Below are 112,323 nucleotides of genomic sequence, written 5' to 3' on the forward strand. Positions count from 1 at the left end.
GGTCTTCGGCACCCATCACCACTCGACGCTCTCGGGCTGGGTGGTGACGATCGGCATCGCGCAGGCGGCCATGCGGGCGCCCCTCGTCACCTCCGTCCTGCTCCTGGCGCCGGTGATCCTCGGCCTCTCGCTGATCGCGCTGGTCGCCTCGCTGCTCGTCGGGCGCCGGATCATGCGCGGCAAGGCCCTCCTGTCCCAGGCGGCGGACGACCTCAGCCGGGGCGTCCGGCTGCGGATGCCGGTGACGCCGATCCGGGAGATGAACGAGGTCGGGGCGGTGCTGGCCCAGACCTCCGCGATCCTGCACCGGCAGGCGGACGCCCTGCGCGAGAGCAACGCCGACCTGGAGGACCGCATCACGGAGCGCACCCGGGAACTCGTCGAGAAGGAGGCCGTCCTCAAGACCACCCTCGATGCGATGGACCAGGGCCTGATCATGGTCGACGCGCAGGGCCGGGTCGCGGTCGCCAACCGGCGGTTCGCCGAACTCCTCGACCTCGACCCGGCCTTTCTGGCCGCCTCCCCGTCCCGGGCCGAGATGCGGCAGGTCCTGAGGGCGGCGGGCGAGTATGCGGAACTCGATCCGGCCTTCGGCCACGCGATCGCGGTCGGGGATCTCTCGGTCATCGGCGGGTGCTACGAGCGCAGGCGGCCGAACGGCACGATCCTGGAGGTCCACAACGCGCCGACCGCGTCGGGCGGGGTCCTGCGCACCGTCACGGACATCACGGCGCGGCGCGGCGCCGAGGCGGCCCTGCGGCACAAGAAGGCGCTGCTCGACGCGACGCTCGCCAACATGGACCAGGGGGTGCTGCTGATCGACGCCGCGGGGGTCGTCCAGCTCTGCAACGAGCGGGCGATCGATCTCCTCGGCCTGCCGCAGGCCTTCCGCCACGGCCGGCCGTCCCTTGCCGACCTCGTCGCCTGGCAGGCCGCGAGCGGCGAGTTCGACGCCGCGGCGGCGGGCGAACCGTGGCTCAGGCTCTCCTGCGACCTCCTCGGCGCCCCGCCGGTCTACGAGCGCACGCGCCCGAACGGCACCGTGCTCGAGGTGCGCACCGTGCGCCTCGCCGAGGGCGGGGCGATCCGCACCTTCTCGGACGTGACCGAGCGCAAGCGGCGCGAACTCGCGGTCCTGGAGGCCAACCGCGTCGCGGAGGCGGCGCGGCTCCAGGCGGAAACGGCGAGCGCGGCCAAGACCGAGTTCCTCGCCACCATGTCGCACGAGATCCGCACGCCGCTCAACGGCGTGATCGGCTACGCCGAGCTCCTCGTCCGCGCGGGCGACCTGCCGCCGGAACAGGCCAGCCGCGCCGAGCGGATCCAGGCGGCGGGCCAGGCCCTGCTGACCGTGGTCAACGACGTCCTCGACTTCTCGAAGATCGAGGCGGGGCAGATCGACCTCGACCCACAGCCCTTCGTACCGGCGGCGCTCGCCGACGACGCGGTCTCGATCGTCCGGATCGCCGCCGACGCCAAGGGCCTGGCGCTGGATGTCACGATTGCCGCAGGCTTGGCTCCCCGCCTGGTGGGCGATCCCGACCGGCTGCGCCAGGTGCTGCTCAACCTCCTCAACAACGCGATCAAGTTCACGCCGGCGGGGCGCGTGACCCTGCACCTGTCGAGCACGCCGCTGGCGGACGGGCGCCACGCCCTGCGGGTCGCGGTCGGCGATACCGGGATCGGCATCCCGGCCGACCGGCTCGATCGCCTGTTCCAGCGCTTCAGCCAGGTCGACGGCTCGATCCAGCGCCGCTTCGGCGGCACCGGCCTCGGCCTGGCGATCAGCCGTCGGCTGATCGAGGCCATGGGCGGCGAGATCGGAGTCGAGAGCCGGCCGGGCGCGGGCTCGACCTTCCGGTTCACCGTGCCCCTGGCGGCGGCGGAGGGAGAGGCGGCCCGGGAGCGGCCCATCCCCGCGCCGTGCGCCCGGCCGGCCCGGATCCTCCTCGTCGAGGACAGCCCGATCAACCAGGACCTCGCCCGCGCGATCCTGGAGCGAAGCGGCCACCGGGTCAGCGTGGCGAGCGACGGCGCCGAGGCGATCTCGGCCGTGCAGGCCGACACCTACGACGTGGTGCTGATGGACGTGCAGATGCCCGGCACCGACGGGCTGACGGCGACGCGCCACATCCGCGCGCTCGGGTCCCCGGCGAGCCGCCTGCCGATCGTCGCGCTCACCGCCAACGTGCTGCCGCAGCAGGTCGCCCAGTTCCGCGCCGCCGGCATGGACGACCATGTCGGCAAGCCGTTCCGGCCCGACGAACTGCTGGCGGCGGTGGAACGCTGGACCGCGAAGCGGACGGCCGACGCCGCCTGATCTCCCCGCTTGCCGCGGCGGCGCGAGACCTCCATCTCTCCGCTCGATCTTTTGCGCCGCAACCGACACCGGAGGAGTCCGTCATGGCCAAGGAACGCAGCGCGTTGATCGTCGGGGCCTCGCGGGGCTTGGGGCTCGGCTTGGTGCGGGCCTTCCTCGCCCGCGGCTGGGACGTCACCGCCACGGCACGGGGCGAGGCGCCCGCGCTCGCGTCCTTGAGCCCCGCCGCACCTGCGCTTGCCCAGGTCGACATCGACGACGACGCGGCCGTGGCACGCCTGCACGACGACCTCGCCGGGACCAGCTTCGACGTGGTGTTCGTGGTGGCGGGCATCGCCGACGGCGCCCATGTGCCGCTGCCGCAGGGCGACCGGGCGACGGCCTTGAAGGTCTACGAGACCAACGCGGTGAGCCCGATCCGCTTCGCCGAGACCTTCGCCGACCGGATCGCCCCCGGCGGCCTGATGGTGCTGATGAGCTCGGTCCTCGGCAGCGTCGCGCTCAACGAGAGCGGCGGCTGGGAGAGCTACCGGGCGAGCAAGGCCGCCCTCAACACGCTCGCCCGCAGCTTCGCCACCCGCCACCGCGACGCGCCCTTCGGCACGGTGCTGATGCATCCGGGCTGGGTGCGCACCGACATGGGCGGGCCCGACGCCGACATCGACGTCGCCACCAGCGCCGGGGGGATGGCGGAGGTGGTCGAGGGGCGGCTCGGGCAGCGGGGCTGCGTATACCTGGATTATCGAGGGGAGACGGTGGCGTGGTAGGGCTCTCCGCCACGCCGGAACAGACTGCACCGGCCAGTCGCGCTGACGTCGTTGGAACTGGCTGGTCGATGCACCATGATGGTGTATGATGGAGCATGTCAGAGAAGCGGAAGCCGACTTATGACCTCGACAGCTTCCAAACCTGGGCGACGAGCACACATTTCCGTGTAGCAGGATCGGCCGTCCGGACCGCGGCAGAGATTGGCTTTGGCGCAGCTGACATGATCGAAACCATTCAGAGCATGAAAAAGCGGCATTTTAACAAATCGGTTACCTCGCATCACAATCCGCGCGAGTGGCAAGACGTTTATCACGTTCCTTCGGAAGTTGGCACATTGTACATCAAATTTAGAGCCGACGCCGTCACAGAATTCTTGCTGCTGTCGTTCAAGGAGAAGAACGATGGATGACGCACCTGTCTGTCCTGTCACCGGCGAGCCGATGGTGCGGGACACCCGTCCTTTCGTGGTCTCTTATAAAGGCCGCAGGCACGATGTCGCCTTGCCGGGCTGGTACTGTGATACCAGCGGCGAAAGCATCCATTCGCGTGAGGACCTCAAGGTTTCAGATCGCGCGCTGATGACGCTCAAAGCCGAGGTCGATGGCCTTGCAACACCGAGCGAAGTCGCTCGCGTTCGCAAGAAGCTCGGCCTTTCGCAGGTGAAGGCCAGCGAGGTTCTGGGCGGCGGGCCCCGTTCATTTCAGAAGTATGAGAGTGGCGAGGTCACGCCGAGCCGCGCCATGACGAATCTCCTGCGCGTCATGGAGCGTCACCCGGAGGAGATCCGCCGGCTTGAAGCCAACATGCCTGCGGATAGTGGGTCGTCCTCATCTCGAGATTAGGATCGGACTTCTGTCGATTGCCCGCTCGTTGTCGAACGGGCTTCCGCCGCACCGATAGCGCTCCTCACTCCCCCGCCAACCCCCGCCCCAGCGCCCCCACGACGATCTCGATCTGCCCGCGCAGGACCGGCTCGCTCAGCACCATCAGCTTCTCGTCGAGGCCGAGGCTGACGAGGCCGTGGGTGGCGGAGAACAGGGACCGGGCGAGCAGCGCCCGCTCGCGGTCCCGGAGATCCGGCCGCAGCACCCGCAACGGGGCCTCGATGTAGCGGAACAGCCGCACCTGCTCGACGAGGTACCAGTCGGGCAGGGCATGCGTGACCCGGTGCTGGAACAGGGCGCGCCAGCGCGGCCGATTACCGGCGGCGAAGTGCAGGTAGGCGACCGCCAGCCGGATCAGGGTCTCCACCGCCGCGTCCCTCTCGGCCGACGTCGCCGCCCCTTCCGGCGCCGGCGCGATCGGCACCGCCGTGATCGCCCGCTCGAACAGGGCCAGCGTGCGCAGGTTGACCATCAGGATCAGGGCGTCGAGGTCGGGAAACGCCGTGTAGATCGCGCCGACTGCGCAGCCGACCTCCTTGGCGAGATCGCGCGCCTTCAGGGCCGACAGGCCGTCCGCCGCGATCGCAGCCTCGGCCGCGTCGATGAGGGCCGTCCGCAGCCGCTCCCGCCTCTCGTCGCTCCGCATGCCGTCTCCGCCTCTCCGGTGCGTGCTCGCTCCCACGCACCAGGTGCGTTTCCGCACGTGCGTGAACAACGTTCAAATTTGCGCTTGAACATCGTTCAAGGCTGTGGAAATCTCCGCTCGTGAACGACGTTCACGGAACCGGAGCCGACGATGCTCAACCTCCTCTCCACCCTCGTCCGGGGCGCCGCCGCCCGCGCCGCCGAGGACCTGCACGACCAGCACGCCTTCCTGATCCTGGAGCAGCAGCTGCGCGACGCGGCCGCCGCCCTCGACGACAGCCGCCGGACGCTGGGGCGGGCCATCGCCCAGGAGGCCGCCGACGCGAGGAAGCAGGACGCGCTCGCCACCCGGATGGCCGCGCTGGAGGCCAGCGCCGTCGCGGCCCTCGCCGGCGGGCGCGAGGATCTGGCGCAGGAGGCCGCGGAGGCCCTGGCCGAGATGGAGGAGGAGGCCCAGGCCCTCGCGACGACCCGGACGGCCTACGGGGCCGAGGTCGCCGCCCTGCGCCGCGCCGTGCGCAAGGGCACCCGGCACTTCGCCGAGCTGGAGCGCGGCCAGCGCATCGCCCGGGCGACGGACGCCGTGCGCCGCCTGCGGGCGCGGCGCGGCCAGGGCATGGGAAGCCCGGCGGCGCTCGCCGAGGCGCAAGCCACCCTGCGGCGCCTGCGCGAGGCGCAAGCGGCGGATGCCGCCTCCGACGAGGCCCTGACGATCATCGAGGCGGCGGCGCCCGAATCCCTGTGCGAGCGGCTGGAGGAGGCCGGCTTCGGCCCCCGCGCCCGGCCGAGCGCCGGCAGCGTGATGGAGCGCCTGCGCGCCAAGGCGCAGAGCCAGACGAGCGCCGCCTGACCGCACCGAACCCGCAACCCGTTTCCGAGGAGATCCCATCATGAACCCGCAGACCACGCAGCACACCTCCGCCTGGGTGGCGTTCACCTACGCCTCCTTCGTCGGCGCCGCCACCATGGTGGCGGGCGGCATCCTGTTCCTGCCGCTCGATCTCTGGACCAAGGCCTACCTCGCCATGGGCGTGACGATGCTGGTCCAGTCCTGCATCACGATGGTCAAGACCGTGCGCGACGTCCACGAGGGCAAGCGCCTCGTCAACCGCATCGAGGATGCCAGGGCCGAGCGCCTGCTGATGGAGATGGGCAAGGAGTAGAGCATCGTTCGACGAAGCGGACACCGGTTCGTCGCAGAAAACTATGAAAATCCAATCACTTATATCATGACTCGATGGTAGCGTCACGGTACGCGACAGGACCGTTCGCGTGCGGCTGCGACCCTTCCCACCCGTGACCTCATCCTGAGGTGTCAGTCCATCGGAGATGGACTGACCTCGAAGGAGGGCTCCAGGGACCGCGGCGGCATCTGGAGCCCTCCTTCGAGGTCGGTCGATCGAAGATCGACTGACACCTCAGGATGAGGATGAGGGTGGGAGAGCCCAAAGGCCGGCAGGCTTCAGGCTACCGTCGTGTCCCGTGTTGCCGCGCGATCGGGTGTTGCTCCAGCCGGCAGGCCGCCCGTCCCGGACATCGGATCGCCACGAGACCGCGGCACCAAAGCCGGTTAGGGTTTACCGGCTAAGGAGCGCCCACCTGCCGCGGCGGCGCCCGGCCCCTCCGCACACCCGTCACCGAGCGAGGAACGCCCCTCATGTCCGGATCGCTGATGGCCAGCCGGCGCTTCGCGCCCCTGTTCTGGTGCCAGTTCTTCTCTGCCTTCAACGATAACTTCCTCAAGAACGCCCTGGTGTTCCTGATCATGTTCGGGGCGGGCGGGGCCGGGGGCGGCGCGGATGGCGGCTCGGCGGCCCTCGTGACGCTGGCCGGCGCGGCCTTCATCGCGCCGTTCTTCTTCCTCTCGGGGTTAGGGGGCGAACTCGCCGACCGCTACGACAAGGCCTTCATCGCGCGGCGCCTCAAGGCGGCGGAGATCCTGGCGGCGGGCGTCGCGGTGCTCGGCTTCTGGCTCGCCTCGGTGCCGATCCTGTTCCTGGCGCTGATCCTGTTCGGGATCGTGGCGGCCCTGTTCGGGCCGATCAAGTACGGCATCCTGCCCGATCACCTCGCCCGTGCCGAGCTGCCGGCCGGCAATGCGCTCATCGAGGCCGCGACCTTCCTCGCCATCCTCACCGGCACCATCGCGGGCGGGCTCGCCGTCACCCATGGCGGGGCGCATGCCTTCGGGCTGCTGGTGATGGGATTCGCGGGTCTCTGCTGGCTGTCCAGCCTCGCCATCCCGAAGACCGGCGAGGCGGCGCCGTATCTCCAGGTGAACCGCAACGTGCTGCGCTCGACGGGCGGCCTGATGCGCGACCTCTACGAGGATACGCGGCTGTGGCGCACCGGGATCATCACCAGCTGGTTCTGGCTCGTCGGCGCCGTGGTGCTCGCCCTGCTGCCGGCGCTGGTGAAGGGCACCTTCGGCGGCGACGAGACCGTGGTGACGGCGTTGCTCGCCCTGTTCTCGATCGGCGTGGCGCTCGGCTCGGGCCTCGCCTCCTGGCTCTGCGCCGGGCGGATCGTGATGCTGCCGACGCCGATCGCGGCGCTGATCATGGGCCTCGTCTCCCTCGACCTGGCGCATGTCGCCGCCACCAGCGTGCCGCCCCCCTCCCCCATCGGCGCCCTCGATTTCCTCGGCTCCTGGCGCGGCGCCCGCATCGCGGTCGATTTCGTGGTGCTCGCCGCCGCCGCCGGCCTGTTCATCGTGCCCTCCTTCGCCGCGCTCCAGGCCTGGACCCCGAAGGAGCGCCGCGCCCGCGTCATCGCCGCCTCGAACGTGCTCGCCGCCGCCTTCATCGTGCTCGGCGCGGTCGGCCTCGCGGTGCTGCAGAAGGCCGGGCTCGCCTCGGCCGGCCAGTTCGTGATCGTCGGCATCGCCAACCTCGTCGCGGGCGTCGCGATCCTGGCGGTCCTGCCGACCAGCGGCTTCCGCGATTTCCTGTCGATCGTGTTCCGGGCCTTCTACCGGCTCGAGGTGCGCGGCCTCGAGAACATCGAGAAGGCGGGGCCGAACGCCATCATCGCCCTCAACCACGTCAGCTTCCTGGATGCCGGCCTCGCCCTCTCGCTGACCGAGCGCGACCCGACCTTCGCCATCGACCACACCATCGCGCAGAAATGGTGGGTGCGCCCCTTCCTGTGGCTGACCCGGGCGCTGCCGCTGGACCCGACGAAGCCGATGGCGACGCGGACCCTCATCAACGCCGTCAAGGGCGGCGAGACGCTGATCATCTTCCCCGAGGGGCGGCTCACCGTCACCGGCAGCCTGATGAAGGTCTATGACGGCGCCGGCCTCATCGCCGACAAGTCCGGCGTGCCGGTGGTGCCGGTGAAGATCGAGGGGCCGGAGCAGACATTCTTCTCGCGCCTGTCCCGCGCCCAGGTGCGCCGGCGCTGGTGGCCGAAATTCACCGTGACGGTGCTGGAGCCGGTGCGGCTCGACGTCGACCCGGCGCTGAAGGGCAAGGCCCGCCGCCAGGCCGCGGGGGCCGCGCTCTACGGGGTGATGTCGGACCTGATCTTCCGCACCGCGCCGATCGACCGCACGGTGTTCGACGCGGTGGTCGAGGCGGCCGAGCGCGAGGGCGGGGCCCGGGTCGCGGTCGAGGACCCGGTCTCGGGGAAACTCTCGTATCGCCGCCTGCTCATGGGCGCCCGGGTGCTGGGGGGGAAACTCGGGAGCCTCGCCCCGCAGGGCCGGGCGATCGGCGTGATGCTGCCGAACGCCAACGCGGCCGCCGTCACGGTGCTGGGGCTGATGTCGTCCGGCCGGGTGCCGGCGATGATCAACTTCACCGCCGGCCCGACCAACATCCTCAACGCCTGCAAGGCGGCGGAGGTCGGGACCATCGTCACCTCCCGGGCCTTCGTGCAGAAGGGCCGCCTGGATGCCCTGGTGGAGACGCTCGGCGAGAGCCTGAGGATCGTCTACCTGGAGGATGTCCGGGCCCAGGTCGGCCGGCTCGACACGCTGCGTGGCCTCGTCGGTTGGCGCCACGCGCTCCACCCCCGGAAGCCCGACGATCCGGCCGCGATCCTGTTCACCTCGGGCAGCGAGGGCACGCCGAAGGGCGTGGTGCTGTCCCACCGCAACATGCTGGCCAACGCCGCCCAGGCCCAGGCGCGGATCGATTTCGGCCGCACCGACAAGGTGTTCAACGTCCTGCCGGTGTTCCACTCGTTCGGGTTGACGGTCGGGCTGGTGCTGCCGCTGGTCTCCGGCGTGCCGGTCTACCTCTACCCTTCGCCGCTGCACTACCGGATCGTGCCCGAGCTGGTCTACGGCTCGAACGCCACCATCCTGTTCGGCACCGACACGTTCCTCGCCGGCTATGCCCGGGTGGCCCACGCCTACGATTTCCGGTCTCTCCGCTACATCCTGGCCGGGGCCGAGCCGGTGAAGCCCGCCACCCGCAAGACCTATGCGGAAAAGTTCGGCCTGCGCATCCTCGAGGGTTACGGCGTCACCGAGACGGCGCCGGTGCTGGCGCTGAACACCCCGATGTTCAACCGCTTCGGCACGGTCGGACGGATCATGCCCGGCATGGAGGCGCGGCTGGAGCCGGTGCCGGGCGTCGCGGAAGGCGGGCGCCTGTTCGTGCGCGGCCCCAACGTGATGCTGGGGTATCTCCGCGCCGAGAAGCCCGGCGTGCTGGAGGCGCCGGGGCAAGGCTGGCACGATACCGGCGACATCGTGACGATCGACCACGACGGCTTCGTCACCATCCGCGGCCGGGCCAAGCGCTTCGCCAAGGTCGGCGGCGAGATGATCTCGCTCGCCGCGGTCGAGGCGGTCGCCGCCGAGCTCTACCCGGACGCGGCGAGCGCCGTCGCGGCGCTCCCCGATGCCCGCAAGGGCGAGCGCCTGGTACTGGTGACCGAGAAGGCCGACGCGACCCGCGCCGCCTTCCAGGCGCGGGCCCGGGCGAGCGGCCTCAGCGAACTCGCCGTGCCGGCCGAGATCGTGACCGTCGACACGCTGCCGCAGCTCGGCTCCGGGAAGGTCGATTTCGCCGCCGTGACCCGGCTCGCCGCCGAGCGGACCAAGCCGGCGGAGGTGGCGGCCTGACCACCTGTCCCGGACATCCTCGTCGCCGGGTCCTTGCAGGGACCCGGCGGCCGGACTCTCAAGCCTCCAGCCAGGTATGTTCGGCGAAGGCCGACCCCATCATGCCGCCGAGCGGGTTCGAGGCCAGTCCCTTCAGCTTCGGCGACGCCGCGTCGACATTCGACTGGAAGACCGGGATGACGGTGCCGGCCTCGTTCGACACCATCGCCTGCATCTCGCCGTAGATCTGCTTGCGCTTGCCCTGGTCGAGGAGGCCGCGCGCCTCCAGCAGCATCGCGTCGAATGTCGGCGACTTGTACCGGCTCTCGTTCCACGCCGCCTGGGACTGGTAGAACAGCGAGAACAGGATGTCGGGCGTCGGCCGCGGATTGACGGTGCCGAAATGCACCGGGTCCTTGAGCCAGTGGTTCGACCAGTAGCCGTCCGCCGGAACCCGGTCGATCACCACGCTCTGGCCGATCTTGCCCGCCGCCTGCTGGATGATCGCGGCGTAGTCGAGCGAGTTGTTCGCACCTTCGGAGGCGACGATGTGGAGGTCCTGGCCGAAGATCCCAGCCTTCTGGAACAGCGACTTGGCGCGCTCCGGATCGAACTCGCGCTGCTTGAGCTCGGCGTTGAAGCTCGGGTCCCAGGGCGGGATCGGGTGATCGTTGGCGATCTCGGCCAGGCCCCGCAGGACCGACTTCTGGATCACCGGCCGGTTGACGAGGTACTTGAAGCCCTCGACCACCCCGGCCTTGTCGCCCGGCGCGAGGTCGAGCCGCAGGTTGAGCCCGGTATAGGTGCCGAGCTTGCTGACGAAGGGCACCACGGACGGGTTGCCCTCCATGATCCGCATCGAGCGCGGATGGAGGTTGGCCGCGAGATGGATGTCGCCCGACAGGATCGCGTTGAGCCGGGCGGACTCATCCGAGATCGCGAAGAATTCGAACGAGTCGACGAACGGCCCGCCGCTCTTCCAGTAATTGGCATTGCGCGCCATCACCGAGCGGACGCCCGGCTTGAACTCCTTGAGGACGAAGGCGCCGGTGCCGTTGCCCTTCGAAAAGTCCGTCGTGCCGTCGGCCACGATCATGAAGTGGTGCAGGCCCAAGATGGTCGGCAGGTCGGCATTGGGCGCCGCGAGCGTGATCCGGACCGTCTGCGGATCGAGGGCCGTCACGGCCGCGATCTGCCGGGTGATCGCGTTGACCTTCGACCCGGTGGCGGGGTCGAGGTGGCGCTTCAGCGAGAAGACGACATCCTCCGCAGTCAGGCTCTTGCCGTCGTGGAAGGTGACGCCCTTGCGCAAGGTCACCGTCCAGACCTTGGCGTCGCGGCTGTCCACGCTCTCGGCCAGTTCCATCGTGATCCGGCCGGCGCCGTCCATCGTGGTCAGGCGGTTGTAGAGGGCGCAGCAGCGCACGTAGTCGGTGATGTTCGACGCCTTGGCCGGGTCGAGCGTATCGGCCGTGGAGGCGGAGAAGCCCGCCGCCTTGAGATGGCCGCCCCTCACCGGCTGGGCGGCGAGCGCCCCGTCGGCCCGCCCGAGCAGGGCGGCCCCGGAGGCGAGGCCGATTCCGCCCCCGAGCAGCATCTGCAGCAACTCGCGCCGGTCGGCCCCTCGCCGCAGCGCAGTCTCGATCCGCGCATCGTCACGGGGCGTCCAGTTCGGGATGGTGTCGCGCATCGGGTATCCCCAAAAGATCGGTCGAAGAGATCGGACGGCGTTCAGGCAGCAAATCCTGCCCGACGGACGGGAGTGCCGACGTGACGCGCGACCCAGGCGAGATCCGCAAAGACCATCGCGTAAGAAGACGGGCGCTTTCCGGCTCGAAGACGCCGGTCGATCGTCCGCAGACGCTCCGGGACAAAAACTGATCGCAACATCCGTACCACCCATCCGCGCGGGATCGATCGGCGGAGGGTAGAGGCCTCGGGCGTCGACATGCCAAAAGCCGGCGGCCGGACTTGGATGGGTGATACGGCGTCCGGAAGATTCCTTCCGGACGCCGTATCACCAGCCCGCGCGGTGAAGCCGTAGGCTTCACACGCCTGAGCGAAGCTGCTTTCCGCATCGCGATGCGATCAATCCGGAGACCGTATGGGGTCTTGGCTTCGCCCCTCGCCGCCTGTCCGCGAAGGAGCGTCGGTCACGGCGCCGGTTGCGATAAGGTCAATCCTCGGCGCTCGCGGCTCGCGCTGAATCGGCCGAGCTTGGCGGCATAAAATTGCGAGTTCGGGAGCCGGCACGGCAGGCCGCGCAACCTGCCATCCAGGCGTTGCACTCGCACACGCTCAGGTAGGTCGGCCATGCGGCGATGACGGACCATGGGCAGGCACCGGCGAGGCGCGGCCGATCACGTCGCCGCCCTTCGAAAAAACCGGAGCACCGGGGTCGCACAAGGCGGCCCCGGTCGTCATCGTCGGGTGGCCGGGCGCTCGAACGCCCGGCCGTCGAGGAATCAGCGCTTGCGATAGACGAACACGTCCTGATGCGCGTCGAGCTGCATCGGCCGATAGGAGACGGGTTCGAGATCCGGCGCCGCCTCGGCCACCAGGCGCTCGACCGCGTCCTTGGTGAACCAGGTCAGGCCGTACTCGCCGGTGTAGTAGGGGTAGCGGGCGTAGTAATAACCGTCCCGCGCCATCGCGGAGAGCACGGCCGGCTTGTCGAGCCAGTACTGCTCGTAGCGCTCCGCCGTCTCGGCCGAGCCCTGGCCGTGGATGGTGAACACCGCGACGCCGCCGGGCTTCAGCGCCCGGGCCACGTCGCGCAGGTTCGAGACCACGAAGTCCCGCGGCAGGTGGGTGTAGACCGAGAGCAAATAAATCAGGTCGTAGGCCTCGGACGGCTTGACCGCGGCCTGCTCCATCACCGGGACCTTGGAGGCACCGAACTCGGCGGCCGTGAAGCGGGCGCCCTCGTCGATCACGTCGCAGACCGCGATGCGCTCGCCCGGCAGGCGCCGCGACAGCTCGCGCACGATGCGGCCGTAGCCGCAGCCGATCTCCAGCGCCCGGCCGACCGAATCCCAGTCGCGCCCGGCCTCCTTCAGGGCAGTCTCCAGGATGTCGACGAACTGGCGCGCGCCGGTCGTGTAGCTCGCCACCCGGTCGGGGGCGGTCGAGGTCAGCATGAAGTCGTTGTAGTGGGCCCGGCCGATGCCGGCGACCGGCCGCGCCCCGAGGCGCGAGCCGAGGGCGAAGCGGGCCTTGCGCCCGACCGCGTAGAGGGTCGGCGAGCGCTTGATGACGTTCAGCATCCCGGGCGGGATCAGCTTGGTCGAGAGGGAGGGCACGGGTTCGCTCCGGTGGGGACCGCTCTCGCCCGCGATCGACCGAGAGTGGCCGCACGATGCCGGGACCCGGCCGGCCGGACAACGATTGACGCGATTCAAGCCTAACGGGGCCTTGAGCCCGACGGACGCATCCGCCGGGCCCTCTTGTTCAAGTTTCTATTAGGATTCCCGGTTCGATCGTCTGGAAATGGACTTACACCCGCTCGCGCCGGATCTCGGCGCCGCAGCGCACGAGTTTGGCCTCCAGCGCCTCGAAGCCGCGATCCAGATGGTAGACCCGGTTGATCTGGGTCTCGCCCTCGGCGGCAAGGCCCGCAATCACCAGCGAGACCGAGGCGCGCAGGTCGGTCGCCATCACGGGCGCGCCCTTCAGGCGCTCGACGCCCTCGACCACCGCCACGTCGCCCTCGAGCCGGATCCTGGCGCCCAGCCGCGCCAGCTCCTGCACGTGCATGAAGCGGTTCTCGAAGATCGTCTCGCGGATGCGCGACTGACCCCGGGCCTTGGTCATCAGGGCCATGAACTGGGCCTGGAGATCGGTCGGGAAGCCCGGGAACGGATCGGTGGTGATGTCGACCGCCGCGATGCCGTGGCCGTTGCGGCGCACCCGGATGCCGTGGTCGAGGGGCGTCACCTCGGTGCCGGTGGTGCCCAGGATGTCGAGCGCGCTGTGCAGCAGGTCGGCCCGGGTGTTCTCCAGGGTCACGTCGCCGCCGGTCATCGCCACCGCCATGGCGTAGGTGCCGGTCTCGATCCGGTCGGGCAGCACGGCGTGCCGGGCGCCCGAGAGGCGCGACACGCCCTCGATCACGATGCGGGGCGTGCCGGCGCCCTCGATCCGCGCGCCCATCCGCGACAGGCAGGCGGCGAGATCGACCACCTCCGGCTCGCGGGCGGCGTTCTCGATCACCGTGGTGCCGTGGGCCAGCACCGCCGCCATCAGGGCGACGTGGGTGCCGCCGACCGTGACCTTGGGGAACTTGATCTCGCCGCCGCGCAAGCCGTTCCTGGTGCGGGCCACCGCGTAGCCGCCGTCGATCTCGATCGTGGCGCCGAGCGTCTCGAGCGCCATCAGCAGGAGGTCGACCGGGCGCGTGCCGATGGCGCAGCCGCCCGGCAGCGACACCCGCGCCTCGCCGAAGCGGGCGAGAAGGGGTGCGATCACCCAGAAGCTCGCCCGCATGGTCGAGACGAGGTCGTAGGGCGCCGTGGTGTCGATGACGTTCGAGGCGGTGAGCCGGATGGTCTGGCCGGCCTCGGTGGTCTGGCCCGGGCGCTTGCCCACCACCATGTGGTCGACGCCGTGATTGCCCAGGATGCGCAGCAGCGAGGCTACGTCGGCGAGCCGGGGCACGTTCGACAGTTCCAGCGTCTCGCCGGTGAGCAGGCTGGCGATCATCAGCGGCAGGGCCGCGTTCTTGGCGCCCGAGATCGGGATGATGCCGTGAAGCGGCTTGCCGCCGACGATGTGGATGCGATCCATGGTGACAACGTCCCTCGCGCCTCTGCGGCGCGTCCCGCGCGCTGTCGACAGCACGCCTCGATTCCGAAAACCCGTTTATTGCACCGCAGCGATGCAACCGCTACGCTTGCGCGTCAACGCTCATCCTCGGCGGTTCGATCCACCGGCGGCGCTTGAACCGGCTCGGTCGCCTCGCGGCCCCGGACTTGCGCCTTGCGGCGGCGCAGGTTCTCGCGCAACGCCGCCTTCAGCCGCTCCTCCCGGGTTCCGTCCCCGGACTTGCCTGCACCAGACTTGCCGTCACCCTGCCCGCTCATCGCGCGCGACCCTTCGTCGCCATGACCAATTTCCAGCTTCCGTGCCCGTGCGGGAGGCGGCAGAACGCAGCCCTCGCCCTCGACTTTTTCAAAAGACAAAGCCGTCGCATTTGAGCGAGATCAAGGCGCGACCAGCGGTGGATCGGCGATTCGGCCATCCGCCGCGCGGACCGGCTCCTCCCCGGGGTCAGGCCCGGTCCCGCCCCCGGATTCTCCATCCGGCCAGACCGCGAAGGACCACGATGCCCGAGACCCGGCCCGAGACCCGCCGCCCCGCCACCGCTGAGGGCGCGACCGATTACCAGGCTCTCTTCCGCGGCGCCCTGGAGCGCCTGCACGGCGAGCGCCGCTACCGCGTCTTCGCCGATATCGAGCGCATCAACGGCCGCTTTCCCGCCGCCCAGTGGCGCCGCCCCGACGCCTCGACCCGCGAGATCACCGTGTGGTGCTCGAACGACTATCTCGGCATGGGCCAGCACCCGGCCGTGGTAAACGCCCTGACCGAGACCGCGCAGCGCTGCGGCGTCGGCGCCGGCGGCACCCGCAACATCGCCGGCAACAACTCGCCGCTGGTCGACCTGGAGCGCGAGCTCGCCGACCTGCACGGCAAGGAGGCGGGCCTCGTCTTCACCTCCGGCTACGTCTCGAACCAGGCCGGCATCTCGACGATCGCCAAGCTGATCCCGAACTGCCTGATCCTGTCGGACGCCTTCAACCACAACTCGATGATCGAGGGCGTGCGCCAGTCGGGCTGCGACAAGCGCATCTTCCGCCATAACGACCTCGCCCATCTCGAGGAGCTGCTGATCGAGGCCGGCGACCGGCCGAAGCTGATCGCCTTCGAGAGCGTCTACTCGATGGACGGCGACGTGGCGCCGATCGGCCGGATCTGCGACCTCGCCGACCGTTACGGCGCCATGACCTATCTCGACGAGGTCCACGCGGTCGGCCTCTACGGCCCCCGCGGCGCCGGCATCGCCGAGCGCGACCGGGTGATGCACCGGGTCGACGTGATCGAGGGCACGCTCGCCAAGGGCTTCGGCTGCGTCGGCGGCTACATCACCGGCTCGGCGGCGCTCTGCGACGCGGTGCGCAGCCACGCCGCCGGCTTCATCTTCACGACCGCCCTGCCGCCGGCCATCGCGGCGGCGGCCATCGCGTCGATCCGCCACCTCAAGCAATCGGGTGCCGAGCGCGAGGCGCATCAGCGCCAGGCCGCCCGCACCAAGGCCGCCCTCCTCGATGCCGGCCTGCCGGTGCTGGCCACCGACACCCACATCGTGCCGGTGATGGTCGGCGACGCGGAACTGTGCAAGGCGGCGGCCGACCGGCTGCTGGAGCGCCACGGCATCTACATCCAGCCGATCAACTACCCCACCGTGCCGCGCGGCACCGAGCGCCTGCGCATCACGCCGTCGCCGTTCCACGGCGAGGGGCATATCGGGGCGTTGCGGGAGGCGCTGGTGGAGGTGTGGGACGCGCTCGACCTGCCGCGGGCCGGGACGGTGTTCGTCGAGGCGGCGGAGTAGCGCGGAAGTCCGCTCTCCTCCCACTTGTAGTCAGGGCTGTCCGGGGAAAGGAATGGCGCGCCTCCCCTCTCCCGTGTGGGCTATCGGATTCACACAACTCCTCTGAGAGCCAACCCTTTGTAAATGTGCGCGCTTTCCCCTCCCCCTCGTGGGGAGGGGCTAGGGGTGGGGGTGGTGTCGGAAGAGCCTTGCGCTCTATGCGGCACCACCCCCACATCCAGCTCCTCCCCACAACTTGCAGCGATACCGGGCAAGCCCGGGATCGCCGGGGGGAGGAGAGGCGCGCTACCTTCGAGAGGGAGAACGCTCGAACCGAGATGTGTGAATGCGATAGCCCGCAGAGGGGGGAGGGTTGGGCGCCGAGCCGTTTCCTTCTCCGGAAAGCCCTGCCGCCCGCGGGACGAGGAAAACCGCGCTTTACTTTGTGAAGGCGTGACGGTTCGATCGCATCACTGCACGAAGCTGCGGAACGCCGCCTCCATATCTTCGTCGGTCGCAAACTCGCCGCGTGCGATCTCGGCCAAGCCTTGCAGCACGAAGGGCAGATCCTCCGGTGCGATCTCGGCCCAGGCATCGTTCCGGACGAGCAGGAGGATCACGCGGGCGATCGCGTCCTGCCGATCGGGCGGCAACCGCTCCAGTGCCGCCGCCGCTTGCCGAAGCAATTCCGTCATCGCCGGATGCCCTCCGTCTCCGATCCCGCGGATCGTAGCACGGATGGCACCCGGGCCTCTTTACGACAACCGCACCAGCAACCGCTCCACCAGCGGGTTCTCCGCCGCGAAGGCGTAGTCGATCCGCCGCACGCTCACCGCCTGGGCGCCGGCCTGGACCAGGGCCTCGGCGAGGCCGAATACCGCGTCGGCCGGGCAGCGCAGCACGATCTCCCCCCGCCCCTCCGGCACGCCGTAGGGCAATTCGGCCTCGTGCAGGGCGGCCAGCGCCGCCAGGTCGATCTCGCCGGAGGCCGGCATCCCGGCCCGGACCTCGCGGGTGGTGCGGGCCCGCTCCTCGGCGCTGATCCGGCCCAGCACCGCCTGGACGGCGCGGCGCGGGGTCTCGCTCCAGGAGGCGGCGAGCGAGGCGACGAGGTTCGCCTCCGAGCGCAGGATCACCCCGTCGTCGAGGATCTTCAGCGCGTTGGCGGCGAGCGTGGCGCCCGTCGTCGTGATGTCGACGATGATCTCGGCGCTGCCGGAGGCCGGCGCGCCCTCGGTGGCCCCCAAGCTCTCGACGATGCGGTAATCGGCGACGCCGTGCTCGGCGAAGAAGCGGCGGGTCAGGTTGACGTATTTGGTGGCGATGCGCATGCGCTTGCCGTGGCGCACCCGCATGTCGCTCGCCACCTCGTCGAGGTCGCTCATCGAGCGCACGTCGATCCAGGCCTGGGGCACCGCCACCACCACGGTGGCCTGGCCGAAACCGAGCGGCGTCAGGAGCTCGACCTGGCCGGCGGCGTCCGGCAGGGTCTCGCGGATCAGGTCCTCGCCGGTGATGCCGAGATGGGCCGCACCGCTGGCGAGCTGGCCGGCGATCTCGGAGGCCGAGAGGAAGCGCACCTCGACCCCGTCCACCCCTTTCAGCCGGCCACGATAGTCGCGGGCGCCGCTGGTCTGGGCGAGCGTCAGGCCGGCGCGGCCGAAGAAGGCGGCGGCGTTCTCCTGCAGGCGGCCCTTCGAGGGCACCGCCAGAACCAGAGGACCGTCGAGAGGGCCATCCATCATCGTGTCGCTCATCAGCGCTCACCCCCGAGGCGTTCGAGCCAGAACGAGCAGCCCACGGCGGGCAGGGCGTCCGTGCTGCCGAGATGCTGGAGCAGGCCGTCGTAGCGCCCGCCGCCGACGAGGGGCTTTTGTCCCTCCTCCGCGACCTCGAAGATGAAGCCGGTATAATAGTCGAGGTTGCGGGCGAAGCTCCCGGTGAACACGAAGCGCTCCAGCGGCAGGCCGCGGGCGGCGATGAAGCCGTTGCGCTCCTCGAACAGGGCGAGCGCCGCCTCCAACCGGGGATCGTCGAGCCCGGCCCGGCGGGCGAGGTCGCGGGCGGCGAGCGCCGCGGCATCGGGATCGCCGGTCAGCGCCAGATAGGCGTCCAGCACATCGCGGGCGCGGGCGCCGAGGCCGGCGCCGCCTTCGGCATGGGCCGCGGCCTTGGCGAGGAAGCGCTCGGCGATCTCGCCGGCCGTGCGGCCGCCGACCCGGCTGATCCCGGCGATGGCGAGCACGTCCTCGACGAAAGCGCGCACCCCTTGCGGGTCCTGGCCCTGGATGGCCGAGAGCAGGCCGGCATGGGCGGCATCGACCGCGACGGGGGCGGCGACCGCGTCGAGGGAGCGGCCCGAGGCCACCGCCCGGAGCGTCCGGCGCTTGGCCGCCGGCTGGACGGCGAGGGCGTCGAGGAGCGCGGTGATCAGCCCCATGTCGCCGAGGCGCACCTGATCGTCGCGGCGCCCGAGCCGGTCGAGCCCGTCGAGGGCGAGCCCGAGGATCTCGGCATCGGCCGCCGGAACGTCGGTCCGGCCGATCGACTCGATGCCGGCCTGGTGGAACTCGTCGGGCTCGGCCGCCCGCAGGCGGAAGACCGGGCCGAGATAGCTGTAATCCGCCGCCTGCCCGTCGGCGACGGCGCGGTGGTGGCGCCCGACCGGAATCGTGTATTCGGGCCGCAGGCAGAGTTCCGCCCCGGCCCCGTCCTGGGTGATGAAGATGCGCCGCCGGATGTCCTCGCCGGACAGTTCCAGGAAGGGCTCGACCGGCTGCAGCACCGGCGGCTCGACCCGCGCGTAGCCCCGGTCCTCGAACAGCGCCAGAAGCGCCTCGTGCGCCGCCGCCGGCCGGGGGGCCGCGGCTCCGTTACCCGTCATTGGTCACAACACCTGCAAATCTCGGACGGCCCTGTAGCAGCCGGAGGCGGGCTTGGCGACAGTGGGACCCGCGCGGCTCTCTGCGGAGTACGGCTGCCGTCGACGATCATCGGATGACGCGCAGGCTTGCCCCCTCCCCGCGGGCGGCAGGGCTGCCCGGGGGAATCTTCAAGCTGGGCGCGTGCCCCGCCGGGCCGGGGGCGATGCGCGCGCCGTTTTCCGTCACCGGACGTTCATCGAGGAGCGGGATCCCTCCGCCCCCCTCACCCGAACGCCCCCACCTCGTGCTGGATCATGCCGCTGATCTCGCGCACGAGGCCGAACAGGCGGCGGATCGGGGCGAACAGGGTGCGGTGCTCGGCCTCGTAGGTGCCGGCGCCGCGGGGGCCCGCCGGCTCGCCGAAATTGAGGCCCAAGGTCGGGTCCTCCGTGACCGGGAAGATGTCGTCGAGGAGCTTGAGGCAGCTCTCGACGTCGAGGCGCAGGATGCGCTCGATCAGGGCCTCGCGGGTGATGCCGTTCTGCGGCCGGAAGCCCGGGATGTGCACCGCCAGGAACCAGATCCGGTGGATCAGCGCCAGGCGCAGGGCATGCAGGAGCGCGAGCCGCGGCGTCATCCCGGGCAGGTCCGGAGCCACGGAGTGCAGCATCAGGTGGTCCTGCGTCAGCCGGCCGAACAGGCGGCGCAGGTGCGGGGCGAGGTTGAGCCGATCGAGGGCGGCGGCGACCGCCACGATCTCTTCCCGCCGCCCGTCCCGTGTGGCCCGGCGCGCCCGCTCCAGCCAGACCGAGGGGTCGAGGGTGTCGATATAGGCGCGCAGCACGTCGAGGTCGCCGACCGCGGTGGCCTCCTGCACCAGCCGGAAGGCGCGGGCGAAGCGCTCCGAGCGCTCGCGCATCTCGACGAACAGGTCCGGCGCGCGCCCTGCCGCCCGCCCGACCCCGTGCAGCGAATTGGCCAGGAAGCCGAGCTGCTGGAGGATCGCGTTGTTGGGGATCGCCCGCATCTGGCGCGGATGGGTGATGGCGACCGGCCCGCCGCCGTCGGATTGCCGAGCCACCGGGCGCGAGCCGGTGCGGTCGATCAGGTTCGGCCCGAAGGTGCCGAGCAAGGCCGCGTAGCCCGGATCGTCGACCAGCCGCTCCATGTCCTGGCGCACGCCGGTGAAGAACTCGGTGGCGAAATCGCCTTCCGCGTAGATCGGGTCGGGGGCGGGCTGGAGCCGGCTGTAGATGTGCTCGCCGATGCGCGCCACCGTCGCCTCGGCCAGGGTCTTCGTGCCGAACATCAGGTAGCCGTCGCTGCCCTGGAAGCTCGATTCGAGGCTGGTGCGGATTCCGGCCTCGCGGTTGCGCCGCCGCGCATGGTCGGGGGCGAGGTAGGCGAGGCGATCCGCGAGGCTGGTCGGATGGGCGCCCCGGCCGATCGACTCGCCGTGGGTGTCGAAGATGACGAGCTCGATGTCGGTGAGGTCGTGCGCCGCCATCAACTCGGTGATGCGGAAGCGCAGGCGCTCGATCCAGAAGGTCGCCGCAAGCTGGCCGACATAGCGCCCCGAATCCGAGTAGCCGAACTGCACCACCAGGCGCCCGGTGCGCTTCAGGTAGGCACGCCAGTGGGGAGAGCGCAGCGCGTCCTCGATGACGTGGACGCCCTGTTCCAGCGCCGAGGCCGTCTCGAACAGCGGCGTGATCTCGACCCGGTCGCCGATGCCGAAATGCTGGGCGAGCCAGAGCGCGGCGAGCAGGGTGTAGCCGGTCTCGGTCTCGGCGATCAGGAAGCGGACCGGGTGGGTGCCGTCGATGTGCTTGAGGATCTGGGCGATCGTCATCATCAGCCGGGCGGCGGAGGCCCGCTCGGCGGCGAGCGCCCCGAAATCCACCGGCACCGCCGCGACCGCGCCGAGAAGCGCGTTGATCGAGGCGAGGTGGGAGCGGCGCTGGGCCGGATCGGTCGGGTCGCCGTCCTGGTCGAGCTCGCGGCGCACCGCGTTGTGGACCTGGCTGGCGTTGAGCCGGAAATGCGGCAGGCCGTTCTGGAGCCCGTGCGCGGCGACGCCCGCCCGTAAGGTGCAGAGCGCGAGCCGCGCCGCGTCGTCGGCCGCCTCCGCCACCGCCCGGTCGAGGAGGGACAGCAGCGGGCCGGCCTCGGTCTGGGCCCGGTCGCGCTCGATGATGAGGGCCAGCGCGAAGCGATGCACCGCCTCGAGGCTCGGCTGCTCGCCGAGCTTCGGCGCCACGGCGAGCTGGCGCAGGACGGCGGCCTTCGCCTCCTCGGCGAGCCGCCGGGCGGCTCCTGAGGCGGGATCGTCGGGGAGCTGGGCCAGCACCCGGTCGAACTGGGTGCGCTTCGATTCGAGCCGGTAGCGCAGGGTGTCCCACCAGCCGATATCGGTGCGCCCGTCGGTGTCGCAGCCGACCCAGGAGGCCAGCACAACCGGCATCGGGACGAGCTCGCTCCAGCGATCGGGCCAGCGCTCGCGGGCGGCGCGCAGGAGCGCCTCGTTCAGCCCGTCGAGGGCGGCGCGGCCGTGCTGGACCGCGTGCCGGGCCTGGTCGAACTCGTCGTTGAGGGTGATGACCGGATCGGCTCGCGCCGAGAGCGCCGCCGCTTCCTCGATCGGGGCGTGCCGCGCCGCCGGATCGGGCTCGGAGGCGGCCTCGGCCAAAAGCCTCGCCACCGCCTTCGGCATCCCGAAGGTCGGATGGGCGGTGAACACGGCGGCAAAGCGCGTGCGCTCGACCCGGGTCCGGGCGGTCTCGAAGCCCATCTCCGGGTCGCCGAGGGCGGCGGCCGCCACGGCCTGCGTCGCGGCGTGCGAATCCGCCTCCGTCCCGAGGCCGAGATAGGCCCGCAGCCGCGCCGCCCGGGCCTCCAGCGCCTGGGCGCGCAGGCGCACGAACAGCCCGGCCAGATCCTCCTCGCGGATCTCCTCCCGGTCGAACAGGCGGCTGATCGCCAGCGCCACGGTCAGGACCGGGTTGCGGAACGGGTCCTGGCTCGCCTGGTGGCGCGCCTCCTCGACCAGACCGAGCAGGTCCGCCTCGAGGGTCGCAGCGTCCTGCGAACCGGAGCCTCGGCCATCGGAGCCGTGGTCGTCGGAACCTTGGATGTGGGAGCCTCTCAGCCTATCCATCGGGTCGCTTCGTCCTGTGGCCGGATCACCGTCCGGTTCGCGTGGCGCGCGGGCGCGCGCCAGGGGCCGTGACGCAAGGAGCGTTCCGCCGGGCCCACGCTCTAGAGCACTTCACGACCGCGTTGCAATCGTGAAGCTCTCTAGGCCTTTGATCTTGCCGCATTTTCTTCGACGAACCGGCATCCGCTTCGTCGCACAATGCTCTCCGCATCATTCGCCGGAACGGTCGCCGGTTCGGCGGTGAGAATGATGCAGGACAGGGAACCCGGCAGAGTCGCGCTCGGCAACTCTGCCGGGTTGCGGGCGCCTTCCGGGTGGCGAGCCGGCCGTAGGGCCGCATGCGGCCGCGGAGAGGCTTCCCGGCCCGGGATCCGGGCGCCGGGGCGCAGACCCCGGTCGCATGCGGGGGCGGCGCTTGCGACCGGACAGGCCGCGGGAAATGCTCTAAGGCTGGCATCACGATGGAGATGATCGTGATTCTGGCTGCGGCGGCAGCCCTGGTATTCGCCGGCCTGGTGCTCGTGTTCGCGCAGGGCCGCGCCCGCAATCCGACCCTGCGCCTGCCCCACGAGCAGGAGCTGGAGGACCGGGGCGACGAGCTGTTTCGCGATTTCGACCAGGACCTCGCCGGCCTGCTCGAGGAGGCGGCCCGTCATCCGGAACTCCAGCAGCGCGCCTATCCGGACCGCCTGGAGGCGCCCGACGCGCCGAGATCCCGGCCGCGGGGCGGCATGACCATCGATCACGATCCGGCGGAGCCCGGCCTGCCCGAGCCCGGGGACCGCAGGGGCCCCCCTTCCGGGTCCGACCCCCATCAGCGTGACGGAGAATCCCGGTGATGCGTGCCGCGGTGCAGGCGGTCCTTCTGGCCGCCCTCTCGGCTGTTCCTCTGGTCGGTCCGGCCCGGGCGGCTCCAGGGGAGACGGCTCCGAGGGAGGTTGCTCCGAGGGAGGCGGCTTCCGGCGGCACGGCGCCCGCCTGCCCGGCGCCGCAGGCGGCCGAGTTCGCGGGCGGGAAGGGGTTTCGCCTCTGGGTCACCCGGCAGGGGAGCATGACCTGGAGCAACCCTCTGCGGCCGCTCTCGCCCGAGACCGTGCAGGTGCTGCAGGTGGTGATCCGCAACAAGCTCGCGACCGCCTACGGCCCCGACCTGTCGGGCCTGCGCCGCGGCCCCTCGCCGGCCGCCCTGGAGGCGCAGAACGGCGCGACGATCCAGTGGGCCGGCACGCCGGACACCCTGCCGCAGACCCTGCGCATCCTGGCCGACGATGGCGGCCAGGTCCTGGCCGAGCTGACGTTCCAGTCCTGCGGCGATCCCCCGAAGGTGGCGGAGCCGAAGCCCGTCCCCACCGCCCGCAAGGGCGCGCCGAAGGCGGCGGCGAAGGCCAAGGCGGCGAAGGCGGCGTCCCCCGAGGCGGAGGGCGCACCGCCGGACGCGGCCGATCCGGCCGCCGATGCGCCGAAGCCGGCGCCCAGACGGGCCGCGAAGCCCCGGCGCGAGAAGGCCGCTGCGCCCGATGCCGCGCCCGCCCGGACGCCCGGCGGCCTCATGCTGCCGCAGGGTGCGATTCCCTGACGCGGTCCCGGGCATCGGCCGGAAACGCTTCGGCGTGAAACACGTCAGCATGAAACACCTGGGCCGTTCCGGCGTTCGTCCGCCGGGCGGTCGCTCCCTCTCACGATCCGATCTCGGAGACGTCTCGCGATGTACGATTCCTGGCTGCGCCTCGGCTTCGACACCGTTCGCTTGGGGCTGGAGGCCCAGACGGTCGTCACCCTGCGGCTGGCCAAGCTCTCGCTCGGCGGCGCGGCGGCGCAGGACGAGGCGCAGCGCATGGTGACGGAGAAGCTGGAGGCCGCAGCGGAGGCCGCGATGACGCTCGCCACCGGCGGCACGGCCGAGCGGGTGGTGCAGGATTATCGCCGCAAGGTGCGGGCCAATGCCCGCAGGCTCAGCCGCGGCTGACGCGCCCGGTCGCCGAAGTTTCGATCGGCGGGACGGGCATCCTCCCGTCCCGGAAAATCGTCACGGGATCGCCGTCGCGCGCAGGCGACCATCACCCTCAGACGATGAACCGGTTGCGGATCACTTGCCGATCACTTGCGGATCACTTGCGGGCGGCCATCATGTCGTGGGTCAGCACCGTCAGCTTGCCGATCAGGCTGGTGATGTCGCCATGGGTACAGGACCATTGCGTGCCGATCGCCCCGCCGTCGGAGGAGACCGACACCACCGCGACGGAGCGCAGCTTGCCCTCGCGTGCGAGGCGCAGCTGCTCCTGCAGCACGTCGATCATCGAGGCGGTGTTCTCATCGACCGGAGCCGCGGCCACGGCCTGCGGGAAGGCGACGATGCGGTTGGTTTCGGCGGCGATTTCGCTCATGGGACTCTACGAACGCTGGAAGGAATCGGATGTGCGGGGGCAGCGCGCGGCCGCATCGCGGACGCGCGGGGTCCGTGAGGCGCCAGGCCGGTCGAGCCGCCCCAGGAGAGCGGCGAGATCCGCCGGCAGCGCCTCGGCCAGGCAGCCGTCGAACGCCGCCTGAAGGCCGGGCGCCAGGAATGCGGCCAACTGGCCGGCATCGCCGGCCTGCCGAACCGCACCGAAGGTGGCGGGTGCCGGCCCGCCGGGTCGATCGTGCATCGCCCGTGACGTCATCGCAGCCTCATGGTCGGGAGCCGCCCTCGCCGCCAAAACTGCCGATCCCGGCGCGGATCACAATCCCCGCTCTGTGGCCGAGCTTCCACTTCCAAACCCGATGTTGTCGGACCGCAACACTGTTCCCAGCGCCCGGCACCCCGATTCCGACATCGTCCGGCGGCCGGCTCGCAGGTGAGACCGGCACCCTCATTCGGCGTATCCACAGCGTCGAACGGTACCGAATGTATGAAAACTAACAATAATGCATAAAATTACATCACCTTTCTACCATAATTAACTTTTGTTATGAGGATTGTGAGCAGAAATGTGTTAATCTCGCAGGTAAAGCGCGATGGCGGGGCATTTTGGCTGAGTTTCTCATCCGCAAGCTCGAGCACTTCACGAGCTTGTCCACCGACGACAAACTTGCGCTCGATCACGCGTCGCGCCAGCGCACGCGCCGCGTCCGGTCGCGGGACGACATCGTCCACGAGGGCGACCTGCCCCAGGGCGTCAGCCTGATCCTCGACGGCTGGGCCTGCCGGTACAAGACCCTCGAGGACGGGCGCCGCCAGATCATCGCCTATCTGCTGCCCGGCGATCTGTGCGACCAGAACGTCTCGATCCTGCGCGAGATGGACCATTCCATCGGCACCGTCACCGCCGTGACCCTGGCCGAGATCCCGACCGAGACCATGCGCCAGCTCACCCACGGCCAGGCCCGGCTGTCGCAGGCCCTGACGTGGGAATCCCTGGTGGCGGCGGCGATCCAGCGCGAATGGACCGTGAATATCGGCCAGCGCACCGCCTTCGAGCGCCTGGGCCACCTGCTCTGCGAGCTCTTCGTGAGGCTGCGCGCGGTCGGGCTCACCCAGGGCAATACCTGCGAGCTGCCCCTGACCCAGGCCGAGATCGCCGATACGATCGGGCTGTCGGTGGTGCACGTGAACCGGACGCTGCAGGAGTTGCGCAACATCGGGCTGATCTCGCTGCGCGGCCGCGAGCTCATCATCCATCGGCTCGAGGCGTTGCAGCGGGCGGTACAGTTCAACCCGAACTACCTCCATCTAGGCCGCGAAGGGCGGCACCTCGACGCCAATGAGGCATGAGGCCGACGCGGCAACGGAAATGGCGGAAGGCCCCGACTTCCGCCGGATGGTCGAGACCATCCCGCATCTCGTCTGGCAATCGAACCCGCTGGGCGACTGGACCTGGGCCAGCCCCCAATGGGCCGCCTTCACCAGCCAGGCCCCGGGCCGCAGCTGCGGTTACGGCTGGCTCGACGCCGTGCATCCGGAGGATCGCGAGCGCACGCGGGAGGCCTGGCGGGTGGCGTCCCGGCGGGGCCACCTCGCCGTCGAGCACCGCCTGTGCCGCCGGCCGGCGAAGGCGGGGGAGAGCGATCCCTACTTCTGGTTCTCCACCCAGGCCACGCCCCGGCGCGGCGACGACGGCCGGCCGACGACCTGGTTCGGCACCTCGACCGACATCCACGACCTGCACGCGATGCGCGAGACGCAGGAGCGCCTGGTCCGCGAGCTGCAGCGCCAGGGCCGCAACACCCTCGCGGTCATGCGCGGGATCGTGCGCCGCGTCGCCGACACGGCGGCGACGGCGGAGGACGTGGTGGCCCATATCGGCGATCGCCTCGGCGCGATGGCGCGCATCCAGGCCGAGGTGTCGCGCGAGCCCATGGCCGGCGTCGCCCTGGACGTGCTGATCCGGGACGAGCTCTCCGCCCATGCCCTGCCGGATCCGAGCGAGCTCGCCGGCCCGCCGGTGCGGCTGCCGGCCGAGATGGCTGAGAAACTCGGTCTCGCCCTGCACGAACTGGTGCTGAGCGCCGTCCTCGACGGCGACGACCGGATCGCCGCGACCTGGACCGTGGCGACGACCCACCTCGTCCTGACCTGGCGCATGCGGGCCCGGCCCGGCGCGCCGGCCGGCGGCGCCAGGACCCTGAGCGGCGAGATGCTGGAGCGGATGCTCGCCTACGACCTCCGCGCCGTCACGACCGTGACCGAGACCGGCCGCGAGCGCCAGGTCGTCATCGTGCTGCCGCTGCCGCACTGAAGCGGGGCTGTTTCACGTGGAAACGTCGGCCGGGCTGCCGTGTTGAGGGTTCGTCAACCTTGACAACGCCCGTGGCGGGCGCGGAGCCCGCAACCCAGGCAGGCACGCGGACCGGATTGACGGCTGCCGCAGGCTTGCGCGACAGAACGGGCCTCCCGCTCCCGGTTTCCTGCTCCCATGTCCCACGCGTCCGCCGCGCCGTTCACCCGGGCCGGCATCCTCACGGGCATCCGGCTCAGCCTGCCGCTCTGGCCCAGCATCGCGGTGTTCGGCGCCGCCTTCGGGGCGGCGGCGGCCCAGCGGGGCCTGAGCCTGGCGGAGGCCGCGGGCGCCAGTGCGCTGGTCTATGCCGGCTCGGCCCAGATGGTCACCCTCGAGGTCTGGGGCCAGCCCTGGACGGTGAGCGCGCTCCTCGCCGCCATGACGGTGACCGGGCTCATCAACGCCCGCATGATCCTGATGGGCGCGACGATCCAGCCCTGGATGCGCGGCACGCCGCTCTGGCGCACGGCGATGACGCTGTTCGTCCTCGTCGATGCGAGCTGGCTCATCGGCGTGCGCCACCGTTCCGAGGGCGGCCGCGATCTCGGCGTGCTGTTCGGCGCCGGCATCGGCCTGTGGCCGCTCTGGGTCGCCTCGACGGCGGCCGGCCACCTGGCGGGCGCCCTGGTGACCCAGCCCCGGGCCTACGCCCTCGACATGATCCTGCCGATCTTCTTCGCCGCCATGCTGGCGCCGCTCTGGCGCGGGGTGCGGCCGGCCCTGCCCTGGCTCGCCTCGGGCCTGGTGGCGCTGGTGGTGCAGCGGCTGGTGCCGGGCTACGCCTTCATCGCGGCGGGCGCGGCGGCCGGCCTCGTCACCGGCCTCCTCGTCGACGACGGGGCGGCGCGATGATCGATGCGCTGCTCGCCGGACCCGCCGGGCCCTGGATCGCCATCCTGGCGCTCGCCCTCGTCACCTATCTCTGCCGCGCCTCCGGCGTGGTGCTGATGAGCCGGGTGCGCCTCACCCCCCGGGTCGAGCGGGGATTGCGCGCCCTGCCGGGCTCGATCGTGGTGGCGACCGCCGTGCCCACCGGCCTCGCCGCCGGCCTGCCGGGCCTTCTCGGCCTCGTGACGGCGGCCGGCGTGATGGCGCTGACCCGGTTCGAGCTGGCGGCGGTGCTGGCCGGGATGGGGGTGGTGGCGTTGGGGCGGCTGGTGGGATTGTAGGCCAGCACAGCAGCAACCGGCTTTGTCCCATCCGCGACCTCATCCTGAGATGCGGGCGATCGAAGATCGCTGAGCCTCGAAGGAGGGCTCAAGACGTCTATGCGCTCTCCGGAGCCCTCCTTCGAGGTCAGTCGATCTTCGATCGACTGACCCTCAGGATGAGGCTGCGGAAGGGAAAAATCGAACGATAAAGATGGCTTGAGGGAAGCCGACGCCCTCACCGCAACCGCTGCCTTATGCGGAACCCCAACCCGTCCCGCACGTCGCGATAGGCGTCGAGGCGCTGCTCGCGGGAGCCCTGCGACACGGTCGGGTCCGGGGTCGGCCAGTACTCGACGTCGGCCGCGACCGTCCGGGTCAGTTCCAGGGCGGCGTGGTGGGCCTCCGGCGAGAGCGAGACGATCAGGTCGAAGTTCAGGCCCTCCCACTCCTCCAGCTCCTCCAGGGTGCGGGGGCGGTGGCGCGAGGCGTCGATGCCGATCTCGTCGAGGGCGGAGATCATGAACGGGTCGGTGGGCTCGCCGCTGCGCACGCCGGCGGACTGCACGTAGACCGACTTCCCGAAATAGTGCCGGGCCAGCGCCTCGGCGCAAGCCGAGCGCACGGCGTTGAAGTTGCAGACGAACAGCACCGACTGCACCCGCCTGCCCGGTCTCGCGGAATCCGGCTTCGACGGGTCGGGTCCCGCGGGAGCGGCGCTGTCCGGAAGGGGGCTTCCGGACACCGGCTCAGCCCTTCCAGTGCAGGGCGAAGATCAGGGTGAACAGCCGGCGGGCGGTGTCGTGGTCGATCTCCACCTTGCCGTCCAGGCGCTGGAGAAGAAGGTCCGAGGCCTCATTGTGGACCCCGCGCCGGCCCATGTCGATCGCCTCGATCTGGCTCGGCGAGGCGGTGCGGATCGCCTTGAAGTAGCTGTCGCAGATCATCTCGTAGTCGCGGATCACGCCGCGGAACGGCGTCAGCGACAGGAGATGGGTCATCACCGGCTGGCCGTCGGCGGTCGAGATCGCGAAGGACAGCTTGTTCTCGACGAGGCCCAGCGCCAGCGCGTAGGGCCCGCCATCGTGATTGGCCACGCGAAAACTGTTCGATTCCAGGATGTCGTAGATCGCGATGGCGCGCTCGTGCTCCTGGTCGGGGTTGCCGCGCCCGATCGAATCCTCGTCGAGCGTCACCGCCGCCAGGCGCTGTCGCGGATCGGGAGCCTCGCTCGCCATCGGATCTCCTCCCCCGTCTCGCGGGGTCTTGTCAGGGCGTGCAAAAGACGCGAGTGCCGCCGCCCGCGCAAGCCGGACGTAGGATGGGACGGGACCGGTTAAAGGTTCAGGCGGATCGCCACCGAGCGGGCATGACCCTCCAGCCCCTCCGAGCGGCCGAGCGCCAAAGCGGCGGGGCCGAGCGCCCGCAGGGCCTCGGGCGTGCAGGAGAGAAGCGAGGTCCGCTTCATGAAGTCGAGGACGCCGAGGCCGGAGGAGAACCGGGCCGAGCGGGCGGTCGGCAGGACGTGGTTGGGGCCGCCGACATAGTCGCCGATCGCCTCCGGCGTGTGCGCGCCGAGGAAGATCGCCCCGGCATTGCGCACCCGCGCCGCCAGGTCCTCGGCATCCGACGATTCGATTTCCAGGTGCTCCGGCGCCAGGCGGTCGACGAGCGGGATCGCGTCGGACAGGCGCGCGACCCGCACGATGGCGCCGTAATCGCGCCAGCTCGCGGTGGCGATCTCGCTGCGCGGCAGGGTCTTCAACTGCCCCTCCACCGCCGCCGCGACCGCCTCGGCCAGGGCGTCGCTGTCGGTGACCAGGATGGCTTGCGCGGCCGTGTCGTGCTCGGCCTGGGCGAGCAGGTCGGCCGCGACCCAGTCCGGGTTGGCGGAGGAATCGGCGAGGATCAGCACCTCGGACGGGCCGGCGATCATGTCGATGCCGACCTGGCCGAAGACCCGGCGCTTGGCCGCCGCCACGTAGGCGTTGCCCGGCCCGACGATCTTGGCGACCGGGCGGATTGTCGCCGTGCCGTAGGCGAGCGCCGCCACGGCTTGCGCGCCGCCGACCCGAAAGACCTCGTCGACGCCGGCGAGCCTGGCGGCGGCGAGCACCAGCGGGTTGGTGACCCCGTCCGGCGTCGGCACCACCATGGCGAGGCGCGGCACGCCCGCGACCTTGGCCGGCACCGCGTTCATCAGCACCGAGGAGGGATAGCTCGCGGTGCCGCCCGGCACGTAGAGGCCGACCGATTCGAGCGCGGTCCAGCGCCAGCCCAGCGTCACGCCCAGCGCGTCGGTCTCGCGGTGGTCGGCCGGCACCTGGGCGCGGTGGTAGGTCTCGATCCGATCCTTCGCCAGAGCCAGGGCGTCGAGGGCTTCCTTCGAGCAGGCGGCGGTCGCGGCGTCGATCTCGTCCGCCGAGACCCGGATGGTCTCCGGCGTGAGCGCGAGCCGGTCGAAGCGCGTCGTGTAGTCGATCAGCGCGGCGTCGCCGCGCTCGACCACGTCGCGGATGATGTCGCGCACCGCATTGTCGACATCCTCCGCCACCTCGCGCTTGACCGAGAGCAGGCGGGCGAAGTGCGACTCGAAATCGGGATCGCGGGAATCGAGGCGCTGCATGCTGTGTCCGGTCTCGTGGTCGGCGGGCAAGGGATCCCGTCGGAGGATCCCGCCAAGACCCGCCGACTGCCAAAAATTTCAGGCCGCGTCGAGGGGGGCGTGGACCGGCTTGCTCTCGGCCTGCCAGACCGGGCCGAGATCGCGCATCGCCGCCTCGATGCATTCGAGCTCGAGCCGGATCGCAGCCCCGCCGGAGAAGACCAGGGTGGCGATACCGGACGGCGCCTCGCCGGGCTCGAAGGTGACGGCCAAAAGCTCGAGCGGGCTGTCGGGCTCCTCGCGAGAAATGTTGCGGCAGCGGACGGAGAGCACCCGCTCGAAGTGCAGGCCGGTCAGCCGCCGCCGGGGCGGGACGCCGTCGGGGCATTCCCAGTCGAAGCGCCGCGCCACCAGGGCAAAGCGCCGCTCCCGGGGCAGGTAGGCGAGGTCTCCGGTCCGCAGGACCGCATCCTGGAGGTGGGTCGAGATGACCGCGAGATCGTCGGCGTCGAGGGCAGCGAGCTTCAGGAGCTCCATCTCCGCGTCCTTCACTGTCGGCGTCCCTGTGCTTTGCGGCCGGTCCGTCGTGCGGCCGGCCCGCTCTGTCGGAATGATGCTGGGATTAAGTGGCGACGCCCTGCGCCCACGACAACCTTTGCCCGATCGACAGGGGACGGCGATTCTTCACCGTTCCGGCTGTCGCAACGGCACCGAATCGCCTCAGCCGGCGTTCATGTGCGGACGCTTAAGCGTGACCCATGGACACGATCCGGCAACTTGCCGACAGGGAGAAGAGATCCGTGAGAACCGTGACGATTGCGGCCCTGGCCGCCCTGACCCTCGGCCTCGGCGTCGCGCCTGCCTTCGCGCAGTACGGCTACGACGAGGATTATCGCCCGCGCCGCCGCTACGAGGAGCGCTACGACTACGACCGCCCGCGCTACCGCCGCGACGATTACGACCGGCCGGGCTATCGCGAGTATGGCGGCCGCATCGGCCGGATCTGCGTCACCGCCCGCGGCAACTGCCCGACCCGGCCGGCGCCCCTCAACAGCTCCTGCGGCTGCGAGGTCCCGGGCTTCGGCTTCAAGCGCGGCGCCATCGGGTACTGAACCCCGATCGGCCCGATCGGATCGTCACCTGGACGCGGCCTCAATCCCAGATATCCGCGTTCAGGATCTCGTGCGCCAGGGCCCGGCTCGGCTCGCGGTGGAGCCCCGGTCCGGACAGCACGAACTCGACATCGGCCAGCCGCGGCAGGTCCGGGTGGGCCAGTTCCTGCAAGCCGTCCGGGATCAGGCTGCGGGGCTGCGCCATCACGCCGACACCGGCGAGCGCCGCGGCGCGCAACCCGCTGAGGCTGGCGCAGGTGCAGGTGATGCGAAAAGGCCGGCCCTCCTGCGTGAGCGCGGCGAGCGCCACCGCCCGGGTGATGCTGGGCGCCGGGAAGCTCGCCAGCGCCACCGGCTCGCCCCGCTCCGGCAGGGCAGTCGGGATCCCGACCCAGACCAGCCGGTCGCGCCGCACCAGCATGCCTTGCGTCTCGCCGACATGGCGCTTGCCGAGCACGAGGTCGAGTTCGCCCCGCGCCAGCGCGTCGTGGAGGAAGCCCGTGAGCGCCACGCTCAGTTCGAGGTCGACCGACGGATAGGCCTCGCGGAAATCGCGCAGGACCTCCGACAGCCGGCTCTGCACGAAATCCTCCGAGGCGCCGAAGCGGACCTTGCCCCGCACCGGGCCGCCGGAGAGCGCCCGCTCCAGCCGCTCGTGGGCGTCGAGCACCGTGCGGGCGAAGCCCAAGACCGTCTCGCCCTCCGGGGTCAGCGCCACCGAATGGGTGTCGCGCGCCACCAGCCGGTGGCCGGTCTGCGCCTCCAGGCGCTGGACGTGCTGGCTCACCGTCGACTGGCCGAGGCCGAGCTGCTCGGCCGCCCGGCTGAAGCTGCGGCTGCGCACCACCGCCGCCAGGGTGCGCAGCAGCACGGGGTCGATCAGGCGGGTCACGGCGGCTCTCGGCATCCTGCATGAACGACGCGCAGGCTATCGCATTTCACGATAACTGTAATCCTCGCGCCCCGCGTACCCATCCGGGCGCCCGCCGGTTAGGAAGACCGGGACCCCTCTCGACAATTCCTCCCAGACCCGCCGGCCCGCCATGCTCTCGCGCTTTCGCCCCGACAACTTCACGCTGATGATCGTCGGCGCCCTGATCCTCGGCAGCGTCCTGCCGGTGCAGGACCGGGCGGCCGAGTGGCTCGGCGTCTTCGCCGACGGCATGATCGCGCTCCTGTTCTTCCTGCACGGCGCGCGCATCGACCGCCAGACGGCGATCGCCGGCCTGGTGCATTGGCGCCTGCACCTCGTGGTCTTCGCCTCGACCTTCGTGCTGTTCCCGATCCTCGGGCTGGCCGCCGGCCTGCTCAGCCCGGCCCTGCTGACCCCGGCGCTCGCTGCGGGCGTGCTGTTCCTGTGCGTCCTGCCCTCCACCGTGCAATCCTCCATCGCCTTCACGTCGGTGGCGGGGGGCAACGTGCCGGCGGCGATCTGCTCGGCCTCGGCCTCGAACATCCTCGGCATGCTCATCACCCCGCTCCTCGTCGCGGTGCTGCTGAACACGCAAGGCAGCCACCACAGCTTCGACTGGGGGGCGGTGGGCAAGATCATGGCCCAGCTGCTCCTGCCCTTCGCGGTCGGCCAATTGCTGCAGCCGCGGCTCGGGCCCTGGCTGACCCGGCACAAGCCCCTGACCATGGTGGTGGATCGCGGCTCGATCCTGCTCATCGTCTACATCGCCTTCAGCCACGCGGTGGCGACGGGCCTGTGGAGCCGCACGCCCCTGCCGGCGCTCGCCACCATGCTGGTCGTCGACCTCGTCCTGCTCGCCCTGGTGCTGACGATCACCACCACCGCGAGCCGCCTCCTCGGCTTCTCGCGGGAGGACGAGATCACCATCGTGTTCTGCGGCTCGAAGAAGAGCCTGGCCTCGGGCGTGCCGATGGCGAACGTGATCTTCGCCGGCCAGGATGTCGGCGGCATCCTGCTGCCCTTGATGCTGTTCCATCAGGTCCAGCTCATGGCCTGCGCGACGCTGGCCCGCCGCTACGCCGCCCGCGCGCAAGCCGCGCTCGCCGCCGAGGGCCCGGACCGGGCCGGCGTGGCGCCTGTCGCGGCGAAGCTCGCGGCGCGTTGAGCGGAGGCTCGCGGCGCGTTGAGAGGAGGCTCGCGGCGCGTTGACGAAAGATTCATCGCGTCACGCCATTCTCACGGGGAGCCAAGTTGCGTACCGGCTCTTCTGGATATCCGGCCCCGTCGCGCGTTCCGCGGCGGGGCCGCGCCGTTCGATGGGTCCAATCGACCTGTTCGCGATCGTTCCGACTCACGATCTTGTCCTGAGAGTCTGTTCGAGCGGATCGATCTGCCGAAAACGAGCAGCCAGCATGGATATATCTCATCCACCCACCTCATCCTGAGGTGTTGGTCGATCGACGGTCGACTGGCCTCGAAGGAGGGCTCCAGGAGCCCCGGCGATCCCCGGAGCCCTCCTTCGAGGCTCACTGCGTTCGCACCTCAGGATGAGGTCGCGGACGGAATACGTTTTACCTCGATCTTTCATGCTTCATTAACCCTGTCGCTTCAGCCGCCGCACACCATCCCGCCGCTAACCTCCCGGGCGTCGTCACTCCGAGAGGCGCCCGATGGCCACGTTCGTCCTGCCGCGCCGCGACCTCGCGGCGGTGCCGTTCCTGTCGCTGCTGCGCGGCTTCGGCCACGTCCTGATGGCGGCGTTCATCTTCTTCGCCTGCTTCGCCTTCTCGGACACGTCGCCCTACGACATCGTGGCGATCCCGGCGATCGTGCTCTGGGTCCTGCTCGGCGTGCGGCTGTACCGGGGCGCGGTGCCCCTCGTCCTGGTGCTGCTCGTCTATGTCGGCGCCACCGTGGTGGCCCTGATGCCCTATCTCGACGAGGAGCTGCCGCCGGTCTGGACGGTGCAGCTGTGCTACCTCGCCGTCACCGGCATCTTCTTCGCGATGTTCTTCTCCGACGAGAGCGACCGGCGGATCGAGCTCGCCCTGAAGGTCTACACCGCCAGCACGCTGCTCAGCGCCGGCCTCGGCATCGGCGGCTATCTCGGGCTGATCGGCAACGAGGAGCTGTTCAGCAAGTACGGCCGGGCGTCCGGCACCTTCCAGGACCCGAACGTGTTCGGCTCGTTCCTGACGCTGGGCGCCTTCTACCTGCTGCACGATCTCCTCACCGGCCGCGCCCGGCGGCCGCTCCTGTCGGCCTTGAGCCTGTTCATCGTGCTCGCCGGCGTGTTCCTGTCGTTCTCCCGCGGCTCCTGGGGCGGCACCCTGGCGATGGGCGCCCTGATGGTCGTGATGCTCTACCGCACCAGCGCCCCCGTCTTGCGCCGCCGCATCGTGCTGCTGGCCGGCCTCACGGCGGGGTTCGGGGCGGTGGCGCTCGTCGGCCTCCTCTCCGTCGGCGACGTCGGCGAGACGTTCTCGAAGCGCGCCGCCGTCACGCAGGATTACGACGAGGGCGAGACCGGCCGCTTCGGCAACCAGCTGCGCGGCATCGGCATGCTGATCGAGGATCCGCTCGGGATGGGCCCCCTGCGCTGGCGCCGCACCTTCAACCTCGAGCCGCACAATTCCTATATCGGCGCCTTCGCCAATGGCGGCTGGGTCGCCGGCGTCGCCTTCGTGTTCCTGGTGCTGATGACCACCCGGGTGGGCTTCCGGCTGATGAGCCAGGACACGCCCTACCGGCGCCACGCCCAGATCGTGGTGCCGGCGCTCCTGATGTTCTTCCTCCAGGCGATGCAGATCGACATGGAGAAGTGGCGTCACGTCTACATGATGCTCGGCATGGTCTGGGGGCTCGAGGCGGCGCGGGTGCGGTGGCTCGCCGGTGGGGAGGCGTGAGGGCGGGTCGGTTTGCAGGCGCCGGCAAATGGGCTAGAGCCCGGCGAACCCCGCGCCGGCCTCCCGCCCGGGCCCGTCCCTGACGACGGGCGCCCGAGGCCGCGCCGAACGCTCGATGTGCGAGACCCGATGTCCAAGCCCGCGAAGGCCGAGAAGGCCGCCACCCTCAAGCCCCGCCTGCCGCGCGGCCTCGTCGACCGCGGGCCGGCCGAGATCGCCGCGACGAACCGGATGCTGGACAAGATCCGCGAGAGCTTCGAGCTCTACGGCTTCGAGGCGGTCGAGACCCCGTTCATCGAGTATACCGAGGCACTGGGAAAATTCCTGCCCGACCTCGACCGGCCGAACGAGGGCGTGTTCTCGTTCCAGGACGACGACGAATCCTGGCTGTCCCTGCGCTACGACCTGACGGCACCGCTCGCCCGCTACGTCGCCGAGAATTTCGACGCGCTCCCCAAACCCTATCGCAGCTACCGCGCCGGCTATGTCTTCCGCAACGAGAAGCCGGGCCCGGGGCGCTTCCGCCAGTTCATGCAGTTCGACGCCGACATCGTCGGCGCGCCCACCGTCGCGGCGGATGCCGAGATCTGCATGATGGCCGCCGACACCCTGGAGAAGGTCGGCATCGGCCGCGGCGACTACGTGGTGAAGGTCAACAACCGCAAGGTCCTCGACGGCGTGATGGAGGCGATCGGTCTCGGCGGCGACGACCAGGCCGGGCGGCGCCTCACGGTGCTCCGGGCGATCGACAAGCTCGATCGCCTGGGTGCCGACGGCGTGCGCCTGCTCCTCGGCCCCGGCCGCAAGGACGAGAGCGGCGACTTCACCAAGGGCGCCGGCCTGTCCGACGAGGCGATCGAGCGCATCCTGCGCTACGTCTCGTTCCAGGCCGCTCCCACCGAGGGCGGCGACCGCCTCGCCTTCTGGGAAAATTTCTTCGGCGGCTGGGGCGAGGTCGTCGGCTCCTCCGAGACCGGGCGCCAGGGCATCGCCGAACTGCACGCGATCATGAAGCTGTGCGAGGCGGCGGGCTACGGCCACGACCGGGTGCGGGCCGATCCTTCCGTGGTGCGCGGCCTCGAATACTATACCGGCCCGGTCTTCGAGGCCGAGCTGACCTTTCCGGTCGTCAACGAGGACGGCCAGACCGTGCGCTTCGGCTCGGTCGCCGGCGGCGGGCGCTATGACGGCCTCGTCGGCCGCTTCCGCTCCGAGCCGGTGCCGGCGACCGGGTTCTCGGTCGGCGTCTCGCGCCTCTTCTCCGCCCTCCAGGTGGTCCGCAGCCCGATCGTGTCGGGCAAGAGCGCGCCCGGCCCGGTGGTGATCCTGGTGCTCGACCGCGAGGAGACCGCCGCCTACCAGGCCCTGGTCGCGTCCTTGCGCCAGGCCGGCATCCGCTCCGAACTCTATCTCGGCGCCTCCGGCATGAAGGCCCAGATGAAGTACGCCGACCGCCGCGGCGCGCCGTGCGTCGTCATCCAGGGCAGCGACGAGCGGGCGAAGGGGGAGGTCCAGATCAAGGACCTGATCGAGGGCGCCAAGGCGGCGGACGCCATCGCCAGCAACGCCGAGTGGAAGGCCGCCCGGCCGGCCCAGTTCTCGGTGCCGGTGGACGAGATGGTGGCGCGGGTGCGCGAGGTGCTGGCGCGGCATTACGGGGGGTGAGGGCGAGGTCACTTTTTTGCGGCTCGTCGAAGCACGCATCGGATCGCGCGCATCGTGTCCCCCGTGAGGGGCGGTGCCGTTCGCCGGGAGGGAGGAACGTTCGCGTCCCTCCCCCGGCCCCCCCATTCGGCCTTTCGCGGACATCCTGTCATCCGTTCGCGCCGCCAGAGCATTTTCCGGCGAAGCGGATGCCGGTTCGTCGCAGAAAATGCGGAAAAATCAAAAACCTGGAGAGCTGCGCGATTGTAACGCGATCGTGAGGTGCTCTAGCGACGGTCGTCGTCTCCTGCCGTATTGTCGGCCGAGACGAACCCGAGAGCCGCGCAGCCATGGGCCCGACCGACGACAGGCTCCGCTGCCTCGACGACAGGCTCGGCGAGGCGGCCCTCGATCCCTCGCGCTGGGGCGCCGTGCTGGCGGAGGTCTCGACCCTGGTCGGGGGTGACGGCGCGATGCTGCTGCAAAGTCATCGCCGCACCCCCGGCGTGCCCTGCACCCCCGAGGTGGACGCGCTGGTCGCCGACTATTTCGGGCACGGTTGGCACGTGAAGGACCTGCGGACCCGCGCCGTGCCGCGGGTGATGCGCGGCGAGGTCGTGACCGACCACGACATCCTGACTCCCGAGGAGATGGCCCGCGCACCCTTCTACAACGAGTTGCTGGGGCCGCATGGCTACCATTGGTTCGCGGTCGCGGGCTTCCGGGCCGGCCCTGAGCACTGGGCGGTGTCGGTGCAGCGCCGGACCCGGAGCGGCCCGTTCGAGGCGGCGCAGGTGCGGCCGCTCGCCGGCCTGATGCGGCGGCTCGGCCAGGCCGCCGCCCTGTCGGAGGCGCTCGGCCGCGCCGCCCTCGACGGCACCCTGCGCGGGCTCGACCAGGTCGCGCAAGCGGCCCTCGCCCTCGACGGGGCCGGGCGGGTGATCGGCGCCAACCCGCGGGCGGAAGCCCTGTTCGATGCCGCCTTCCGGGTCGCCGACGGCGGTTTGCGGATCGCCGATCCGCGGGCGCGGGACGAGGTCGCCGCCCTGGTCGCGGCGCTGAATCCGGACCGTCCGCCTCCCGCCGGCGCGATCCTGGTGCCCCGGCGCAACCGCCGCCCCCTGGTGCTGCGCGCTTTGGCCCTGGCGGAGAGCGTCCGCTCGCCCTTCCTCGGAGCCCGCGCGCTCCTCATCGTCACCGATCTCGAGGCCGAGCGGCGGCCCGATCCGGCCCTGCTCACGCAGGTCTTCGGCCTCACCGCGGCGGAGGCGCGGCTCGCGGCACTTCTGGCCGGCGGCGTCTCCCTGGACGAGGCCGCCGACGGGCTCGGCCTCGCGGTCGAGACCGTGCGCAGCCAGATCAAGGCGGTGTTCGCCAAGACCGGCACCGGCCGCCAGGGCGCCCTGGTGGCGCTCCTCGGCGCACCCGGGCTGCGATAGATCGGGATTCGATCAGGGCTTGGCCTCAGGGCTTGGCCCAGACCCCGAGCTTGCCGGTGCGGGCGTGGCGCTCGGCCTCGACGAGATCCGGCGTCGCCTCGGGCGTCGCGCGGCCGCCGCCGTTGTAGAGCACCACCTCGGAGAGGTCGTGCCCGTCGACGGTGCAGATCCAGGCGGTCTTCGCCGGGCTCGGCTGGCAGTTCACCGGCCGGCCGCCGAGATAGCCCGAGAGGTCGCTCGCCTGCGCGCCCTTGGCCGCCTCGACGCCGTAGAGGCGCAGGGTCCGGCCGCCGAGCCGCAGGGTCGCGGTGTCGAGGACCTCGGCGACGCCGGCGACCGGACCGTCCGGCACCAGGGCGCCGGTCTGGACCGGCTCGCGCTTCGCCTCGGCCGGCCTGTCCGGCGCCGGAGCGGGCTTCGCCTCGGCGGCGCGCGTCTCCACCGGCTTTACCTCCGCCTGTCTCGCCTCGGCGGGCTTGCCCGCCGCCGGCTGGTCCATCCCGGAGCCGGGCGCCTGCGCGACCGCGGCGTCGCGGGTGGGTTCCCCCCCGCCGCGGAACGCCGCGTAGCCGATGCCCAGGACGACGAGCCCGCCGAGGACGGCGTAGGCCGGAATGCGGGACGATCTCCTGCCGGGCAGCTTCTGCGGCCGGGCGAGGCCGGGCTTCAGCCCCTCGCCGGGCGGTACCGGCGGACCCACGAGCGGCGCTGCGGCCGGCGGGACCTCCGGCTCCCGCGCCGGCCGGCGCAGGCGCGCGGCGAGCCCGTCCAGGGCCTCCCGCAGGCGCGAGGCATGGGCGGGACGGGTGGGGGATTCGGGCGGCGCCGGGGCGGGCTTCACCACGATCCAGTCCCGCGGGGCCTCGCTCGAGGGCGCGGCGGCAGGAGCGGCAGGGGCCAGGAACATGGTGGGATGCTGGCGGCGCAGCTCGTCGACGAGGTCGCCCAGGGTCAGGGGCCGCGTCTCGCCGCCGACCGTGCGGGTGCGCGGATTCCCGTCCCGGTCGACGATCTGGTAGCCCGGGGCTGCGTCGAGCCGGCGGGTCGCCGATTCCGCCAGCAGTTCGAGGGTGCGACGGGCCACCGCGACCGGACGCTGCCGGTCGATCTCGGCCCGGATCAGCGCCTGCAACTGCTCACGCGAGGTCATGTCCGCCATCGTCCCATCGCCCCCGGCCGCGGGGCCTGCTCGCCGAGCCGCCCGCCGCTCCGGCGGGCGCTCACCCTCTTCATCTAAGCACCATTCGCCGAAGCGGCCACCGGTTCGACGAAAAATGATGCAAAAACAATGAACTAAGAGAGTTATACCATGCCACTCTCCTGGGACCTGATCGGCGCCCCGTCACAGGGCGCCGGGTCCGGTCAGCGGCTCGCCACCGCCTCGCGGCGCACCACCCGGCTGTTCTCGGCGATGATCACCGGGCGCCCCCCGGCGAGGCTCACCGCCAGTTCGAGATCGACGGTACCCTGCGAGCGGACGCCGCGATCGGGGCTGAAGGCCGAGAAATCGACCGTGGCCCGCACCTGACAGACGGCGAGCCCGGCATTGCAGGCGGTGCGCAGGGAATCCGGCCGCGGCCGGTAGCGGCGCTCGGGCCAGCGCTGCACGAAGCGCCGCTTCTCGGACATCAGGCTGGCGACGCTCATCGTCCGGCCGTGGAAGACGACCTGGCTGCCGTAGAAGCCCGGCGCCGCCGCCAGCGTCGTGCCGTTGGATCCTGAGATCGACGCCAGGTAGTCGCGGGCGAGGCGCTGCGACGCCACGGCCCAGTCGCGCATCTGCGAGTCCGACACCGCGACCGGGGCGGGCGCGGGGATCTGGACCGGGAGCGGGCGCTCCGTCCGGGCGAGCCGCGCGGCGCGGCGGGCCGCCGTCGCCGCGTGGATTCCGCTGCGGGCCGGCCGGCGCGCCTCCTCGGCGACCCGGCGCGGGGTGTGGGCCTTAGGCGCCTCGGCCCGGGCGGCCGGGGCGACCTGCGGCGTGGGCGTCACCGGTGCAGGACTTTTGGGTTCAAGACTACTTTTGGGTTCAAGGCTCTTGGGCGCGGCGCTCTGGGGACCCCGGGCGGGCGGATCGACCCAGCCCTGGGCCAGGGCGACCGAGGACAGGAGCGCGGTCAGGCCGAGGCCGAGCAGGGCGGCCGACGGGGTGGCGAGGCCGGGCCGGAGGGGGCGGAGCCGAAGGGAACGAAGCATGGGGGCGGCACCCGGGGAGAGGAGCACGATCAGGCGGGGATCACGCACGGAACTTGAGCTGAGTGAACGTTCGTCGCCGCGGTTACGGTTCCATTGCGGGCCCATGGCCCCCACCCTGCCCTCCCCGATACCCCCATTGCCCACACCCCCGCGGATCTCGCCTGCCGCGGATCTCGCGCAAGGGAACTCCCCGGGACCTTGCCAAGCGCGGCCGCGACCCCACCTGAAGGGCTCCCCGGGTCCGGGCCCCTCTGGCGGTTCGAGGCGTCGACCGCGATGTCGGACCCCTTCTCTGCCTTTGTGCTGACGCGGCACGATCGCACTGGAGGGCCCGCACTCATGCGCGTCGTTCCCCCCATCCGTTCCCGTGCCGTCGCGGGAGGCGCCGATGTCCGGCGCTGACGCGACGCGGCGGGCCCTGCTCGTCGTCAACAAGAAGGCCCGCAACGGCGGCCTCGATCTCGACGCCGTGAAGGACGTCCTGCGCCGCGGCGGCATCGAGCCGGTCGATCCGCCGCCTAGCGAGACCGACTGCAAGGCGCTGATCCACGCCCACGCGAGCACCTGCGACATGGTGATCTTAGGGGGCGGCGACGGCACCCTCAACGCCGCGGCCCAGGCGCTGGCGGAGGCGCAGCTGCCGCTGGGCATCCTGCCGCTCGGCACCGCCAACGACCTCGCCCGCAGCCTCGGCCTGCCCGCCGATCCCCTGGAGGCGGCGGAGGTGATCGCCACGGTGCCGGCCCGGCCGATCGATCTCGGCTGCGTCAACGGCCACTACTTCTTCAACGTCGCCAGCATCGGCTTCTCGGCCGATCTCGCCGGCGAGCTGACGGCCGACCTCAAGCGCCGCCTCGGCACGGTCGGCTACGCGGTGGCGGCGTTCCGGCTGCTGCGCCGGGCGCGGCCGTTCACGGTCTATATCGAGCATGACGGCACGGTGGAGACCGTGAAGACCATCCAGGTCTCGGTCGGCAACGGCCGCCATTACGGCGGCGGCATGACGGTGGAGGAGAACGCCACCGTCGATGACGGCCTGCTCAACTTCTACAGCCTGGAGGTCGCCCATTGGTGGCGGCTGCTCGCCCTGCTGCCGGCCCTGCGCCGGGGCACGCAAGGCAAGGCCGCCGACGTGCGCGCCTTCCAGACGACGGAAGTGATCCTGCGCACCAAGAAGCCGCGCCCGGTCAACACCGACGGCGAGTTGACGACCTACACCCCCGCCCATGTGCGGGTGCTGCGACAGGCCGTCCAGGTCCATGCGCCGGAGTTCCACGCGCCGAGCCAGGCGCGGGGCCGCCCCTCGATCTTCCCGTAAGGAGGGGTGTCCACCGTGGACTCGCTCGTTCAGCTCGCCGCCGACCCGACGGCCTGGGCCGCCCTCGCGACCCTGGTCGTCATGGAGGTCGTGCTCGGCATCGACAACCTGATCTTCATCTCGATCATCACCAACAAGCTGCCGGCGGAGCAGCAATCGCGGGCCCGGCGCATCGGCATCGGGCTCGCGCTCATCCTGCGCCTCGCCCTGCTCGGGACCGTGGCCTACATCGTCCACCTGACCCAGCCGGTCTTCGAGATCTTCGGGAAGGGCCTGTCCTGGCGCGACATGATCCTGATCGCCGGCGGCCTGTTCCTGCTGTGGAAGGCCACCAAGGAGATCCACCACAGCCTCGATCCCGACCCGGAAGAGAAGACCGGCGGCGGCGCCTCGCTCGGCTACGCCGCGGCGATCGGCCAGATCCTGATCCTGGATCTCGTCTTCTCGATCGACAGCATCATCACGGCGGTCGGCATGACCGAGCACGTGCCGATCATGGTGATCGCGGTGCTGGCCGCGGTGAGCGTGATGCTGCTCGCCGCCGATCCGCTGTCCCGCTTCATCGCCGCCAACCCGACGGTGGTGATGCTGGCTTTGGGTTTCCTCATCATGATCGGCATGACGCTGATCGCGGAGGGTTTCGGCGCCCACGTGCCGAAGGGCTACGTCTACACCGCCATGGCCTTCTCGGCCGGCGTCGAGGTGCTCAACATCCTCGGCCGGCGGGCGAAGAAGGGGAAGCGAACGGTGGCGTGACGGCGGTAGTCTGATGCAATGAGGCAGCGCCCGATCGTGATGCGGTCGGGCGCTGTTTTCGTTCGGGTCTTCCGCTGTCGCAGACAATCGCCGCGCCGAATCGTATGAAGCGGTTGGTTGCGACCGGGCACCCTCCGGATCCGTCATCGAACGATGGACGGGGCTTGCAGAACGCGGCGCACAACGTAGCTTCTCGACATGGCCAGCCGCGTTCTCACATTCGTCACTGAGACGTCCCCGCGTCTCGCCACTCGGGACCGGGGTGAACCCTCTCGCATCGAGGAACTCGATCGTGTCGAGTTGCTGGCCGACGTCCTCGGGGATGACCAGGTGACGGTGCCGGCGGGCTCGATCGGGACCGTGGTCGCGATCTGGGCTGGAGGTGCGGCTTTCGAGGTCGAGTTCACCCGACCGGTGGACGCGCTCGCGACTGTGGACGCTTCCCTTTTGCGGGTCGTGGGGCACGCGACTGCTTGACCGCCGCCCACCCCTATCCGTCCGCCTTCACGATCTCGGAAGCGAAGGTCGCGGGCTACCTTCTCAATGTGGACAGCGATGATGGGGCATCGACGGCTGCCCTTCTCATGCGGTTCGGCTTCTCGCCCGATCGGCCTCTTGAACTGATGGACGCCCTGGGGCGGCATCCCTCACCGGCATCGTGGGCTGCGGCCTTCGAGGCTCCACACGGGATCAAGCACTATTTCGAAGCGCCTTTGCGCAGCCCGGACGGTCGCAACCCCACCATCCGGAGCGTCTGGCAGGTCGATTACGATGGGGACGGCCGGACGGCGAAGTTCGTGACCCTCCGCCCGGTGGCACGCCCGGCGAACAGACCGACATGACGACACCCATACCGGACGATCCCTACCCCAGATCGATCCGGAAGCACGCACCCGGCCCCTCCTCCGCCACGACCCCGATGCGCCAGCCATGCAGCTCGGCGATCCGCCGGCAGATGCTCAGGCCCAGTCCGACGCCGTTCGGGGCGCGGCCGTTCGGCACCCGGGCGAAGGTCTCGAAGATCGCCTCGTGGAAGGCCGGCGGCACGCCGATGCCGGTGTCGCGCACGGTGATCCGGCCGGGCTCGCCGGGCCAGGCCCGGATCTCGATCCGCAGAGGCCGGTCCGGGTCGCGGTAGCGGATGCTGTTGGCGACGAGGTTCTGGAACAGGTTGGTCAGGAGCGCCGGCACGCCGTTCACGGTCGGGAGCGGCCCGACGACGAGGTCGGCCGCGGCGGCGCGCAGGTCGAGGTCGAGGTTGCGGGTCGCGTCGAGGACGACACGGCCGAGATCGACCGGCTCGAAGGTGTGGCTCTCGGCGCTCAACCGCGCATAGTCGAGGAGGCCGGTGGTCATCCGGTTGAGCCGGGCGGCGCAGCCCTCGATCGTGTCGAGGCTGTCGGAGACGACCGGACCGGCCTCCGCCCCCAGGGTGGTGCGCAGGATGCCCGTGAAGGCCACGATCTGGCGCAACGGCGCCCGCAGGTCGTGCGCGGCGACGGAGGCAAAGTCGCGCAGGTTGCGGTTCATCCGCTCCAGCTCGCGCGAGGCCGCGATGATCTTCTCCTCCAGGAGACGCTGCTCGCGGCGCTGCTGGAGCACCCAATGGTCGATCGGCCGGTCGACCTGGTCGACGGTGGTGAGCACCGCGTGCTCGCCCCGTCCCGCCTCCCAGGAGATCGCGATGTCGCAGCGCGGGGCGCCCGGCACCATGGCGAGGCGGATGCCGGGCAGCACGATCGGCTCAGGTGTCGCCCGTTGCTGGGCGCGCATATCCTCCTCCAGGCCCGACAGGATCGGGCTGTCGAAGGCGGAGCGCCCGGGCTCCGGCAGCCAGTCGCTCAACGGCCCGGTGCGGGCGAGCACGCGGCCGTCGGGAGCGAGCGCCGCGACGCCGAGGAGGCCGGCCTCGAGGAGGTGGGCCAGGGTGCGGGAGAGGTCGGCTCCGGCCGGGAGGGCGAGGGCGGCGCGCATGGCACTTACAGGCTCCGTCGCTCGATCGTGGTGGCGAGTTCGGCGAACAAGCCGGTCACGCCATGCCCGGTGCGGGCGCTCGCGAGCGAGACGACGTCGGCGCCGCGCGCCCGGGCGAGGAGATCGGGCGGCAACCCCGAGCCGGGTTCGCCGGATTCGCCGGCCACGAGATCGCTCTTGTTCAGCACCGCGGCGCAGGGGCGGCCCGGCAGCGCCTCGCGAAAGCCCGCGATCAGCGCCGCCATCTGGTCGAGGGAGGCGGGCCGGGTGACGTCGGCGACGATGAGCGCCCCGCTCGCCCCCTTGAGGTAGACGGTCCGGAAGATGCTGAGGCCGAAATCGCCGTCGGTGTCCCACAGGACCAGCGGCATCGTCTTGCCGCCGGGGAGCGCGGCATTCGTGGTGTAGATGTCGACCCCGATCGTCGCCTTGTAGCTGGTCTCGAACCGGCCGAAGGCGAGCCGGTTGGCGAGCGAGGTCTTGCCCACGCCGATCGCCCCCAGGATCATGATCTTGCGCGCCGCCACACCTTACTCCGCGCTGTAGGCGAGCTCGAACACGACGCGCCGGTTGCCGGTGACCCGCTCGTCCGTAATCGGATAAGGTGGGCGCGAATTGACGACGACGAGGCGCGAGCGCGGGATGCCGCGGCGTTCCAGGTCGGCGGTGATGCGGTCGGCGCGCAGCCGCGCCGCCTCCAGGTTGGCCTTCGGCGTCCCGGTGCCGTCGGCATAACCGACGATGCGCAGGCGCGCGCCCTCCACCGCCGCCAAAGCCGCGGCCAGGGTCGCGAGGTCGCGCTCGGCGGCGGCCGGGTCGCGGTAGGTCGCGTCGGGCCCGAAGAAGATCGCGGTGCGCTTGACCGCATCCTCGAGCCGCTGGAGCGGCGTGTCGGTGCGGGCTTCGAGCCGCGCCACCTCCTCCCGGGGGGCGAGGCTCGGCACGATCGCCTCGACGGCGGCGGTGCGGGTCTCGAGGGTGCCGAGCCGCGCCCGCGCCTCGGCCCTCGTCGCCTCGGTCGCTTGCGCCAGCGCCTCGGTCCGGCCGGCGAGCGCGTCGGTGCGCCGGTCGAGCGCGGCGGCCTGCCGGCCGACGGCCTCGGTGCGCGCGGCGAGCGACGAAGCCTGTTGCACGGCGGTCTCGGCGCGCGTCGTCAGTTCATCCGTGCGGCGATCGAGGGCATCGGCGCGCCCCGCGAGGAAATCGGTCTTCTGCGCAACCGCCTCGGTCCGGCCGGTGAGCGCGTCGGCCTTTTGCGCGAGGGCATCGGTGCGCCGGTCGAGGGTCGCGACCGCATCCCGCGCGGAAGCGGCGTCGGAGGCCACGGCGATCCGGGCGGCGACCGGCCAGGCCGGGAACGCCGCGGCGAGGCGGTCGCGCAAGGCGGCGGCCGCCTCGCGGCTCGGCAGCACGCCGACCGCCCGGATCAGGCCGGCCTCTCGGTCGAAGGCGAGGTGGAGGGGAGAGTCGCGCAGGTCGGGCGCGTCCTCGATGGCGATGAGCGCGGCCGTCTCGGCGGCGTGCTGCCGGGCCGACAGCACCGCGACGCTCGCCCAGGCGGCAAGCGCCACGGCCACCAGCCCGCCGGCGACCGCCACCGGCCGCACCCGCGGGCGCGGCGGGACGAGGCGCGCGGCGATGGCCCGGTGGAGCGCGGCCAGCGGCGCGCCGTGACCGGCCTCGCCGTGAGTCCCGTCATTCCGGGTCTCGTCGTTCTGCCGGACCGCGTCGAGGAAGGGCAGGAACTCGGCATCGACCACGCCGGCGAGCCGCCCGGCCCCGCGGCCGGCCTCGGTGAGGCCCGCCACGATCAGGAGCGGCGAGGCCCGCAGCAGCACGGTGCGGCCGCCGAAATCCAGCGAGCGCAGCTCGCCGTTGACGTCGCTCAGCGCCTGGCCGGCGAATTCGACGATGGCGGTGACGAGGCCGCCGATCAGGTGGAGCTGGCCGTCCGGATCGGCGTCGGGCTCTCCGTCGCGGTCGGTGGTGGCGAGCACCGCGCCGGTGCTGCGGTCGATCAGGATCAGGCGTTCGAGCCGGCCTTGCGCCAGCTCGGCCAGGACCAGGGCGGCGTAGGACCGGCCGGTGAGCACGGCCTTCAGGCGCAGCCACAGCCGGCGCGGCGAGCGGCTGAGGGTCTCGTTGATCTCGTCGGAGAGCTGGCGGAAGGCCGCGGCGATCGCCGCCGCCACCATGCGGCCGGCGATGGGATAGAGCGTCTCGACCATCAGGTCGCGGGATTCGGCGATCTCGCGCCGGATGCCGGCGACGACGAGGGGGGCGATCACCTCGGTCAGGGCGCGGTGATCCTCGACCTCGACGACCTTGAGGGCGACCACGAGGCTGTCGGCGACCGCCCGGGAGAACCGGTCCTCGGTGCCGACCCGCCGGTCGAGCCGCGCCAGTTCGGCCCGCAGGCCGGCGAGGTCGCGGTGCTCGTCGCGCAGCAGCAGCCGCTTCAGGTCGCGGAGGGCCGGGTCTTCGGTCGGATCCCGGGCCGGATCGTGGATCGGCTCCTGTGCCGGACCGTGGGCCGCCGCCGCTCTCATCCCGGATCGGCCCGCGGCTTACGGGTTGCGGTCGGCCAGGGCGGAGATCTGCCGGCCCATCTCGGTCACCGCGCCGCCGATCGCCCGCACGGCGTTGCTCTGCTCCATCCGCAGCGACAGGGCGAGGGCGTCGATCGACTTCTGCATCTCGTTGAAGCGCTGGACCATGCGCTGCTCGAGGTCGGTCACCGCCTCGCGCAGGTCCTCGTGCCGGCGCCCCTGCGAGCGCATCGCCTCGCCGTAGAGGAGCTCGCGGACCTTCTCAATCGTGTTGGAGGCGTCGGACTGGGCCGTTTCGGTCATGGTCTGCTCGTTGCCCGATCCGGCGTTGAGATAGGTGATCTGGCCGTTCATCGGTCGCATCTCTCGGTCTGGACGATTGTGAGGCCGGGCCGCCCGTAGCGGGTCGGCTCGGCGGCGGGTGAGCGGAAGGCGCGCGGGCCGAGCACCCCGACGATCGCGGCCTCGAACGCCTCGCCGGTGAGGCTGGCCTTGTCGAGGAAGCGCACGGCGCCGGCGCTCACGCACATCTCGCGCACGTCCGGCATGCTGAGCCCGGTCAGCACGATCGCCGGCAGGCCGGGCAGCCGCGCGTCCAGCTCGGCGAGGAAGCGCAGGCTCGATTCGCAGCCGAGCCAGAAATCGAGAATCGCGAGATCGATCCGCTCCCGGTCGACATGCTCGCGCGCCTCGGCGGTGGAGCGGGCGCGCAGCACGCGCATGTCGAGCATCCGGAAGCTGGCCGCCTGGAGGGCGATCAGCTTGGCATCGACATCGTCATCTTCGAGAAGAAGCGCAGTGATGGTGCGCGCCTGGACGAGCCCACATCCGTCATCATGTCGGACAGCGCGCATGGAAGAGTCATCCAACCCGGTCAACCGGATCACAAGTCTTGGAAAAGCAGATCCGGTCACCCGATCGGCGTCGATTCAAGTGATAACGATTCGGTCATCAAAATCAACGACTCGTTATCGCTGCGGTAACGATTCGTCAATCGTCATCACATCCAATTGCAGGCGATTTATCGACTTGAAGTTGAAGATCGATGCCCGGAGTGAGGCCGCGGCCGGGGCACGGGCCCGGCAACATCCTGGTCCGGAAGCTTTATTCCGGAAAGGAATCCTGTACCTGCGCGGGCTGTGGCCTCAGGGCCACGTCGCCTCTTCGCGCGCGCAGGCGGCCGGCTCGGGCCCCGGTTCCGGGCTTGCGGCGGCGAGGTCGGTCCGGGCGCGGTCGAGGTCGGCCCGGAAGGCGGGATCGCCGACGAGGGTGGCGAACAGGGCGCTGCCGGCGAGGCGGCCGGCCTCGACGTCGCTCGCCCAATGCACCCCGCAGACGATCCGGCTCTCGCCGTAGATGCGGCCGCGGCGCAGGAGGGCGGTGGCGCGCTCCGGCATCAGGGCGGCGAGGACGAGGCTGAATGTCCAGCCCTCGGTGGCATGGCCGGAGGGGTAGGACAAGCTCCGGTCGAGCGCCTCGCTGCGGTCGACGCAGAGCGGGGCGTCGTTGCCGAAATGCGGCCGGGGCCGGGCGAAGCGGGCCTTCGCGTCGCGCACCAGGGCCACCACGTCGCGGCGGGCGCGGGCGAGGAGCCCGGCGAGGGCCGGCAACCGGCCGGGATCGAGGCGCCGGCCGGCGGCGCAGGAGAAATCGGCAAGCAGCGCGGCGACGCCGGAGGGAACGTCGGCGGTGGCGAGGTCCCAGCGCGGCGAGCCGGCAAGCCCCCGTGTCGCCGCGTAGGCCGCCGCATCGGCGTCGTGCGCGGGGCTGCCGGGCTTCGGCGGCGGGGGCAGGATTGCGGCGGCGCCGAGGGCGCCGGCCGTCAGGTAGGGGGCGGGCGCCGGCTCGGCCGCGGCGGCGCCGGCAGCGAGCACCAGGCAGAGGGCGAGCGGCGCCCGCATCGTCTCAAGCTTCGGAAGCGTCGGAGAGGATCGCGGCCGCGACCGCCTCGGGGGACTCCTCGTGGGCGGCGAGCGCCCCCGGGATGGCGACCTTGCGCACGAGGCCGGATTCGGCGAGCGCCGTCATCTCGGCGCCGGAGCGGCGCGGGGCATCCTTCGGCTGCAGCATCAGGACCGGCGGCAGGCCGGGGCCGAACAGGGCGAAGAAATCCTCGCGGGTCCGGACCGGATCGAGGCCGCCGGTGACGAAGGCGGCGGTGCCGAAGCGGGCGCGGGGCTGGTGCGTCACCCGCCGCTTGTCGGCGAGCAGAGCCGGGGTGACGCGGGCCGGATCGGCATAGACGTGGGCCTGCATCATCCGCGACACGATCGGCGTGCTGACGTTCAGCCGATAGAGCAGGTTGCCGAGGATCGGCGCCTCGACCGCGCGGCGCAACCGGCCGAACAGCGGCCGGCGCTCCTCGCCCATCGCGGTCGGCAGCGGGCCGCGCCAGGTCGGCGCCACCAGGACCAGCCGGGCGAAGGTGCCGGGGTGCCGGGCCGCCGCGGCGACGAGGTAGCCGGCGGCATGCCCGGCCGCGACCCCGACCGCGTAGGGGCCGGGTTCCCGGTCCAGGAGCGCGTCGAGGAAGGCGTGAAGGGTGTCGGGGGCGAGGGGCACGCGGGCGCGCGGTTGCGCACCGAAGCCGGGCCAGTCCGGCACCAGGCAGCGGTGGCGGGCGGAAAGCCGCGTCGCCAGGGGCCGCATCTCCTCGCGGGTCGCGATCGAGGACAGGGCCGGCAGCAGCAGGGCCGGCGGGCCCTCGCCGATCCGGTCGGCCGGCAGGGTCAGGGACCGCCCGGCCAGGGTGAGGGAGAGAACCTGCGTTTCGATGCCGGCCATGGATGCTCCCCTCAGAACGGCTTTACCACCACCAGGATCACGATGACGATCATCAGCAGCGTCGGCACCTCGTTGAGCACCCGGTAGAATTTCGGGCTGCGGGTGTTCCGGTCGGCGGCGAAGTCCTTGACCATCCGCGACAGCCAGCCGTGGATGCCGCTCATCGCCAGCACCAGGGCGAGCTTGGCGTGCATCCAGCCCTGCGTGTAGGCGGCGCTCATCACCATGAGGGCGATGCCGAAGATCCAGGTGGCGATCATCCCCGGCAGCATGATCGCCTTGGCGAGGCGCCGCTCCATCACCTTGAAGGTCTCGGCCGTAGGCGAACCGGCCGGCAGCGCGGCGTGATAGACGAACAGCCGCGGCAGGTAGAGCATCGCCGCCATCCAGGCGATGAGCGAGATGATGTGGGCGGCCTTGATCCAGAGATACACGGTGGGGTGATTCCTGTGGGGGATGTTCGATCGCTTTGTCCATTTCATCCTACCCTTGACCTCATCCTGAGGTGTCGGTCCATCGGAGATGGACTGACCTCGAAGGAGGGCTCCAGGGATCGCTGCGACATCTGGAGGCCTCCTTCGAGGCTCCCTTCGGTCGCACCTCAGGATGAGGTCGTGGGTGAGAAGGAGCAGGAGCGTGCGAGGTACGACGCCCCCTCCCCTCACCCCCGCAACCGCGCCAGCATCCGCTCGACATGCGCGATCGGCGTCTGCGGGGTGATGCCGTGGCCGAGGTTGAAGATGTGGGGCGTGCCGTCGGTCGCCTCGCGGATGGCGTCGACGGCGGCGTCGAGCGCCGCGCCGCCGGCGATCAGGGTCTCGGGGTGGAGATTGCCCTGCGTGACCACGGACGCCGGCAGGCGGGCCCGCAGAGCCTTCAGATCGACGGCCCAGTCCACCCCGACCGCGTCGGCGCCGGTCTCCTCGGCCACGCGGGCATGGCCGTCGAGCCCCGAGCCGCGGGCGAAGACGATGATCCTGGCGCCCGGCACCCGGGCGCGGATGCCCGACACCATCCGGGCGATCGGGCCAAAACTCCAGCGCGTCAGGGCGTCGCCGGGCTCGCCCGCGGGCACGTCCGGCAGGCTGCCGGCATGGCTCTCGAAGATCTGCACCGCATCGGCGCCGGCCTCGAACTGGCGCACCAGGTACTCGGTCGAGACCGCGACCAGCCGGTCGATCAGCGCGTCGAGGAGGGCGGGATCGCGGGCGGCGAGCGCCCGGGCCGGCGCGAGATCCGGTGTGCCGCGCCCGCCGATCATGTAGCTCGCCACGGTCCAGGGTGCGCCGCAGAAGCCGAGCAGCGTCGTCTCGGACGGCAATTCCGCCCGCAGGCGCCCGACGGTCTCGAAGACCGGGTTCAGGTGGCCCATGATCCGCGGATCGCCCGCCTCGACCAGCGCCTCGAATTCCGCCCGCCCGGCCATCGGGTCGAGGCGGGGCCCCTCCCCTTCCACGAAGCGCACGTCCTGGCCGAGCGCGTGGGGCACCACCAGGATGTCGGAGAACAGGATCGCCGCCTCGAAGGCGAAGCGGCGGATCGGCTGGAGGGTGACCTCGGTGGCGAAGTCGGGGTTGTAGCAGAGGTCGAGGAAGGAGCCGGCCTCGGCCCGCACCGACCGGTATTCCGGCAGGTAGCGCCCGGCCTGGCGCATCATCCAGGCGGGAGGCGGCGACAGCGCCTCGCCGTTCAGCACCCGCAGGATTGGCCGCTCTGCGGCTCCCCGTCCGGCTCCCGCGGTCCCGCCCATGCTCCGTCCCCCCGAAAACCCGATTCCGCCACGGCGGCGGCTCAGCTCCCTATGCCGAGAACCGCTCTCCGGCGCCAGCCCGACGCGTCGTCGCGACCCGCCACGATGCCCATCCCCACCCAGGCCTCTGAAAAGAAAAGAGAGATTCTAGGAATCTGTTTTTTCTATTGGGGGCAGGCATCGCGGGGCTCCAGCCCCGTCCACAGCCCGTCCCCACCGCCGGTGCGTTAAGAGGCCTTTAACAGATTTGCTCCATTGTCGAAGGACCGCGAGAGTCAGGAGGGGCTTAGGCCCCACTGGGCGAGACTCGGGCGGCCCGGGTCCCGGATTCTCCCACGGGCGGCCCGCCACGAGTGTTAACGGCCGGCCTGTTGAGGCGTCGAGCCGTTAACCCACAGGCCTCCCGCCTGGACCTCCTTTCGTTGGCGCATTATCCACACTGATCGACTCCGCGCGGCCGATCGGTGGACGACGCACCGGCCCCCGGAGTCTTCGTGTCTGCCGCGCCCGCGGCGAGCCCGGGGAGCCCGCGTGGTCCGCAGCTACTTCCACCTCCACCTCGTGTCGGATTCCACCGGCGAGACCCTGATCAATGTCGGCCGCGCCGCGGCGGCGCAGTACGAGGGGGTCTCGGCGATCGAGCACGTCTATCCCCTGGTGCGCTCGGGCACCCAGCTCGAACGGGTGATCAACGAGATCGAGCAGGCCCCCGGCATCGTGCTCTACACCCTGGTCGGACGCGAGCTGACCGAGCGGCTGGAGGAGGCCTGCCGGGCCACCGGCTCGCCGCTGCTCTCGGTGCTGGAGCCGGTGCACCGGCTGCTGCAATCCTATCTCGGCACCCATTCCACGGCGCGGCCGGGCGCGCAGCACATGCTGAACGCGGAGTACTTCAAGCGCATCGACGCGATGAACTTCACGCTCGCCCACGACGACGGCAACCTGCCGCTCGATCTCAACGAGGCGGACGTGATCCTGCTCGGGGTGAGCCGCACCTCGAAGACGCCGACGGCGATCTACCTCGCCAACCGGGGCTTGAAGACCACCAACATCCCGCTGATCCCCGGCGTGCCGCCGCCGGCCATCCTCGAGACCCTGCGCCAGCCGCTGATCGTCGGGCTGATCGCCTCGCCGGAGCGGATCGTTCAGATCCGCCAGAACCGCCTGCTCAGCCTCAAGGCCGACGATTCCTCGTCCTACGTCGACCGCGACGCGGTGGCGAACGAGATCGCGACCTCGCGGCGGCTCTTCGCCCGCAACCGCTGGCCGGTGATCGACGTCACCCGGCGCTCGATCGAGGAGACGGCGGCGGCGATCGTCGATCTCCACCGCGAGCACCGGCTGAAGTTCATCGCGGATTGACGCCGATGTCGCACGCTCCGTCCCTGTGGCGCGGCCCCGCGCCGCTCCTCCTCGCCTCGACCAGCCCGACGCGGCGGGCCTTGCTCGCCTCCGCGGGGCTCGACCCCGAGACCCGGTCGCCGGGCGTCGACGAGCGCGCCGTCGAGGCGGAGGCCGCAGGCCTGTCGCCCGCGCGGCTCGCCGAGCGACTGGCCGCCGCCAAGGCCGCCGCGGTCGGAGCCTGCGCGCCCGACCGGGTGGTGATCGGCGCCGACCAGGTGCTCGACCTCGACGGCACGGTCTTCCACAAGCCCTCCGATCGGGCGGGGGCCGCCGCCCATCTCGCCCGCCTCCAGGGGCGCACCCACGCGCTCCATTCCGCCGTGGCGCTCGCCGTCGACGGCGCGGTGGCGGAGGTTTTCGTCGTCACCGCCCGGCTCACCATGCGGCCGCTCGATCAGACGGGGATCGCCGCCTATCTCGATGGCGCCGGGCCCGCCGTCACCGGCAGCGTCGGCGCCTACCAGCTCGAGGGCGTCGGCATCCACCTGTTCGACCGCATCGAGGGCGACCATTCGACCATCCTGGGTCTGCCGCTGCTGCCGCTGCTCGCGCGGTTGCGGGCGCGGGGATTGCTGGCGTTCTGAGAACCCGGAGGCAGGGCCGTAGCGTGACGCCTGTTTCCTTCATCCCACCCGCGACCTCATCCTGAGGTGCTGCTGCTCGCAGCAGCCTCGAAGGAGGGCTCCAGGGCTCGCCGAGACTTCTGGAACCCTCCTTCGAGGCTCAGCGATCTTCGATCGTCCGCACCTCAGGATGAGGTTCCGGGTGGGACCAACTGCGAAAACCATTCGAACTGTCCGAGACTTGGCTTCCCGATGACGACCCCGCACCCCCGAGCCTTCGTGGTCGGCCACCCGATCGGCCATTCGCGCTCGCCGCTGATCCACGGCCACTGGCTCGCCGAGCACGGCCTGCCCGGCACCTACGAGCGCGTCGACGTGCATCCCGACGCCTTCCCGGATTTCATCCGCCGCTTGCGCGAGGCGGGCTTCGTCGGCGGCAATGTCACGATCCCGCACAAGGAGGCGGCGTTCCGCCTCGTCGATGGGTTGACCCCGCGGGCCGAGCGGATCGGCGCCGTCAACACCCTGTGGTTCGAGGGTGGGCGCCTCCTCGGCGACAACACCGACGCGCCGGGCTTCCTCGCCCATCTCGATGCCAGCCTCGGCGCCGGCTGGCCGGCGGCGACGGGCGTCGCGCACGGCCGCGCCGCCCTGGTGCTCGGGGCCGGCGGGGCGGCTCGCGCCATCCTGGTGGGTCTCCTCGAACGTGGCCTCGACCGGCTGATCGTGGCGAACCGCAGCGCCGAGCGGGCCGAGGGCCTGACCGCCCTCGATCCGGCCCGGATCACGGCAGTGTCCTGGGACGCGGTGCCGGCGCGGCTGCCGGAGACCGGGCTCCTCATCAACACCACGGCGCTCGGCATGGCCGGGCAGGACGCGCTCGCCCTCGACCTCGCCCCGCTGCCCGCGGCGGCGGCGGTCGCCGACATCGTCTACGTGCCGCTCGAAACCCCGCTCCTCACCGCCGCCCGGGCCCGCGGGCTGCCGGCGGTCGACGGGCTCGGCATGCTGCTGCACCAGGCGGTGCCGGGTTTCTCCCGCTGGTTCGGCCGCACGCCCGCGGTGACGCCCGGTTTGCGTGCCCGCATCGTCGCCGATCTCGGGAGCCATGGATGAGCCGGCCGTTCGTCCTCGGCCTCACCGGCTCGATCGGCATGGGCAAGAGCGCCACCGCGGCGATGTTCGGTGCGCGCGGCGTGCCGGTCCACGATGCCGATGCCTGCGTGCACGCGCTCTACGGGCCGGGCGGCGCCGCGGCCTCCGCCATCGGCGAGGCCTTTCCCGGGACGCTCGGCCCCGACGGCTCGGTCGATCGCGCGGCGTTGCGCAACGTCGTGCTCGGCCACCCCGAGCGCCTGCGCCGCCTCGAATCCCTGGTCCATCCCCTGGTGCGTCAGGCGCGCGACGATTTCCTCGCCGCCCATGCCGCCGCGCCCCTCGTGGTGCTCGACGTGCCGCTGCTGTTCGAGACCGGCGGCGAGGCGGGATGCGACGCCGTCGCGGTGGTCACCGCCCCGGCCGAGGTGCAGCGCGCCCGGGTCCTGGCCCGGCCGGGCATGACCGAGGCGGCCTTCGCGCAGATCCTCGCCAAGCAGATGGCGGATGCCGAGAAGCGTCGCCGGGCCGACTTCCTGATCGAGACCGACCGGGGCTTTCCCCATGCCGAGGCGCAGGTCGACGCGGTGATCGCGGCGGCGAGGCGGGCCGGTTAACGCGTCCTCGCTACACCGGTCCGAAGACCTCTTTCCAAGGGAGCCGCAGGATGCTGCGCGAGATCGTCCTCGACACCGAGACCACCGGCACCGAGGCCAAGACCGACCGGCTGATCGAGATCGGCTGCATCGAGCTTCTCAACCACATCCCGTCGGGGCGCGAGTTCCACCGCTACATCAACCCGCAGCGGCCGGTCTCGGAGGGCGCGTTCCGGGTCCACGGCCTCTCGGATGCGTTCCTCGCCGACAAGCCGCTCTTCGCGCAGATCCTGCCCGACTTCCTGGAGTTCTGCAGCGACGCGACGCTGGTGATCCACAACGCCGCCTTCGATGTCGGCTTCCTCAACGCCGAATATGCGCGGCTGGGCGACAAGGCCCCGCCCCTGATCGACCTGACGTCCGTCGTCGACACCCTGGCGCTCGCCCGCCGCAAGCATCCGGGTGCTGCCAACAACCTCGATGCGCTGTGCTCGCGCTACGGCATCGACAATTCCCGCCGCACCAAGCACGGCGCGCTCCTCGATTCGCAGATCCTGGCCGAGGTCTATATCGAGCTGCTCGGCGGCAAGCAGACGACGCTCGGGCTGACCGTCGAGGGGAATGCCGGCCCGGCCGGTCCTTCAGTAAGGGCCGCCCCCGTCGAGCACGGCCCCCGCCCGATGCGCAGCCGGCTCACCGAGGCCGAGCTCGCGGCCCATGCGGCCTTCACGGCGGGCATGGGCGAGAAGGCGATCTGGCGGGATTATGTGGGGGAGGCGGGGTGAGGCCCCTGTCGTCGAACGCTAGTCACGGATCTTCGTAGAGGCCATCGAGGAAGGCTTGATCGATAGGCTGTGGGTTCGGGCCGGCCTGCTCTCGCAGCCTGCCCGCAAACTCGATCGACCGGGTGACGAGATCGTCCGTCTCACATTCGAGCGCGCCGCCTGGGGCTTGTCGCACCGTCTCGGTCCCGGTGGCGCGCTCGAGGGACGCCGGCTCTTGGGCGAGCGTGTCGACCTTCGGACCCTTGACGAAGAGGGCCATCACTCATGAGCCTCCGTAGATGTCACATTCTCCCCGTCATTCCGGGGCCGCGCAGCGGAGCCCGGAATCCAGACGCTCAGGTGGTCCAGAAAGAGGCGGGAGGCTCTCCGCTCGATCCTGAACCCTCCGCGGTTCTGGATTCCGGGCTCCGCTGCGCGGCCCCGGAATGACAGGTCGGGTTTCATGTCGTCAGGCTCGGCCGAACAATCTCCCGGATGAACCTGATGGCAGCGCCCGATCTCGAGGTGATCGGGCGCCCGAAAAATGCCGATCCTACTCCGCCGCCTTCATGTAGCTCTCCACCGGCGGACACGCACAGACCAGGTTGCGGTCGCCATAGGCATTGTCCACCCGGTTGACCGGCGGCCAGTACTTGTCGACCCGGAAGGCGCCCGCCGGGAAGCACGCCGCCTCGCGGGAATAGGGCCGCTCCCAGGCGCCGATCAGGTCTTCCACCGTGTGGGGGGCGTTCTTGAGCGGGTTGTCGGCCCGGTCCATCCGGCCCTCCTCGATCGCCCGGATCTCCTCGCGGATCGCCAGCATGGCGTCGCAGAAGCGGTCGATCTCGCCCTTGGTCTCGGATTCGGTCGGCTCGATCATCAGGGTGCCGGCCACCGGCCAGCTCATCGTCGGCGGGTGGAAGCCGCAATCGATCAGCCGCTTGGCGATGTCCTCGACGCTGACGCCGGCGCTCTTCATCAGCGGGCGGGCATCGATGATGCATTCATGCGCCACGCGCCCATGGGTGCCGGTGTAGAGCACCTCGTAGGCCCCGGCGAGGCGCTTCGCGATGTAGTTGGCGTTGAGGATCGCGATCCGGGTGGCCTGCGTCAGCCCCCGCCCGCCCATCAGCAGGCAGTAGCTCCAGGAGATCGGCAGGATCGCCGCCGAGCCGTAAGGAGCGGCCGAGACCGAGAACTCGCGCCCGTCGGTCTCGACGTGGCCGGGCAGGAACGGGATCAGGTGCGCCTTGACGCCGATCGGCCCCATGCCGGGCCCGCCGCCGCCATGCGGGATGCAGAAGGTCTTGTGCAGGTTGATGTGGCTGACATCCGCCCCGATATCGCCGGGCCGGGCGAGGCCGACCAGCGCGTTGAGGTTGGCGCCGTCGAGATAGACCTGGCCGCCATGGGCGTGGGTGATGTCGCAGATCTCCCGCACCGCCTCCTCGAACACCCCGTGGGTGGACGGGTAGGTGATCATGCAGGCCGCAAGGTTCTCGCCGTGCTTCTCGGCCTTGGCGCGGAAATCGGCCAGGTCGACGTTGCCGTCGCGGTCGGCGCCGACCACCACCACGGTCATGCCGCACATCTGCGCCGAGGCCGGGTTGGTGCCGTGGGCCGAGGACGGGATCAGGCAGATCGTCCGGTGCCCCTCCCCGCGCGACAGGTGATAGGCGCGGATTGCGAGCAGGCCGGCATATTCGCCCTGCGCGCCGGAATTCGGCTGCATCGAGATCGCCGCGTAGCCGGTGATGTCGGCGAGCTTTTGGGAGAGATCGGCGATCATCTCGGCATAGCCCTCGGCCTGGTCCTTCGGCGCGAAGGGGTGCAGCTCCGAAAATTCCGGCCACGAGATCGGCAGCATCTCGGCGGTGGCGTTGAGCTTCATCGTGCACGACCCGAGCGGGATCATCGCACGGTCGAGGGCGAGGTCGCGGTCGGCGAGGCGGCGCATGTAGCGCGTCATCTCGCTCTCGGCCCGGTTCATGTGGAAGATCGGGTGGGTCAGGTACTCGGAGGTGCGCATCAGCCCGGCCGGCAGCCGCGGCTCGGGCCAGGACTCGTCGTAAGCCAGCGCGTCGCCCCCGAAGGCGCGCCACACCGCCTCGATGATGTCGGGCCGGGTGCGCTCGTCGACCGTGATGCCGATGCGATCGCTGCCGACCTTGCGCAGGTTGATCCCGTTGGCGACGGCGTTCTTCAGGATCACGCCCTGGAACGGGCCGACCGTCACGGTGATCGTGTCGAAGAAGGCGTCCGGATGGGTCTCGAAGCCGAGCTGGTTGAGCCCCGCGGCGAGCCGGGTCGCGTCGCGGTGGATGCGCATCGCGATCGCCTTGAGCCCGCGCGGCCCGTGGAACACCGCGTACATCGAGGCGATGACCGCCAGCAGCACCTGGCTGGTGCAGATGTTCGAGGTCGCCTTTTCGCGCCGGATATGCTGCTCGCGGGTCTGGAGCGAGAGCCGGTAGGCGCGGTTGCCGCGGGAATCGACCGAGACGCCGACGATGCGGCCCGGGAGCGCGCGCTTGTGGGCGTCCCGCGTCGCCATGTAGGCGGCGTGCGGCCCGCCATAGCCCATCGGCACGCCGAAGCGCTGCATCGAGCCGATTGCGATGTCGGCGCCCATCTCGCCCGGGGGCTTCAGGACCGTGAGTGAGAGTGGATCCGCCGCCACCACGGCGATGGCGCCCGCGTCATGGAGCCTGGCGATTATCTCGGTGAAGTCGTGGGCCGCGCCCTCGACGCCTGGATATTGAAAGATCGCGCCGAACACCGAGGCGGGGTCGAGATCGGCGAAGGGATCGCCGACGACGATGCGCCAGCCGAACGGCTCGGCCCGGGTCTTCAAGACCGCGATGGTCTGCGGCAGGCATTGCGCATCGACGAAGAAGGTATCGGGCTTGGCCGTGGCGATCCGGCGAGCCATGCCCATCGCCTCGGCGGCGGCGGTGGCCTCGTCGAGGAGCGAGGCATTGGCGATGTCGAGCCCGGTCAGGTCGCTGACGCAGGTCTGGAAGTTGAGCAAGGCCTCGAGCCGGCCCTGGCTGATCTCGGGCTGGTAGGGCGAGTAGGCCGTGTACCAGGCCGGGTTCTCGAAGATGTTGCGCTGGATCGCCGGCGGCATCGTGGTGCCATGGTAGCCCTGGCCGATCAGCGAGGTCAGCAGCTTGTTCTTGTTGGCGGTGGCGCGCAGGCGCTCGATCGCCCGGCGCTCCGACAGGGCGGCGCCGAACTCGGTGGCTTCTTTCTGGCGGATGCCCGCCGGCAGGGTCTCGTCGATCAGGGCGTCGAGGCTCTCGGCACCGACCATCTCCAGCATGCGGGCGATCTCGTCCACCGACGGGCCGATATGGCGGCGGTTGGCGAAGTCGTAGGGGTCGTACTTGTCCATCGGCATGGGAGTTTGCCCTGGTCGGAGCCGGTGCGAGGCGGCTCGAAAGATGGAGCACGTCTCCCCTCTCCCGTGTGGGAGAGGGGTAGGGGGATCGAAGATCCCGCGTGAGGGTGACACGCTTCAGTATTAAACTCGAAGCGTCGTGCCGGCGGCGGAACGGTTCAGTTTTCTTGCTGCACCGTCTCCACCCTCACCCCTACCCCTCTCCCAAACGGGAGAGGGGATCCCGCGCTTGACTGGTGTCGGAACGGATCGGACGAAGATCGTCGCAGTTCAGCCGACGAAGGCGCGGTAGGCCGCCTCGTCCATCAGCCCGTCGAGCTGCGACGGGTCGCCGAGGCGCACGCGGTAGAGCCAGCCGGCCCCCTGCGGATCGGTGCCGACGCTCTCGGGGTTCGCCACCGCGGCTTCGTTGACCTCGGTCACCTCGCCGTCGACCGGCGCGTAGACGTCGGAGGCCGCCTTGACCGATTCCACCACCGCGGCGGCGGCACCCTTGGTCAGCGTGGCGCCGACCTTCGGCAGTTCGACGAAGACGAGGTCGCCGAGCTGCTCGGCGGCGTGGTCGGTGATCCCCACCGTCGCCACGTCGCCCTCCAGGCGCAGCCACTCGTGCTCGTCGGTGTATTTCAGCATGAAAATCCCCCTTGTTTCAGGAACGCTTGAAGCCGGCGGGGCGGAACGGCAGCGGCACCACCGCGCAGGGCAGGCGCTGGCCGCGCACCTCGGCGAAGACCGGCGTGCCGGGCACCGCGAGCGCGCTCGGCAGCACCCCCATGGCGATCGGCCCGTCCAGGCTCGGCCCGAAGCCGCCGGAGGTCACCCGGCCGACCGGTTCGGTCGCGTCGGCGGAGTCGTAGAGCGCCGCACCGGCCCGCACCGGGGTGCGCCCCTCCGGCCGCAGGCCCACCCGCAGGCGCGCCGGCCCGTCGGCGAGTTCCGCCAGGATGCGCTCGGCGCCGGGAAAGCCGCCGGCCCGGTCGCCGCCGCGGCGGCGCACCTTCGGGATCGCCCAGGACAGACCGGCCTCGACCGGCGAGGTCTCGGGGTCGATGTCCGAGCCGTGCAGGCACAGGCCGGCTTCGAGGCGCAGCGAATCGCGGGCACCGAGGCCGATCGGCTTCACCTCCGGATCGGCGAGCAGCACCCGGGCGAGGGCGACCGCGGCCTTGGCCGGCAGCGCGATCTCGAACCCGTCCTCGCCGGTATAGCCGGAGCGCACGGCGACGCCCTCCTCCCCCGCGAAGGTGATCGGCCGCGCATCCATGAACCGCATCTCCGCCACCGCCGGCACGTGTCGGGCGAGCGCCGCTTCCGCCCCCGGGCCCTGGAGCGCGATCAATGCCCGGTCGATCGGCTCGACCGTGCACGCAGTGCCGATCGCGTCGAGGAGATGGGCGAGGTCGGCGGCCTTGTTGGCGGCATTCACGACCAGCAGGTAATGGTCGCTCAAGTTCGCGAGCATCAGGTCGTCGAGGATGCCGCCGCCCTGCGTCGTGAAGAATCCGTAGCGCTGGCGCCCGGGCTTGAGCCCGAGAACGTCGATCGGCAGCACCGTCTCGAGGGCGCGGGCGGCATCCGCGAGGTCGCCCGAGCGGGCCCGCACGGCGATCTGGCCCATATGGGATACGTCGAACAGCCCGGCCGCCTTGCGGGTATGCAGGTGCTCCTTGAGCAGCCCGAGCGGGTATTGCAGCGGCATCAAATAGCCGGCGAACGGCACCATCCGGGCGCCGACCTCCTGGTGCAGCGCGTGCAGGGGAGTCTGGAGCAGGGTGGAAGCCGTGTCGGCGGTCATCGGTCAGGAGGCTCCCGGGCGCGTCCGGACGCGGGTAGATCGGCGATTCCCGTGTTCCTTGCCGAAGCCGGTTCGGCGAGGACTCATCGACGGGAAGGCCGGCCCCGCACGGCCGGACTTTGCCCGGGACCTTAGGACAAAAGTGCCATTGACGCTACCCGGCGGACACCGCCGCACCTCCGGTCGCCGCCGGGACGGAATGCGTGGCCTTGGCGGTACGATGCGGAAAGATCGACCGCGAACGACCGACCTCGCGAAAATGTTTTGCGCTTTCTCCTCGTCCAGCGGCAAACGAAGCAGCCTCTGCCGCGACCGGGGACTTATCCTGGCGCCAGCGATGGGAGATACGACGCCATGAGCGCGAGCGCCAAGCCGGTCAACGAGAACGAGCGCACCAGCAACCAGGCCAGCAATCAAGCGATCCTTGGCCCCCGCGGCGTGGCCGATCCGGATCCGGCCGAGACCGCGGACTGGCTCGCCTCGCTCGAATCGGTGCTCCGCCACGGCGGCGCGGCCCGGGCCCGCTTCCTGCTCGACCGGCTGGAGCAGAAGGCGCGGGAGATCGGCGTCGTCGAGGAGGCGCCGCCCTACTCGCCCTACCGCAACACCATTCCGCTGGAGAAGCAGCCGCCCTATCCGGGCGACCTCGCGGTCGAGGAGCGGATCACCTCGATCATGCGCTGGAACGCGCTCGCCATGGTGGTGCGGGCCAACATGGCCTACGGCGAACTCGGCGGCCATGTCGCGAGCTACGCGTCGGCGGCCGAGATCTTCGAGCTCGGCTTCAACCACTTCTTCCAGGCCGGCGACGCCACGGGCGCGGGCGCCGATCTCGTGTTCTTCCAGCCGCATTCGGCGCCCGGCGTCTATGCCCGCGCCTTCCTGGAGGGGCGGCTCTCCGAGACCAACCTGAAGCATTACCGCCAGGAGATCGCCGGCGAGGGCCTGTGCTCGTACCCGCATCCCTGGCTGATGCCCGACTTCTGGCAGGTGCCGACCGGCTCGATGGGCATCGGGCCGATGAACGCGATCTACCAGGCGCGCTTCATGCGCTACCTCAGCGACCGCGGCCTCGCCGAAACGAGCGGCCAGCACGTCTGGGGCGTGTTCGGCGACGGCGAGATGGACGAGCCGGAATCGATCGGCGCGCTCACGCTGGCGGCGCGCGAAAAGCTCGACAACGTCACCTTCGTCATCAATTGCAACCTGCAACGGCTCGACGGGCCGGTGCGCGGCAATGGCCAGATCATCCAGGAGCTGGAGAGCGTCTTCCGCGGTGCCGGCTGGAACGTCGTCAAGGTGCTGTGGGGCTCGGAATGGGACGCGATCTTCGCCCGCGACACCAACCACGCTCTCTTGCGCCGCTTCGCCGCCACGGTGGACGGCAAGTACCAGACGCTGGGCGCCAAGGACGGCGCCTACAACCTCGCCCACTTCTTCGGTGAGGACGAGGAGGTGAAGGCGCTGGTCTCCCACATGTCGGATGCCGACGTCGACAAGCTCAAGCGCGGCGGCCACGATTTCCGCAAGCTCTTTGCTGCCTTCGCTGCCGCCAAGGCGACCAAGGGCCGCCCGACCGTGATCCTGGCCAAGACCAAGAAGGGTTACGGCATGGGGGGTGCCGGCGAATCGCGCATGACCGCCCACCAGGCCAAGAAGCTCGACACCGACGCGCTGAAGGCCTTCCGGGATCGCTTCGCCCTGCCGCTCACCGACGCGCAGGTCGAGGGCCTGGAATTCTACAAGCCGGACGAGAACAGCCGCGAATTGCGCTACCTGCGCGAGCGCCGCGAGAGGCTCGGTGGCTTCCTGCCGAAGCGCCGTCGCACGGCCGCCCACGTCGCGGTGCCGGACCTCTCGACCTATGCGGGCTTCGCGCTCGAGGCCGACGGCAAGGAGATGTCGACCACCACCGCGGCGGTGCGGCTGTTCAGCAGCCTGATCAAGCACAAGGAGCTGGGCCCGCGGGTGGTGCCGATCGTCGCCGACGAGGCGCGCACCTTCGGCATGGCGAACCTCTTTCGGCAGGTCGGCATCTACTCGCCGCTCGGCCAGCTCTACGAGCCGGAGGATGCCGGCTCGATGCTCTACTACAAGGAGTCCCGCGACGGGCAGCTCCTGGAGGAGGGCATCACGGAAGCGGGCGCCATCTCGTCCTGGGCCGCGGCCGCGACGTCGTACAGCGTCCACGGCCTCGCGATGCTGCCGTTCTACATCTACTACTCGATGTTCGGCTTCCAGCGCGTCGGCGACCTGATCTGGGCGGCGGCCGACCAGCGTGCCCGCGGCTTCCTGATCGGCGCCACGGCGGGCCGGACCACGCTCGGCGGCGAGGGCCTGCAGCACCAGGACGGGTCGAGCCACCTCGTCGCCGCGACGATCCCGAATTGCCGCGCCTACGACCCGGCCTTCGCCTACGAGATGGCGGTGATCCTCGATCACGGCGCCCGCGACATGATGGAGCGCGACGTCGACGCCTTCTACTACGTCACGGCGATGAACGAGAACTACGCCCAGCCCTCGATGCCCGACGGCGTGCGCGACGGGATCATCCGGGGAATGTATCGGTTTGCCGGCTACGGAGATGGTGAGCCGGCTATTCGCCTCCTCGGTTCAGGGGCGATCCTGCCGGAGGTCATCGCTGCGGCAAAGCTGCTCGCCGAGGAATGGGGCATCGCCGCCGAGGTTTACAGCGTCACCAGCTTCAGCGAACTCGCCCGCGAGGCCCGTGAGGTCGAGCGGTCGAACCGCCTGAACCCCGGTTTGCCGGCAAAGCGCAGCCTCGTCGAGGAAGCGCTGTCCGGCTCCGCACCGGTCGTCGCCGCCACCGACTACGTTCGCGCCTACCCGCAACTGATCGCGACCGCGATCCAGGCTCGTTACGTGACGCTCGGCACCGACGGCTTCGGCCGCAGCGACACCCGCAGCGCGCTGCGCGCCTTCTTCGAGGTCGACCGGCACCACGTCGTGGTGGCAGCGCTCGCGGCGCTCGCCGACGAGGGCCAGCTCGACCGGGCGAAGGTGGCGGAGGCGGTGGCCCGCTACGGGATCGGCCCGAACCGGCCGGCGCCTTGGACGGTGTGAGAAATCTCATCACCATACCGATCGCGGCGCTTCCCGACTGAAGCCATGCCGCGGTGATCTTCATCGTCACCGCGGACTTAAGCATACCCCACCCCCCTCACGCACGGGATTGACGGACAGGCAAAGACGCGGCCTGATCCCCCAAAAGCCGGCACAGGAAACACCGGCCCGAGGGGGGAGAGACACTGAATGGCGCGAGGCGCGGAGCAGACCGTGATGCGTAGCATCGCGGGAGCCGACGATCCGGTGCGCGCGCGGCTCCACGCCCTGCGGACCGGCCTCGAAGCGGGCCTGATCGGCGCGTCAGGCCTCGTCGAGCGGCTGCTGATCGGGCTCCTCACCGGCGGCCACCTCTTGATCGAGGGGGCGCCGGGCCTCGCCAAGACCCGGGCGGTCAAGCGCCTCGCCGACGGGCTGCACACCGGCTTTGCCCGTATCCAGTGCACCCCCGACCTGATGCCCGCCGACCTCACCGGCACCACGGTCTGGCGGCCCGACGGCGGCCGGTTCGAGTTCCTGGAAGGTCCCCTGTTCCACTCCCTGGTGCTGGTCGACGAGGTCAACCGCGCGCCGCCCAAGGTGCAGTCGGCCCTGCTGGAGGCGATGGCGGAGCGGCAGGTGACGGTGGCGGGCATCACCCACCCCCTGCCCGATCCGTTCATGGTGGTGGCGACCCAGAACCCGATCGAACATGCCGGCACCTTCCCGCTGCCGGAAGCGCAGCTCGACCGGTTCCTGCTCCACGTCGTCGTCGAGATGCCCGACGAGGCCTCCGAGCGCCGCATCCTCGACCTCGTCGAGGGCGAGATGACTGAGGAGGCCGCGCCGATGCCGGTGCGCCTGACCGCCGAGGAACTGCGCGCCGCCCGCACCGCTGCCCTCAAGACCCACGTCTCGCCGGCGCTCAAGGACTTTCTCGTCCGCCTCGTCGCCGCCACCCGGGCTGGGCCGGCGGCGGCGGATTTGCGCGGCGCCATCGAGCATCCGGTCTCGCCCCGCGGCACCCTCGCCCTGATGCTCGCCGGCAAGGCCCGGGCCTATCTGCACGGGCGCGATCACGTGGTGCCGGACGACGTGGTGGCGCTCGCCGGCGACGCGCTGGCCCACCGCCTCGCGCTCACCTGGCGCGCCGCCGCGGAAGGCCAGACCGCCCGCGCCGTGGTGGCCGACCTGCTCGACCGGGTGCACCCCCTCTGAGGATGGTGTCCACCGTGGCCCGGCCGCCTCCCAGCACAGACCCGCTCGGCGCACCTGGCATCGCCCTCGAGGCCGGGGCGCTGATGGGCCTGCGCCACCTCGCCCGCCGCGGCGCCGGGGCGACGACGAAGGCCCGCTCGGGCCTGCCCGGCGGCATCGTCACGCGGCGGCGCGGCCGCGGCAGCGAGCCCGACGACGTGCGCCTCTGGACTGATGGCGACGACGTGCGCCACATCGACCGCAACGCCACCGCCCGCACCGGCACGCTGCACGTGCGCACCCACCACGAGGAGCGCGACCGCGCCGTGGTGCTGCTGGCCGATTTCCGGCCCTCGATGCTATTCGGCACCCGCCGCTCCTTGCGCTCGGTCGCCGCCGCGGAGGCCCTGGTGCTGCTCGGCTGGCGCATCGCCGGCGACGGCGGACGGGTCGGCCTCTGCGCCGCCGCGCCCGAGCCGGTCGCCCTGCCGCCGCGGGCCGGCGGACGCGGCATGGCGGCCCTGTGCCAGGGCCTCGCCCGGGCGCATGAGAGCGCACTCGCGGCCCCGCTTCAGGCCGATCCGCCCTTGGGACCGGTCCTGGAACGGGCCCGCGCGCTGCTGCCGGCGGGCGGCCACCTGGTGCTGGCGAGCGCCCTCGACGCCCCGGGCGAGGGTTTTTCGGAGAGCGTGGCGGCGCTCGCCGAGCGGGTCTCCCTCAGTCTGATCCTGGTGAGCGACGCCTTCGAGCGCGCCGCGCCCCCCGGCCTCTACCCCTACGCCACCCCGGATGGGCGCCGCGGCACCGCCCGGATCGGCAAGGCGCCACCGGTGCCCGAGGATCGCCTCGCGGCCTATACCCGCCTCGGCGTCGCGGGTCTGCGCCTCGACACCGAATTGGGCCCGGAAGGCTTCGCCCCCCTGATGGAGCGGCTCGATGCCGTGCTGTGAGGGCGTGCAGTCCGTTCAAGCGGCGCTGGCAGGTCTTCGCGGCCTGCACGCCCCGCCCGATCCGGGCTGGATCCGGCCCGAGATCCTGGCTGCCGCCGCGGCCGGCCTGGCGCTGGCGGCGCTCGCCGCCTGGCTCGCGCCGCGCTGGCGCGCCCGCCCGATCCGTCGGGCGGCGCTCGCCGAACTCGCCGCCGCCCGCGCCCTGCCGCCGCCGGAGCGCCGCGTGGCTTTGGCGCGGTTGAGCCGGCGGCTCGCCCGCAGCCTGGAGGTCGAGGGGCCGGCGGGGCTCGATAGGCGTCTTGCTACCGATTTCTTCGGCAGCGGCCCCGGCCGGGCGCTCACCGAAAACCTCTACGCCCCGGGTCCCGCCCCCGATCTCGCCGCCGCGGAAGCGGGCCTCGCCCGGCTCCTCGCGCGCCTGCGGGCTTGAACACGATGGCCGGTCTCGCCTCCCTCGACTTTGCCGCACCCCTCGCCGGCCTGCTCCTGCCGCTGCCGCTGCTGGCCGCCCGCTTCCTGCCGCCGCGGCCGGGCGGCAGCGGGGCGCTGGCGGTGCCGCCCTCGCTCGTCGCCGGGCGCGAGCGCGGCGGGCCGCTCACCGTCGGCGTGCGCGGACGCGCGGCGCTCGCTTGGCTGTTCACTTGGCTGCTCTGGGTCTCGCTCGTCGCGGCGCTCGCCGGCCCGCGCCTGGTCCTGCCCGGCGCCGCGCTCCCGGCCTCGGGACGGGACATCGTGCTCGCCCTCGACCTGTCGGGCAGCATGGAGCGGATCGATTTCTCGCTCGACGGCCGCACCACCTCGCGGCTCGCGGCGGTCAAGCGGGTCGGGGCCGAATTCATCCGCCGCCGGGCCGGCGACCGGGTCGGCCTCGTGATCTTCGCCGATCAGGCCGACGTGGCCGCCGCCCCCTCCTTCGACACGCGGGCGGTCGCCCGGGCGCTGGAGGAGGCGCAGATCGGCCTCGTCGGCCGCTCGACCGGCATCGGCGACGGGCTCGGCCTCGCCTTGAAGCGCCTCAACGCCCTGCCGGGCCCGTCCAAGGTGGTGGTGCTGCTCTCCGACGGCGCCAACAATGCCGGCCAGACCACGCCGCGGGACGTGGCCGTGCTCGCCCACGAGCTCGGCATCCGGGTCCACACCATCGCGCTCGGCCCCCGCGACCTCGCCGACGCCGACGGCGAGCAGGACGTGGTCGATTCGCAAGCCCTGCGCGATGTGGCCGCGACGAGCGGCGGCCGGTTCTTCCGCGTGCGCACCACCGAGGACCTGCAAGGTGTGGCCGACAGCATCGACGCCCTGGAGGGCGGGCGCGACCGGGCCCCGCCGGTGCCCCTGCGCCGCGACCTGTGGCCGTGGCCGGGCGGGGTGGCGCTCCTCTCAGCGCTCGCGCTCCTGCTGACCCGGAGGGCGGCGTGACCGAGGCCTTCACGCTCCTGCGGCCCTGGTGGCTCCTCGCCCTGCCGCTCCTCGGGCTCCTCGCCTGGCGCGCCGCCCACCTTTCCGCGCCGCTGGGCGACTGGGTGAAGGCGGTGGAGCCGCACCTGATGGAGGCGTTGCAAGCCCGCGGCGCGGTGCGGCCGGGGCGGCGCGTCGGGCAGGGATTGCTGGTCGGCGCGGCCGCCCTCGTCGCGATCGGCCTTGCCGGCCCGGCGCGGGAGCGCCGCGACGTGGCGGGGTTCCGCAACCTCGACGCCACGATCATCGCCCTCGACCTGTCGCGCTCCGTCGCCGAGGGCGGGCGCCTCGGCGAGGCGCGGGCCCTGACGCAGGGGCTGGCCGAGGCCGCCGGCACCAAGGCGGTCGCGGTCGTCGCCTATGCGGGCGACGCCTATCTCGTGGCGACGCCGACCACCGACCGCGACTCCCTGAGCACCATCCTGTTCGCGCTGGACGGCGCCACCGTGCCGGACCGCGGCAGCCACCCGGCCCGGGCCCTGGCGCTGGCCCGCCGGACGCTGGCCGAGGCCGCGGTGGTGACCGGCGACGTGGTGCTGGTGAGCGACGGCGGCGGCCTCGACGACGCCACCTCCCGCGAGGCGTCGGCGCTCCGGGAGGAGGGCCACCGGCTGCACACCGTGCTGGTGCCTGATCCCGCCCTGCCGCCGGAGGCGCCGCGGCCCGACGGCTCCGGCCTGTCCCGCCTCGCGACCCTCGGCGGCGGCAGCGCCGGCAGCCTCGACGCGCCGGGCCCGGTCCTGGCGGCCGTCTCCGAGACGGTCGCCCACCACCTCGCGGAGGGCGGCTACACGGTGCTGGCCTGGCAGGATCTCGGCCGCTGGCTCGCCGGCCTGGCGCTGCTGCCGGTCCTGCTGCTCTTCCGGCGGAGCGCCTGATGCGCCACTTCCTCCTCGCCGCCAGTGTCGTCGCGCTCGTGGGGCTCGCGGTCGAGCCCGCCGCCCTCGCCCGCCTGCTCCTCGGGGCCGGGATGCCGGGGCTGGCGGCCCGCGTCAGCGACGATCCGGCCTGGCGCGGCACCGCCCTCTACGCCGCCGGGCGCTACGCCGAGGCGGCGCAAGCCTTTTCGAAATCGCCCTACAACCGCGGCAATGCGCTCGCGCGCGCCGGCGAGCTGAAAGGGGCGCTCGCCGCCTACGAGGCGGCGCTCGCCCGCGACCCGTCGGACGAGGACGCCAAGGCGAACCGCGAACTCGTCGCGCGCCTCCTCGACACGCCGGACGCCCCCGGCGGCCGCACCGCCGGCCAGGCGAACGCCAAGGCCGACGCCGCCACCCGCTACGCCACCAAGACCGAATCCGACGCCAACGATCCCGGCACGGCGTCCACCGGCGACGGTCTCGCCGGCCACCGCGAGTCCTCGTCGGCCGCCGATTCGCCGGGGAATTCCAAGGCTGCCCGCACCGGCCGGGCCGAGCAGCGGGCGGTCGATCCCGGCCGCGGCCAGGCCCGGGGCTCGGCCAGCGACGCGGAGGGCGGCGGGCGCCGGGGCGGCGGCAATGCCAGCGTGTCCGAGGTGGTGGAACGCGAGGTGCGGCGGGTCTCGAAGAGCTTCGAGGCCCGGGAGATCCGCCCGGACCGGCACTGGCTCGCGACCCTGACCGACGATCCCGGGCGCTTCGTCTCCTTGCGCGTCCTCGCCGAGCAGACCCGCCGGCGCGAGGCCGGCACCGCCGTCCAGCCCGGGAGCAACCCATGGTGAGGCAATCCATCGGGTATCTCGTCGCCCTGGTGGTCATGGCCGTCACACCGGCTTTCGCCCTGGAGGACGGCGATCTCAGCCTGACCGTCACCGCCGAGGTGCCGGGCGGCGCCACCCCCTACCCGCGCGAGATGGTGCTGCTGCGCATCCGCGGCACCTACCGGGCGCAGATCGCCCTGGAAGACCTGCGCCAGCCGAGCCTGCCGCATTTCGGCTGGACCCAGCTCGGCCGCGATCACTGGTCCCGCGTCACGATCCAGGGCCAGGAGGCGCGCGGCTTCGAGCGCACCGTCGCGGTGTTCCCGCAGGGGCCCGGGCGCTTCGTCATCGATCCCTTCGTGCATCGCCTGACGATCGTCGATGGCGGCGAGCGCCGGGTGGTCGAGGTGCGCTCCTCCCCCCTGCCCCTCGAGGTCGCGGCCTGGCAGGGACCGGGCGGGCCGGACGCCCCCGAGCCCTGGTGGCTGGCGGCGCAGGACGTCACGGTGACGGACCAGTGGGAGCCCGAGCCCGAGACCCTCAAGCTCGGCGAGCCGGCCCGCCGCACCGTGACGCTCGACGTCCGCGGCGTCACCGCCGATGCCCTGCCGCCGCGGCCGGTCTTGCGCACCCGCGGCGTCCTCACCTTCGCCGGCCCGGTCGAGCGCCAGACCCGCATCACCCCGGCGGGGCCGGTGGCACGCGTCACCTATCGCTGGGACGTGCGCCCCGGCGTGCCGGAGCCGATCACGCTCTCGGCGATCGCGATCCCGTGGTTCGACACCCGGGCGCGGGTGATGCGCGAGGCCGAGATCCCGGCCCGCATCGTCGGCGGCCGGGCCGCCAAGGTCACCGAGGAGGCGCCCCCTCCCCCGGCCTCGCCCTGGCGCGCACTCGCCGCGGGGCTCGCCGCCTTCGGGCTGGGTCTCGGTGCCTGGGGCGTCTCGCGCCACCGCGAGGCCCCGGCGGCCTCGGCCCTGCGGGCGCTCGCCCGGGCCGCCCGGCGGCGCGACGCACGCGGTTTCCACGCTGCCCTCACGGAGGCTGCCCGCCGCGATCCGGCCCTGGCGGCGGCGTGGCGCACCGATCCCGGGATCGTTCTGCGCCTCGACGCTCTCGATGCCGCCTTGTTCGGCAAGGGCGATGCCCCGGTGCCGGACCTCGCCGGCCTTGCGCGGGACCTCCGGAAGATCCGGGTTCCCGCCGCGATTCCCGATGCGCTCGCGCCGCTGGACGGCAAGCGCACGGCGCAGGCCTGATCTCGCGGGGCGCGGGGCTGTCCGGGACACTGATCGAGCCGAGAACGGCGCGGGTTCTCCCCCCTCTGCGGCAGGGCTGTTCGGGGAAGGATGAAGCGCGGGTTCCCTCCTCTCCCCGCGGGCGGGGAGAGGGCCGTGCCGCCGTTCAGGGGGCACGGCGAGCCCGAAGGGCGGGGGTGAGGGGGTGTTTCCGGATGAGACTCCTCCGGCACCGCCCCCTCACCCCCGCTCCAGCTTCGCTTCCGCTTGCTGCTGACCCGACAAGGGGTCAGCAGCCCTCTCCCCGCCCGCGGGGGGAGGGGAAACCCGCGCCTTTTCTTTCCCCGAACAGCCCTGCCTCTGCGGGGGAGGGACGATGCCCGGGCCTCTGTCCCCCGACATCCCGCCACATCACGCGGGCATGCACCGCGGGTTGCCTCGACCGGCACCGACCCTGCATACCGCCGGCACCAAGCCCGCAGGGTCGCGAGTGCCATGACCGATGCCATGACCGAGACCACCCCCCGCCTCGGCGCCCGCGTGATGGCGCTGATCGACGATCTCGCCCGCCACACCGACGAGCCCGGCCGGCTGACCCGGCTCTACCTCTCGCCGGCCCACCGGGCGACGGCCGAGGCGGTGCTCGGCCTGATGCGGGAGGCGGGGTTCGCGGCCCGGATCGATGCCGCCGGCAGCGTGGTCGGGCGGATCGAGGGACGCGAGCCGGGGCTGCCGGCCCTGGTGCTCGGCTCGCATATCGACAGCGTGGTCGATGCCGGGCGCTACGACGGTCCGCTCGGGGTCGCGGCGGGCCTGGTCGTGGCGCAGGAGATCCGCGCCCGCGGCCTTCCGCTCCCCTTCGCCCTGGAGGTGGTCGCCTTCGGCGACGAGGAGAACGTGCGCTTTCCGACCTCGCTCTCGACCTCGAAGGCTTGGGCCGGGCAGTATAGAATGGAGTGGCTGGAGGGCCGCGACGCCGCCGGAACCACCTTGCGCGAGGCGCTCGCCGCGTTCGGCGGCGACCCGGACGGCATCCCGGCCCTCGCGCGGCGGCCCGACGAGATCGCCGGCTACCTCGAGATCCATATCGAGCAGGGTCCGGCGCTCGAAGCGGCGGCGCAGCCGGTGGGGGTGGTCTCCGGCATCGTCGGGCTCACCCGGGCGCGCTGCTCGGTGACGGGCGAGGCCAACCACGCCGGCACCGTGCCGATGGGCCTGCGCCGGGACGCGCTCGCCGCCGCCGCCGAGATGGCGCTCGCCGTCGAGCGCCTGGGCGAGGCCGTGCCGGGCGCGGTCGCGACGGTGGGGTCCCTCACGGTGGTGCCCGGCGCCGTCAACGTGATCCCGGGCCGGGTCGATTTCAGCCTCGACCTGCGCGCGCCGGACGATGCCGACCGCGCGGGCCTGTTCCAGGCGATCCAGGCCGAGTGCCGGGCGATCGCGCAGCGGCGCCTGGTGGGATTTTCCTCCGAGACCTTCATGGACAACCCGGCGGTCGCCCTCGATCCGGGCTTCCAGGCCGCCCTCGACCGGGCGGCGCGGCGCCTCGGCCACGCGCCCCTGCTTCTGCCCTCCGGCGCCACCCACGACGCGGTGGCGATGGCGGCGCTCGGCGCTTCCGCGATGCTGTTCGTGCGCTGCCGCGGCGGCATCAGCCACAATCCGGCCGAATCGATCACCCTGGAGGATGCCGACGCGGCGACGCGGGTGCTTCTGGGCACGGTGCTCGACCTCGCCGGCCTGCCCCATTGAACGAGACGAGAGCGATGCAGCAGGACGAGCAGACGGCCGACATCGTGGTGGTCGGCGGCGGGATGGTGGGGCTGTCCTGCGCCATCGCCCTGAAGGATCGCGGGCAGGACGTGGTCCTGTGCGATCCCGGCGAGGCCCGGGCGCGCACCTCCTACGGCAATGCCGGCGTGGTGAGCCGCGGCTCGATCCTGCCCATGGCGAGCCCCGCCCTGTGGGGCAAGCTGCCGGCCTACCTGCGCAACGCCGATGCGGGTTTGCGCCTGCGCCACCTCCACCTCCTGCGGGTGCTGCCCTGGGTGGCGCATTTCCTGGCGAGCGCCCGCACCTCTGCCTGGCGCCGGGCCGCCGACGCGCTGGCCCCGCTCACCGACGCCGCCTATCCGGAGCACCGCCGCCTCGCCGACCGGGCCGGCGTGCCCCACCTCCTGCGCGAATGCGGCTGGGTGAAGCTCTACCGCACCGAAGAGGCCTTCGCCGGGGCGGCGCTCGAGCGCGAGATCCTGACGCAGCACGGCGTGCCGTTCGAGATCCTGGACGGGGCGGGCGTACAGGCGCTGGAGCCGGCGCTGATCCGCCCCTTCGCCCGGGCGATGCTGCTGCCGGAGACCGGCGCGGTCGGGGATCCCGGCGGCCTCGTCGAGGCGGCCGAGCGGCTGTTCTCGGGTTTGGGCGGGCGCGCGATCCGCACCACCGTGAGCCGCCTCGAACCGGGCCCGGAGGGCTGGCGCGTCGTCCATCCGGGCGGCGCGATCCGGGCGCGCCAGGTGGTGCTGGCGACGGGAGCGGCGGCCAACGAGCTGTCCCGGCCCCTCGGCTACCGCTTCGCCTTCGCGGCCGAGCGCGGCTATCACCGCCATTACGCGCTGCACCCCGGCAGCCCGCCCCTCACCCGCCCGATCTACGACACCGGTGCCGCCTCGATCCTGTCGCCGATGGGCGAGGGACGGGTACGGGTGCTGTCCGGCGTCGAGGTCGCCGACCGCCATGCCGAGCCGGACTATTCCCAGATCGAGGCGGCGGCGCGGGAGGCCTCCGGCACGGTGCGCCTCGGCCAGCCGCTCGACAACCGGCCCTGGCTCGGCTCGCGCCCCTCGACCCCGGACGGCCTGCCGGTGATCGGTCCCGCCCCGCGCCATCCCGGCCTGATCTTCGCCTTCGGCCACGGCCATATCGGCCTCTCGACCGGCCCGATCACCGGCCAACTCGTCGCCGACCTCGCCACCGGCCGCACACCGACCGTGCCGGTGGCGCCGTTCGCACCGGGGCGGCTGCTCGGGTGGCCGCGGTTATAGGCCGGCGCGATGCCGCGTCCGGTCGGCCCGGCATCGGCACGACCGAGCCGCGTGATTCGGAGACGACCGACACCGGCGAAGGGTTCGATGATCGGAGCGGGTGGTAAAAAGCCGGCTAACGAAACACTTTCTTACGGAAAACGATCGGGTGTTCGCTTCAATCCACGAAGCGGACCCCGATCTCGCATCCATGCTGGCGCACGACCTCGCACGCGCGCACCGGCTTGCCGTCGACCTTGCCGTCGACCTTGCCGTCGATCTCCAGCATGATCCGGACCGGCAGGCGCACCGGGCGCTCGAGGGAGAGCTTGGCGCCGGACTTCGAGAGATTGAGTACGAGGCAGAGCATCGACTCCACCGGCCCGGACGCCGGTGGCAGCGCGATCCGGCCGGGCAGCGAGGTGCGCATCCGCTCGTCGATCCGCCGCTCTTCGAGGCCGACCAGCCACTCGTCGAGGGTGGCGGCGATCTCGGCGACGCCCGCCGCACTGGTCTGGACGTTGGCGTTGACCTCGCCGGTGGTGATGCGCTGGTGCTCGCTCGCCGCCGCGGTGTCGGCGATGAAGCCCTGGACGGCATCGACCGCGCCGCGGATCGAGCCGAGCGCCGCCCCGACCTCGCGCGACACGCCCTGCATGGCGCCGATCTCGGCCGAGATCCGGCCGGTCGCGGCGCTGGCCTGGCCGGCGAGGCTCTTCACCTCCGCCGCCACCACGGCGAAGCCCCGGCCGGCGGCACCGGCGCGCGCCGCCTCGATGGTGGCGTTGAGCGCCAGGAGGTTGATCTGCTCGGCGATGGCCGTGATGACCTCCACCACCCCGTTCATCGCCTGGGCGGCCTGGTCGAGCCGCGCGGTGGCGGCGCCGGCCGTGCCCATCCGCTCCTGGATCTCGTCCACCGCCCGGCGCGAATCCCCCATCCGGGTCGCGATCGAGACGGAAGTCCGGTGCAGCTCCTCGGCCGCCCCCGAGACCGCCTGGACCCGGGTCAGGGTCTGCTCGGCCGTCGCGATCGCCGCCGCCCGCACAGTCATGCTGTGGGTGACGTCGGTGGCGAACTTGATCACCTTGGAGGGGCGCCCGTTGAGGTCGAGGACGGGGGTGTAGGTGGCCTGGATCCAGACCTCCCGCCCGCCCTTGCCGAGGCGCTGGTACACGGCCGACGCGTAGCGTCCGGCGCGCAAGGACTCCCAGAATTCGGCGTAGGACCGGCTCGCGGCCTGGTCGGGGGAGACGAACAGGCGGTGGTGGCGGCCGACGATCTCGTCGAGGGTGTAGCCCATCGCCGTCAGGAAATGGCCGTTGGCATCCAGGATGGTGCCGTCCATGTCGAACTCGATCACCGCCTGCGAGCGGAGCGCCGCCTCGATCTTGCCGGCGGTGTCGGCCGCGTGCTGCTTGGCGGCGGTGATGTCGGTGGCGTACTTGACGATCTTGAGCGTACGCCCGGCCGCATCGAGGATCGGATTGTAGGTCGCCTGGATCCAGATCTCCGCGCCGTCCTTGGCCCGGCGCTTGAATTCGCCCGCCTGGTATTCGCCCCGGGCGAGCCGGGCCCAGAACGCGCGGTAATCCGGCGAGGCGGCCTCGCCTTCCGTCACGAACATCCTGTGATGGCGGCCGACGATCTCGTCGGCGCGATAGCCCGTTGCGGCGAGGAAATGCGGGTTGGCGTCGAGGATCGTCCCGTCGGGGGCGAAGTGGATCACCGCCTGCGAGCGGTTGATCGCGGTGATCTGTCCGGCGGCGTCGATCGCCGCCCGTTTCTCGGCGGTGACGTCGAGGGCGAACTTCACGATCCGGAACGGCCGGCCGGTCAAGTCGAGCACCGGGTTGTAGCTGGCGCGGATCCAGACCTCGCGCCCGCCCTTGGCCAGGCGCCGGTACTCGGCGGTCTGGAACTCGCCCCGGCGCAAGGTCGCCCAGAACGCCTCGTAGGCCGGGTCCGCCGCCTCGGCGGGATCGACGAACAGGCGGTGGTGGCGCCCGCGCACCTCGCCGAGGGTGTAGCCCATCAGCCGGAGGAAGTTCTCGTTCGCCTCGATCAAGGTGCCGTCGAGGCCGAAGGTCACGGTGGCCTGCGAGCGCTCGATGGCGTCGAGCTTGGCGGTCTTGCCGGAGCGGCGCGCGGAGGCGAACATGTTTTGTCCCAGACGATCGTGGGCGTTTGTCCCGTTCAAGCACGGGGCGCTTAACGCAATGTCACCTCGCGTAACCCCGCGTCAGGCTGCCGCATGTCGGGCGGGCCCCGATGGACCACCCCGCTCAGGACCGGGCGAGCATCTCGCGGATGCGTGACGCCAGGGCCTCGACCCCGAAGGGCTTGGTCAGCACCTGCATGCCGGGCCCGAGCCGGCCGGTGCCGAGCGCCGCGGTCTCGGCATAGCCGGTGATGAACAGCACCTTCAGGCCCGGCCGCCGCACGCGGCCCGCATCGGCCATCTGGCGCCCGTTCATCCCGCCGGGCAGTCCGACATCGGTGACGAGGAGGTCGATGCGCGCGTCCGATTGCAGCACCGTGAGGCCCGCCGCGCCGTCGGCCGCCTCGATCGCCGTGTAGCCGAGATCCTCCAGCACCTCGGTCACCAGCATGCGCACGGTCGGCTCGTCGTCGACGATCAGCACCGTCTCGCCCTGCTCGGCCCGGGGCGCCGCAGCGAGGGTCGCGGGTGCGGCATCCGCCTCGGAGCTGCCGTGGTGGCGCGGCAGGACGAGGCGCACGGTGGTGCCGCGTCCGACCTCCGAGTCGATCCGCACCTGGCCGCCGGATTGCTGGGTGAAGCCGTAGATCATCGACAGGCCGAGGCCCGTGCCCTGGCCGATCGGCTTCGTGGTGAAGAACGGCTCGAACACCCGGGCGATCACGTCGGGGGCCATGCCAGTCCCGGTATCGGTCACGCCGAGCGACAGGTAGTCGCCCGGCGGCAGGGAGTCGCTGGGCGGCAGATCCTGCGCGCGGGCCGCCGCTTCGTCGAGGCGCAGGTTCGCGGTCGCGATGGCGATGCGCCCGCCCTCGGGCATCGCGTCGCGGGCGTTGAGGCAGAGGTTGAGGAGCGCGTTCTCGAGCTGCGGCGGATCGACCAGCACGGTCCAGAGGTCGGGCGCGCCGTCGACCGCGATCTCGATCGCCGGGCCGACACTGCGCCGGATCAGCTCCTCCATCCCGGCCACCAGCTGGTTGACGTCGGTGGGGCGGGGGTCGAGGGTCTGGCGGCGCGAGAAGGCGAGCAGCCGGTGGGTCAGCGCCGCGGCGCGCCGGGTCGCCCCCTGCGCCGCCGCCATGTAGCGGTCGACATCCTTGAGCCGGCCCTGGCCGATGCGGGTCTGCATCAGTTCGAGCGCGCCCGAGATGCCGGCGAGCAGGTTGTTGAAGTCGTGGGCGAGGCCGCCGGTGAGCTGGCCCACCGCCTCCATCTTCTGCGACTGGCGCAGGGCCGCCTCGGCCCGCATCAGCTCGGCGGTGCGCGCGGCCACCTGCTGCTCCAGGGTCTCGGTCAGGGCCCGCAGCATCGTTGTGGCGCGGTCGCGCTCCGCCTCGACGGCGCGGCGCTCGTTCACGTCGATGAGGACGCCGGGAAAGCTCAGCGGCGTGCCGTCCGGCGCGTGGTCGACCCTTCCGTTCGCCTCCAGCCAGTAATACTGCCCGTCGGCGCGCCGGGTGCGGTACTGGTGGGCATAGGTGCCGCCGCGGATCACCACCGCGTCGATCGCCGCGATCAGCCCGGCCCGGTCGTCCGGATGCACCGTCTCGATCACCTGCTCCAGGCTCAAGCCCTCGCGGCCGTGAGCCGGATCGAGGCCGAAGCTGCGGGCGAAGGCCTCGTCGACGGTGAAGCGGTCGTTCGGCAGGTCCCAGAACCAGGTGCCGATGATCGCGCCGGCCGCCAGCGCCAGCTGGACCCGCTCGATGTTCTCCCGGGCGATCGCCTCGCTCTCGCGCAGGCGCCGGGTCGCGACCACCTGGGCGGTGGTCTCGTTGGTGAGGATGAACAGGCCGGCGACGCGGCCCTCGCCGTCGAGGACCCGCGAATAGGAGAAGGTCCACCAGGTCTCGGCCTCGCCCCGGTCGGTGCCGAGCGTCCACGGCAGGTCGACGAAGCGCCGGCTGCGCCCCGCGAAGGCGTCGTCGATGATGGGCTTGGCCTGCTCCCAGCCATCGGCCCAGACCTTGTCGAAGCGCTCGCCCATCGCCCAGTCGAGCCGGGGCCCGAGCAGCGGGAAGTAGGTCTCGTTGAAGAAGAAGTGCAGGTCCGGCCCCCAGGCCAGGATCATGCTCTCGGGCGAGTTCAGCACCAGCGAGAGCGCCGTGCGCAGGGCCTCGGGCCAGGTCTCGGGGGGCCCGAGCGGGTGGCTCGACCAGTCGCGCGCGCGGATCATCGCGGCCGCGCGGCCGCCGCCGGCCAGGAATGGGAGGGGGTCACTCATCGGCGGGCGGCGGGTTCACCTGGGCAAGGTCGGGCTCTACGCCGCTGCGACACGGCCCGGCGGGTCTCGAAAGTCGGTTCGGGCGCCGGGCGAAGGCCGGCCCGGACGAGTCGCGTCTTATCGCCCGAAGCGACCGATTCGGCAAAGCCGTTCGGCGCCGGCCCGCGCGGCTCTCCCGCCATGGCGGGAGGCCTACGCTTTTGGCAGGATCGGCCGCGAGCGCCGCGCCGCGCCGCAGGGGAGGACCGGATGGCCCATTTCATCAACGACCGCGCCGCGCTGGTGGCGGAGGCGGTGGACGGCCTCGTCGCGGGCAGCGGCGGGCGGCTCGCCCGCCTCGACGGCGACCCGGCGATCCGGGTCGTGTTGCGGGCCGACTGGCGGGCCGACCGGGTCGCGGTCGTCTCCGGCGGCGGCTCGGGCCACGAGCCGGCCCATGCGGGCTTCGTCGGGCGGGGCCTCCTCACCGCGGCGGTGTGCGGCGACGTGTTCGCCTCGCCCTCCGTCGATGCGGTGCTGGCGGGCATCCTGGCGGTGACCGGGCCGGCGGGCTGCCTCGTCATCATCAAGAACTATGCCGGCGACCGGCTGAATTTCGGGCTCGCCGCCGAGCGCGCCCGAGCCATGGGCTTGTCGGTCGAGACCGTCACGGTCGCCGACGACGTGGCCATCCCGGGGGCGGCGCAGGCCCGGGGCATCGCCGGCACGCTCCTGGTGCACAAGGTGGCGGGCCACGCTGCGGAAGGCGGCCGGCCGCTCGCCGAGGTCGCGGCGGCCGCGCGGGCCGCCGCCGCCGCGGTCAAGTCCCTCGGCCTCGCGGTCTCGGGCTGCACGATGCCGGGCGGGGTGGCGGAAGCCCGCCTCGCGCCGGGCCAGGCCGAGCTCGGCCTCGGCATCCACGGCGAGCCCGGCATCGAGCGCATCGCCCTGCCGCCGGCCGCCGACCTCGCCCGACTGATGACGGCGCGCCTCGGCGAGGCCGTGCCGGGCGATCGCCCGCTCGCCCTCCTCGTCAACACCCTCGGCGGCACCACGGCCCTGGAGATGCAGGTGCTGACGGGCGCGGTGCTGGCGACGCCGCTCGGCCGCCGGGTGCGCCTGCTCCTCGGACCGACCGCCGCGATGACGGCTTTGGACATGCACGGCATCTCGCTCTCGGTCATGCCTCTCGACGCGGCGGCGCAGGACGCGCTCGAAGCCGCGACCGAGGTGGCGGCCTGGCCGCTGGCGGTGCCGGTGACGCCGGCGACGCTCCGCCCCCTGCCCGATCGCGTCGCGCGGCTAAGCTCGGCCGCCTCCCCCTCGCACGACCCCGCGGTCGCAGGTGCGATCACGGCGGTCTGCACGGCCTGGATCGAGGCGGAAGCCGACCTCAACGCCCTCGACGCGCGGGTCGGCGACGGCGACACCGGCACCACCTTCGCGGCGGCGGCCCGCGCCGTGCTCGCCGATCTCGACCGGCTGCCGCAGGCCGAGCCCGGCGCCCTGTGCCGCGCGCTCTCCGACCGCCTCGCCCGGGTGGCCGGCGGATCGAGCGGGGTACTGATGTCGATCTTCTTTGCCGCTGCCGGTTCCGGCCTCGCGGAGGGGCTGGGCTGGTCCGAGGCGCTGATCCGGGGGGCGGACAGGCTCCAGGCCCATGGCGGCGCCCGGCCCGGCGACCGCACCCTGCTCGACGCCCTGGTGCCGGCCCTCGCGGCCCTGTCCGAGGATGGCGTGACGGCGGCGGCGCGGGCGGCGGAAACGGGAGCCGCCGCCACCGCCCGGATGACACGGGCCGGCACCGGCCGGTCGAGCTACCTCGCCGCCGCCGACCTCGACGGGGTGGAGGATCCGGGTGCGGTCGCGGTGGCCCGTGCCTTCAAGGCCCTGGCCTCCGCGGCTGCGGGGCGTTGAGCTACGCCGACGGTCGGTGCGAGGGCCCGGGCGATGGGCCCCGGCCGATCGTTCCCTGCATCGCAGCGCGGGCCTGAGCAATGACGTGTGATACGGTTTCCGGATTGATCGCTTCGCGATGTGGAAACCGGCTTCGCTCAGGCGAGGCGCCAAGATCCCCGCTCTCGTATCGCGGTACGCGACACAGCAGGTCGCGTGGTGCGGGAGCGACGGCCGTGCGCAAGAACCCTCCCCCCTCTGCGGTCTAGCGGATTTATACCAACGGTCGTTGAAAACGACCTCTGGTTCCGATCTCGAATTTTCGCCAAGCCCGAGGTCCCGGACTTCTGGGTTTGGTGTCGGAAATTCGAGTTGGGTCAACGGCCCCGTCGATCTCGGGCTTGCCCGAGATCGACGGGGGAGGAGAGGCGCGCAATTTTCGCAAGGGGACGGCGCTCAGACCGAGATGTGCGAATCCGCTCGCCTCTGCGGGGGAGGGTGCCCGGCTGCGAGTGCGAAGCACGCGTGGGCCGGGCCGGAGAGGGGCAGCGCGACGCTCATCCAGCGAGCGCCCTTCATCATGGTCGCCTCCGGAAGCGGCGTCCCCTCTCCCGGCCTGCTCCGCAGGCCACCCTCCCCCGCAGAGGGCAGGGCTGTCCGGGGAAAGACGAGGCGCTGGAAATCCCCTCTCCCCGCGGGCGGGGAGAGGCTTTCGTCCCCCTTGTCGGGGACGAAAGGAGCGGAGGCGAAAGCCGGAGCGAGGGTGAGGGGGGGGCCGGAGAAGCCTCACTCGTCGAGACCCCCTCACCCTCGCCCTTCGGGCTTGCCGTGCCCCCTGAACGGCGGCACGGCCCTCTCCCCGCCCGCGGGGAGAGGGGAAGATCAGCGCCTCGTCTTTCCCCGGACAGCCCTGGCGCAGAGGGGAGGGTTCAGACGCGCTTCCCGTCGTTCCCGCACCCGCACAGCTTCCTACGGCGCATTGTGCCCCCTATGGAGGAGACGATCTGAGCGCCTGATCTTTCGGAGGAGGCTCCAGAGCGCCCTGCCGCCCGGCGGAACGGCGAGACGATCCTTGCCTCAGGCGCCGCGACGGCCGCGGCGCGGCTTGCCCTCGCCCGGAGGAGAAGCCTCGGGCGCAGCGGCCGGTTCGGCCGGCGTCTCGGGGGCAAAGGACTCGGGTGCAAAGGGCTCGACCGCCTCGGTCCCCTCTTCCTCCTCGCTCCGTACGGGGCGGCGGCGCTGCTGGCCGAGGCCGAGCGAGCGGGCCAGCTCGGAGCGCTGCTCGGAGTAGCTCGCCGAGGTCATCGGATAGTCGTGCGGCAGGCCCCATTTCTGGCGATAGGCTTCGGGTGTCAGGCCGCGCAAGGTCAGGTGGCGCCGCAGCGTCTTGTACGACTTGCCGTCCTCGAAGCTGATCAGGAAGTCGTTGGTGATCGAGCGGCGGATTTCCCCGGGGGTCGCCTTGGGGTGGACCGGCTCGGGAGGAGCTTTGGTCCCCTTGGCCATCTCGCTCAGGGCGCCATAGACGTCCGAGATCAGCTTCGGCAACTCGGCGCTCTGCAAATGGTTGCTGCTGACATAGGCAGAGATGATATCGGCCGTCAACGTGACGATCTGTTCGTGAGTGTTGGCTGTCTCTTCCATCCCGGAACGCCCTGAGAATCACTGAAAATCGGCTTCCTATCCTTAAGTTCGCAGTCCCCGAAAAGGCAAGGATTATCTGTTGATAAAAATCACAAAACCCCAGCAAGAGATCGATCGACCTAACAAGCGCGTGCGGGTTCGATCGCCATGCTGCCCGATTGGGCGAGGCCGCGGCCGGAACCCGGTCCTGCCGCTGCGGTTCTCCCGCCGGATACCGGGGAATCGTGCGGGAGAGGCCTGGATGCGCGTCGTCGTCGACCTGAATCGCTGCCAGGCCTATGCCCAGTGCTGCTACGCGGCGCCGGACCGCTTCGTGCTGCGGGGCGACGAGATCCTGGTCTACGATCCGGCCCCGCCCGCCTCGGACCGCGCGGCGGTCGACCGGGCGGTGCAGGCCTGCCCGGTCCGCGCCATCCGGGTCGAGCACGATCGCGCTCCGGCGGAGCGCGCGGCGTGAGGGACGGGACGATCGTGATCGCCGGCGCCTCGCTCGCGGGTCTGCGCGGCGCGGAAGCCCTGCGGGCGCACGGATTTGCCGGCCGCCTGATCCTCGTCGGCGACGAGCCCCACCTCCCTTACGACCGCCCTCCCCTGTCGAAGCACGTCCTCACCGGCGAGATCGCGCCCGGCGCCACCACCTTGCCGGGTGTCGGCACCGTGGAGGCCGAGTGGCGCCTCGGCGCGAAGGCGCGCGGCCTCGACCGGGCCGGCCGGGCGCTCCTGCTGGCGAATGGCGAGCGCCTCGCCTTCGACCGTCTGCTGATCGCCACCGGAGCCCGCGCCCGGCCCTGGCCGAAGCCCGAGGAGGCGCGATTGTCCGGCATCCACACCCTCAGGAGCCGGGACGATGCGGCGTCCCTGGCGGCGGGGCTCGCGGCCCGGCCGAAGCGGGTGCTGATTCTCGGCGCCGGCTTCATCGGCTGCGAGGTCGCCTCCAGCATCCGCGCCCTCGGGCTGCCGGTCACGGTGGTCGATCCGGCGCCCGCGCCCCTCGCCCAGGCGCTCGGCCGCGTCATCGGCGGCTTCATCGCCGGGCGGATGGAGGCGGCGGGGGTCGATCTGCGCCTCGGCGTGCAGGTGACGCATCTCGAGGGCGACGGCCAAGGAGAATGTGTGATGCGGCGCGCCCGGCTCGACGATGGCGGGACGATCGAGGCCGATTGCGTCGTGGTGGCGTTGGGCGCCGTGCGCAACACCGACTGGCTCGCCGGGTCCGGCCTCCGGGCCGACGAGGGCGGGCTGTCCTGCGATTCCGCCTGCCGCGCCCTCGACGAGGCGGGGCGGCCGGTCCCGGACATCTTCGCCGCCGGCGACGTGGCGCGCGTACCCTACCCGCTCTACGGCGGCCGCCCGGTCGCCCTGGAGCATTGGGGCAACGCCGTCGCGCAGGCCGCGCACGCCGCCCGGGCGATGCTGGACGGGCCGGAGGCGGCCGGCGCCTATGCCGAGCTGCCGGCCTTCTGGTCGAGCCAGTTCGGGCTCAACATCAAGTCGCTGGGCCTCACCGAGGGGGCCGACGCGGTGGCGATCGTGCAGGGCAGCCCGCGGACCGGCCGGTTCCTGGCGGTCTACGGCCGGGCCGGGCGGACGATCGCCGCGGTCTCGGTCGATGCCGGGCGCTGGCTCCCCGCCTATGAGGGCCCGATCCGGGACGGCGCGCCCTTCCCGCCGATCACCGGCGGCGCCGACCAGCCGGACCCGGATCCGGTATCGCCGGGCCTGCCGGCGCCCGCGACCGCTCGAGGCGATCAATCATGACCGAGACCCCCGACGGTACCCTGTTCGCGCAGGTCCGCGATCCCGCCCACCGCGCCGATCCCTATCCGCTCTATGCCCGCCTGCGCGCCCATCCGGTGGCGCGCCAGGACGACGGGACATTCGTGGCGAGCGGCTACGAGGCGATCCGCGCCCTCCTCGCCGATCCGCGGGTCAGCTCGGAGGACCTGCCGCCGGCCGAGCATCCGGCCACCGGCAACCCGGTCAAGGACTGGATCGTCAACCCGCTGAAGGACTGGATCACCGACCGCCACCGCCCCTTCATCTTCCGCGATCCCCCCGACCACGGCCTGTTGCGCCGCCAGGTGATGGCGCAGTTCACGGTGGCGCGGGTGCGGGGCATGAAGCGGCGCACGGAAAGCTTGGTGGCGCAGTGCCTGGACGCTTGTGCCGGTTCCCGCCGCTTCGACCTCGTCGACGACCTCGCCTATCCGCTGCCCGTCACGGTGATCTGCGAGCTCCTCGGCGTGCCGCGCGAGGACGAGCCGCGCTTCCACGCCTGGGCGACGCAGCTCGCCACGGCGCTCGAGCCCGAGAGCCGCAACGACCCCGACCTGCGCGCCCGCAACACCGAGACCTTCGACGCGATCGCCGACTACATGCGCGACCTGGTCCGCGAGAAGCGCCGGGCGCCGGCCGACGACATGCTCTCCGGGCTCGCCACCGCCAAGGACCCGCAGGCCGGGCGGATGAGCGATCCCGACCTGATCGCCACCGCGATCCTGCTCTTGATCGCCGGCCACGAGACCACCGTGAACCTGATCACCAACGGGATGCTGACGCTGCTGCGCCATCCCGACGAACTGGCGCGCCTGCGCGCCGACCCGGAGCGGGCGCCGCGGGTGATCGAGGAACTCTTGCGCTACGAGCCGCCGGTGCATTTCCGCACCCGGATCGCGCGGGCGCCGATCCCGATCGCCGGCACGGTGATCCCTTCGGGCGCGCCGCTGGTGCTGCTGTTTGCCGCCGGCAACCGCGATCCGGCCCGCTTCCCCGATCCCGATCGTTTCGATCCGGACCGGACCGACAACCAGCATTTCGGCTTCGGCGGCGCCCTGCATTACTGTGTCGGCGCGCCGCTCGCCCGGATCGAGGCCGAGGCCGCTCTGACGGCGCTGACCGCCCGGCTCAGCGGGCCGCGCCTCGCCGAGGACCCGCCGCCCTACCGGCCCGGCGCGTCCTTGCGCGGTCCGAAGCGCCTCCTGCTCGATATCGATGGAATCGGCTGAAGGCACCGTTACGGCACCCGCGCGTTGCCTGCCGACGATGCAGCGACGATGCTGAGGGCGGGCCATGGCTGAGACACAGGACAAGCAGGACAAACCGGATTTCGCGCGCGGAATCCCGTCGGGCGACCTGCCCGAGGGGGCGATGGTCGAGGGGACCCTCGGCGAGGACAAGGTGCTGCTCCTGCGCCGCGACGGCGTGGTGACGGCGATCGGCGCCCGCTGCACCCATCTCGGGGCTCCGCTCGCCAAGGGCATCGTGGCGGAGGGCGAGATCCGCTGTCCCTGGCACCATGCCCGCTTCAGCCTGGAGACCGGCGAGGCGGTCGGCGCCCCGGCCTTCGATCCGCTGCCCTGCTACCGCGCCGAGGAGCGCGACGGCCGCATCACCGTGACCGGACGGCGCGAGGCCGCGGCCAAATCCCCCGGCAAGGGGGTACAGGTCCCCGGCAAGGTCGTCATCGTCGGCGGCGGGGCCGGGGGACATGCCTGCGCCGAGTGGCTGGCCCGGGCCGGCCACGGCGCCGCCGTCACCCTGGTGAGCGACGATCCCGATCCGCCCTACGACCGCACCTTCTGCTCGAAGCAATATCTCTCCGGCAAGGCGCCGCGCGGGAAGACGCGGCTTGCCGCGGAAGGCTTCTACGGCGGCGACGGCCCCCGCTACCTGAGCGACCGGGTGGTCTCCATCGATCTCGGGGCCGAGGAGATCGTGACCGCGGGCGGCGAGCGCCTGGCTTACGACGCCCTGGTGATCGCCACGGGCGCCGCGCCGCTTCGGCCGGACGTGCCGGGCTTCGAGCGTCCGAACGTGCACACCCTACGCAGCCTTGAGGACGCCGACGCCCTGATCGCGGCGGCCGAGAAGGCCCGCTCGGTCGCGGTGGTGGGCGCGAGCTTCATCGGCCTCGAAGTCGCCGCCGCGATGATCGCTCGCGACAAGGCGGTGACGGTGGTGGCGCCCGAGGCGATACCGCTCGCCACCATCCTCGGCGAGGCGGTCGGCCGCTTCGTCCAGGGCCTGCATGCGGACAAGGGCGTCATCTTCCGCCTCGGCCGCAAGGTGACGGGCTTCGACGGGACGGCGCTCGCCCTCGACGACGGCAGCCGGATCGAGGCCGACCTCGTGGTGCTCGGCACCGGCGTGGCGCCGCGCACCGACCTCGCCGAGGCCGCCGGCCTGACGCTGGCGGGCAAGGACGAGGGCGGCGGCATCGCGGTCGATCGTCGTCTCGCCACCTCGGCGCCCGGAATCTACGCCATCGGCGACGTCGCCGCCTATCCGGATCCGAGGAGCGGGCGGCGCCTGCGGGTCGAGCACTGGGTCCATGCCCAGCGCCAGGGCCAGCACGTCGCCCGCGCGCTCCTGGTAGGGGCGGCTTCGGGCGAGACGGCGCCGTTTGCCGAGACGCCGTTCTTCTGGAGCGGCCATTACGGCACCAGCCTGCGCTATGTCGGCCATGCCGGCTCGGCGGAGGATGTCCGGGTTGAGGGCGATGTCGGCAAGGGCGATTTCGCCGTGACCTACCGTGAGGAGGGCCGCGACGCCGCGCTCGCCACCTGCAAGCGGGACAGGCAGTCGCTGGAGGTCGAGGCCGCGTGGGACCGGGAGGGCGCCGCGGGCTGATCCCGGAACCCCGGGCGCGGCCTCCCGGCTTGCGCCCGGGCCCGATCGCGGGCAGGTGGCGGATCTGGTTCCACGGTCGACCGAGAGCCCGTCCAGCGTTGCCGAGCGATGATTCCCCGGGCCTCGCCCGCCTCGAAGGCCTGATCGGCTACACCCTGCGGCGGGCGCAGGTCGCGGTCTCGCGCAGCTTCGTCGAGCTGTTCGCCGATCTCGACGTGCGCCAGAGCCAGCTCGGCGTGCTCACGGTGATCGAGGGCAGCCCTGGCCTGCGGCCGAGCCAGGTCGGCGCGGCGATCGGCATCAAGCGGGCGAATATCGGCCCGCTCCTCGACGAGCTGGAAGCCCGCTCCCTGGTGCGCCGCGAGCCCGACCCGACCGATCGCCGCTCGCAATCCCTCTTCCTCACGGAGGCCGGCGAGGCCCTGATGGCCGAGCTGCACCGCCGCGAGGCCGCCCACGAGGAGCGCATCGCCGCCTTCCTGAACCCGCAGGAACGGAGCGCGCTCCTCGACCTGCTGCGCCGGCTGGAGCAGGGGGCGGGGGATGAAGCGGGACCGGATGACGTGGAGTGAGGTCGCTCGCGGAACTCCGGCTACGTCGTGCGTCCTGAGGACTGCGGCCACTCCGTCCTGCCGACCGGGCTTGCCATCGCCGCCTGCCAGCGCCCGGCATGTACGGAAGCCATCAAGGCCGGGCCGCGTCGATGCAGGCTTCGGTCACCTAATCCTCCGTCTGTTTAGCGATGCACGCGATCGTCGGGTGCTCGGAAGAAGTGCTTTGTCTCACAGACTCTATTCTTTTCGCGAGTTTCTGGGAAAATCGTTGAAGAAATTTTTTCTATTTTTATCTGGAAGTGTTCGGTCGAGTCGACCGAGCCGACATAACTCTCGACGATCCGCCGACCGTACCTTATACCTGCGGCGTCATATGGCCTTTCACCTCATAGCCTTGCGTGATGCCTCATGCTGAATTCTGAGACCGTCAAGCCGGAAGTCGCAGCTTCCATTCCCGGAACCGAGATGAGCATCTTCGCGCCAGATGGCATCGCCCGTCTTGAGCAGATCGATAATTATCGTTCGGTGTCCCCGTTCCCACATCTCGTGATCGACAATATTTTTAATAACGACATGCTGCGCATGATTTTGCAGGAGTGGCCTTCGTCGGGGAATGACTCCGAGCTTCACGACGACGGCACTTATGTGAAGAAAAAATTTGGAACAACCTGGAAAACCAAGTTCGGTCCTTTCACTCAGAAGTTTTTTGCGGAGATGGCGGGCCCATCTTTCTTAAAGACATTGGAGAAAGTTACTGGCATGTGGGGCTTGATGCCCGATCCATACATGTTCGGAGGGGGGTTGCACGCCACGGCGACTGGTGGAAAACTTGCAATCCATGCCGATTTTAACAAGCATCCGTTTTTCAAAGTCGATCGGCGTCTGAATCTCCTCGTCTACCTCAACGAAGGCTGGACGGATGAAAATGGCGGTTGGCTGGAGTTGTGGGATCGAGAGATGAAGGGCTGCATCCAGCGCGTTCTTCCTGTCTTCAACAGGATGGTAATTTTTTCGACCACCAGCGATTCCTACCATGGTCAGCCTGAGCCGATAGCGGGTCCGCCCGACTTGTGGCGGAAATCGGTCGCACTTTATTATTACTCCAACGGTCGCGCCGACGAAGGGTTTCCCCCGGATGACACCGGAGCGCATTCGACGTTATGGCAGTCCCGACCCGAAAAAGGCTATTGAGAAAACAATAGAGATATTATTTTGCGGGAGCGTGTTTCGTTGCATTATCAATAATAGTACAAGAACTAAGTCTCAAAACGATCAGCATTCGGTCGCGCTGCGACCGGATGCTGATCCGAAATGTTGTCGTCGCATATCACAGACGCCGGATGTGCGACGTATCCACCGTCAAAGAGCGGCTGTCGTACCGAGTGGTGAGGCGGAGCGAGGGAGACCGGATGAGGCAATCTCCGGAGGATTGCATCCCGATGCCGGTCACTCCCCCCGAAACCGCCTGACCAGATCCTCCGGGATCGGTGCCGCCTTCATCCGGGACGGGTCGTGGGGATGGCGGCCGGCCCAGACACGGCGCTCGCGGCCCTCGACGGCGAGGTCGCCGGCATTGAGCAGGCGGTGGCGCACGGCGAAGCTCGACCGGCCGACATCCACCACCGTCGAGACGATCTCGACCCGGTCGCCGTAGCGCGAGGGCTTGAGGAAGCGCGCCCCGGTCTCGACCAGTGGGATGCCGAGGAGATCGTAGCGCGCCAGCATCCCGGCCTTCGGCAATCCGGTCGCGGCCTCGCACAGCAGGGCCGTCGACCAGTCGAAGAAGTCGAAGAAGCGCGGGTTGAACACGATGCCGGCGGGGTCGCAATGGCCCCATTCCACCGTCAGCGTGCGGGCATGGGTGAAGCCCTCGTGGTCGGCGATCGGCTCTTGGGCTGAGGTCATGCGGTCTCCGGCAGGATGATGGCGGGGTCGAGAGGCGTGGCGTAGAGGCGGGCGACGGCGTCGGCCCGGTTGCGCAGCACGCCGCGCTGGTTGATCGAGCCCTTGTCGGTCACCTCGTCGCGGTCGAGGGCGGGCGGCTCGGGCAGCAGCAGCAGCCGGGCGATGCGGTTCGACGAGCCGGTGGCCCTTTGGGCGAAGGCCGCGAGGCGCCGGGCGAAGTCGCGCCGGAGCGCCGGATGGGCCAGCACGGCATCGTCGTCGCCCGCCTCCCCGCAGAGCGCCCGGCAGGCGGCGATATCCGGGAAGACCAGGGCGGCGACCTCGTCCCGGGCCTCGCCCGCGATGGCGACATCGCGCACCAGCGGCTGGAACGCGTCGAGGAAGGCGGCCCGCAGGGGGCCGACGCTGACCCAGACCCCGGTGGTGAGCTTGAAATCCTCGTTGAGGCGCCCGTCGAAGGTGAAGCCGCGGTTGCGGTCGGCGGGATCGACCGGCACCAGGGCGTCGCCGAGGCGGTAGAAGCCCTCCTCGTCGAAGGCCGAGGCGGTCAGGTCCGGCCGGCGCCAGTAGCCCGGGGTGACGTTGGGCCCGCGCACCCGCGCCTCGTGCTTGGCGCCGACGGGCGCGACCTTCAGCTCGACGCCGGGCGCCGGCAGGCCGACCTGGCCGGCCCTCGCCGGGCGGTCGTCGGTGACGAGGGCGAGCGGCGCGGTCTCGGTGGCCCCCAATCCCGTCACCATCGGCACCGTCCGGCCGATGGTCTGCCGGGCGAGGTCATCGATGGCGTCCCAGACCGGCTGCGGCAGGCCGGCGGCGGCGAAGAAGGTGACCTGGAGCCGGCTGAAGAAATTCTTCCGCAACGCCTCGTCGTCGCGCAGGTGCGGTACCAGCGCCTCGAAGCCCTTCGGCACCGTGAGGTAGAGGGTGGGAGCCACCTCGCGCAACGCCCGCACGGTCTCCCGGATGCCGCCGGGGGTCGGCCTTCCCTCGTCGATATGGAGGGTGCCGCCATTCGCCAGCACCAGGTTGAAGTTGTGGTTGCCCCCGAAGGTGTGGTGCCAGGGCAGCCAGTCGACCATCACCGGCGGCTCCGCCGTGAGCGCCGGGAACCGGGCCTGGAGCATCGCCTGGTTGGAACTCAGCATCCGGTGGGTATTCACCACCGCCTTCGGCACGCCGGTGGAGCCGGAGGTGAACAGGAGCTTTCCCACCGTCTCGAGCGTCACTGCCGCGTGGGCGGCCGCCACGGAATCGGGATCGTGGGCTTGCATCAGCTCCGCGAACGGCGTCGCGGCCCGGCCGATCGCCGCACGATCGCCGATCACCACCTCGGTTCCTGGCGGGACGGCCGCCGCGATGGCCGGAGCGTAAGTGGCCCCTTCCGCCGCGAAGACGAGGCCGGGGGTGAGCAGGTCCACGATCGCCCGCAGGCGGGCATGGTCCTGCGATACGGTGGAATAGGCCGGCGAGACCGGTGCCACCGCGATGCCGACATGCAGCGCGGCGAGCGAGAGGAGCGCGTGCTCGAAGCCGTTGCCGGACAGGATCATCACCGGCCGCTCGGCCGAGAGGTTCCGGGCGAGCAGGGCGGCGGCGATCCGCTCGACGGCATGAAGAGCCGCCCCATAGGTCAGGGGCTCGAACGCACCCCCCTCCCCGCGCCGGGCCAGGAACGGTCTCTCCGGAGCCTCGGCGGCGTGGCGGGTCAGGTGCGCGGTCAGGCGCTCGGGGTAGGGCGGCAGCGGGGCCGTCGCGGTGACGAGTAGGCTGCCGTCGGCGCGCTCGGTGAAACGATGCGTGTCCATTCGCCCTACCCTTTCACCAGCGGGCAGCCGCCCTCGGCGAGCGGGCGCCAGGCTTCGTCTGCCGGCACGGTGCGGACCGGCTTGAAATAGTCCCAGCCGCCCTTGCTCTCGGCGGGCGTCTTGGTGGTCAGCAGGTACATCGGGTGGAGCTTGCGGCCGTCCTCGCGGATGCGGCCGGGGCCGAAGATCGGATCGTCGGTCGGCATCGCCTTCATGGCGGCCACGACAGTTCGGCCGTCGCCCGCATCCTTCACGGTGCCGAGGCTCTTCAGGTAATGCTCCACCGCCGAGTAGACGCCGGCCTGCATGTCGTTCGGCATGGCGTGGCGCGGGTGGCGGGCGGCATAGCGCGCCGCGAAGGCCCGGGTGCCGTCGGTGAGGTCCCAGTAATACGGCGTGACGATGTAGACGCCCTGTGTCGCCTTGAGGCCGAGCGCCGGCATGTTGGTGATGTTGAGGATCAGCCCGGCGAGGCGCTGGGCCGGGGCGATGCCGAACTCCGCCGCCTGCTTGAGGGCGTTCGAGGTGTCGTCGCCGGCATTCGCCAGCCCGATCACGTCGGCGCCCGACCCTTGCGCCTGGAGCAGGAAGGACGAGAAGTCGGCGGTGCCGAGGGGATGGCGCGAGCCTCCCGTCACGCTGCCGCCCATGGCCTTCACCTCCTCGGCGGCCGAGCCTTCGAGGTCCTTGCCGAAGGTGTAGTCGGCGGTGAGGAAGTACCAGGTCTTGGCCCCCTGCTGCACCAGGGCCTTCGCCAGGGCATGGCCGAGGGACCAGGTGTCGTAGGTCCAGTGCACGGTGTTGGGCGAGCATTGCTTGCCGGTGAGCTCGGCGGTGCCGGCGCCCGAGCCGATGAACACCTTGTTCTTCTCCCGCGCCAGGTTCGCGACGGCCAGCGCGACGGCCGAGTTCGGCACGTCGACGATCAGGTCGACGCCGTCCTGGTCGAACCAGCGCCGGGCGATCGAGGCGCCGATATCGGTCTTGTTCTGGTGGTCGGCCGAGACCAGCTCGACCGGGCGCCCGGCCTTGGCTGCAAAATCCTCGATGGCGAGTTGCGCCGCGATGACCGAGCCCTGGCCCTGGTAGTCGGCGTAGGGCCCCGACATGTCGTTGAGGACGCCGATCTTCACCGGCCGCTCGGCGGCGAATGCCGGGCTGAGGAGGGATAGGAGGGCGGCGAGAGCCGGGGCGAACCGGCGGATGGGGCGACGGGGCATGGTTTCCTCCGGGGGTGATGAGGCCGGTCTTGATGCCGGTTCCTGGGATTTAGTTGCGGGAAATCTCTGTCTTTGCGAATAAAGAGAAGTCGCGGGCTCCTCTCTCCCACACGGGAGAGGGGAAGTAGGCTTGACTTGTTGCGCGCCGCGCTTCCCCTTCTCAAAGACTGTTTAATAGGATTTGCTTGGAAAGATCTGATGGTGGGGATGATTTATCCTACCCTCACACCTCATCCTGAGGTGTTAGTCGATCGAAGATCGAATGACCTCGAAGGAGTGCTCCAGGGAACGCAGAGATTTCTGGAGCCCTCCTTCGAGGCTCCCGTTGGTCGCACCTCAGGATGAGGTAGGAGGGCAGGACAGTCTCGGTCTCCTCAAGTCTTAAGTAGAAAATCTCGCTCAAGCATTCTCTCAGGGTCATTCCGGGCTCCGCTGCGCGGCCCCGGAATGACGCGGAGGGTCGCAACGGCGGAGCGAAGAAAAGAGAGGCGTCTCCCCTACTCCCGCACCTTCTTCGCCCGCCCCTCCAGAAACTCCGCCAGCCGGCGCTTCGCCTCGGCATCGCTCTGCGCCACCGCGGTCATCAGGGCCTCGGTGAGGTACCCGGTCGCCGGGTCGGCCTCGGCGATGCGCGGCAGGGCGTGGATCAGGGCGTAGTTGGTCAGCGGCGCGTTCTCGGCCGCCCGGGTGGCGAGCGCGATCGCCCGTTCCAGCCCCTCGCCCGGCGGCGTGACGTAGTGCGACAGGCCGAGCCGCTCGCCGCTCTCGGCATCGTGGACCCGGCCGGTCAGCATCATGTCGCGCATCCGCGAGACCCCGATCAGCCGCGGCAGCCGCACCGAGGCGCCGCCGCCGACGAAGATGCCGCGCTGGCCCTCCGGCAGGGCGTAGAAGGCGGAAGCCTCGGCGACCCGCAGATGGGCCGACAGCGCCAGTTCGAGCCCGCCGCCGATCACCGCGCCTTTCAGCGCCGCGACCACCGGCACCCGGCCGAACTCGATCTCGTGGAAGGCCCGGTGCCACATCCGCGAATGCAGCATCCCGGCCGGGGCGTCGCGCTCGGTCAGCTCCGCCAAGTCGAGCCCGGCGCAGAAATGCGGGCCCTCCGCGGCGATCACCAGCGCCCGCACGTCGTCGGGCAGGTTCCGGGCGATGCGCTCCAGCCCCAGCACCATGCCGTCGTCGAGGGCGTTGCGCTTGTGCGGGCGGGACAAGGTGACGATCGCCACGGCGTCCCGCCGGGTGACGACCAGGGACTCGGTGCCGAGGCCCGACAGGTCCTCCGCCATACGGCGTTCCTCCGATTCTCGCTCCGGCCGTTCGCGCCGGATTGCCAAACATGATTTGTAATGTGATATAACTATCTCAACGGGTCAATCGGGCGACAAGCCCTGACAGAGACCCGACCAGGGAGGGCGCCGCGATGGATGACGCGAGCGGACAGGCCGGCGACTATCGCACGGCCATCGGACGGGTGGCGGTGATCGGGACCGGCGTCATCGGGGCGTCGTGGGTGTCGCAGTTCTTGAGTTGCGGCCTCGACGTCGTCGCCACCGATCCGGCCCCCGGCGCGGAGGCGCATTTACGCGAGACGGTCGCCCGGCACTGGCCGGTCCTCGAACAGATCGGTCTTAGCCCCGGCGCCGCGCCCGAGCGCCTGACCTTCGTGGCCGGGCCGGAAGAGGCAGCGGCAAACGCCGATTTCGTGCAGGAGAACGGGCCCGAGCGCCTGGAGATCAAGCACGAGACCTTTTCCCGCCTCGACGCGGCCGCGGCCCCCGACGTGGTCCTGGCGACCAGTTCCTCCGGCCTCACCCCGAGCGCGATCCAGAGCGCCTGCCGCCATCCCGGCCGGGTGGTGCTCGGCCATCCCTTCAACCCGCCCCACCTGGTGCCGCTGGTCGAGGTGCTGGGCGGAGAACACACCGACGAGGGCGCCGTCGCCGCCGCGATGGGCTTCTACGCGCGCATCGGCAAGCGGCCGATCCGCCTGCGGCGCGAGCTCGTCGGCCACGTCGCCAACCGGCTCCAGGCGGCGCTCTGGCGCGAGGCGTTCCACCTCGTCGGCTCAGGCGCCGCCACGGTGGCCGATATCGATGCCGCCATCGCCCATGGGCCGGGCCTGCGCTGGGCCCTGATGGGGCCGTGCCTGCTCAACCACCTCTCGGGCGGCGCGAAAGGGTTCGCCCACACCCTCGACCATCTCGGGCCCCTGATGGAGGCGATGTGGGCCGATCTCGGTGACCCGCGCCTGACGCCCGACCTCAAGGCGACCCTCGTCCAGGGCCTCGAACAGGCGCTCGAAGGACGCGACCGCGACGCGATGGTGGCGCAGCGCGACCGGCTCCTCGTCGACCTCGTCCGGCAGAAGCGCGCCGCGCCGGACCTGCCGTAACCCTCGTCTCAACCAACTCAAGGGAGGACAACATGGCCAAGGTGATCGTGACGGTGGCGCCGACCGGCGGCATGGCCTCGAAGGCGCAGAACCACAACCTGCCGACCCAGCCGGCGGAGATCGCCGAGTCGGTGCACAAGTCCTGGAAGGAAGGGGCGGCCATCGCGGCGCTCCACGCCCGCCGGCCCGACGACGAGGCGACCTGCAACGCCGAGATCTACCGCGACATCAACCGGCGCATCCGCGAACGCTGCGACATCATCCTCAACAACTCGACCGGCGGCGGGTCGAGCGGCGACATGCTGGTGCCGCGCCCCGACGGGCTGTTCGAATCGAGCTTCGAGGAGCGGCTGAAGGGCTGCGAGGCCGGGGCCGAGATGGCGACCTTCGACGGCATGACCTTCGCGGACGTGCATGGCGGCCGCGAGATCCTGGTGGTGACGACGCCGAGCCGCTGCGAAGCGCTGGCGAAGCGCATGCAGGAGCGCGGCATCAAGCCGGAATGGGAGGTGTTCGGCCCCCAGCACATCCTGCAGGACGTGACCCGGCTGATCGAGAAGGGCTACGACAAGCCGCCCTACTACATCAACATGGTGCTCGGCGCCGACAAGGGTTTCCAGGGCGCGATGCCCTATTCCCACGACATCCTGGCGGCGATGATCCGGATGCTGCCGCCGCAATCGATCTTCTGCGTCTCCGGCATCGGCCCGGCGCAGCTGCCGGCGACGACGCAGGCGATCCTGCTCGGCGGCCACGTCCGGGTCGGGCTCGAGGACAACAATTATTACTCCCGCGGCCAGCTCGCGACCAACGAGCAGCTGGTGGCCCGCACGGTGCGGATCATCAAGGAACTGAACCACGAGCCGGCGAGCCCGGCCGAGGCCCGTGACATCCTCGGCCTCAAGGCCGTCTGACGGGAGGGACGACGATGCGCGCCCTTCGCTCCGCCCTGCTGGCGGGCCTGATGACCCTCGCGCCGGCCTTGAGCCATGCGGAGGGCGCCGTCTCCGGCGACCGCGTCAAGATCGGCGTGCTCGCCGACATGTCGACGGCGATGTCCGGCAATTACGGCACCGGCAGCGTCACCGCGGCGCGCCTCGCGGTCGAGGATTTCGGCGCGACGGTGCTGGGCAAGCCGATCGAGATCGTCGCCGCCGATCACCAGAGCAAGCCGGACGTGGCGAGCACGCTGGCGCGCCGCTGGTACGACGTCGAGGGGGTCGACATGATCACCGACCTCGGCAACTCGGCGGTGGCTCTGGGCGTCCAGGCGCTGGCGCGGGAGAAGGGGCGGCTCGCCCTCATCACCGGATCGGGCTCGACGGTGATCACCGGGGCGCAATGTTCGCCGAACGGCGCGCTCTGGGTCATCGACACCCACGCCCTTTCCCGCGCCATCGCCAAGCCCCTGGTGGAATCCGGCGAGACGACCTGGTTCTACGTGGTGGCCGACATCACGCTGGGAAAATCCTTCGTCGCCGACGTGACGCCGGTTGTGACGAAGGGCGGCGGCAAGGTGGTGGGCCAGGTCTTCCACCCCCTGCTCTCGCCCGATCTCTCGTCGCAGATCCTGCAGGCGCAAGCCTCCGGCGCTCGCGTGATCGCGCTGTTCAACGTCGGCGGCGACGCGATCAACGCGGTCAAGCAGGCTTCCGAGTTCGGGGTGCTCGGCGGCAAGCAGAAGCTCGCCGGCTTCTACATGACGGCGGTCGACGTCCACGCGCTCGGGCTCCCCGTCGCCGGCGGCCTCTACCTGGCCGAGGCGTTCTACTGGGACACCGACGACGCCACCCGCGCCTTCGCCAAGCGCTTCTTCGACCGCCAGAAGGCGATGCCGAACAGCTACCAGGCCGGCGTCTACTCGGCGGTAATGCATTACCTCAAGGCGGTGCGGGCCGCCGGCACCGACGCGGCCGAGCCGGTGATGGCGAAGATGCGCGAGATGCCGATCGAGGATTTCATGACCGAGGCCGGGCGCCTGCGGCCCGACGGCCGGGTGATCCGCGCGGTCTCGCTGTTCCGCGTCAAGCGGCCGGAGGAATCGAAGGGGGAGTGGGACGTGATGGAGCGGATCGCGACGCTGCCCGGCGAGGAGGCGTTCCGGCCGATCGAAGAGAGCGACTGCCCGCTGGTGAAGGGCAAGCCATGACCTCTCAAGCCGTGACCATTCCAGCCCCCACCCTCGCCCACGTCTTCGATGCCCGTATCGCGGTGGCGGTGCCGGTCGAGGTCGGCGTCACCACGGCCGGCAGCCGGCGGGTCATCGCCATCACGGGCGGCACCGTGACGGGCCCGGGTCTCACCGGCCGGATTCTGCCCGGCGGGGCCGATTACCAGACCATCGCCGCGGACGGCCTGACCCAGCTCCACGCCCGCTACGTGATCGAGGCCGCGGATGGCACCCTGGTCTATGTCGAGAATACGGGCCTGCGCTTCGGCCCGCCCGAGGCGCTGGAGCGCCTGCGCCGGGGCGAGCCGGTCGATCCCGGCCTGATCTATTTCCGCACCGCGCCCCGGTTCGAGACCGCGTCCCCTGCGCTCGCCTGGATGCAGACCAGCCTGTTCCTCGCCACCGGGGCGCGGGCGCCGGACCATGTCGGCCTGAGCGTGTACCGGGTGGGGTGATCCGGAGCGGCACCCGATCGCGTTGCCATCGGACGCTGCTTTATATCTTTGATTTTTCGGAATTTTCTGCGACGAACCGGTATCCGCTCCGACGGAAACCGCGCTAAGCAGATTTCGCAAAAGTGGCCCCCGGTTTTGCGGAAAAAATCTGCGATAAAATAAGGATCTAAGCGGACGAAGCGTTGGCCTGCCAACGCAAGTCTGCTTAGCCCTCCGCCCGCGCCACCGCCACCGTGCCGCCCTCGACCAGGGTGAAGACGATGCCGGCCTTGCGCAGGGCCGCCAGGACGTGGGGGCGCGAGCGCGAGGCCGCTCCCTCGGATTCCTCCTCCAGGCGCCGTACGGTGGAGAGCGAGACGCCGCTCTCCCGGGCGAGGTCGTTCAGGGTCCAGTCGAGGAGGCCGCGGGCCGCCCGCAGGTGGCAGCCCTTGATCGCCGGCTCGGCCCGCGGCGAGGGGCGTTCCGGCACCATATCCGCCTCGGTCTCCAGTGGGGTGACCACGACGGTCCAGCAGATCGGATCGGCGGGGGCATCGCGCAAGGCATCGTCACGCAAGGGCACCATCGTCATCCGGAACGGTGCGGCCGCGCCATCGGCCAGGCGCAGCGTCGGCGTGATGCTGAACGGCCGCCCCCCTGCTGCAAGGCGGGGCAATTCGTCGCGCCAGCGCGGCCGTTCCTCCGGCACGATCGGCCCGAGCCAGTCCGCCCGCACCTCCTCGCGGCGCAAGCCCACGAGGGCCAGGAAGTCGGGGCCGTACTCGGTCGGCGGCAGGGTCGGCTCGGTATGGATGAAGACCTGCGCCTGCTGCGCCAGGCTGGACCGCCGCTGCTGCTCCAGGCGGTGCAGGTCGGCCAGGCGTTCGCGGTCGGTCACGTCGAGGAGCACGCCGGTCGCCGCGAGCGGGCGCCCCTCTGGGCTGAAGAAGACCTCGCCGCGGCTCACCACCGTGCGCGCCGTCCCGTCCGGCCGGATCAGCCGGACCGTGTGGCTGCCGAGGATGCCGGCCTGGACGATCTGGGCCGCATCCTCGAGCACGTCGCGATCGGCCGGGTGGACGAGGCCGAGCAGCCGCTCGTAGCTCGCCGGCTCGCCCTCCGGCAGCCCGGCCAGGCGGTAGAGCCCGGACGACCACACCTGCCGGCCGGAGACGAAGTCCCAGCGCCACGCGCCGGTGAGGCCGAACGCCTCGATCAGCCGCATGAACTCGCGGGACGACAGGTCCGCCGACCGAAGGGCCGCGTGCGGGTCCGGAGCGCGCGGGGTCATCGGGGGCCGACCCGTGCCGGGTCCCGGCCCCGCCGACCCGGCGCGAGGCTCCGGCTCAGGCCGAGCCCCGCCCGCGCCACAGGCGTGCGAAGTCCACTCTTCAAGGCAAATCTTCCTAATATTCAGCAAGTGCGCTCGGCTGCGGCCAGGCGAATACACCGTAGCACCATTCGATTGTACGCCAAACAATCACGCCATTTCAACCTCGCGCGGGCGAGTGCGGCATCTGACACGCTTGTGCGATAACGATGCCTCGCCGCCGCCGGTTGCGTCGCCGGGGCCGGTCTCCGTCGTGTCCGGGCCGGGGATCGGCGGGCGGCCCGAGGGCAACCGGACGGCCCGGATGCGTCACGACGCTGCACCGGATCGTCGGCGCGACAGGGAACAAAATAAAATTTCTCCCTTGGGGCTTTGAGACAGAAAACATCTTCTCTTCTGTCGTGAAAAATAGAAAACCACATCTATTGCTGCGAAGCCTGCGCACGACCTATCTACAGTCTCGACGGCTCCGATCCGCGGAGCCGTGCGTCATCCGGATTCGACCATGCGTCCTGCCATCTTCGATCCGTTCGGCGAGCGCCTGGACCTTCAGGCCGGGTGCGCCGCGCCGCGCCGCCGGCCGGTCCGGACCCGGCGGATCGTCGGCGCCGTGCTGTTCTGGGCCCTGGCGGCCGGGCTGATCACCGCCCGCTGCGCCTTCTTCGATCCCAGCACCGCCTTCGGGCCCGACGCCCCGGCCCGTGTCGCCTCGACCCAAGCGACCGAACTGGCCTCGACCCAATCCGCCCCGGACCAGGCACCGGTCCTGCGCTGAAGCGGCGCTCCTCAGGCAGGTACTCTTCAGGCAAGGTACTCTTCAGGCAAGGTACTCTTCAGGAACGAGGCTCGGCACCCCACATCAGTCGCGATCAGAGGCGCCTCGCCTCCGGAGCCGAGAGGCTCCGTTCCGAACACCGGAGCGACCCGATGCTGTTCTTCCGCAAGCGCGCCGAGATGCCGGCCCCCGACCAGATTCTGCCGGGGCGGCCCATGCCCCTGCCGACGGCGGAGCGGCACTTCGTCAACGGCCATCCCCTCAAGGGCCCCTATCCCGACGGAGTCGAGACGGTCGTGTTCGGCCTCGGTTGCTTCTGGGGCGCGGAGCGCAAGTTCTGGCAACTCGGCGACGGCGTCTTCGTCACGGCGGTGGGCTATGCCGCCGGCACCACGCCGAACCCGACCTACGAGGAAGTCTGTTCCGGGCTGACCGGGCACAACGAGGTCGTGCTGGTCGCCTACGACCCGGCGGTAATGCCGCTCGCAGCCCTGCTCAAGACCTTCTGGGAGAGCCACGACCCGACCCAGGGCTTCCGCCAGGGCAACGATGTCGGCACGCAGTACCGTTCGGGCATCTACCTGCCCGACGAGGCCCGCCGGGCCGAGGCCGAGACGTCCCGCGATGCCTACGCCGCCGCCCTGAAGGCGCAGAGCTACGGACCGATCACCACGGAAATCCGCGACGCCGGCCCGTTCTACTTCGCCGAGGCATATCACCAGCAATACCTGGCGAAGAATCCGGGCGGCTATTGCGGCTTGGGCGGCACCGGCGTGTCCTGCCCGATCGGGGTCGGCGTCGCGGCCGAGTGAGCGACCCGGGACCGGCCGAGGCCGGTCCCGTCCCGTCCCGTCGTTACCGCGCCTTCAGCACCGTACGGCAGGCATCCGGCAGCCCCGCCAGGGTCATCGGCGGGCGCGGCTTGCCGGGCGGGCGGGGCTTGGGGTTCAGCACCGCGTCGGAGAACCAGTAATCGAGCTCCGAGCCGCAGCCGTCGCCGGAGGGCGGCGGGTCCTGGTCGTGGCAGGCCGAATCGCCCGCCGGGCATTCGAGCCGGATGTGGAAGTGGTAGTTGTGGCCGTAGATCGGCCGCACCTTGGTGAGCCAGCCCCGGTCCGACCCCGCCTCGCGGCACAGGGCCTTCTTGATCGCCGGATTGACGAAGATCCGCGCCACCTCGGGCTCGCGCGACACCATCTTGATCAGCCGCAGGTGCTCCGGCAGCCAGACCTCTGGGTCGATGTCGCGCCGGTCCGGCCGCACCACGTTGGTGGCCGACATCTCCTCGCGCTCGGCCCGCGTCAGGCGCCTGTCCGGCATCGGGGTCAGCCAGATGTCGGCGTCGAGGCCGAGCTGGTGCGAGGCGTGGCCGGTCAGCATCGGCCCGCCCCGGGGCTGGGACATGTCGCCGACGAGCAGCCCCGGCCAGCCCGCCTTGCGCGGCGCCTCCGCGGCGACCTTCTCCAGGAAGGCGACGAGCCGGGGATGGCCCCAGTTCCGGTTGCGCGACAGGCGCATCACCTGCCAGGTCGCGCCGTCGATCGGCAGCGCCTCGGCGCCGGCCACGCAGCCCCGCGCATAGCCGCCGATCGATTGCGGCGGCAGGGCCGCCGGCGTCGTGGCGCGGCCGAACAGGGCCTTCGCCGGCGTGGACGGATCGTCCGGGTTGGCGAGCGGCGGCAGCGGCTTCGGGGTGAGGGTGCCGCGATCCTGCGCAAAGGCGGGCGCGGCGAGAGCCAGGAGAGCCGTCAGGAGGGCGGCGCGGCGGATCGGCGTGGGACGCAGGAGCATGAATCGGAGGCTAGCGCTCCGATCGCCCGGTGTGAATGGCCCCGCTGCTCCGCCATTCGCCGCATCGCACGGCGCCGGAACAGGTTCCGCCGCGGAAGCGTTGCCGGAGGGCAAGGACCGCGATCCATACGGGGCCCTGACTTTCGAAACTCCGACCCGGAGGCATTCCGATGACCACCGTCGCGCCGACCATCGGCGACCGCTCCGACATGGGCAGCACCACCACCAGCGAGACCAGCAAGCTGATCGCCAGCGACCGCGTCGAGGGCACCACCGTGCGCCGTCCCAACGGCGACGGCATCGGCCGCATCGAGCGCCTGATGATCGAGAAGACCACCGGCCAGGTGGTCTACGCCGTGATGAGCTTCGGCGGCTTCCTCGGCATCGGCGAAGGCTACTACACCATCCCGTGGTCGACCCTGCGCTTCGCGCCGGAGCTGGACGCCTACGTGCTCGACCTCACCGAGGAGCAGCTCCGCGCCGCGCCGCCGGCTTCGCCGGAGGGCAACGATCCCTCCTACGACCGGAAATGGGAGGAGCACGTCCACCGCTACTTCAACGCCACGCCGTACTGGAGCATCTGACGCATCCGGCGGAAGACGCTTCACGGCGCCTCCGCCGGCACGCCCGACAGGGCCCAGCGGCACAGGCTCGTCTCCTTCACGGCCAGGCAATCGTAGGCAGTGCCGCCGATCACCACCCGCTCGGCATTGCCCTCGATCCGGTCGCGGCCGACCCGGCTGCAGCCGAGGTGATCGGCCTTCGGGTCCGCAAGCCGGGCCCTGATCGCGGCCGGGTCGCCCGCCGTCTCCGCCAGCAGGATGCGCAGGTTGGCCAAGGATCCGCAGGTCAGGACCTTCGCCGGCATGGCGGGCTTGGGCAGCGCCTTCGGCTTCTGCGCGACGGCCGGACCCATGGAGGCCGGGCTCACGAGAAGCACGAAGACCAGCAGCACGAGGACGGGGCAGGCTCCGGCCACGGTCTCGGCCAGGGTCCCGATGAACGCGCGCCTCACGCGCCGCCCCTCATCGATACCCCATCAGAGGCCGCCCATCCGGCGCACCAGCGCCCATTCCGCCTCGCTGACCGGCTGCACCGACAGGCGCGAATTGTTGACGAGAACCATCTCGCGCAGAGCCGGCTCGGCCTTGATCGCCTCCAGGGTGACGGGTCTGGGCAGGGCCTGGACCGCCTTCAGGTCGACCATGCCGAAGCGGCCGCTCTCGTCGGTATGGTCGGGATAATAGGTGCGGATCACCGCCACGATGCCGACCACCGCCTTGCCCTCGTTCGAGTGATAGAAGAAGCCCTGCTCGCCGAGCCGCATCGCTTCGAGGTTCTTGCGGGCGACGTGGTTGCGCACCCCGTTCCAGTACGTCCCCGCCTCCCCGGCCGCGACCTGGTCGTCCCACGACCAGACCGAGGGCTCGGATTTGTAGAGCCAGTACGCCATCCCGTTCTCGTCCCTCTCATACGGTTTCCGGATTGATCGCGTCGCGATGCGGAAACCGGCTTCGCTCAGGCGCCGCACGGGCTGGTGATACGGCGTCCGGAAGGAATCTTCCGGACGCCGATCACACGATCGCGCCCCCATCGCCCGATCCGGGGGGGGAGTCCAGGGGGGACGGACTGGACCGTCCTGCGGTCACCTGACCCAGGGTTCGCTCGAAACGAGAGCACCCGCGCGACGATGAGGATCGTGGGGCCGGCAGCAAAGGGCGTGAGCGCCCGATGCCCGGGTGCGGAGGACCCGGCGGGCCTTGCGGCTGTTCTCGACCTCGCCATGGCCGGGCCGCGGATGGCGTGCCTTGAGCAGATTTCGCGAAAGTGGCCGCCGGTTTTGCGATAACAATCGGCGACAACACAAGGATCTCGGCGGGCGAAGCGCCGGTCCGCCAACGCAAGGCCGCTTCGTGCCGGCCTCGGCGGAGCAAGGGGAAACGGCCGCGTTTCCCGTGAAACACTTTTCCGACGACGCGCGGGCCGGGGAGACGGCCCGCGCGCGTGCCGGCGTTACGCGTTGCCGCCCTGCATCTGGGCCTCGGCGGCCTTCTGGCGGTAGAGGCCGACGAAATCGATCGGGTCGATGTAGAGCGGCGGGAAGCCGCCGTTGCGGACCGCGTCGGCGATGATCTGGCGGGCGAACGGGAACAGCAGCCGCGGGCACTCGATCATGACCGCCGGGTGCATCTGGTCCTGCGGGATGTTGCGCAGGCGGAAGATCCCCGAATAGGTCAGCTCGAAGGCGAACAGCACCTCGGCGCCGATCTTGGCATCGCCCTCGAGGCGCAGGTCGACCTCGAAATCCTCCTCGGCGAGCTGCCGGGCGTTGACGTTGACCTGGATGTTGATCTGCGGGCCCTGCTGCTGCGGCTGCAGCGAGCGCGGCGCGTTCGGGTTCTCGAAGGAGAGGTCCTTGGCGTACTGGGCCAGGGCGTTGAGGGTCGGCGTGACATCGTCGGGCTGCGCCGCGGCGCCGCCGTTACCGTTCGGGACCGGGGAATCGGCCATGGCGGAGGGTTCCTTCGAGGGCTGGACGTAAACGACGGGCCGGCGCGCGCTGGCGCGAAAAACGGCGCGCGCGACGGCGGCGTTGCGGCTATCATGCCCGCAACGCGTGAACAAGCAGAGGCGCCGATCATCCTTCCCGCGTCATGGCTCTCCGCCTCCTCGTGCCGACGGCCGGCCTTCCGTCCAGGACGACGCAGCAGGGGCCTCGGCGGCGGCGACATCCAGGGCGACGACCTCCTCCGGGCGACGACCTCTGCGGCACGAACGCCGCCTCCTCGCGCGCGGGCGCCTGGATACCGCGAGGCCCCGGCCCCATATCCGTCGAATGGCCTGCGACGCGGCGCCGGCCGGACGCTTGCCTTGCCCCGGTCCCGGTGCCAAAGCCGACGATGTCGCAAGCTGTGCCGAGGCGGTCAGGGATGCTCGGCGTGAAGCCGCCAAGGAAGCCGTCAAGAACGGATCGATGAACGGATCGATGATGCAGGACTCCCTCGACCTTACGACCCTCATCTTCCTCGGGCTTGCGGTCTTCGTGATCTGGAAGCTGCGCTCGGTCCTCGGCCAGAAGACCGGGAGCGAACGGCCGCCCTTCAACCCGCTGGCCCGGCGCGAGGAGCCGCCGGCCGCCCCCCGCGACGGCGACAACGTCGTGCGGCTGCCCGGCGCTGGCCCGGAGCGCGGCGGCGCCGCGCCGGTGGCGACCGCGGTGCCGCGCAACTGGAAGGGCGTGGTCGAGCCGAACTCGCCCGCCGCCCGCGGCCTCGACCTGATCCTCCAGCAGGAGCCGAACTTCGACCCCCGCGCCTTCACCGACGGCGCCAAGACCGCCTACGAGACCATCGTGACGGCCTTCGCCAAGGGCGACCGCAAGACCCTCAAGACCCTGCTCTCGCGCGAGGTCGCGGACGGGTTCGAGCGGGCGATCCAGGGCCGCGAGCGCGCCGGCCAGACCGTCGAGACCACCTTCGTGTCGATCGACCGGGCCGAGATCGTCGGGGTCGACGTGCGCAACCGCGTGGCTCAGGTCACCGTGCGCTACCTCTCGAAGCTGATCACCGCCACCCGCGGCCCGCAAGGCCAGGTCGTCGACGGCAGCCCCGAGAAGGTCGTCGACGTGACCGACGTCTGGACCTTCGCCCGCACGCTGGGCAGCCGCGATCCGAACTGGCAGCTCGTCGCCACCGAAGCCGGACAGTGAGGGCCGGGTAGTCGGACGCGACCGTCCGGCGGCTTGATCGGCCGCCGGCCCTCGACGACAATGGCGCGTCGCCAGAGCCACCTCGTGCCCTAGCGACACGTTCTCGAGCACAGCATTCCGGGGCCGGAGCCCGACAAGCCCATGCCGCCGGCCCTCTTCCCCCGATTCGCCGCTCGTCCCGCCGTCCTCTTCCTCGCCGCTCTCCTCATCGGCGGCGCCGATGGTGCGAAATCCGCCCCCTTGCGGGTCGGCGAGGCCCTGCTCGATCCCGTTCCCTTCAGCGCCTTGCCGGGCTTTTCCGGCGACGACCTCGCGGCCGCCCTCGCGACCTTCCGGGCGACCTGCGCGGCCCAAGCCGGTCCGGTCCTCGCCGAGGCGGCGCCGGGCGCGCCGGGCCAGGATCTCGCACGCCCTTGCGCCGCCGCCGCCGGCGTGCCGCCCGGGGGCGCGAAGGACTTCTTCCAGCAGTTCTTCTCCGCCTATCGCGTCCTGCGGCCGAACCACGACGCCGCGGCGGAGCGCGAGGCCGGCTTCCTCACCGGCTATTTCGAGCCCGAGCTTGCCGGCTCGCCGGTGCAGACCCCGGACTTCACCGTGCCGGCGCTCGCACGCCCCGACGACCTGGTCTCGCTCGAGCCCGGCGAGACCCGGCCCGGCCTCGATCCCACCTTGCGCGCCGCGCGCCGCGACGGCGACGCCTTCCGGCCCTATCCGGACCGGGCGGCGATCGAGGATGGGGCGCTCGGGCCCGGCGCCCGGCCGCTGCTCTGGCTGCGCGACGCCGTCGACCTCCTGGTGCTGCAGGTCCAGGGCTCCGGCCGGGTGCGCCTGCCCGACGGCCGTTCGTTGCGCCTGGCCTATGACGGCCGCAACGGCCGGCCCTACACTTCGGTCGCCCGCCTCATCGTCACCGGCGGCCACCTGCCGCTCGAAGGCCTGACGCTCGCCCGCTGGACCGGCTGGCTGCGCGACAACCCAGGCCTCGCCCGCGACCTGATCCGCCGCAATGCCTCCTACATCTTCTTCCGCATCGACGACGGGGTCCCGGAGGGCGCCGGCCCGCGCGGCGGGGCCGGGGTGCCGCTGACCGCCGGACGCAGCCTCGCGGTCGACGCCACCCTGTGGCGCTACGGGCTGCCGTTCTGGCTCGACGGGTCGCTGCCGGACCCGGAGGGCGGCACCGCGCCGTTGCGTCGCCTCGTGGTGGCGCAGGATACCGGCTCGGCGATTCTGGGCCCGGCTCGCGGCGATCTCTATCTCGGCACCGGGGCCCGGGCCGGTGCGGTCGCCGGCCTGCTGCGCGATCCCGCGCGCTTCGTGGTGCTGCTGCCGAAGCAGAATCCCGCGGGAGGCGCGCCGTGACCGAGCCGCGCCGTCCCCGCCGGCTGCGCCGTCTCTCCTCGGAAGAGAGCCGGCTCTGGGGCGAGATCGCCCGCCTGGTCACGCCCCTGCGCGGCCGGGCTTTGCCGTCCGTCCCCTCCCCTCCCCCGCCGCCGGAGCCGCCGCTCGCGCCCGCGCCGCCGGCCGCCCTGGTGCGGCCGGCCCGCCCGGCCCCGCGCGGTGCCCCCAAGAAGACCCCGAGCCCTCCGGCTCCGCCTCCTCCCGCGCCGGCCCTGCCGCCTTTGGCACCGCTCGAACGGCGGGTGCGCACCGCCCTGCGCCGCGGTTCACGCAGCGTCGATGCGTCGATCGACCTGCACGGGATGCGCCAGGCCGAGGCCCATGCGGCCCTGATCGGCTTCCTGCACCGCTCCCGAGCCTCCGGTCACGCCGTGGTCCTGGTCGTCACGGGCAAGGGAGGGGGCGATCCGTATTCCGAGCGCGGCGTGCTGCGCCGCAGCGTGCCGCATTGGCTGCGCCTGCCCGAGTTGCGCACCCTGGTGGTCGGGTTCGAGGAGGCCGCCCACCATCACGGCGGCGGTGGTGCCCTCTATATCCGCCTGCGTCGTCGCTGATCCGTGTGGCTCCGACCGCATCGCCGGTCACCCCGCTCATGGGGATACTGCGCCGTATTGGCGGAATACGTCGCTTGCACCATGGAGAAGCTTGAGCTCGCCGGACGGGCAGATGATCGGCGTGGTGGCGTCGAGGTTAGATCCGCCAAATGTTAATGCGGCGACGCGACGACTGCGCCGATAGTTCGCCCTGTTGAGGGCACAGCCGGAGCATCCGCGCCGGGTCCTTCGTCTCCTGCGGGGCTGCCGCTCCGCGCCTTTCCCCACTTTTCCCCACGGGGGACTTGAGTCGACGACGAGGACCCGTTACATAAAGTCGTTCCCTCCTCCATCGTCACGTCACGTCGCATCCAGGGCCCTCCGGCTCTCCCGCGCGACCTCCGGGACAATCAGGCGACGACTTCGCGACCGGTGCCCCTTTTTCGGTCACCCCGTTGCTTCCGCTCGATGCCGCATCCTGCGGCAGCCGGACTTGTCCCGACATGACGCCCCCCAGCTTCGCCCCCGCACCCCGATATCCCATGATCGAAGACACTCTCGCCCCGATCGAGACCCCGGCCGCCCCCGCCATGCGTGAGGTGAAGCTGCAGGATCTCAAGTCGAAGACGCCGACCGAACTCCTCACCTTCGCCGAGGAGGTCGAGGTCGAGAACGCCTCGACCATGCGCAAGCAGGAGCTGATGTTCGCGATCCTGAAGCAGCTCGCTGCCAAGGACGTCGAGATCATCGGCGCCGGCACCGTCGAGGTGCTGCAGGACGGCTTCGGCTTCCTGCGCTCCTCCGACTCGAACTACCTGCCGGGTCCCGACGACATCTACATCTCGCCGACGCAGATCCGCCGCTTCGGCCTGCGCACCGGCGACACCGTCGAGGGGCCGATCCGCGGCCCGAAGGACGGTGAGCGCTACTTCGCGCTGCTGAAGGTCAACACCATCAATTTCGAGAACCCGGACAAGATCAAGCACAAGGTCCATTTCGACAACCTGACGCCGCTGTTCCCCACGCAGCGCTTCAAGCTCGAACTGTCGGAGCCGACCCGCAAGGACTTCTCGCCCCGGATCATCGACATCGTCGCGCCGATCGGCAAGGGCCAGCGCGCCCTGATCGTGGCGCCGCCGCGGACCGGCAAGACGGTGCTGATGCAGAACATCGCCCAGTCGATCACCCTGAACCACCCGGAATGCTACCTCATCGTCCTGCTCATCGACGAGCGGCCGGAAGAGGTCACCGACATGCAGCGCTCGGTGAAGGGTGAGGTGATCGCCTCGACCTTCGACGAGCCGGCGACCCGCCACGTCCAGGTCGCCGAGATGGTGATCGAGAAGGCCAAGCGTCTGGTCGAGCACGGCCGCGACGTCGTCATCCTGCTCGACTCGATCACTCGGCTCGGCCGCGCCTACAATACCGTGGTGCCGTCCTCCGGCAAGGTGCTGACCGGCGGCGTCGACGCCAACGCCCTGCAGCGGCCCAAGCGCTTCTTCGGTGCCGCCCGCAACATCGAGGAGGGCGGCTCGCTGACCATCATCGCCACCGCGCTGATCGACACCGGATCGCGGATGGACGAGGTGATCTTCGAGGAGTTCAAGGGCACCGGCAACTCCGAGATCATCCTGGATCGCAAGGTCTCCGACAAGCGCATCTTCCCGGCGATCGACATCACCCGCTCCGGCACCCGCAAGGAAGAACTGCTGGTCCCGCCGGACTCGCTCAAGAAGACCTATGTGCTCCGCCGCATCCTCAACCCGATGGGCGTCACCGACGCGATCGAGTTCCTGCTCGACAAGCTGCGCCAGACCAAGAGCAACGGCGACTTCTTCGACTCGATGAACACCTGATCCGACCCGCCGGTCGCGATCTCCCGGACGTTGTCGCGCGGCGCCCCGAAAGGGGCGCCGTTGCTGTTTGAGAGATGGCTCGCGGCGTCTGCGCGGCCCCACGGTCTCCGAGAGGGCCATTGGTCCGCGGCGCCCCGGACCTCTTTTTCTCCCCGCGACCTCATCTTGAGCTACCGCGAAGCGGCTTCGAAGGAGGCGCCAGGCAGCTCCGAGACCTCTGGAGCCGTTCCTCGATGCCGCATCCACCGGCAGCACGCGGGAAGGCGCTCCGAACGGGAGGGAATTCCTTGGAGGTCCTGCCCAGTTCGACATGATCGGAGGCGCGTGTTCCGCGGCATTCGCCTAATCGGCACGATCGCCGGATCGTGCTAGCCACGGTCCGCGACGCCATCCCGGTGCCGTAACCCGGCCTCTGCCCTTCCGCGACTCCTCCATGCTTCCCCTCGACACCATCTTCGCTCCCGCCACCGGCCATGGCCGCACCGCCGTCGCGGTCGTGCGGATCAGCGGCCCGCAGGCCGGCCCTGCCCTCTCGGCGCTGATTGGGGTGCCCCTTCCGCCGGCGCGCCGCCTGTCGCTGCGCGTCCTGCGCGAGCCGGCTTCCGGAGACCTCCTCGATCACGCCTTGGTCGCCTGGCTGCCCGGACCCGGCACCGCCACGGGCGAGGACATGGCGGAACTGCACCTCCATGGCGGGCCGGCTGTGCGAGCGGCGGTGCTGCGCAGCCTCGGCACCATCCCGGGTCTCGTCCCGGCGGAGCCCGGCGCTTTTACCCGCCGGGCCTTCCTTAACGGCCGCATGGACCTGACCGGCGTCGAGGGGCTGGCCGACCTGATCGATGCCGAGACCGAGGCGCAACGGCGCCAAGCGGTGCGTCAACTCGACGGTGCCCTCGGTCGAGCCGTCGAGGCGTGGCGGGACGCCCTTCTCGGCGTGCTCGCCGGCACGGAGGCTGCCCTCGACTTCTCCGACGAGGGCGACGTCGATGACGAGGCTCTGACGGAGGCCGGGCGTGCTGTCGCGTTCGAGATACGCGACGCAATCCGGGCCGCCCTCGCCGATGGCCGCCGGGGCGAACGCCTGCGGGACGGGTTCACCGTGGTGCTCGCCGGTGCACCCAATGCCGGCAAATCGACGCTTCTCAACGCGCTCGCCCGCCGCGACGTCGCGATCGTCTCGGATATCCCCGGCACCACGCGGGACGCGATCGAGGTGCGATGCGATCTCGGCGGACTACCGGTGCTGCTGGTCGATACGGCGGGGTTGCGCGAGGGTACCGACGCGATCGAGGTGGAGGGCGTGGCGCGCAGCCGTCGCCGCATCGATCAGGCCGATCTGGTACTCTGGCTGCGCGAGCCGGGCGGTGATGCTCCCCCTCCCCTTTCCGTGCCCACGCTCGTCGTCGCCACCAAGGACGATCTATCCGCCTCGTCGCCCGACGGCGCGATTGCGATCTCGGCCCGGACCGGCAGCGGGCTCGACCGTCTCCTCGCCGAGATCGAGCGCACTGCCGAGACGTCTCTCGGCAGCGGCGACGCTCTGGTGACGCGCGAGCGGCAGCGACTCGCCCTCGAACGGTGTCTTCACCACCTCGATCGCGTCGTGACTCATAGAGCCGAACTCCCGGCCGAACTGGTGGCGGAGGATCTGCGCCTCGCCATCCGCGCTCTCGGCGAGGTGGCCGGGCGCATCGGTGTCGAGGAGATGCTCGATCGGTTGTTTTCCAGCTTCTGCATCGGCAAGTGAGCCGCCCGGGGTCGTGTTTTCACGTGAAACGCGGGACGGCCCGAGAGCGTGATTGACGCCGCCGCCGGGCATCCCCTAATCACCTCATGCTCTCCCACGATTCTCCCCCCTACGACGTGATCGTCGTCGGCGGCGGCCATGCGGGCGCCGAAGCGGCCGCCGCCGCCGCGCGTTACGGTGCCCGCACCGCCCTGGTCACCCATCGCCGCGATACGCTCGGGGCGATGTCCTGCAACCCGGCCATCGGCGGCCTCGGCAAGGGCCACCTCGTGCGCGAGGTCGATGCCCTCGACGGGCTGATGGGCCGGGTGGCGGATCGGGCAGGGATTCAATTCCGACTGCTCAATCGCCGCAAGGGACCGGCGGTGCGGGGACCACGCACCCAGGCCGATCGAAAGCTTTACGCCCGGGCGATGCAGACGCTTCTGAGCGAGACGCCGAACCTCACCATCGTCGAGGGCGAGGTCGCGGATCTCACCGTCATCGAAGGTCGGGTCGTCGGCGCAACGCTCGCCGATGGACGCGCCCTCCCCTGCCGCGCCGCGGTCCTCACCACCGGGACCTTCCTGCGCGGGCTGATCCATATCGGCGAGGTCACGACGCCGGCCGGACGGATCGGCGAGAAGCCGGCGCTCGGCCTCTCCGCGACCCTCGATCGCCACGGCTTCGCCCTCGGTCGCCTGAAGACCGGTACGCCGCCGCGCCTCGACGGCCGCACCATCGATTGGCACGGGATCGACAAGCAGGCGGCCGACGACGAGCCTGTGCCGTTCTCGACTCTGACCGAGCGGATCACCACGCCGCAGATCGAGTGTGGGGTGACCCGGACGGGCCAGGCGGCGCACGACCTGATCCGGGCCAATCTGCATCGCTCGGCGATGTATTCCGGCGGCATCACCAGCCGCGGGCCGCGCTATTGCCCGTCCATCGAGGACAAAGTGGTTCGCTTCGGCGACCGCGACGGCCACCAGATCTTCCTTGAACCGGAAGGCCTCGACGATCCGACCGTCTATCCGAACGGCATCTCCACCTCCCTTCCCGAGGAGGTGCAAGCCGGCATCGTCCGCCTGCTCCCGGGCTGCGAGCGGACGGTGATCCTGCGCCCGGGCTACGCGATCGAGTACGATTACGTCGATCCGCGCGAGCTCGACCCGACGCTTCAGACCCGCCGCATCGCCGGCCTGTTCCTGGCCGGCCAGATCAACGGCACCACCGGCTACGAGGAGGCGGCCGGCCAAGGGCTGGTGGCCGGACTCAACGCCGCCCGTTTGGCAGGCGCCGCCGATCTCGCGGTGTTCGACCGGGCCGAGTCCTATATCGGCGTGATGATCGACGATCTCGTGACCCACGGGGTCAGCGAACCGTACCGCATGTTCACCTCACGCTCGGAATATCGACTCAGTCTGCGGGTCGACAATGCCGATGAGCGCCTGACCGGTCGCGGTCTCGCCCTCGGCTGTATCTCGTCGGCTCGGGCTGCCCGTGATGCGGCGCGCCGCGAGGCGCTTCAGGACGCTCGCCGGACGCTGGAGAGCTTGAGCCTCACGCCCACGGAGGCGCAGCGCTACGGCATTGCCCTCAACCGTGACGGCATTCGCCGCTCGGCCTTCCAGTTGCTCTCCTATCCGGAGATCACCTGGGACCGGCTCCTGGCAGTCTGGCCGCAGCTCCGAGACATCCCCCCTGCCCTGGCCGACCGTGTCTGCACGGATGCGACTTACGCGGTCTATCTCGACCGGCAGAG

General features: G+C 71.1%; 102 protein-coding genes (2 of these 102 running past the window's edge). 59 read left to right on the forward strand and 43 right to left on the reverse strand.

Annotated elements, in window-relative coordinates; all coding sequences use genetic code 11:
* The 4 genes from HBB12_RS01080 to HBB12_RS01095 all read left to right on the forward strand — a co-directional run.
* On the forward strand, positions 1 to 2,320 hold the 3' portion of the coding sequence (locus tag HBB12_RS01080) for a PAS-domain containing protein (protein WP_236987645.1). Its footprint begins 761 nt before the window's first position; 2,320 of the gene's 3,081 nt are visible here — the last part of the coding sequence; the start codon falls outside the window, past its left edge; it ends in the stop codon at positions 2,318 to 2,320.
* 83 nt (positions 2,321 to 2,403) lie between these two features.
* Positions 2,404 to 3,087, forward strand: coding sequence for an SDR family NAD(P)-dependent oxidoreductase (locus tag HBB12_RS01085; RefSeq protein WP_236987646.1), 684 nt, complete (start codon positions 2,404 to 2,406; stop codon positions 3,085 to 3,087).
* Between the two features lie 95 nt (positions 3,088 to 3,182).
* Positions 3,183 to 3,497, forward strand: coding sequence for a type II toxin-antitoxin system MqsR family toxin (locus tag HBB12_RS01090; protein ID WP_236987647.1), 315 nt, complete (start codon positions 3,183 to 3,185; stop codon positions 3,495 to 3,497).
* Entirely contained in the window at positions 3,490 to 3,930 is a 441-nt protein-coding gene (locus HBB12_RS01095; protein WP_236987648.1) for a type II toxin-antitoxin system MqsA family antitoxin, read from the forward strand. Before HBB12_RS01090 ends, HBB12_RS01095 begins: the two co-directional genes overlap by 8 nt.
* Positions 3,931 to 3,994: 64 nt before the next feature.
* On the opposite strand, the gene HBB12_RS01100 is transcribed toward HBB12_RS01095, so the two are convergent.
* Positions 3,995 to 4,618: a TetR/AcrR family transcriptional regulator gene (locus HBB12_RS01100; protein WP_236987649.1), complete on the reverse strand. Its 624-nt coding sequence runs from the start codon at positions 4,616 to 4,618 to the stop codon at positions 3,995 to 3,997.
* Positions 4,619 to 4,768: 150 nt separating this feature from the next.
* Here HBB12_RS01100 and HBB12_RS01105 point away from each other — a divergent pair, with 150 nt between their 5' ends.
* The 3 genes from HBB12_RS01105 (at position 4,769) to HBB12_RS01115 (ending at position 9,694) form a co-directional block, all read left to right on the forward strand.
* The gene (locus HBB12_RS01105; protein ID WP_236987650.1) at positions 4,769 to 5,467 is read left to right on the forward strand and encodes a PspA/IM30 family protein; all 699 of its coding nucleotides are present in this window, start codon (positions 4,769 to 4,771) and stop codon (positions 5,465 to 5,467) included.
* 40 nt (positions 5,468 to 5,507) lie between these two features.
* Complete coding sequence (locus HBB12_RS01110; RefSeq protein WP_236987651.1) at positions 5,508 to 5,780, forward strand: YiaA/YiaB family inner membrane protein; 273 nt, start codon at positions 5,508 to 5,510, stop codon at positions 5,778 to 5,780.
* 494 nt (positions 5,781 to 6,274) lie between these two features.
* Positions 6,275 to 9,694 carry an acyl-[ACP]--phospholipid O-acyltransferase gene (locus HBB12_RS01115; RefSeq protein WP_236987652.1) on the forward strand — a complete coding sequence of 1,140 codons (3,420 nt, stop codon included), beginning with the start codon at positions 6,275 to 6,277 and terminating at the stop codon, positions 9,692 to 9,694.
* A gap of 58 nt (positions 9,695 to 9,752) precedes the next feature.
* Here the strand turns inward: HBB12_RS01115 and HBB12_RS01120 are convergent, their stop codons facing one another.
* The 4 genes from HBB12_RS01120 to HBB12_RS01135 form a co-directional block, all read right to left on the reverse strand.
* A complete protein-coding gene (locus tag HBB12_RS01120; RefSeq protein WP_236987653.1) occupies positions 9,753 to 11,363 on the reverse strand; it encodes an ABC transporter substrate-binding protein in 1,611 nt (536 codons plus the stop codon).
* 775 nt (positions 11,364 to 12,138) lie between these two features.
* Positions 12,139 to 12,975, reverse strand: a complete 837-nt coding sequence (locus HBB12_RS01125) for a class I SAM-dependent methyltransferase (RefSeq protein WP_236987654.1) — start codon at positions 12,973 to 12,975, stop codon at positions 12,139 to 12,141.
* 193 nt (positions 12,976 to 13,168) lie between these two features.
* Positions 13,169 to 14,458 (reverse strand): UDP-N-acetylglucosamine 1-carboxyvinyltransferase, encoded by a 1,290-nt coding sequence (murA, locus tag HBB12_RS01130; RefSeq protein ID WP_236987655.1) that lies wholly within the window; start codon positions 14,456 to 14,458, stop codon positions 13,169 to 13,171.
* Positions 14,459 to 14,571: 113 nt separating this feature from the next.
* The gene (locus HBB12_RS01135) at positions 14,572 to 14,754 is read right to left on the reverse strand and encodes a hypothetical protein (protein WP_236987656.1); all 183 of its coding nucleotides are present in this window, start codon (positions 14,752 to 14,754) and stop codon (positions 14,572 to 14,574) included.
* A gap of 242 nt (positions 14,755 to 14,996) precedes the next feature.
* Between HBB12_RS01135 and hemA the strand changes: the two genes are divergently transcribed.
* The gene (gene hemA, locus HBB12_RS01140; RefSeq protein WP_236987657.1) at positions 14,997 to 16,283 is read left to right on the forward strand and encodes a 5-aminolevulinate synthase; all 1,287 of its coding nucleotides are present in this window, start codon (positions 14,997 to 14,999) and stop codon (positions 16,281 to 16,283) included.
* Between the two features lie 449 nt (positions 16,284 to 16,732).
* On the opposite strand, the gene HBB12_RS01145 is transcribed toward hemA, so the two are convergent.
* From HBB12_RS01145 to HBB12_RS01160, 4 genes are all read right to left on the reverse strand, one after another.
* Positions 16,733 to 16,957 (reverse strand): hypothetical protein, encoded by a 225-nt coding sequence (locus tag HBB12_RS01145; RefSeq protein WP_236987658.1) that lies wholly within the window; start codon positions 16,955 to 16,957, stop codon positions 16,733 to 16,735.
* A 60-nt stretch (positions 16,958 to 17,017) separates the two neighbouring features.
* On the reverse strand, positions 17,018 to 18,019 hold the full coding sequence (gene hisG / locus HBB12_RS01150) for an ATP phosphoribosyltransferase (RefSeq protein ID WP_236987659.1): 1,002 nt from the start codon (positions 18,017 to 18,019) through the stop codon (positions 17,018 to 17,020).
* Complete coding sequence (locus HBB12_RS01155) at positions 18,019 to 19,146, reverse strand: ATP phosphoribosyltransferase regulatory subunit (RefSeq protein WP_236987660.1); 1,128 nt, start codon at positions 19,144 to 19,146, stop codon at positions 18,019 to 18,021. Before HBB12_RS01155 ends, hisG begins: the two co-directional genes overlap by 1 nt.
* 263 nt (positions 19,147 to 19,409) lie before the next feature.
* Positions 19,410 to 22,283, reverse strand: a complete 2,874-nt coding sequence (locus HBB12_RS01160) for a phosphoenolpyruvate carboxylase (RefSeq protein ID WP_236987661.1) — start codon at positions 22,281 to 22,283, stop codon at positions 19,410 to 19,412.
* 473 nt (positions 22,284 to 22,756) lie between these two features.
* Between HBB12_RS01160 and HBB12_RS01165 the strand changes: the two genes are divergently transcribed.
* From HBB12_RS01165 to HBB12_RS01175, 3 genes are all read left to right on the forward strand, one after another.
* The gene (locus HBB12_RS01165) at positions 22,757 to 23,122 is read left to right on the forward strand and encodes a hypothetical protein (protein WP_236987662.1); all 366 of its coding nucleotides are present in this window, start codon (positions 22,757 to 22,759) and stop codon (positions 23,120 to 23,122) included.
* A complete protein-coding gene (locus HBB12_RS01170; protein ID WP_236987663.1) occupies positions 23,122 to 23,859 on the forward strand; it encodes a hypothetical protein in 738 nt (245 codons plus the stop codon). Before HBB12_RS01165 ends, HBB12_RS01170 begins: the two co-directional genes overlap by 1 nt.
* A gap of 129 nt (positions 23,860 to 23,988) precedes the next feature.
* Positions 23,989 to 24,249, forward strand: coding sequence for a hypothetical protein (locus HBB12_RS01175; RefSeq protein WP_236987664.1), 261 nt, complete (start codon positions 23,989 to 23,991; stop codon positions 24,247 to 24,249).
* A gap of 142 nt (positions 24,250 to 24,391) precedes the next feature.
* Here the strand turns inward: HBB12_RS01175 and HBB12_RS01180 are convergent, their stop codons facing one another.
* Together HBB12_RS01180 and HBB12_RS01185 are read right to left on the reverse strand one after the other, a co-directional pair.
* On the reverse strand, positions 24,392 to 24,667 hold the full coding sequence (locus tag HBB12_RS01180) for a hypothetical protein (RefSeq protein WP_236987665.1): 276 nt from the start codon (positions 24,665 to 24,667) through the stop codon (positions 24,392 to 24,394).
* A gap of 6 nt (positions 24,668 to 24,673) precedes the next feature.
* A complete protein-coding gene (locus tag HBB12_RS01185; protein WP_236987666.1) occupies positions 24,674 to 24,943 on the reverse strand; it encodes a hypothetical protein in 270 nt (89 codons plus the stop codon).
* A 347-nt stretch (positions 24,944 to 25,290) separates the two neighbouring features.
* Between HBB12_RS01185 and HBB12_RS01190 the strand changes: the two genes are divergently transcribed.
* From HBB12_RS01190 to HBB12_RS01205, 4 genes are all read left to right on the forward strand, one after another.
* Positions 25,291 to 26,034 (forward strand): Crp/Fnr family transcriptional regulator, encoded by a 744-nt coding sequence (locus HBB12_RS01190; protein WP_236987667.1) that lies wholly within the window; start codon positions 25,291 to 25,293, stop codon positions 26,032 to 26,034.
* Positions 26,035 to 26,053: 19 nt separating this feature from the next.
* Positions 26,054 to 26,998 (forward strand): HWE histidine kinase domain-containing protein, encoded by a 945-nt coding sequence (locus HBB12_RS01195; RefSeq protein ID WP_236987668.1) that lies wholly within the window; start codon positions 26,054 to 26,056, stop codon positions 26,996 to 26,998.
* A gap of 177 nt (positions 26,999 to 27,175) precedes the next feature.
* Positions 27,176 to 27,892, forward strand: a complete 717-nt coding sequence (locus HBB12_RS01200; protein ID WP_236987669.1) for an AzlC family ABC transporter permease — start codon at positions 27,176 to 27,178, stop codon at positions 27,890 to 27,892.
* A complete protein-coding gene (locus HBB12_RS01205) occupies positions 27,889 to 28,209 on the forward strand; it encodes a branched-chain amino acid transport AzlD family protein (protein WP_236987670.1) in 321 nt (106 codons plus the stop codon). Before HBB12_RS01200 ends, HBB12_RS01205 begins: the two co-directional genes overlap by 4 nt.
* A 217-nt stretch (positions 28,210 to 28,426) precedes the next feature.
* Here the strand turns inward: HBB12_RS01205 and HBB12_RS01210 are convergent, their stop codons facing one another.
* The 4 genes from HBB12_RS01210 to HBB12_RS01225 form a co-directional block, all read right to left on the reverse strand.
* Positions 28,427 to 28,849, reverse strand: a complete 423-nt coding sequence (locus HBB12_RS01210; RefSeq protein ID WP_048465878.1) for an arsenate-mycothiol transferase ArsC — start codon at positions 28,847 to 28,849, stop codon at positions 28,427 to 28,429.
* 88 nt (positions 28,850 to 28,937) lie between these two features.
* Positions 28,938 to 29,426, reverse strand: a complete 489-nt coding sequence (locus HBB12_RS01215) for a UPF0262 family protein (protein WP_236987671.1) — start codon at positions 29,424 to 29,426, stop codon at positions 28,938 to 28,940.
* 98 nt (positions 29,427 to 29,524) lie between these two features.
* Complete coding sequence (hisD, locus tag HBB12_RS01220) at positions 29,525 to 30,814, reverse strand: histidinol dehydrogenase (protein WP_236987672.1); 1,290 nt, start codon at positions 30,812 to 30,814, stop codon at positions 29,525 to 29,527.
* Between the two features lie 78 nt (positions 30,815 to 30,892).
* Positions 30,893 to 31,330 (reverse strand): DUF2948 family protein, encoded by a 438-nt coding sequence (locus HBB12_RS01225; RefSeq protein WP_236987673.1) that lies wholly within the window; start codon positions 31,328 to 31,330, stop codon positions 30,893 to 30,895.
* Between the two features lie 263 nt (positions 31,331 to 31,593).
* Here HBB12_RS01225 and HBB12_RS01230 point away from each other — a divergent pair, with 263 nt between their 5' ends.
* Entirely contained in the window at positions 31,594 to 31,905 is a 312-nt protein-coding gene (locus HBB12_RS01230; RefSeq protein WP_236987674.1) for a hypothetical protein, read from the forward strand.
* Positions 31,906 to 31,945: 40 nt separating this feature from the next.
* Here HBB12_RS01230 and HBB12_RS01235 read toward each other — a convergent pair whose 3' ends face one another.
* Positions 31,946 to 32,797, reverse strand: coding sequence for a LysR substrate-binding domain-containing protein (locus HBB12_RS01235; protein ID WP_236987675.1), 852 nt, complete (start codon positions 32,795 to 32,797; stop codon positions 31,946 to 31,948).
* A gap of 151 nt (positions 32,798 to 32,948) precedes the next feature.
* Here HBB12_RS01235 and HBB12_RS01240 point away from each other — a divergent pair, with 151 nt between their 5' ends.
* The 4 genes from HBB12_RS01240 to HBB12_RS01255 all read left to right on the forward strand — a co-directional run bounded on the left by HBB12_RS01240 (position 32,949) and on the right by HBB12_RS01255 (position 38,807).
* Positions 32,949 to 33,983 (forward strand): bile acid:sodium symporter family protein, encoded by a 1,035-nt coding sequence (locus tag HBB12_RS01240; RefSeq protein WP_236987676.1) that lies wholly within the window; start codon positions 32,949 to 32,951, stop codon positions 33,981 to 33,983.
* A gap of 505 nt (positions 33,984 to 34,488) precedes the next feature.
* Positions 34,489 to 35,724 carry an O-antigen ligase family protein gene (locus tag HBB12_RS01245; RefSeq protein ID WP_236987677.1) on the forward strand — a complete coding sequence of 412 codons (1,236 nt, stop codon included), beginning with the start codon at positions 34,489 to 34,491 and terminating at the stop codon, positions 35,722 to 35,724.
* Between the two features lie 129 nt (positions 35,725 to 35,853).
* Positions 35,854 to 37,389 (forward strand): histidine--tRNA ligase, encoded by a 1,536-nt coding sequence (gene hisS, locus HBB12_RS01250; protein ID WP_236987678.1) that lies wholly within the window; start codon positions 35,854 to 35,856, stop codon positions 37,387 to 37,389.
* Positions 37,390 to 37,718: 329 nt separating this feature from the next.
* Entirely contained in the window at positions 37,719 to 38,807 is a 1,089-nt protein-coding gene (locus tag HBB12_RS01255; RefSeq protein WP_236987679.1) for a helix-turn-helix transcriptional regulator, read from the forward strand.
* Positions 38,808 to 38,832: 25 nt separating this feature from the next.
* On the opposite strand, the gene HBB12_RS01260 is transcribed toward HBB12_RS01255, so the two are convergent.
* Together HBB12_RS01260 and HBB12_RS01265 are read right to left on the reverse strand one after the other, a co-directional pair.
* Positions 38,833 to 39,957: a thermonuclease family protein gene (locus HBB12_RS01260; RefSeq protein WP_236987680.1), complete on the reverse strand. Its 1,125-nt coding sequence runs from the start codon at positions 39,955 to 39,957 to the stop codon at positions 38,833 to 38,835.
* A 212-nt stretch (positions 39,958 to 40,169) separates the two neighbouring features.
* A complete protein-coding gene (locus HBB12_RS01265; RefSeq protein WP_272913239.1) occupies positions 40,170 to 41,003 on the reverse strand; it encodes a flagellar biosynthesis protein FlhF in 834 nt (277 codons plus the stop codon).
* Between the two features lie 388 nt (positions 41,004 to 41,391).
* Between HBB12_RS01265 and HBB12_RS01270 the strand changes: the two genes are divergently transcribed.
* The 4 genes from HBB12_RS01270 to HBB12_RS01285 all read left to right on the forward strand — a co-directional run bounded on the left by HBB12_RS01270 (position 41,392) and on the right by HBB12_RS01285 (position 43,919).
* Positions 41,392 to 42,321 carry a lipid kinase gene (locus HBB12_RS01270; RefSeq protein ID WP_236987681.1) on the forward strand — a complete coding sequence of 310 codons (930 nt, stop codon included), beginning with the start codon at positions 41,392 to 41,394 and terminating at the stop codon, positions 42,319 to 42,321.
* 15 nt (positions 42,322 to 42,336) lie between these two features.
* Positions 42,337 to 43,077 carry a TerC family protein gene (locus tag HBB12_RS01275; RefSeq protein WP_236987682.1) on the forward strand — a complete coding sequence of 247 codons (741 nt, stop codon included), beginning with the start codon at positions 42,337 to 42,339 and terminating at the stop codon, positions 43,075 to 43,077.
* Between the two features lie 198 nt (positions 43,078 to 43,275).
* The gene (locus HBB12_RS01280) at positions 43,276 to 43,554 is read left to right on the forward strand and encodes a DUF4926 domain-containing protein (RefSeq protein ID WP_236987683.1); all 279 of its coding nucleotides are present in this window, start codon (positions 43,276 to 43,278) and stop codon (positions 43,552 to 43,554) included.
* Positions 43,551 to 43,919: a DUF6883 domain-containing protein gene (locus HBB12_RS01285; protein ID WP_236987684.1), complete on the forward strand. Its 369-nt coding sequence runs from the start codon at positions 43,551 to 43,553 to the stop codon at positions 43,917 to 43,919. Before HBB12_RS01280 ends, HBB12_RS01285 begins: the two co-directional genes overlap by 4 nt.
* Before the next feature lie 22 nt (positions 43,920 to 43,941).
* Here the strand turns inward: HBB12_RS01285 and HBB12_RS01290 are convergent, their stop codons facing one another.
* The 9 genes from HBB12_RS01290 to hemE form a co-directional block, all read right to left on the reverse strand.
* The gene (locus tag HBB12_RS01290) at positions 43,942 to 45,051 is read right to left on the reverse strand and encodes a sensor histidine kinase (RefSeq protein ID WP_236987685.1); all 1,110 of its coding nucleotides are present in this window, start codon (positions 45,049 to 45,051) and stop codon (positions 43,942 to 43,944) included.
* A gap of 5 nt (positions 45,052 to 45,056) precedes the next feature.
* The gene (locus HBB12_RS01295; protein ID WP_236987686.1) at positions 45,057 to 45,578 is read right to left on the reverse strand and encodes a Rab family GTPase; all 522 of its coding nucleotides are present in this window, start codon (positions 45,576 to 45,578) and stop codon (positions 45,057 to 45,059) included.
* A 3-nt stretch (positions 45,579 to 45,581) separates the two neighbouring features.
* On the reverse strand, positions 45,582 to 47,600 hold the full coding sequence (locus HBB12_RS01300) for an OmpA family protein (RefSeq protein ID WP_236987687.1): 2,019 nt from the start codon (positions 47,598 to 47,600) through the stop codon (positions 45,582 to 45,584).
* Positions 47,601 to 47,618: 18 nt separating this feature from the next.
* Positions 47,619 to 47,954 carry a hypothetical protein gene (locus HBB12_RS01305; RefSeq protein WP_236987688.1) on the reverse strand — a complete coding sequence of 112 codons (336 nt, stop codon included), beginning with the start codon at positions 47,952 to 47,954 and terminating at the stop codon, positions 47,619 to 47,621.
* Positions 47,951 to 48,454 (reverse strand): response regulator, encoded by a 504-nt coding sequence (locus tag HBB12_RS01310; protein WP_236987689.1) that lies wholly within the window; start codon positions 48,452 to 48,454, stop codon positions 47,951 to 47,953. Before HBB12_RS01310 ends, HBB12_RS01305 begins: the two co-directional genes overlap by 4 nt.
* Positions 48,455 to 48,745: 291 nt before the next feature.
* Positions 48,746 to 49,501, reverse strand: a complete 756-nt coding sequence (locus HBB12_RS01315; protein WP_236987690.1) for an acid phosphatase — start codon at positions 49,499 to 49,501, stop codon at positions 48,746 to 48,748.
* Between the two features lie 4 nt (positions 49,502 to 49,505).
* The gene (locus HBB12_RS01320) at positions 49,506 to 50,375 is read right to left on the reverse strand and encodes an alpha/beta fold hydrolase (RefSeq protein ID WP_236992626.1); all 870 of its coding nucleotides are present in this window, start codon (positions 50,373 to 50,375) and stop codon (positions 49,506 to 49,508) included.
* A 20-nt stretch (positions 50,376 to 50,395) separates the two neighbouring features.
* The gene (hemJ, locus tag HBB12_RS01325; protein ID WP_236987691.1) at positions 50,396 to 50,866 is read right to left on the reverse strand and encodes a protoporphyrinogen oxidase HemJ; all 471 of its coding nucleotides are present in this window, start codon (positions 50,864 to 50,866) and stop codon (positions 50,396 to 50,398) included.
* A gap of 179 nt (positions 50,867 to 51,045) precedes the next feature.
* A complete protein-coding gene (gene hemE / locus HBB12_RS01330; protein ID WP_236987692.1) occupies positions 51,046 to 52,134 on the reverse strand; it encodes a uroporphyrinogen decarboxylase in 1,089 nt (362 codons plus the stop codon).
* 531 nt (positions 52,135 to 52,665) lie between these two features.
* Between hemE and HBB12_RS01335 the strand changes: the two genes are divergently transcribed.
* The 5 genes from HBB12_RS01335 (at position 52,666) to dnaQ (ending at position 56,577) form a co-directional block, all read left to right on the forward strand.
* Positions 52,666 to 53,496 (forward strand): pyruvate, water dikinase regulatory protein, encoded by an 831-nt coding sequence (locus HBB12_RS01335; protein ID WP_236987693.1) that lies wholly within the window; start codon positions 52,666 to 52,668, stop codon positions 53,494 to 53,496.
* A 5-nt stretch (positions 53,497 to 53,501) separates the two neighbouring features.
* Positions 53,502 to 54,122: a Maf family protein gene (locus HBB12_RS01340; protein ID WP_236987694.1), complete on the forward strand. Its 621-nt coding sequence runs from the start codon at positions 53,502 to 53,504 to the stop codon at positions 54,120 to 54,122.
* 231 nt (positions 54,123 to 54,353) lie between these two features.
* Positions 54,354 to 55,217, forward strand: a complete 864-nt coding sequence (locus HBB12_RS01345; protein WP_236987695.1) for a shikimate dehydrogenase — start codon at positions 54,354 to 54,356, stop codon at positions 55,215 to 55,217.
* Positions 55,214 to 55,813: a dephospho-CoA kinase gene (gene coaE, locus HBB12_RS01350; RefSeq protein WP_236987696.1), complete on the forward strand. Its 600-nt coding sequence runs from the start codon at positions 55,214 to 55,216 to the stop codon at positions 55,811 to 55,813. Before HBB12_RS01345 ends, coaE begins: the two co-directional genes overlap by 4 nt.
* A gap of 50 nt (positions 55,814 to 55,863) precedes the next feature.
* Positions 55,864 to 56,577, forward strand: a complete 714-nt coding sequence (gene dnaQ / locus HBB12_RS01355) for a DNA polymerase III subunit epsilon (protein ID WP_236987697.1) — start codon at positions 55,864 to 55,866, stop codon at positions 56,575 to 56,577.
* A gap of 22 nt (positions 56,578 to 56,599) precedes the next feature.
* Here the strand turns inward: dnaQ and HBB12_RS01360 are convergent, their stop codons facing one another.
* The 4 genes from HBB12_RS01360 to gcvT all read right to left on the reverse strand — a co-directional run bounded on the left by HBB12_RS01360 (position 56,600) and on the right by gcvT (position 61,754).
* Entirely contained in the window at positions 56,600 to 56,836 is a 237-nt protein-coding gene (locus HBB12_RS01360; RefSeq protein WP_048425507.1) for a type II toxin-antitoxin system VapB family antitoxin, read from the reverse strand.
* A gap of 273 nt (positions 56,837 to 57,109) precedes the next feature.
* Positions 57,110 to 59,959, reverse strand: a complete 2,850-nt coding sequence (gene gcvP, locus HBB12_RS01365) for an aminomethyl-transferring glycine dehydrogenase (RefSeq protein WP_236987698.1) — start codon at positions 59,957 to 59,959, stop codon at positions 57,110 to 57,112.
* Positions 59,960 to 60,229: 270 nt separating this feature from the next.
* Positions 60,230 to 60,592 carry a glycine cleavage system protein GcvH gene (gene gcvH, locus HBB12_RS01370; protein WP_236987699.1) on the reverse strand — a complete coding sequence of 121 codons (363 nt, stop codon included), beginning with the start codon at positions 60,590 to 60,592 and terminating at the stop codon, positions 60,230 to 60,232.
* A 16-nt stretch (positions 60,593 to 60,608) separates the two neighbouring features.
* Positions 60,609 to 61,754: a glycine cleavage system aminomethyltransferase GcvT gene (gene gcvT, locus HBB12_RS01375; protein ID WP_236987700.1), complete on the reverse strand. Its 1,146-nt coding sequence runs from the start codon at positions 61,752 to 61,754 to the stop codon at positions 60,609 to 60,611.
* A 354-nt stretch (positions 61,755 to 62,108) separates the two neighbouring features.
* Here gcvT and mdeB point away from each other — a divergent pair, with 354 nt between their 5' ends.
* From mdeB to HBB12_RS01425, 10 genes are all read left to right on the forward strand, one after another.
* Positions 62,109 to 64,838: an alpha-ketoglutarate dehydrogenase gene (mdeB, locus tag HBB12_RS01380; protein WP_236987701.1), complete on the forward strand. Its 2,730-nt coding sequence runs from the start codon at positions 62,109 to 62,111 to the stop codon at positions 64,836 to 64,838.
* A 216-nt stretch (positions 64,839 to 65,054) separates the two neighbouring features.
* The gene (locus HBB12_RS01385; RefSeq protein WP_236992627.1) at positions 65,055 to 66,035 is read left to right on the forward strand and encodes an AAA family ATPase; all 981 of its coding nucleotides are present in this window, start codon (positions 65,055 to 65,057) and stop codon (positions 66,033 to 66,035) included.
* Positions 66,036 to 66,037: 2 nt separating this feature from the next.
* Positions 66,038 to 66,964 carry a DUF58 domain-containing protein gene (locus tag HBB12_RS01390; RefSeq protein WP_236987702.1) on the forward strand — a complete coding sequence of 309 codons (927 nt, stop codon included), beginning with the start codon at positions 66,038 to 66,040 and terminating at the stop codon, positions 66,962 to 66,964.
* Between the two features lie 4 nt (positions 66,965 to 66,968).
* The gene (locus HBB12_RS01395) at positions 66,969 to 67,394 is read left to right on the forward strand and encodes a DUF4381 family protein (RefSeq protein WP_336886922.1); all 426 of its coding nucleotides are present in this window, start codon (positions 66,969 to 66,971) and stop codon (positions 67,392 to 67,394) included.
* A 5-nt stretch (positions 67,395 to 67,399) separates the two neighbouring features.
* The gene (locus HBB12_RS01400; RefSeq protein ID WP_236987704.1) at positions 67,400 to 68,380 is read left to right on the forward strand and encodes a VWA domain-containing protein; all 981 of its coding nucleotides are present in this window, start codon (positions 67,400 to 67,402) and stop codon (positions 68,378 to 68,380) included.
* Complete coding sequence (locus HBB12_RS01405; RefSeq protein ID WP_236987705.1) at positions 68,377 to 69,297, forward strand: vWA domain-containing protein; 921 nt, start codon at positions 68,377 to 68,379, stop codon at positions 69,295 to 69,297. The genes HBB12_RS01400 and HBB12_RS01405 overlap by 4 nt, the downstream gene beginning before the upstream one ends.
* A complete protein-coding gene (locus tag HBB12_RS01410; RefSeq protein WP_236987706.1) occupies positions 69,297 to 70,121 on the forward strand; it encodes a tetratricopeptide repeat protein in 825 nt (274 codons plus the stop codon). Before HBB12_RS01405 ends, HBB12_RS01410 begins: the two co-directional genes overlap by 1 nt.
* Entirely contained in the window at positions 70,115 to 71,359 is a 1,245-nt protein-coding gene (locus tag HBB12_RS01415) for a hypothetical protein (protein WP_236987707.1), read from the forward strand. Before HBB12_RS01410 ends, HBB12_RS01415 begins: the two co-directional genes overlap by 7 nt.
* A gap of 486 nt (positions 71,360 to 71,845) precedes the next feature.
* Positions 71,846 to 73,090 (forward strand): allantoate amidohydrolase, encoded by a 1,245-nt coding sequence (locus HBB12_RS01420; protein ID WP_236987708.1) that lies wholly within the window; start codon positions 71,846 to 71,848, stop codon positions 73,088 to 73,090.
* Between the two features lie 14 nt (positions 73,091 to 73,104).
* Positions 73,105 to 74,382 carry an NAD(P)/FAD-dependent oxidoreductase gene (locus HBB12_RS01425; protein WP_236987709.1) on the forward strand — a complete coding sequence of 426 codons (1,278 nt, stop codon included), beginning with the start codon at positions 73,105 to 73,107 and terminating at the stop codon, positions 74,380 to 74,382.
* A 157-nt stretch (positions 74,383 to 74,539) separates the two neighbouring features.
* Here the strand turns inward: HBB12_RS01425 and HBB12_RS01430 are convergent, their stop codons facing one another.
* Both HBB12_RS01430 and HBB12_RS01435 read right to left on the reverse strand, forming a co-directional pair.
* Positions 74,540 to 76,522, reverse strand: coding sequence for a PAS domain S-box protein (locus HBB12_RS01430; protein WP_236987710.1), 1,983 nt, complete (start codon positions 76,520 to 76,522; stop codon positions 74,540 to 74,542).
* A 124-nt stretch (positions 76,523 to 76,646) separates the two neighbouring features.
* On the reverse strand, positions 76,647 to 78,806 hold the full coding sequence (locus tag HBB12_RS01435; RefSeq protein WP_236987711.1) for a hybrid sensor histidine kinase/response regulator: 2,160 nt from the start codon (positions 78,804 to 78,806) through the stop codon (positions 76,647 to 76,649).
* Positions 78,807 to 79,055: 249 nt separating this feature from the next.
* Here HBB12_RS01435 and HBB12_RS01440 point away from each other — a divergent pair, with 249 nt between their 5' ends.
* On the forward strand, positions 79,056 to 80,702 hold the full coding sequence (locus HBB12_RS01440; RefSeq protein WP_236987712.1) for a dihydroxyacetone kinase subunit DhaK: 1,647 nt from the start codon (positions 79,056 to 79,058) through the stop codon (positions 80,700 to 80,702).
* A 1,056-nt stretch (positions 80,703 to 81,758) separates the two neighbouring features.
* Here HBB12_RS01440 and HBB12_RS01445 read toward each other — a convergent pair.
* Positions 81,759 to 82,325, reverse strand: coding sequence for a Ros/MucR family transcriptional regulator (locus tag HBB12_RS01445; protein ID WP_236987713.1), 567 nt, complete (start codon positions 82,323 to 82,325; stop codon positions 81,759 to 81,761).
* 241 nt (positions 82,326 to 82,566) lie between these two features.
* Here HBB12_RS01445 and HBB12_RS01450 point away from each other — a divergent pair, with 241 nt between their 5' ends.
* From HBB12_RS01450 to HBB12_RS01475, 6 genes are all read left to right on the forward strand, one after another.
* Entirely contained in the window at positions 82,567 to 82,782 is a 216-nt protein-coding gene (locus HBB12_RS01450) for a ferredoxin (RefSeq protein WP_236987714.1), read from the forward strand.
* Complete coding sequence (locus HBB12_RS01455) at positions 82,779 to 84,083, forward strand: NAD(P)/FAD-dependent oxidoreductase (RefSeq protein ID WP_236987715.1); 1,305 nt, start codon at positions 82,779 to 82,781, stop codon at positions 84,081 to 84,083. The genes HBB12_RS01450 and HBB12_RS01455 overlap by 4 nt, the downstream gene beginning before the upstream one ends.
* A complete protein-coding gene (locus tag HBB12_RS01460; RefSeq protein ID WP_236987716.1) occupies positions 84,080 to 85,330 on the forward strand; it encodes a cytochrome P450 in 1,251 nt (416 codons plus the stop codon). The genes HBB12_RS01455 and HBB12_RS01460 overlap by 4 nt, the downstream gene beginning before the upstream one ends.
* Before the next feature lie 64 nt (positions 85,331 to 85,394).
* Entirely contained in the window at positions 85,395 to 86,954 is a 1,560-nt protein-coding gene (locus tag HBB12_RS01465; protein WP_236987717.1) for an FAD-dependent oxidoreductase, read from the forward strand.
* Positions 86,955 to 87,052: 98 nt separating this feature from the next.
* Entirely contained in the window at positions 87,053 to 87,526 is a 474-nt protein-coding gene (locus tag HBB12_RS01470) for a MarR family winged helix-turn-helix transcriptional regulator (RefSeq protein WP_236987718.1), read from the forward strand.
* A gap of 390 nt (positions 87,527 to 87,916) precedes the next feature.
* Positions 87,917 to 88,699: a 2OG-Fe(II) oxygenase gene (locus HBB12_RS01475; RefSeq protein ID WP_236987719.1), complete on the forward strand. Its 783-nt coding sequence runs from the start codon at positions 87,917 to 87,919 to the stop codon at positions 88,697 to 88,699.
* Between the two features lie 255 nt (positions 88,700 to 88,954).
* Here HBB12_RS01475 and HBB12_RS01480 read toward each other — a convergent pair whose 3' ends face one another.
* The 4 genes from HBB12_RS01480 to HBB12_RS01495 all read right to left on the reverse strand — a co-directional run bounded on the left by HBB12_RS01480 (position 88,955) and on the right by HBB12_RS01495 (position 93,727).
* Positions 88,955 to 89,413 carry an acyl-CoA thioesterase gene (locus tag HBB12_RS01480; protein WP_236987720.1) on the reverse strand — a complete coding sequence of 153 codons (459 nt, stop codon included), beginning with the start codon at positions 89,411 to 89,413 and terminating at the stop codon, positions 88,955 to 88,957.
* Positions 89,410 to 91,218 carry a feruloyl-CoA synthase gene (locus tag HBB12_RS01485; protein ID WP_236987721.1) on the reverse strand — a complete coding sequence of 603 codons (1,809 nt, stop codon included), beginning with the start codon at positions 91,216 to 91,218 and terminating at the stop codon, positions 89,410 to 89,412. Before HBB12_RS01485 ends, HBB12_RS01480 begins: the two co-directional genes overlap by 4 nt.
* 5 nt (positions 91,219 to 91,223) lie before the next feature.
* Positions 91,224 to 92,438, reverse strand: a complete 1,215-nt coding sequence (locus HBB12_RS01490; RefSeq protein WP_236987722.1) for an ABC transporter substrate-binding protein — start codon at positions 92,436 to 92,438, stop codon at positions 91,224 to 91,226.
* 497 nt (positions 92,439 to 92,935) lie between these two features.
* Positions 92,936 to 93,727, reverse strand: a complete 792-nt coding sequence (locus HBB12_RS01495) for a crotonase/enoyl-CoA hydratase family protein (protein WP_236987723.1) — start codon at positions 93,725 to 93,727, stop codon at positions 92,936 to 92,938.
* Positions 93,728 to 93,861: 134 nt separating this feature from the next.
* Between HBB12_RS01495 and HBB12_RS01500 the strand changes: the two genes are divergently transcribed.
* From HBB12_RS01500 to HBB12_RS01515, 4 genes are read left to right on the forward strand one after another with little or no spacing between them, the layout of a single operon-like run.
* Positions 93,862 to 94,833 (forward strand): 3-hydroxyacyl-CoA dehydrogenase NAD-binding domain-containing protein, encoded by a 972-nt coding sequence (locus tag HBB12_RS01500; protein WP_236987724.1) that lies wholly within the window; start codon positions 93,862 to 93,864, stop codon positions 94,831 to 94,833.
* Between the two features lie 32 nt (positions 94,834 to 94,865).
* On the forward strand, positions 94,866 to 95,747 hold the full coding sequence (locus HBB12_RS01505) for a beta-keto acid cleavage family enzyme (protein WP_236987725.1): 882 nt from the start codon (positions 94,866 to 94,868) through the stop codon (positions 95,745 to 95,747).
* Positions 95,748 to 95,761: 14 nt separating this feature from the next.
* Complete coding sequence (locus HBB12_RS01510) at positions 95,762 to 96,982, forward strand: ABC transporter substrate-binding protein (RefSeq protein ID WP_236987726.1); 1,221 nt, start codon at positions 95,762 to 95,764, stop codon at positions 96,980 to 96,982.
* Positions 96,979 to 97,458 (forward strand): DUF3237 domain-containing protein, encoded by a 480-nt coding sequence (locus HBB12_RS01515; protein ID WP_236987728.1) that lies wholly within the window; start codon positions 96,979 to 96,981, stop codon positions 97,456 to 97,458. Before HBB12_RS01510 ends, HBB12_RS01515 begins: the two co-directional genes overlap by 4 nt.
* 205 nt (positions 97,459 to 97,663) lie before the next feature.
* Here HBB12_RS01515 and HBB12_RS01520 read toward each other — a convergent pair whose 3' ends face one another.
* Positions 97,664 to 98,728, reverse strand: a complete 1,065-nt coding sequence (locus tag HBB12_RS01520) for a PAS domain-containing protein (protein WP_236987729.1) — start codon at positions 98,726 to 98,728, stop codon at positions 97,664 to 97,666.
* 544 nt (positions 98,729 to 99,272) lie between these two features.
* Here HBB12_RS01520 and HBB12_RS01525 point away from each other — a divergent pair.
* Both HBB12_RS01525 and msrA read left to right on the forward strand, forming a co-directional pair.
* A complete protein-coding gene (locus HBB12_RS01525) occupies positions 99,273 to 99,542 on the forward strand; it encodes a hypothetical protein (RefSeq protein ID WP_236987730.1) in 270 nt (89 codons plus the stop codon).
* 152 nt (positions 99,543 to 99,694) lie between these two features.
* Positions 99,695 to 100,354, forward strand: coding sequence for a peptide-methionine (S)-S-oxide reductase MsrA (msrA, locus tag HBB12_RS01530; RefSeq protein ID WP_236987731.1), 660 nt, complete (start codon positions 99,695 to 99,697; stop codon positions 100,352 to 100,354).
* A gap of 43 nt (positions 100,355 to 100,397) precedes the next feature.
* Here the strand turns inward: msrA and mepA are convergent, their stop codons facing one another.
* A complete protein-coding gene (mepA, locus tag HBB12_RS01535) occupies positions 100,398 to 101,333 on the reverse strand; it encodes a penicillin-insensitive murein endopeptidase (RefSeq protein ID WP_236987732.1) in 936 nt (311 codons plus the stop codon).
* Between the two features lie 209 nt (positions 101,334 to 101,542).
* On the opposite strand from mepA, the gene HBB12_RS01540 reads away from it, so the two are divergent.
* A complete protein-coding gene (locus HBB12_RS01540; protein WP_236992628.1) occupies positions 101,543 to 101,917 on the forward strand; it encodes a PRC-barrel domain-containing protein in 375 nt (124 codons plus the stop codon).
* A 20-nt stretch (positions 101,918 to 101,937) separates the two neighbouring features.
* Here HBB12_RS01540 and HBB12_RS01545 read toward each other — a convergent pair whose 3' ends face one another.
* The 3 genes from HBB12_RS01545 to secB all read right to left on the reverse strand — a co-directional run bounded on the left by HBB12_RS01545 (position 101,938) and on the right by secB (position 103,844).
* The gene (locus tag HBB12_RS01545; protein WP_236987734.1) at positions 101,938 to 102,348 is read right to left on the reverse strand and encodes a hypothetical protein; all 411 of its coding nucleotides are present in this window, start codon (positions 102,346 to 102,348) and stop codon (positions 101,938 to 101,940) included.
* 24 nt (positions 102,349 to 102,372) lie between these two features.
* Positions 102,373 to 102,786 (reverse strand): EVE domain-containing protein, encoded by a 414-nt coding sequence (locus HBB12_RS01550; RefSeq protein WP_236987735.1) that lies wholly within the window; start codon positions 102,784 to 102,786, stop codon positions 102,373 to 102,375.
* Between the two features lie 560 nt (positions 102,787 to 103,346).
* Positions 103,347 to 103,844, reverse strand: coding sequence for a protein-export chaperone SecB (gene secB / locus HBB12_RS01555; RefSeq protein ID WP_236987736.1), 498 nt, complete (start codon positions 103,842 to 103,844; stop codon positions 103,347 to 103,349).
* Between the two features lie 478 nt (positions 103,845 to 104,322).
* On the opposite strand from secB, the gene HBB12_RS01560 reads away from it, so the two are divergent.
* From HBB12_RS01560 to mnmG, 6 genes are all read left to right on the forward strand, one after another.
* Positions 104,323 to 105,042 carry a Tim44/TimA family putative adaptor protein gene (locus tag HBB12_RS01560; RefSeq protein WP_236992629.1) on the forward strand — a complete coding sequence of 240 codons (720 nt, stop codon included), beginning with the start codon at positions 104,323 to 104,325 and terminating at the stop codon, positions 105,040 to 105,042.
* Between the two features lie 141 nt (positions 105,043 to 105,183).
* A complete protein-coding gene (gene mltA, locus HBB12_RS01565; protein ID WP_236987737.1) occupies positions 105,184 to 106,404 on the forward strand; it encodes a murein transglycosylase A in 1,221 nt (406 codons plus the stop codon).
* Positions 106,401 to 106,997: a Smr/MutS family protein gene (locus HBB12_RS01570; RefSeq protein ID WP_236987738.1), complete on the forward strand. Its 597-nt coding sequence runs from the start codon at positions 106,401 to 106,403 to the stop codon at positions 106,995 to 106,997. Before mltA ends, HBB12_RS01570 begins: the two co-directional genes overlap by 4 nt.
* A gap of 521 nt (positions 106,998 to 107,518) precedes the next feature.
* On the forward strand, positions 107,519 to 108,832 hold the full coding sequence (gene rho, locus HBB12_RS01575) for a transcription termination factor Rho (protein WP_093568657.1): 1,314 nt from the start codon (positions 107,519 to 107,521) through the stop codon (positions 108,830 to 108,832).
* A gap of 433 nt (positions 108,833 to 109,265) precedes the next feature.
* A complete protein-coding gene (mnmE, locus tag HBB12_RS01580; RefSeq protein ID WP_236987739.1) occupies positions 109,266 to 110,579 on the forward strand; it encodes a tRNA uridine-5-carboxymethylaminomethyl(34) synthesis GTPase MnmE in 1,314 nt (437 codons plus the stop codon).
* A gap of 86 nt (positions 110,580 to 110,665) precedes the next feature.
* A protein-coding gene (gene mnmG / locus HBB12_RS01585) for a tRNA uridine-5-carboxymethylaminomethyl(34) synthesis enzyme MnmG (RefSeq protein ID WP_236987740.1) crosses the window boundary here: on the forward strand, positions 110,666 to 112,323 show its 5' portion. It continues 226 nt past the right edge of the window; only the first 1,658 of its 1,884 coding nucleotides appear in the window; its start codon is at positions 110,666 to 110,668; its stop codon lies off the right edge, out of view.

It is taken from the genome of Methylobacterium sp. SyP6R (genome assembly GCF_019216885.1).
In the GTDB taxonomy this organism is placed as follows: Bacteria; Pseudomonadota; Alphaproteobacteria; order Rhizobiales; family Beijerinckiaceae; genus Methylobacterium.

Coding starts and splice junctions, on each gene's coding strand:
- secB (WP_236987736.1), bottom strand. CDS start 103,844: ATGGCCGATTCCCCGGTCCCGAACGGTAACGGCGGCGCCGCGGCGCAG.
- mdeB (WP_236987701.1), top strand. CDS start 62,109: ATGAGCGCGAGCGCCAAGCCGGTCAACGAGAACGAGCGCACCAGCAAC.
- HBB12_RS01390 (WP_236987702.1), top strand. CDS start 66,038: ATGGTGTCCACCGTGGCCCGGCCGCCTCCCAGCACAGACCCGCTCGGC.
- HBB12_RS01340 (WP_236987694.1), top strand. CDS start 53,502: ATGTCGCACGCTCCGTCCCTGTGGCGCGGCCCCGCGCCGCTCCTCCTC.
- HBB12_RS01300 (WP_236987687.1), bottom strand. CDS start 47,600: ATGAGAGCGGCGGCGGCCCACGGTCCGGCACAGGAGCCGATCCACGAT.
- mltA (WP_236987737.1), top strand. CDS start 105,184: ATGCCGCCGGCCCTCTTCCCCCGATTCGCCGCTCGTCCCGCCGTCCTC.
- HBB12_RS01445 (WP_236987713.1), bottom strand. CDS start 82,325: ATGGAAGAGACAGCCAACACTCACGAACAGATCGTCACGTTGACGGCC.
- HBB12_RS01290 (WP_236987685.1), bottom strand. CDS start 45,051: ATGCGCGCCGCCCTCGCCCTCCCGGCCGGAGCCGACCTCTCCCGCACC.
- HBB12_RS01310 (WP_236987689.1), bottom strand. CDS start 48,454: ATGCGCGCTGTCCGACATGATGACGGATGTGGGCTCGTCCAGGCGCGC.
- gcvH (WP_236987699.1), bottom strand. CDS start 60,592: ATGCTGAAATACACCGACGAGCACGAGTGGCTGCGCCTGGAGGGCGAC.
- HBB12_RS01430 (WP_236987710.1), bottom strand. CDS start 76,522: ATGTTCGCCTCCGCGCGCCGCTCCGGCAAGACCGCCAAGCTCGACGCC.
- HBB12_RS01205 (WP_236987670.1), top strand. CDS start 27,889: ATGATCGATGCGCTGCTCGCCGGACCCGCCGGGCCCTGGATCGCCATC.
- HBB12_RS01490 (WP_236987722.1), bottom strand. CDS start 92,438: ATGCCCCGTCGCCCCATCCGCCGGTTCGCCCCGGCTCTCGCCGCCCTC.
- HBB12_RS01385 (WP_236992627.1), top strand. CDS start 65,055: ATGCGTAGCATCGCGGGAGCCGACGATCCGGTGCGCGCGCGGCTCCAC.
- HBB12_RS01240 (WP_236987676.1), top strand. CDS start 32,949: ATGCTCTCGCGCTTTCGCCCCGACAACTTCACGCTGATGATCGTCGGC.
- HBB12_RS01415 (WP_236987707.1), top strand. CDS start 70,115: ATGGTGAGGCAATCCATCGGGTATCTCGTCGCCCTGGTGGTCATGGCC.
- HBB12_RS01255 (WP_236987679.1), top strand. CDS start 37,719: ATGGGCCCGACCGACGACAGGCTCCGCTGCCTCGACGACAGGCTCGGC.
- HBB12_RS01225 (WP_236987673.1), bottom strand. CDS start 31,330: ATGGAGCTCCTGAAGCTCGCTGCCCTCGACGCCGACGATCTCGCGGTC.
- HBB12_RS01510 (WP_236987726.1), top strand. CDS start 95,762: ATGCGCGCCCTTCGCTCCGCCCTGCTGGCGGGCCTGATGACCCTCGCG.
- hisG (WP_236987659.1), bottom strand. CDS start 18,019: ATGAGCGACACGATGATGGATGGCCCTCTCGACGGTCCTCTGGTTCTG.
- HBB12_RS01440 (WP_236987712.1), top strand. CDS start 79,056: ATGGCCCATTTCATCAACGACCGCGCCGCGCTGGTGGCGGAGGCGGTG.
- HBB12_RS01435 (WP_236987711.1), bottom strand. CDS start 78,806: ATGAGTGACCCCCTCCCATTCCTGGCCGGCGGCGGCCGCGCGGCCGCG.
- HBB12_RS01425 (WP_236987709.1), top strand. CDS start 73,105: ATGCAGCAGGACGAGCAGACGGCCGACATCGTGGTGGTCGGCGGCGGG.
- HBB12_RS01120 (WP_236987653.1), bottom strand. CDS start 11,363: ATGCGCGACACCATCCCGAACTGGACGCCCCGTGACGATGCGCGGATC.
- HBB12_RS01540 (WP_236992628.1), top strand. CDS start 101,543: ATGGGCAGCACCACCACCAGCGAGACCAGCAAGCTGATCGCCAGCGAC.
- HBB12_RS01270 (WP_236987681.1), top strand. CDS start 41,392: ATGTCCGGCGCTGACGCGACGCGGCGGGCCCTGCTCGTCGTCAACAAG.
- hisS (WP_236987678.1), top strand. CDS start 35,854: ATGTCCAAGCCCGCGAAGGCCGAGAAGGCCGCCACCCTCAAGCCCCGC.
- gcvT (WP_236987700.1), bottom strand. CDS start 61,754: ATGACCGCCGACACGGCTTCCACCCTGCTCCAGACTCCCCTGCACGCG.
- HBB12_RS01400 (WP_236987704.1), top strand. CDS start 67,400: ATGGCCGGTCTCGCCTCCCTCGACTTTGCCGCACCCCTCGCCGGCCTG.
- HBB12_RS01450 (WP_236987714.1), top strand. CDS start 82,567: ATGCGCGTCGTCGTCGACCTGAATCGCTGCCAGGCCTATGCCCAGTGC.
- HBB12_RS01460 (WP_236987716.1), top strand. CDS start 84,080: ATGACCGAGACCCCCGACGGTACCCTGTTCGCGCAGGTCCGCGATCCC.
- mnmE (WP_236987739.1), top strand. CDS start 109,266: ATGCTTCCCCTCGACACCATCTTCGCTCCCGCCACCGGCCATGGCCGC.
- HBB12_RS01465 (WP_236987717.1), top strand. CDS start 85,395: ATGGCTGAGACACAGGACAAGCAGGACAAACCGGATTTCGCGCGCGGA.
- gcvP (WP_236987698.1), bottom strand. CDS start 59,959: ATGCCGATGGACAAGTACGACCCCTACGACTTCGCCAACCGCCGCCAT.
- HBB12_RS01110 (WP_236987651.1), top strand. CDS start 5,508: ATGAACCCGCAGACCACGCAGCACACCTCCGCCTGGGTGGCGTTCACC.
- HBB12_RS01160 (WP_236987661.1), bottom strand. CDS start 22,283: ATGGATAGGCTGAGAGGCTCCCACATCCAAGGTTCCGACGACCACGGC.
- HBB12_RS01170 (WP_236987663.1), top strand. CDS start 23,122: ATGCGTGCCGCGGTGCAGGCGGTCCTTCTGGCCGCCCTCTCGGCTGTT.
- HBB12_RS01175 (WP_236987664.1), top strand. CDS start 23,989: ATGTACGATTCCTGGCTGCGCCTCGGCTTCGACACCGTTCGCTTGGGG.
- HBB12_RS01095 (WP_236987648.1), top strand. CDS start 3,490: ATGGATGACGCACCTGTCTGTCCTGTCACCGGCGAGCCGATGGTGCGG.
- HBB12_RS01260 (WP_236987680.1), bottom strand. CDS start 39,957: ATGACCTCGCGTGAGCAGTTGCAGGCGCTGATCCGGGCCGAGATCGAC.
- HBB12_RS01245 (WP_236987677.1), top strand. CDS start 34,489: ATGGCCACGTTCGTCCTGCCGCGCCGCGACCTCGCGGCGGTGCCGTTC.
- HBB12_RS01280 (WP_236987683.1), top strand. CDS start 43,276: ATGGCCAGCCGCGTTCTCACATTCGTCACTGAGACGTCCCCGCGTCTC.
- HBB12_RS01480 (WP_236987720.1), bottom strand. CDS start 89,413: ATGACCTCAGCCCAAGAGCCGATCGCCGACCACGAGGGCTTCACCCAT.
- HBB12_RS01100 (WP_236987649.1), bottom strand. CDS start 4,618: ATGCGGAGCGACGAGAGGCGGGAGCGGCTGCGGACGGCCCTCATCGAC.
- HBB12_RS01185 (WP_236987666.1), bottom strand. CDS start 24,943: ATGACGTCACGGGCGATGCACGATCGACCCGGCGGGCCGGCACCCGCC.
- hemJ (WP_236987691.1), bottom strand. CDS start 50,866: ATGAAATGGACAAAGCGATCGAACATCCCCCACAGGAATCACCCCACC.
- HBB12_RS01500 (WP_236987724.1), top strand. CDS start 93,862: ATGGATGACGCGAGCGGACAGGCCGGCGACTATCGCACGGCCATCGGA.
- HBB12_RS01495 (WP_236987723.1), bottom strand. CDS start 93,727: ATGGCGGAGGACCTGTCGGGCCTCGGCACCGAGTCCCTGGTCGTCACC.
- HBB12_RS01485 (WP_236987721.1), bottom strand. CDS start 91,218: ATGGACACGCATCGTTTCACCGAGCGCGCCGACGGCAGCCTACTCGTC.
- HBB12_RS01475 (WP_236987719.1), top strand. CDS start 87,917: ATGCTGAATTCTGAGACCGTCAAGCCGGAAGTCGCAGCTTCCATTCCC.
- HBB12_RS01085 (WP_236987646.1), top strand. CDS start 2,404: ATGGCCAAGGAACGCAGCGCGTTGATCGTCGGGGCCTCGCGGGGCTTG.
- HBB12_RS01195 (WP_236987668.1), top strand. CDS start 26,054: ATGGCGGAAGGCCCCGACTTCCGCCGGATGGTCGAGACCATCCCGCAT.
- HBB12_RS01345 (WP_236987695.1), top strand. CDS start 54,354: ATGACGACCCCGCACCCCCGAGCCTTCGTGGTCGGCCACCCGATCGGC.
- HBB12_RS01515 (WP_236987728.1), top strand. CDS start 96,979: ATGACCTCTCAAGCCGTGACCATTCCAGCCCCCACCCTCGCCCACGTC.
- murA (WP_236987655.1), bottom strand. CDS start 14,458: ATGGATCGCATCCACATCGTCGGCGGCAAGCCGCTTCACGGCATCATC.
- dnaQ (WP_236987697.1), top strand. CDS start 55,864: ATGCTGCGCGAGATCGTCCTCGACACCGAGACCACCGGCACCGAGGCC.
- HBB12_RS01155 (WP_236987660.1), bottom strand. CDS start 19,146: ATGACGGGTAACGGAGCCGCGGCCCCCCGGCCGGCGGCGGCGCACGAG.
- HBB12_RS01215 (WP_236987671.1), bottom strand. CDS start 29,426: ATGGCGAGCGAGGCTCCCGATCCGCGACAGCGCCTGGCGGCGGTGACG.
- mepA (WP_236987732.1), bottom strand. CDS start 101,333: ATGCTCCTGCGTCCCACGCCGATCCGCCGCGCCGCCCTCCTGACGGCT.
- HBB12_RS01420 (WP_236987708.1), top strand. CDS start 71,846: ATGACCGAGACCACCCCCCGCCTCGGCGCCCGCGTGATGGCGCTGATC.
- HBB12_RS01105 (WP_236987650.1), top strand. CDS start 4,769: ATGCTCAACCTCCTCTCCACCCTCGTCCGGGGCGCCGCCGCCCGCGCC.
- HBB12_RS01135 (WP_236987656.1), bottom strand. CDS start 14,754: ATGAGCGGGCAGGGTGACGGCAAGTCTGGTGCAGGCAAGTCCGGGGAC.
- HBB12_RS01410 (WP_236987706.1), top strand. CDS start 69,297: ATGCGCCACTTCCTCCTCGCCGCCAGTGTCGTCGCGCTCGTGGGGCTC.
- HBB12_RS01305 (WP_236987688.1), bottom strand. CDS start 47,954: ATGAACGGCCAGATCACCTATCTCAACGCCGGATCGGGCAACGAGCAG.
- hemA (WP_236987657.1), top strand. CDS start 14,997: ATGCCCGAGACCCGGCCCGAGACCCGCCGCCCCGCCACCGCTGAGGGC.
- HBB12_RS01525 (WP_236987730.1), top strand. CDS start 99,273: ATGCGTCCTGCCATCTTCGATCCGTTCGGCGAGCGCCTGGACCTTCAG.
- hemE (WP_236987692.1), bottom strand. CDS start 52,134: ATGGGCGGGACCGCGGGAGCCGGACGGGGAGCCGCAGAGCGGCCAATC.
- HBB12_RS01265 (WP_272913239.1), bottom strand. CDS start 41,003: ATGCTTCGTTCCCTTCGGCTCCGCCCCCTCCGGCCCGGCCTCGCCACC.
- msrA (WP_236987731.1), top strand. CDS start 99,695: ATGCTGTTCTTCCGCAAGCGCGCCGAGATGCCGGCCCCCGACCAGATT.
- HBB12_RS01090 (WP_236987647.1), top strand. CDS start 3,183: ATGTCAGAGAAGCGGAAGCCGACTTATGACCTCGACAGCTTCCAAACC.
- HBB12_RS01145 (WP_236987658.1), bottom strand. CDS start 16,957: ATGACGGAATTGCTTCGGCAAGCGGCGGCGGCACTGGAGCGGTTGCCG.
- HBB12_RS01560 (WP_236992629.1), top strand. CDS start 104,323: ATGCAGGACTCCCTCGACCTTACGACCCTCATCTTCCTCGGGCTTGCG.
- hisD (WP_236987672.1), bottom strand. CDS start 30,814: ATGCAGCGCCTCGATTCCCGCGATCCCGATTTCGAGTCGCACTTCGCC.
- HBB12_RS01200 (WP_236987669.1), top strand. CDS start 27,176: ATGTCCCACGCGTCCGCCGCGCCGTTCACCCGGGCCGGCATCCTCACG.
- HBB12_RS01315 (WP_236987690.1), bottom strand. CDS start 49,501: ATGCGGGCGCCGCTCGCCCTCTGCCTGGTGCTCGCTGCCGGCGCCGCC.
- HBB12_RS01115 (WP_236987652.1), top strand. CDS start 6,275: ATGTCCGGATCGCTGATGGCCAGCCGGCGCTTCGCGCCCCTGTTCTGG.
- HBB12_RS01180 (WP_236987665.1), bottom strand. CDS start 24,667: ATGAGCGAAATCGCCGCCGAAACCAACCGCATCGTCGCCTTCCCGCAG.
- HBB12_RS01505 (WP_236987725.1), top strand. CDS start 94,866: ATGGCCAAGGTGATCGTGACGGTGGCGCCGACCGGCGGCATGGCCTCG.
- HBB12_RS01360 (WP_048425507.1), bottom strand. CDS start 56,836: ATGGCCCTCTTCGTCAAGGGTCCGAAGGTCGACACGCTCGCCCAAGAG.
- HBB12_RS01550 (WP_236987735.1), bottom strand. CDS start 102,786: ATGGCGTACTGGCTCTACAAATCCGAGCCCTCGGTCTGGTCGTGGGAC.
- coaE (WP_236987696.1), top strand. CDS start 55,214: ATGAGCCGGCCGTTCGTCCTCGGCCTCACCGGCTCGATCGGCATGGGC.
- HBB12_RS01520 (WP_236987729.1), bottom strand. CDS start 98,728: ATGACCCCGCGCGCTCCGGACCCGCACGCGGCCCTTCGGTCGGCGGAC.
- rho (WP_093568657.1), top strand. CDS start 107,519: ATGATCGAAGACACTCTCGCCCCGATCGAGACCCCGGCCGCCCCCGCC.